Origin of the sequence: Streptomyces sp. XH2, from assembly GCF_049725035.1 — a bacterium.
Taxonomy (GTDB): Bacteria; Actinomycetota; Actinomycetes; order Streptomycetales; family Streptomycetaceae; genus Streptomyces; species Streptomyces roseoverticillatus.
Map to the genome: position 1 here is coordinate 480,574 of NZ_JBMMMZ010000001.1, position 82,928 is coordinate 563,501.

The following is an 82,928-nucleotide window of genomic DNA, read 5'->3' on the forward strand; positions in this document are numbered from 1 at the left end:
CGATGTGGATGAGGCCCATGGCTTACTCCCGATGAGTCGGTTGTCTCCGTCAAAAGATAGACCTGCGGGTGCCTGCAGACTCATCGCCGCGACGGAGCCCGGCTTCACCTGTTGGTGCGGAATGACCACAAGGGGTGGAACAGCCCAGGTCGACCCGGCTGGGGCTGGTATCGGTCATGGGCGGTCGCCTCTATGAGCAGCGCCGGAGGCTGAGCACGCGGGTCATCACCGCACTCCGGACATGGAGGAGACCACGCTTCCGCCGGACTACCAGCGCATCCTCGCCGCCGTGCGACAGGCGGCCGGACCGGTCATGGCCCGCGTCCTGAGCGTCTCCACTACAGGTGAGCGGGATCTGTCCTGCCGGGACGCTCTCGGAAGCCGAGCCCCGCCCGCCCGGGCCACTGCGCCGGATTCCGCTGCGATCACGCCCGTTGGCCTGCGGCTCGCGCGGCAAGCGCTCCTGGCCGCCTCGTGCGCCCCCGGATTGTCCCCTCGTGCTGCGGCCGGGCAGACGCCAGACTGGCCGTTCGCCACTTGCCTTCTTCAGGCAGTGGGCCGCACCGGGTGTACGCCGGGGGAGGATCCGTGAAGGTCAGTTCCTGGAACGAGTGGGACCCGCTGAAGCACGTCATCGTCGGCCGGGCGGACGGCACCATGGTGCAGGCTCCCGAGCCGGCGGTCGTCCGGGACTGGCCGGAGCACGGTTTCCCGCACGGGACGTACGGGCCGTTGCCCGAGGAGATGACGGCTGCGGCCAATGAGCAGCTGGACAACTTCGCCCGCATCCTCGAACAACGCGGCGTCCGGGTGGACCGGCCCCGGCCTTTGGACTTCAGCCGGCCGGTCGCCACCCCGGAGTGGTCGCAGCAGAGCATGTTCGGTGCCATGCCGGTTCGGGACGTCCTGGTGGTGATCGGGAACGAGCTGCTCGAGGCGACCATGTCGTTGCGCAGTCGCTGGTTCGAGTACCTGGCCCACCGGCCGTTGATCGAGTCCTACTTCCGCGCCGATCCCGGCATGCGCTGGGAGGCGGCTCCCAAGCCCCGGCTGACCGAGGCGTCGTACCGGCCGGGCTTCCGGGAGGAGTACGAGGCCCTGCCGTTCGAGGAGCGGATCGCCCGGGTCAGGGCCGGGAAGCTGGTGCTGAGCGAGGCCGAGCCGCTCTTCGATGCCGCCGACATCGCCCGCTGCGGCAGGGACCTGTTCGTCCAGCAGTCCCTCGCCACGAACGCGGCCGGGATCCGCTGGTTGCGGCAGCATCTGCCGGAGCACCGTGTGCACGGGGTGACGTTCGGCAACGTGCACCCCATGCACATCGACGCCACCTGGGTGCCGCTGCGTCCCGGACTCGTTCTGCACTGCGCCGAGCGGCCCGCCGAGGAGGAGCTGCTGCACCATCTCAAGGTCAACGACTGGCAGGTCGTCCGTGCCGCCGCTCCCGGGCGGAAGGCGCCGCCGCCGCTGTCCGCGTGCAGTCGCTGGCTGTCGATGAATGTGCTCGTGCTGGACCCCGGGGCGGTCTGCGTGGAAGCGAGCGAGACCGCGCAGATGGATCAGCTCGACCGGCTGGGCTTCGAGGTCGTCCCGGTGCCGTTCTGGGATGTGGCCCCCTTCGGCGGCGGACTGCACTGCGCGACGCTCGACGTCCACCGCGAGGGCGTGCTGGAGGACTACTTCCCCCGGCGGTCCGGCAGGTTCTGAGGCCGAGGGGCAGTGTCCGTGGTGCACGTCCTCGGTGATGCACGTGGTGTCGCTGAGCACGGCGATGTTGGGGTTGCCGCAGTTGTTGCTGCGCCCGGTCGCGTTCCAGGCGGCGACATTGGAGAGCAGCCCGCTGTCCACCCGTTCGCTGCCCGACCGGTCACGGTCGGTCCGAAGATCGGAAAAGACACGCCGCCACGCAAGTCGCTTCGCGCAGAGCGGGTTCGCGATGGAGATCCCCTCCCCGGAGCTCTACTACCGCTTCTTCTCGGAACACCAGGTCAAGCGCATCCACGGCCGCCGGGGTGTGAAGATCAAGGGCCTCTACCACTACGGTGACGCGCTGGATCCCTACGTGCACGAGTCCTCTTCGCGCGGCGGGCGGCGGGCGGCGGGCGGCGGGCGGCGTAAGCGGATGTGGATCATTCGCCGGGAGCCCCGCGACCGGCGCGTCGTCTTCTTCCAAGATCCCCTCACCCACGAGTGGCATCCCCTGCACTGGACCGGGCTGCCGCCGGAATCCGAGGTGCCCGCCTTCGGCGACCTCCGCGCCGAGGATCTCCTCACCAGAGCCCGGGAAGCCGGTCTGCGACCGCGGACCGATACCGAACTCCTCCCGGTCCTCCTGGAGTTGCTCGGTGCCCGTGATCCGGTCAGCAACTGGCCCAGCCAGATGACCAAGTCCCAGCGCGTCGAGCACGCGCGCGAGGTCACCCAGGCCCGGACCGCCGCGGTCGATCGGCCAGCGGCTTCCGCCGAGCCACCACAGTCCGCAGGGAACGTGCTGCAGTGGCCGCAGCGGTCCCGGCAGGCCCGAAGCAGTCTCGACACCAAGCGCCGCCACCGGAGAGAAGCCGCCGTCCCGGTCACGCCGAAGCCACCGCCCCCGTCGGGGTCGAGTTTCCACGAGCGCAACGTGTTCCTCCTGCCCGAGGACGACGAAGAGGAGCACGCTGGTGGACCGGCCGGCTGAGAGCGACAGCCCGATCGTTCCGTTCCTCCGCGTCGGGCCACCACCTGACCGCACCAGGTGGGAGGGTTGGCAGCAGTGGTGCGAGATCCGCGACACGTTCGTCCCGGCGCCGCGGCTGTCGCTGAAGGAGTACGGCGACATGAGCCCGCGTCGGCGGGCCCTGCACGATCTGCACCAGACGGCGACGCACGTGAACATGCGGCTCCAGGAGACGCCGATGAGCCGGCGGGTTTCCGACCTGATGCGCGGGCGTCTGCAGAACAACGCGGTGAAGTTCATGCCCGGCACCCGGGATGGCCTGATGATCAACGGCGGTGGCTTCCAGGGCAAGACGGAGACCGCGTGCTCCGCGGCCGCGGCCTTCGAGGACCTATGGCGCACGGTCCACCACCAGCTCGTCCCCGACCAGGCGCCGCCGGCCGGCACGCGTGATGTGTTTGTTCCGGTCGCCTACTGCCGGCCGGCTGCCGGTGAAGGCGACGCCGAAGGCGTTGCGCAAGACCATCCTGGACGTCTACGGTGACCCGCACCCCGACAAGCATCCGCCTTTGTCTGGGCCTACGTCACCGGCGGCGAGCCGCTCTACGCGCCACGGCACATCGAAGCCGAACAGCCCCCGGACACTCGTCAAGCCTGGCGACAGCGCCGGGCGAACACCTGGTTCCATCTCTCCCGCCCGGACGCTCTGAACCACTACGCGGCCCTACGAAGGCTTCTCCTCCAGCAAGGTGACCCGCTCGCCAAGAAGATCGACGCCAAGGCGCTACTTGATCAAGTGGAAATCAGGGTGTTGCAGCCATGCCTGCAGGAATTCCACGTCGCCGACGTGCCGAAGCCACCGCCCTCCGCCCCCGGTGTCATAGGACACCTCCGCGAGCCTTCCCGGGAGGGCTGACGCCAGTACCCTCGCCCGGGCCGGCACCGCCTCGTTCCCCGCGTCGTCTCCCGAGGCGGGGTGGCTACTCAGGAGGCCGTCGAAGTCGACCAGCGCATCGAGACGGCGGGCGAGAGCGAGCGCCAGGTGACCGAGCAGCACGTGGTTCACCGAGCCCGAGCAGCCGGCGCCGACTACCAACCCCCGCATCGGTGGACGAGCGAAAGCTGAGTAGTCCTCGTCCTCGGCAGGCATCTCCTCGTCCTCTGAGAGGAAAAACACGCCAACGCCAGCTGGATCGAAGGCTCGCAGGCCCAGGGCCGAACCGTCTCGCACCCAGAAGTCCACGTCGCCACTGGCCTTGGCCTCCACCGGGTCACAGAAGGTCTCCAACCACGGGACCACATCGGCCAGGATGTCCGCGAACCCGTGGGGTTCGAAGAGCCACAGCCCAACTGCCGGTCCCGACATACCACCCCCAGAGCCTCGTGGCCCAAGTGCCACCGGACCCGTTTCTACCAGGACCCGGCGGCGGGCGTCTGATCATTTTGGATCATAGTCCGCCCTGGACGACAGATTGCGTGCTGACACGGCAGGTAGCCTGCTGAGTCACACTCGGGAGAGGCCAAGCGGTGTGCACAACAGACCGACTATCGCTCTCAAGGACCACGTAGCGCACTCAGTCACATGGGATGAGGACGACGGAGATTCGCCTGACAACGGTAGGTCTTGGTAACCCGGCCAACGACCTCCGACCTCCGGGAGATCCCGCTGCGGGGCGTCTCGCCGGGCGCCCTCGACAACTCCGTCCCGGACCTGACGGAACTGCGCGCCGGGGCTCCCCTCCCCCGCCGGCTCGAAGTCGCCGCGAAGCAGGCGAACCCCAGCGAGATCAGTCCTCCCGTGATCCCCAGTGCCTCAACTACTCATGCCCGGGACCGGCTTGGCCGACGGCACCAGGACAGGAATCGCCGCGAGAGGCCATCTTGGTGGCGGTATCCGGGTAGCTGTTTCGCGTGAACACCCACAGCACGAGCCCGAGGCAACTGAACGCGGCCCCCAGCGCGCACACGGCGCCCCAGCCTGCCACCGCGTAGAGAGATGTCGCGGCGATGGCACCCGCGGCGCTGCCGATCGAGTAGAAGACCATGTATCCGCCGATCAGCCGGCTGCCCGCGTCCGGGCGCAGCGCGTAGATCAGACTCTGGTTGGTGACGTGGACCGCCTGCACGGCGAGGTCGAGAAGGATCACCCCGGCGAACAGGGCCCAGAGCGAGCTGCGGGTGAAGGCCAAAGGCAGCCACGAGGCGGCGAGCAGCGCCAAGGCGATGCCGGTGGTCCGCCGGGAGAGTCCGCGGTCGTTCAGGCGGCCCGCCGCGCTCGCGGCCAGGGCGCCGGCGACACCGATCAGTCCCAGTGCGCCGATCTCGCTGTGGGACAGGGAGTACGGGGCCTCGCTGAGCGGCAGTGCGACGCTGCTCCACAGGGTGCTGAACGCGGCGAAGATCAGCAGTCCGAACAGAGCCCGGAGCCGCAGCAGTCGTTCCCGCGCGAACAGGGTGATAGTGGAACGCAGGAGCTGCCCGTAGCGCAGGTTTGTCGGTGAAACGTCACTGTGACGTGGCAGCACGCGGTACAGGACCAGGGCGAGCAGAGCGGTGAGCGACGCCGAGGCGAGGTAGACGGAGCGCCAGCCCGCGAGGTCGGACAGGAGGCCGGATGCAGTGCGGGCGAGCAGGATTCCGATGACCACGCCGCTGGTGACCTGGCCGACGACGCGTCCGCGCCCGGCGGGAGGGGCCAGGGATGTCGCGAAGGCCACCAGAGTCTGCGTGACGACCGCGAGAAGCCCCGTCGCGGCCATGCCCGCGAGCAGGAACGCCGCTGTACGGGCGGTGGCCACCACGGTCAGCGCCGCCACCAGGAGCAGTAACTGAGCCACGATGAGCCGTCTGCGGTCGGCCACGTCGCCCAGCGGCACGAGGAGGAACAGGCCCAGCCCGTATCCGACCTGTGTGAGGGTGACCACGCTGCCGACGAGTGCCGGGCTCATGTTGAGGTCGTGGCCGATGGTCACCAGGAGCGGCTGGGAGAAGTAGACGTTGGCCACCGCGGCCCCGCAGGCGACGGCGAACAGCAGGACGACGCCACGGGACAGGACGAACGCGGAACGTTCCGCGGCTCGGGACTCGGTCTCGCTCGCGGCCTCAGTCGCGGTCCCGGTCCCGGTCGCTGTCTCGGTCGCTGTCTCGCTCTCGCTCTCGGTCCGTCGTGACACAGTCTCACCGCAGTCGGGCATCAGCACTCCCCCACACATCTGGTTTCATCTTGCCACCAGTGGCGACGGTAACTTCGTTGGTAGCATGTTGCAACTGCCGTGAGAGTGAGGGACGGACGCCATGGTCACCAGGACACGCTTCGACGACAGCGAATGCCCCGTCGCCCGGTCGGTCGACGCGATCGGCGACTGGTGGTCCCTGCTGATCGTGCGGGACGCCTTCGACGGGAGCCGGCGCTTCGGGGAGTTCCAGCGCAGCCTCGGGGTGGCGAAGAACATCCTCACCGCGCGTCTGCGCGCCCTGGTCGCCGGCGGCGTCCTCGCATCCGTCCCCGCCTCGGACGGCAGCGCCTACCGCGAGTACGTACTGACCCCGAAGGGCAAAGCGCTCTTCCCCGTCATCGTGGCACTGCGGCAGTGGGGCGAACAGCACTTCTTCGCCCCCGACGAACCGCACTCACAATTGGTCGACCGCCGGCAGGGACAGCGTCTCCGCGCCCTGGAAGTGCTGTCCGCGGACGGGCGGCGGCTGAACCCCGACGACACCACCGTCCACAAGGTCTCCCCTCAGTGATCCGAGCCGGAGACCGGTGCAGACACCCCGCTCGGCGGACGGCCCCGGGCCGGGTGAGGGGGCCGGGCGGCCCAGGTAAGTCGCGGCCGGGAGAGCGCTGCCCGGCACTGAGCGCCGGGCCCGTACGACGCCGCCCTCGCCACCGCTACCTGGCCGGTCATCCTCGAGGCCGAGGGCGGCTCGCCCGTGCGGGGGAAGAGGGCCGGTCCTCACGGGCGATGATCATGGGCGGCGCAGCGGCCAGGATGGATCACGTCGGACAGCAATCAACTCCCCAGGAGCCACCGTGATTTCCTCCCGCCGCAAGACCGCTGCCGTGCTCGCCGCCCTCGCCGTGACCGTCACCCTGGCCGGCGCCTCCACCGCCTCCGCCCACACCGGCCACCAGGAGGCGCGCAAACCCGCCGTCGCAAGCGTGACCGGGAGCGCGACGTTCGAGCTTCCCTACTGGAAGGACAAGGACGTCCGCTCGTTCAGCTTCGACGCGCACGGCGCCCCGTACACCCGTGCTCTGCCGGGGGCGCCCCAGGGGATGCCCTTCGATGCCGAGGGCACGGTCAAGGTCTCGCACCACTTCGCCGGTCAGAACGTCACCCACACCGCCGAGGGCCGGGTGGACTGCCTGGTCACCTCGCCGCACACCGCAACCCTGACGGCGGTCATCACCAAGGTCAGCCCCGGCGGGCCGGACTGGGTGGGCAAGCGGATGGGCTTCAGCGTCCACGACGGCGGCAAGGGAGAACCCGACCGGGTCGGCTTCTCCTGGAACGGCCTGAACCTGGACGACAAGGGCCAGGACGTCCCCGTCGGCACCTGCATGGCCCCGGCCCCGTACGCGCCCGTCGTCAAGGGCGGCTACACCGTCAAGCACGCCGAGCTGCCGTCGCCCCCGTGGAAGAAGTGACCGCGCACGAGTGGGGCGGCTGCTGGCCAGGGGCGAATCCCGTCATGCGACCGGCAAGCTGATCGGCGGTTCGGCAGAAGCACGGCATGAGCGTGACGCAGCTCACCAGCAAACGGTGACAGGGGGTTGTCGCGAACGACTGCGATGGTCGACTGCATGATGATCACCGACGAGGACTGTCTCGACGAGACCCTGGCGTTCAACAAGGAATTCGAGGCCGCTGCCGCCACCCGCCCGGCACGCGAAGAGACGCCGGACGCAACCGTGCTGGCCACCCTTCGACGCAACCGGCTCGGCGGCGACACGCCACCGGTGCGACTACCGCAAGGCCAAGACCGCATCATCGCCGGCGGCGTGAAGGCCCGGGTGTTCGTACCCGACCGCGTCGAGGGCGTGTATCTGCACATCCACGGAGGCGGCTGGGTCTTCGGCTCCGCGGACGGACAGGACGAACGACTGTGGCGGCTCGCCCAGCAAGCACGGCTGGCCGTGATCGGTGTGGAGTACCGCCTCGCGCCGGAGCATCCCTTCCCCGCCGGACCCGACGACTGCGAGGCGGCCGCCCGATGGCTGGTGGAGCACGCGGCAGTCGAGTTCGGCACCCGGCGTCTGCTCATCGGGGGTGAATCGGCCGGTGCCCACCTGAGCGTCCTGACGCTGCTGCGCCTTCGTGACCGGCACGGCATCACCGGCGCGTTCCGGGCGGCACACCTGCTCTTCGGCCCCTACGACCTGTCGATGACGCCAAGTCAGCGATCGTTCGGACCGAAGCGGCTGCTGAGCAACACCGACACGCTGCGGCGGACCTACGAGCTGTTCACACCCGGCATGGGGGCGGAGCAGCGCCGTAACCCCGAGGTCTCACCATTGTTCGCCGACCTTACCGGCCTGCCGCCGGCCCGGATCGTCGTCGGCACCGAGGATCCACTGCTGGACGACTCGCTGTTCCTGGCCAGGCGGTGGCAGGCGGCAGGCTCACCCGTGGAGCTCAGTGTCGTCGCCGGCGCCATGCACGGCTTCACCCTGTTCCCGCTGACCGTCACCGAGCGGGAGTTGCAGCGCGAGCAGGACTTCCTGTCCACCACGGGACGGTAGCGTCACCGGCATGAACCGCACTACCCGCCTCTACGCACTGGTGGAAGAGTTGCGGGGGGGGGGGGGCGCGGCCCCCACGCCGGGGGGGGCCGCCCCGCGGCGGGCGCCCCCCCCGCGGCGGGGCCGGCCCCCCCCCCCCCCGCTTCGAGGTGAGCACGCGCACGGTGCAGCGCGACTTCCAAGCGCTGATGGAGGCCGGTGTCCCGGTGCGCACCGCCCCCGGGCGAGGCGGGGGCTGGTCGGTCGACCCGGACATGACCCTGCCGCCGATCCGCTTCACCGCCGATGAAGCCTCGGCGCTGGCCGTCGCCCTCGCCGCAACCGATGCCGGCGCCCCGTATGCCGGTGCGGCCCGCACAGCAGCCCAGAAGATCACGGCCTCGATGACCGGCCCCGCCTCGGCGGCGGCACAGAAGCTCGCCGCACGGATCGTCACGCTGCCCTCGCCGTCCGTTTCCACGGTCCGCACAGCCGTGGAACAGGCCCTCACCACCAACACCGTGCTGCGGCTGTCCTACGCCGACGCAGCAGGACGCGAGAGCGACCGCGTGGTGGAACCGGCCGGACTGCTGACCGCCGGCGGACGGTGGTACCTCATCGCCTGGTGCCGTACACGACAGGCCGGCCGGGGCTTCCGCCTGGACCGCATCACAGCAGCAGCTCCCACCACGGAGCAGGCTCGACCTCACGACCTGCCCGAACTCCTGCGCGGCTCGGCCGCAGCCGACGCCGTACGACCCAGCGCGCTGGCTTCCCTGACACCCCGCACCGAAAAACGAAGGAACTGCCCTGGCGAACCTCTCCGATCACGGAACTGAGGCTCCGTCCGCCGAGTGGTCATGCTGGACTGCTGCTTCTCCGGGCCGGCGCCCCATCGCGAGCACGCCCTCGCCGAGCCGGCCGTAAACGCAACGGAGCGGGCCTCCCGGACCGGCGCGTACACCATGACCGCCAGCAGGGCCGACACCACCGCCTGGTTCGAGACCGACCCGGACCTCCGGCAGCCACAAACCCCCCTTCACCAAGCACTTCGCCGACCTGGTCGAGCCCGGGATCCCCGGCCGGCCCGCCGGGCTGACGCTGCACGCGCTGTTCACTTGCCTGTACGACAACCTCGCCTGCCACGGCCGGCCCCTCCCCCAGGGAACGCAGCGTCGATGCGGCGCCGCGGCGGCGGCGCCTCGGGACCTCCAGGCCCCCTCTCCGTCATCAGGGGCATCCACATCACCGAGCGCCGGCTGGTACGCCGAGACGGCCTCGCCGACTCAGCCGGTTTCGGCTTGCCGCAGCCGGCCGGTGCGCCCTGCCTCGGCCACCTGGACTTCAGGCCACCACAATGGGCCCGGCCACCGGCGTGCGGAACAGCCGCCGCACCCGCAGCGCCCGATCACCACAACTCGCCGCTCCCCTGCCGCTCCTACCGTCATCTGTCCGTCCGGCCAACTGCCCGGCAGACACGGCCGACCGGAGTGGTGGTCAGGGGGCCGGGTGGCCCAGGGGCGCAGGAGCTGCGCCGCGACCACGCCGGATCCACCGTCCGGAAAGACCGTGAACCACACTGGCTTGTGCCACCTTCGGCCACGGTGGACACAAGCTGTCAGTGGCGGGTCCGCACTACTCCTCCGGCCGCGAGGCCGGCGCCCTCCGGTATAAAACGGAGTGGAAGCGACTACTGACCCGATCACGGAACTAGAGGTCTGAAGCAGCACATGAGTAACCAGCCGGTATTCGTCCTGGGTGAGGGCCTCTCGGCGCTGGAGCCAGCCGGGTTCGAGACGGAGGCGGAGTTCCAAGAGCTCCTGGCGCGCCATCCCCGGGTGCTGGACTTCGGGACGCTCGCGGACGGACAGCCGCTGCGGCTAGTGCTGGTGGCCCGCGAGATGGGGGTGGCGGCGAATACGGTGAGCGGGCCGACGTACTGGCTGGACCATCTGTTCGTTGATGCCGACGGCGTACCGACCCTGGTGGAGGTCAAGCGAGCCGTCGACACTCGCATCCGCCGGGAGGTCGTAGGCCAGATGCTCGATTACGCCGCCAACGGCGCCCGCTACTGGCCGGCAGCCCTCCTGCAGCGCTCTTTCGAGAAGACCTGCCAGGCTGATGGCCGGTCGCTGGATGAGGTCTACGGCGAACTGCTCGGTGACCGTGCTCCGGAGGACTTCTGGGCGACGGTGGAGGAGCGCCTGTCGGCCGGGCAGATGCGGCTGCTGTTCGTGGCCGACCATATTCCGCTGGAGCTGCGGGCGATCGTGGAGTTCCTGAACCGGCAGATGCGGCAGACCGACGTCTACGCGGTCGAGCTGACCCAGTACAAGGGCGGCGGCGGTCTACGCGTCCTCGTGCCCCGCATCCACGGCGAAGTCGCCACTGCCGCAAAGACCCCTTCCGGACAACGCCGTACGCAGAAGACGACCCGGACGGAGATGCACGCGGCGATCGACAGCCGGTGCGCTCCGGAGGTGCGCCGGGTGGCACGCCTGCTGCTCGACCACGCGGAGGCACACGGCCGCCTGGTGGGCGGCACCGCGAAGTACCCCAGCATGAACGTCTACTACCGGACGGCGGGAGGGGAACTGCCGGTCGGAACCCTGTCCTTGTACGACGGTCCGGCGAAGGAGCAGTTCTCCTTCAGTTTCGGTCCGGTCGTCAGAAGGTTCGGCTTCGACGCAGCCGCCGCTTTCGCGGATGCCTTGCCGACCGTGGGCGGGCTGGGGAAGAAGCTGGCCGAGCAACGGGCATCGGGCTTCAACGGATGGCCATCCGTCCCGGTGGCCGCCCTTGCCGCCGAGCCCGACACGGCAGAGACCATCCTCGCAGCAATCGAACAGCTCGTCAGCCGCCGGGCCCCCTCCTCCTGATCTATCAACCGGAGGTCAGCACCAGCAGGAGCGGCGGTGCCACGCGGATGCGGCAGCCACGTGCCCGGCCGAGCCCGACGCTGAGCAGGACGGCGTATCACAGCAGGTGCGAAGCGAACCCTGGCGGCGCACAGCACACGCCTTCTAGCGAAGGACAGCCGCAAGGACGACGTCGCGGCGGCTCGCGCGAGCGTGGTGGCGCGAGCGCCGGGATGGCGAAGCGCTGCCAGGAGTAAGGAATGGATACCCTGGGCGCGCGGCTTGCAGCTCTGCGGAGTTGCGGGCTCGGGGCGACCTCCCGCATTGGCGGTGGGCGGTTGGTGGTTGTAATGGGAGGGGCACGTTGGCCGATGCGGAAGGCGGGGCGGCCGTCCGCCAGGCAGTTGTACTAGCCGGGGGTTTGGGGCGGCGGCTTCGGCCCCTGACGCATGATCGACCGAAAGCAATGGTCGAGGTTCAGGGCACACCGATCCTTCGACACCAGATCGACTGGTTCGCCGAGTGCGGAGTGGAGCACATCACCGTCTCGGCGGGCCATCTGGCCGCTGTCATCATCGACTATCTCGGGTCGCAAGAGTTGCCGCTTCGCGCCGACGTCGTTGCGGAAGACCGGCCGTTGGGGCGAGGCGGGGGGCTCAAGCGGGCCGCGAGAGCGTTGCCGTACCCCGACGAACCCTGGCTTGCCGCCTACGGAGACATCTGGACCCGCTTCTCGCTCTCCGGGATGCGCGCACATCACGTACGACACGCCATGCCGGCGACAGTGGCTCTGGCCCGCCCGTCGGCGCCCCGCGCCAGTGTCGAGTGCGACGAGCGGGGCCGGGTGACAGCCCTGGGATCGGCGTGGTCGCCGCATCGTCGGGTGAACGCCGGCGTGTACCTCTTCTCGCCCGACGTGGCCGGTTTGCTTCCTGATGAGGGCGATCACGTCCACAGCACTCTCGCCCCCCTGATCCGGTCCCGTCAGCTCATGGGTTACCCGGTGAACGTTCCGTGGTGGGCCGTCAACACACCCCAGGACCTCGCCGAGCTTGAACGTGCCCTCGCCAGGCGGCAGCCCATGCACCCGGCATGACGACACCGGCAGGCGAAAAGCCGCCGCTGACTCACTCACGAGGAGACTCCGCGTATGGTCCACAACTCACTGGTCACAGCCGGCTGATGTGTGTGGGGAGGGGCGGCTCATCGCCCGGCGGCCGCCCGGGCTTCGGGCGGGGCCGGTCGGCGGCTTCAAGGAGGAGGTCGCTCGCCGGCACGCCGACCCGCTAGGGCTCGAGCGCGTACAGCGTGGGGATGCCTCTCCGAACGCCGCTGCTGGAAACCGCGAAGGTGGTGGCCGGCGGCAGTCCCGTCTCCCGTTCCTCAGGGGTTGAGTCCGCCGCGCTGCCGCCCGTCAGGTCAAGGTGATCTCGGCGACCTTGGAGCGGACATAGCTGCGAGCGGTGACGGGGGGATGGGAGACCCGGCCGATCGGTGCGGGAAGTGATTCGACGAGGGTGTGCGGGTCACAGTCGTAGAAGTAGACCAGCGAGGTCAGCTCTTCGGACGGGGCGTCGAGGGGCGGAGCCAGTACGCGGTGGCGGCCGGCGCGCCAGCGGTCGCCCGTCCAACGGGCCATCAGGTCGCCGATGTTTACGGTGAGGGCTTCCGGTGTGTAGGGGGCGTCCTGCCAGCCGTACTCCTCCGTGTGGATCTGCAGACCGCCCTTGCCCTGCTGGCGATCGAGGATGGTGACGGTGCCGAAGTCGGTGTGGGGACCCACGCGGAACTGGCCCGGCTCCGGCGCTCCGGTCACGGTGATCGCGGGGTACCAGTTGAGGGTGAGAGTCCAGTCGGGGCGAGTGGTGTGGCGGGTGAAGAAATCCAGGGGCCGGCACAGGGCGGCTGCCAGCAATTGCAGGAGTTCGTCGGCCAGCGCGCGCATGCGGTGGGTGTAGTCCGCGATCAGGCAGTGCAGGGAAGGGAGAGGGGAAAGGCCGGAAGAGTGGGGCCTGGGCGGCCAAGAAGTCGGCAGGAAGTGGTCGTGACCGGCCTCGGTGTGGTGCGGGCACGGGCCCACCGACCAGGTCTCCACCAGGTCGGGCGGTGTTTCCGCGCTCTCCGCCCGGCCGGCAGCCACGGCTTGGGCGCCGCTCCAGCCGTACTGCCCGATGTCCCCCAGGAATGGCATCTTGGCCTCGGCCGGCTGCCGGAAGAAGGCACGGGCAGCATCGCGGATCCCGTCGGGCAGGCCGCCGTGTATGCCGTGACCCGTGACCATCAGGAAGCCTGACTGCTGGAGGGCCCGGTCGACGGTGGTGGCAAGGCGGTCACGCGCCTGCGGGCACCCTGCCCGCCAGAGGCAGAGGTCGATCGTAGGAATACCGGACGTACTCGCGGACGTACTCGTGGACGTGCTCGTGGACGTGCCCGCGGGTGTGCTCGTGGACGTTCCCATGAAGTGGGGATCTCCCGTTCTCGTAGCAGGACTGACTGACCCGGTCAGCGTCCTCGAGAGGCAGCCTGTCTCCCAGTGATATGGCCGGGAGCGGGAGAAACAGGCGTGTACGGCGGGGGTCCGGGAGATTCCGGCGGGTGCGGGCCACAGGGCGGGACAGGGCAGAGCTCAGGGCCTCTATCTTGGAGGCGCGAAGGGCCGGGGATGGCGAGGGGCGTACGCGAAGGCGTGGTGCGTACGCGGTACGAGACGAGTTCGGGGGGCGTGGCAATGGGCTCGGAGACACTCGATGCGGTGGATCAGGGACTGCTTCAGGCGCTGCAGCTCGACGGCCGGGCCGCGTTCAGCCGCATCGCCCGGCAATTGGGCGTGTCGGAACGCACCGTGGGCCGCCGTTACAGCCGGCTGTGCACACTCGGGCTGCGGGTCGTCGGCCAACCCGTCCCGTCCCGGCTGGGGATGACCCGCTGGCTGCTGCGCATCCAGTGCACCCCCGACTCCGCGGGCACCATCGCCGGGGCCCTGGCACGCCGCACCGAAACCAGCTGGATCTCGCTCACCTCCGGGGGTACCGAGCTCTACTGCGCGGTCACCACCCCCAGCCCGCACGAGCGCGACACGCTGCTCCTGGACAAGCTGCCGCACACCCCGCACCTGGTCCAGGTCAGCGCGCACTGTCTGCTGCGGCTGTTCACCGAGATCACCAGTACGTGGTACGCCACCGGGATTCCCTTCAGGCGGCGGGGTGCGGGGGCGGGCGGCGCGCTCCCGCCGCGGCGCGACGTCGTCGGTCTCGCCGGCTCACTGGGACTGGACGAGACGGACCGTACCATCGTCGCCGAGCTGACGAAGGACGGCCGGGCAGGGCTGCCGGAGCTCGCTGCAGCCGCCGGGTGCTCGCCCTCGAGCATCCAGCGCCGCCTCCGCCGCCTGAGATCACAGGGAGCGCTGGGGTTCTCCGTGGATTTCGCGCCCCGGCACTTGGGTTACCACCTGATGGCCCATCTCTGGCTCCGGGTGGCGCCCGGCGAGCTCTCGACGATCGGCCGTGCCCTGGCCTCTCATCCCGAGATCGCGTTCGCAGCCGCCACTACAGGCCCCCACAACCTCGTCGCCAGCGGTGTCTTCCGGGGTAGTCACGACCTCTACGACTACCTCGACCGCCGTATCGGAAGCCTCCCGGGCATCCAGGCCATCGAGACGGCCCCGATCTTGCGCGAGGTCAAACGACTCACGCTCGACCAAGGGCGGGGGCAGAACGGGCAGCCTCAGCTTGCGAACCCACGGTCCCGGGGCCGGCTCACCTGAGATGACCGGCTGCACCGTCTCGGCCTCGCACCCCTCAGCCGGCCCCCTGGTGGACCGGGGCGGCCGGCATTTCGATAGCGGCTCATCGCGGCCACGAGCCCGGCGAAGTGGATATTTCGGCTTGCCGGCGCCACCCCGCCCCGGTACCTACTCCCCAGGCGCGCTCCGCTCGATGATGATGCCGACCGTGTGTCCACCGCTGTTCGGCCGGGGTTTGACGAGCTCCAACCGCAGCCGGCGTACGGGAAACTCGTCGAGGATCATCTGCGCCGTCCGCTCGGCAAGGGTTTCGATGAGCTGGAACGTGCTTGCGCCGATGAATTCCCTCAGGCGTTTCGAGACGACGCTGTAGTCCAGCGCCTCGCGGAGATCGTCGCCGGCGGCGGCCGGCGTGATGTCCGTGGCGAGCTCAAGGTTGATCACCACGATCTGCTCGACCTGCCGTTCCCATTCGGCAACGCCGATGAGGGTCGGGATCTCCAGGCCGCGGATGAAGACGGTGTCCATAGGGGCGTCCATAGGCGTGTCCATGGGAGGGTGCCTCTCTGCGCGTCCTTGCCGGGCCCGGTCCGGAATCTCGGCCCGGAACACAGGCCCGGGAAATCTGAACCCGGGACAAGGATGTGGTGTTCACTGCGGCGTTCGTTGCGATGGGGAGGCGGAGCCGGAGAGCAGCGCGTGAGCCGTCCGGTAGGCGTCGAGGAAGTGTTCCCGGTCGACCCAGGGCTTGGCCAGGGCGTAGCGGCGCCAGTCCTGGCGGGCGTCGAGAAGCTGCTCCGTGCGAATGTGGAAGTAGCGTTGCCGGCACCACAGCCCGTCGGCGCTGATGGCCCACTGCTCGTTCGGCAGCTCGATGAGCCGGCCGAGGTCTTGCTGCTCCTGTCCCGTGCGGGCGGCGATCGCCGTGCGGAGCGTCGCGACCAGCACGCGCAGCAGCCCGTCGATGTCGCGCAGGGCAACTGCCGCTGACCCGGCGGAGGCCGTGCCGGGCGCCGTGCCCGCCCGCCGGGCCGTGAGCCGGCGGGCAGCAGCGGGTGCCTGCTCGTCCCGTGCCCAGGCGGTTCCGGACACCACCGCACCGCCCCGGTCCTCCAGCGTCAGGTGGAGGGTCTCGTCGGCGCTCCGCCCGGGTTGCGCCTGGTTCTGTTGATTTTGCCGGTTCTGCTGGCGGTTCTGCTGGTTCGGTACGGCAGCGGTACGGCGCAGGTCCAGACGCAGCCACAGGTCGGAGCCCGGCAGTCGCGTGCGCACGCCGCCGTCGAACACGGCCTGCAGGCCGGCGGCCTCGTGGAGCAGGGATGCCAGGCGCTCCGCGGTGGGTGCCCGCTCGGCTTCGCGGAGGAGCAGTTCCCGCCGCCGGTGGCGGTCGAGGAGGCCGTCCCTGCTCGTCTCGCCGAGGGTGTCGAGCCGGGCCCGCGTCGCGCGCATCTGGGCCTGGATGTCCGCCAGGTCGCTGGAGAGTGCGTCCTGCGTTCTCTGCATCCGGCGTTCGAGCACCCGGCCGAGAACGATGAGGGGCACGATGAGGACCAGCGAGCTGCCGAACTGCAGCAGCAGTCCCGGCGTGTACTCCTGGCCCTGCATCAGCCATCCCCACACCACCAGCGCGAGTCCCGCCAGTGTGGCGAGGGTGAGAACGGCGATGTCCTTGGGCGGCCGCAGGCGGCTCGTCCAGGACGGCCACTCGGGCAGTCTTCTGCGATCGGTCACCGTCAGTCCCCCCCCCGTACGCAAAGGTGCTCCGTTGCGCGTACCAACTGATACTTCAGCTGCGATAGTTCAGGGTAAGGGTTCGGGCGCGGAGCGTAGCCTTTCCGGCCGAAGTCCAGGGGAGCACGCCGAAGTCCAGGGGAGCACGCCGGCCTTCCGACCGGAGCCCGAATGGTGGTCCGCGAGTTCTTGAGGGGGAACCGTGCTGGGATGTACTGCGGATCCCGGGTGCCGGGTCATCGGCATGCCGGTCGCCTACGGTCTGGAGACGTTCAAGGACCGCACGCACGAACGGGCCGAGGTGATGGCCCGTCTCAGCGACCCGCGGGCCCGCCTGGTGGCCGTCATCGGGCGGCGCGGGATCGGCAAGAGCGCGCTGGCCGCCAAGGTGGCCGAGCAGCTGGCGAGCGGCGGGAGCGGGGACGGCCGGGCGTGGGCGGGCATCGTCAACGTCAGCAGCCGGACGTCCGGCATCTCCCTGGAGCGGATCTTCCATGACTGCGCCAGGCTGCCGGGCCCGGGCGTGACGGAGGACCTGCTGGAGGTGTGGACCAGCCAGCGGGGCACGGCCGACAAGGTGGCACAGCTGTTCGCCGCCCTCTCCGGCGGGCCCTACCTGATCCTGCTGGACAACTTCGAGGACCGGCTCGACGACCGTGGAGAGCTGTGCGACCAGGAGCTCACCGACTTCTTCGACGCCTTCTTCAGAACGCGGCACGGGGCCAGGATCCTGATGACCACCCAGGTGCCCCTCGCCCTTCCCCCGGAGCTGCGCCGCTACCAGGCCCGCCTCTACCTCGACCAGGGGCTGCCCGTGCCGGACGCCGTCGAGCTGCTGTGCGAGCTCGACGCGGACGGGGAGACGGACATCGTCCGCGCCTCGCGGCAGGATCTGGAACGCGCCGTGCGCCGTGTCTACGGCGTGCCGCGGGCCCTGGAGCTGATCGCCGGCGCGCTGAGCGAGGACTATCTCACGCTGCCCACGCTCGACGAGGTGCTCGACACGTTCGTCGAGCGCGGGGACGTCATCGCCTACCTCGCCCAGGACCGGTTCCAGCGGCTGGACGCGGAGAGCCGGCTGGTCCTGGAGGTGCTCGCCGCGTTCGGCCGCCCGGCCTCGCGGGACGCCCTCTCGTGGGTGCTCGGCCCCCTGGCACCTGACGTCGACGTCCCGGCGGCGCTGGCCCGCCTCGCGTCGCACGGCCGTATGGTCACGGTCGACCGAGCCCGTCGCATGTTCGCGCTGCACCCCATGGACGCCGACTTCATCTACGGGGAACTGCCGCGGGACGGCCTGCTCGGCTACCGTTCGCTCAACCGCCGTGTGGCCGGCTGGTACGCCCGGCAGAAGCCGGCCCGCGACCAGTGGCGGTCGGTGGAGGACGTACAGCTGCACCGCTACGAGTTCTCCCACCGCATACGCGCCGAGGACTACGAACCGGCCGCGGCGGTCCTCGACGAGATCGACTACTTCCTCACCTGGCGCGGCTCCGTGGGCGCGGCGAGGGAGATGCACCAGCAGTTGTCCGGGCGGCTGCACGACGACGAGACCAGGCTGGCCCACCTGGTCGGCTTCGGCCTGGTCCTGCTGGTCGGCGGCCCGCACCACCAGGCCGCCCAGGTGCTGGGAGAAGCCGCCGCCCTCGCCGAACGCCTCGGCGACCAGCTCCGGCTGGCGCAAGCGCTGTTCGCCCTGGGCGACACATACCGCCAGCTCAACCAGCTCGACGAGGCCATCGGCCCGCTGCAGCGCGCAGTCGAACTGGAGGAGGCACTCGGCGACCCAGAGCGCCTCCTGCGCGCATTGATGAGCCTCAGCCTCACCCACAGCTACCGGGGTGAGGTCCAGGAAGCGCTGGACGTGGCCGACACCATGCGCGCCCGGGCGGTGGAGCTCTCCGACGACCTGGGCCGTGCGCAGGCGAACGACTCGGCGGCCTGCGCGCACCTGGCCTCCGGCGACTGGGACCGCGCCCTGGACATGGCCAGGGCGGCCATCGCCCTCTATGAGGAGGTGGGGGTGACGGAGGCACTCGGGTACGTCCACAACGTCCAGGGCGTCGCCTTCCTGGGGCTGGGGGACGTGGAACGGGCCGAGGCCGAATTCCTCCAGGCGAACACCGACGGCGCCGCCGTGGGATCGCCCCGCACGGAAGGGATCTGCCTGTACAACCTGTCCTGGGCCCACTGGACGGTCGGCCGCTACGCCGACGCCCTCACCGCCGCCCAGCGTTCGAAGACGGCCTTCGAGCGAGCGGCGGCGACCGGCACCGAGGTCGCCGACAAGCTGTCCCGCGCCGCGCAGGCGATGCTCGCGGGGGAAGCGGGCGAGGCCGCGCGGCATCTGCGTGCCGCCGCCGAGAAGTCCAAGGGAAATGCGGACTTCGTCCCTCCGGCCTGGTTGCTGACGGAAGCGGAACGGCTCACTGCGGTACGGCAAACAGCCGGGAGCACTGACTGAGCACGGTCTGCCCCGGAACATGGGTCGCTGCCGTCTTCCGGGGGAAGGATCCTCCGCGGCGAGGTGTTCCTCCCGGGCCGGGGAGCCCGGGGCCCTGACCCGTCACACCCCGGCACCCCGGCACCCCGGCACCCCGGCCGTACCGCTCACCGCACACCGCTCACCGCACGCCGACCGCACGCCGCTTCGACCAGGAAGGTGCGCATGACTTCTGCTGCCTCCGGCCCGCCGCCCGGCCTCGCCGGCCACCGTGACCTGCAGGACTGCGAACGGGCCCTGGTGGCAGCCGCAGCACGCTACGGACGGGAGCCCGGCGAGGAAATCGTTCGCACCTGCATCGCCGTCCTCGGATCCCTTGACGCCCTCGACACGCCCGGTTCGGCATCCCACGGCGACGCCGACAGCCTTCGTGTGCGCACCCTGCGCGTCCTGCTCTCCGCGTCCGAACTGTGGTGGCGCGACGGCGACGGGAACGGAAGCGGGGGCGGGAACGGAAGCGGGAGCGGCACCATCGGCGTCGAGCCGTGGCCGGCCGTACCCGTGCACGCTCTCGTCGCACAAGCCGAGGCAGCCGCCTCACGCACAGCCGACCGGGCACTGCGGGCGACCGCCCGCCACATGGCGGGTCAGCACCTGGTCGTCACCCACAGTCTCGATGCCGCGCTCGCCGCGCTCACCGAGGCAGTCGAACTCGCCCGTGCGGCAGGAGACACGTTCACCGAACTGGAGGCGCTGACCGATCTCGGGCACTGCACGGTCGGCCGGGACATGAAGCTCGGCGTAGGCATGCTCGAACGGGCCGAGACGCTGGCGTCCCGCTCCCCGGGCGCCTTCCTGCATCCCGAGCAAGCGGAGCTCCTTCCCATGACGCTCGCCCGGCTGACCGGCCACATCGGTGTCGCAGCATTCGACCGCGGCGCCTTCGACACCGCCGAGAGCCGGCTCCGCGCATCCCTGCACCGGCTGTCGCTCCGCAACACGCCCGGCCCGTACGCGAAGATGACCAACTTCCTCGGTCAGCTGCTGACCGCGGCGGGACGGTTCGAGGAAGCCGAATCCCTCCTCACCGAAGCGGTCGGCCGGCTCGCGCCCCGGGCGACCGCAAGCACCCACCAGGGCTACAACCTCGGGCTCCTCGGCAAGCTCTACCTCGAATGGGACCGCCCGGACCATGCGGCACCCCCGCTCCTCGCGGGCTGGGACCACCTGCGTGCCACACCCCACGTCTCGCTCCTGCCCCTGCTGCGGAACTATCTGGGCGAGCTGCTCATGCACCCCTCCTACGCCCTCCGGGACGTCACCCGCGCCTGCGACCTGTTCACCGAGACAGCCGAGGAGTGCCGCCGCACCGGGTTCCAGCGCAGCGAGATCGCCGCACTGATGCTGGGGGCGCGCGGCGCCTCACAGCTCGGCGATCGGGAATCCGCACTCGGACTGAGCAACCGGGCGGTGGAACGCCTCGCCGAGACGGGCGAGATGCCTGCCCTGCGCTCCGAGGAGGTGTACTTCACCCGCTACGAGATCCTCATGTCAGCGGGCCGGCAGGAGCAGGCCGACCCCTGGCTGGACCGGGCACGGGCAGTCCTGCTGGCCAAGGGGCGCACGATCGCCGACCCGGCTGCGCGCAATGCGTTCTACACCCGGGTACCGACCAGCCGGTCCATCCTGGCCGCGAGCGGGCAGCGGGGACGCACTCCCTGATCGTGCGACTCCCCCGCCGCCTTGCGGGAACGTTCCTGCCGACAACTTCCCGTGTGTGCCACCGGCAGCCTGCGCTACCGCGTGATCGCCCGCGGATCACAACATCCAAGGCCCTCAGCGCATGACATATCGGGAAGGGTGGTGCGCCGCATGGAGAAAGCCGCTTTCCCGGCGCAGCGAAGAGTCCTGGGCTGGGTTCTGCGCATCACGGGCTGGATCTTGCGACTGGCGGGCAGCCTGGCCGTCCTCGGCAGTGTGCAACGCATCAAATCGCTGTCGGCCGCCACGAACGGTCCCGGCTACGACGGGCCTCCCTCGTACGTTCTGCTGCTCGTCTATCTCGGCGTCATGATCACAGGTGCCGTGGCCTTCGCGGTCAGTCTGGCCGTGGGACGGCGCGCCCGGGTGCACACGGCGCGCATCATCACCTCCGTATCGGGCCTCGCACCGGATACCTACGTCCTCTACCTGCGCCCTTTCACGGAGGACCTGACGTCCTCCGGAATCGCCCCGGCGGAGGACAACAACATGTTCGTCAATCCTGTCCGGGCGATCGCACGGTCGGGCCGCACGTACGAGGAGAGGCTCAGCAAGACGTTCCGGCGATTCGGCCCGCTGATCGCCGTCGGCAGACCGGGTGAGCCGCTGCCCGGCGGATCCGGCGCCCGCAGGACATACCTCCCCCTCGACGACTGGAAGGACACCGTCGGAGGGCTGATCGACAACGCCCGCCTCATCATCCTCGGCGCCGGGCCCGGCCCCGGCACGGTATGGGAATACGTGGAGGTCCTGCGCCGCAGGGACCCCTCCCGGCTCGTCGTCCTGATCACGGACCCGGCCGAGTACCGGCGTTTCAAGGCCTCGACCATCGCCGAAGCCGAGGGCTCACTGTACGAACTCAAGCACACGTACGGCGGCTTCTGGCAGCCTCCGATCCTCCCGGACCTGCCCGGCCCGGCGAACCCGCACACGAAGCGGAGCTTCTACTTCAGGGGCATGATCTATTTCACCGACGGCTGGGAGCCCCACCTCGCCACCTTCGACAGGTCCGCCGTGGGGAGCGACAAGCCCAGGAAAATCGGCAAGTACTTCACGGAACGGCTGCGCCCCGTGATGACACACATCAGCCAGGGAACCCGGTCTCCGGTCCGGCCACCCCGGTCGGGCCTGCAGGCCGAGAGCGAGTGACACAGCTACCCGCGTCGCCGAATCACGGCCGTCCCCGCTTTCAGGTCGATGCCCATACGCGGCGGCGCGCCACCGTGCACGTCATCCCTCAGCACCAGTTCCTCCTGCCGCTGTTCGATCTGTACGTGCTTGTTGGCATTCATGAACGCGTGCAGCTCCTCGGTGACCGTGGCTCCCAGGCCGACACCGCTGTTCGGCGAGCGCGCGGCCAGCCGGCGGCACAGCCAAGACGGATGCCCCGATCTCAGGACCACGTACCGGACCGAGGCGAACATGAAGGGCACGATCACCAGCACCGTCATGAACAGTAGGCCCGCCATCATCACCATGACCTGCCAACGCCCCGGGCTTGCACAACAGTTCCCACCTGCCGCTCATTGGGCCGCGCCTGCGCCTTGGCCGGCCCTCCGGGCCACCAAGAACGACCTCTGCGTCAACCCGAACGCCGCCGGTGGGGCGGTGGTCGCCCAGCTCGCCCCCGGGGTGCCGGCCTCCTAAGGCTCGTGGGCCACGTCGTCGGGCAGTTTCCGCAGCCCTGCCCGGCCGACAGTGATGTAGAGCCCCGTTCCGGTCACCACACGGCAGTGGCCGCCCTCCTCACGGAGGACGACCACGCGTGTCCCGGCGGGCAGCATCCCGTCGGGCTCCAGGGCCCGCTCGGTCCGGTCGAACCAGTACGGCTGCCACTCCGTGAGGACATGGCTGAACCGGTTGGGGGCCGGTCGTACGACGTTGTCCCGGGGAACGACGGACTCAGCGCCCAGGACGGTGGCGTCGGGCCTCCGAACGGCATGCGCCTCTTTTCCCGGTGGCCCATGCGCCCCCGGAGCCCTGCGGTCCTGCTCACCGTTCATGAGATTTCGGCCCTACGCAGCGATCAGGCTGTCCTCGGGCAGGACGACCGGAATGCTGCGCTGCACGGTGCCGGCGCCGACGGGTGCCGTGTGGGTGCGCAGCTCTCCGCGTTCCGCCAGCTCCAGATGGTTGGGCAGCTCGTACGGGTCGGCGGCCTCCATGTCCACGACATAGCCCAGGTCCTGCAGGCTCGCCACGGTCAGGCGGCTGAGGGGGTTGGGCGGTCCTGCGACGAATCCGGTCATCAACTCGTTGACGAAGACCGTCTCGCGCCAGTGTCCGTCACGGGTGCCCGGCTCGCCCTGGTTCTCCACCGGTACGAGCCTGGGCTGGCTCGCGCCCACCAGCTTGGCGTATTCCTGCTGGGCGGTCTTGCCGACGAAGACGGGGTTGTCGGTGCCGGCGCCCTTGAGCAGCTTCTTCTCCCTCCACGGCCTGGTACCGATGCCGCAGACGTGCCCCATTTCGTGCGTGATCACATCCACCAGTGTTCCATTGGCCTGCATCTCGTCCAGGTCGTCCGTGTCGAAGGACATCACTCCCTTCGCGGGCAGGAAGGCGCTGGGGCCGTTGGGCGGTCTCAGAGCCGTCGGTCCGGCTTCGCCCAATGTGTTCCCCGGCCCGTCGATCGGCGTGCCCTGGGCCAGAATCAGCAGGTCGTCGACGACCTCGCCGTCGACGCTCACGTCCGGGAGGTCCCCGACGATGACCTTTGCCCACCGATCCGCCGCGGTGGCGAACGCGGCCTTCTGCGCCTCGTTCAGACCACCGAGGAACTGCACTTGAATCGTGTACGGGGATGTGGTTGCGGCAAGCGCACGCGCACGCGCCGCATCGGCCCTCGCATAATGCGTCTCGTACTCAACCATGACTCTCCCTCCTCCGGGAGATGCGTTGCTGCAGCTACACCGGAGAACCACGGGAGTTGAAGAGGAAAGTATCCAGCAGGTTCACAGGTCCCCCGGCGCCTCACGCGCCACTGATGCCATGTGCGCGACTTATCCGAATTTTCCTGCCTCAGTATTTTCCAGGCTACGCCTGTTCATGGTGGCAGTACACGGCCGGACGGCGTAGCCGATGCCGTCGCCACCGCGCACCGGAGGCGGGACATCAGTTGGGGATCGCTGCGGGGCAAGGCCGGACAGATCCCTGCCGGCTGTCCGAAAGGCAGCGTCGCGGGAGGCAAGGGAGGGCACAGCGCGAAGAGGGCCGCGCTCAACAGTTCGGGAGTCGTTGGAAGCCCTGCTGCATGGTCAATGTTATGCCGACGAGGATTGCGTCACTCAGCGGCTCTTCAGAACCGAGGTTCAGAGCCCAAGACAGTGGTAGTCGGCCGCCCGACTGTGCGGCGATCCCGATGGAACCGAGGAGGAACATTGCGGCTGCGCAACGTCTCACCGGACGACGTCGAGGCCTATGTCCGGATGCGGTGTGATCCGAACATGATGGCCGACCTCGGCGGACCCTTGCCCTTTGAGGGGATGGCGGACAAAGTCAGGCGGGATGCCCAGAAGGCAGCAGCCGACTCTGCGTGGTTCAAGATGATCATTCCCGATGTGTCCAGTCCTCACATGGTGGCGGGGACAGTGACCATCTGGTCCCACGAGACCGATGATGAACCGATCTCCGAGATCGGTTGGATGGTTCTGCCTGAATTCCAAGGGCAGGGGCTGGGCAAACGGGCCGTCCGCGCACTCCTGGAACAGGCCCGGGATCAAGACCGCTGGGGACTCGTGAACGCCTTCCCGGCAACGAGCAACGCAGCCTCAAACGCCATCTGCCGTTCCGTCGGCTTCCAGTTCCTTCACGAGGTTGACATGACCTTCGCAGGGCGCGTCCTCAAGACCAATCACTGGGCCATGGATCCGCGGAAGGATTTGGACTGATGCCAACGGACTCGATGCCCCGTCAAGCTCAGTCGGCCGCAGCTTACTGAGCCTGGGTTCTGGTTCGGGCGAGGCGGCAAGGCTCCTCGGCCCTGGACAGGAGACGGCGGTCCGTGACTGCTCGCGAATCAACGGCGTGCCCCGGATGGTTCCGTCGGCCGCGCGCCGGGCCTGGGGTGCGGCGGTCCGCTAGGCGGCTCCGGCGGTGCCCGCGCCGAGGCCGTTCAGGAAGGTGTCGACGACCGTGTCGGCGGCCTGCGCGGGGCTGAGGCCGGTCAGCTGGCGCGAGGCGATGTTCATGAGTTGCGGCAGGAGCGCGCTCACCCACTCCTCCGGCAGCCCGGAGCGGAGCAGGCCCTCGTCCGCGGCGCGGCGCAGGAAGTCGGTGAGCTCGCGGACCGAGTGCTCGCGTCGCTTGCGGACCGGCTCGTCGGCCAGCATGCGGCTCAAGTCGACCGGCCATGTGCGGTTGACGCCGATGATGCCCTCGACATAGCGGTGCAGGGCGACGGCGACGGGGGCCTCGCGCAGCCGGGCGTCCTCGGTGGCCCGCTCGATGGCCGTCAAGCGCGCCTCGTAGATGGCCGCCAGCAACTCCTCGCGTGAGGCGAAGTTCCGGTAGACGGTACGCCGGTCCACGCCGGCCTCCGCCGCGATGGCGCTGATGCTCACAGCCGGATCGGCGGCGAGCAGGCGTGCACCGGTCGTCATGACTGCTTCCAAGTTGCGTGCTGCGTCGGCTCTCACGCCCCCAGGATAGCCAGGCTTGAGCGAAACATCTCATCTATCGACACGTCCCTGTGACTACTGCTCCCGCAAGCGCTACAGTGATGTGACAGTTACGGAGTTACGGAAGCTCTCGGCTACAGACTTGGGAGAAAACACGTGATCACCTACGACAAGCTCTTCATCGGCGGCGCCTGGACGGAGCCGAGCAGCCCGGAACTGCTCGACATCCTGTCCCCGCACGACGAGTCGGTCGTCGGCCGCGCCGCCCAGGCCCAGCCGGCCGACGTGGACCGCGCGGTGGCCATCGCCCGCGCCGCCTTCGACGAGGGCACCTGGCCGAACACCCCGCCGGCCGAGCGGATCGCGGTGCTGCGCCGGCTCAACGCCCTGCGGGAGGCCCGGGCCGAGGAGATCGCAGCCGTGATCAGCGCGGAGAACGGCTCCGCCGGCTGGTTCACCCGCGCCGGGCAGCCGGGGCTGTCCCGTCAGGCCAACGCCTACCTGAAGGCGGCCGAGGAACTGGCATGGGAGGAGACCCTGACGCCCACCGACCCCGCGGCCACCGTCCGCAGCATCGTCCGCCGGGAAGCCATCGGCGTCGTCGCCGCCGTCATCCCATGGAACTCGCCGTTCTCCGCCTCCATGGCGAAGATCATTCCGGCGCTGCTGGCCGGCAACACGGTCATCCTGAAGGTCTCGCCGGAGAACTCGCTGAGCATGAACCTGCTGGCCGGCTTGCTGGCCGACTGCGGGCTGCCCAAGGGCACGATCAGCGTGCTGCCGGCCGACCGCGAGACCAGCGAGCACCTGATCTCCCACCGCGACGTCGACAAGATCGCGTTCACCGGCTCGACCCGCGCCGGGCGCCGGATCGCCTCGATCGCGGGCGAGCAGCTCAAGCGGGTCAGCCTGGAGCTCGGCGGCAAGTCCGCCGCCGTCTTCCTGCCCGACGCGGACCTGGAGAAGTTCAAGGCGGGCCTGAAGTTCTCCTCCCTGCTCAACAACGGTGAGGCGTGCATCGCGCACACCCGCATCCTCGCGCCGCGCAGCCGCTACGAGGAGGTCGTCACCGCCGTCAAGGAAGTCGTCGAGTCGCTGAAGGTCGGCGACCCGCGGGACCCGGACACGTTCATCGGCCCGATGATCCGCCGTGACCAGCAGCAGCGGGTGCGCGACTACATCGAGACCGGCGTCAAGGAAGGCGCGCGCCTGGTCACCGGAGGCCCCGAAGCGCCGGCCGGCCTGGAGAAGGGCTACTACGTCACCCCGACCGTCTTCGCCGACGTCGACAACTCGATGCGGATCGCCCAGGAAGAGATCTTCGGCCCGGTGCTGGCCGTCATCGCCTACGAGGACGAGGACGACGCCGTACGCATCGCCAACGACTCCGAGTACGGCCTGTCCGGCGGCGTATGGAGCACGGACGAGGGACACGCCCTTGAGATCGCCCGCCGCATGCGGACCGGCACCGTCACGGTCAACGGCACACCTGTCGGCTTCGACGGCCCGTTCGGCGGCTACAAGGCCAGCGGCGTCGGGCGCGAGTACGGCTTCGCCGGGCTGAACACCTACATCGAGTACAAGACTGTCACCATGTGACGCGCCCTCATGCCGGCGGCGCGGCGCGGCGCGGTACGGACCAAACCTCGAAGTCGTGGATAAGCCACGCCGAATCGGTGGGGCATCCCGACTTGGGTGAGCAGGATGCCGGTGAGCTGATGGTCCGGGTCGGCGTAGGTCGGGGTGCCGGTTCCGCGCACTGCCATCCCGAAGCCCCAGCCACCGTGCTGCCCTTGGCTGAATGACACATGAACGTTGTTGCGGGCAAGAGCCTCCCGGACGGCCGGTTGCCCGGGTGTGAGACGGTTGGTGGTCATCAGCTCGACCGCAGGCCGGGACAGGATCCGTTCGATGCCGTGTGTCCCGTGGTCAGCAGCATCCGGAAGCAGGCGTTGTAGTCGTCGACGCCGAAGGCTTGCTGTGCTGTCCGCCCACCGCCTCGTCCCATACGGGACATAGCTGGGCGGCAACCGGATGACCTTGCCCGCGGACACGTGGAAGCCGGTGTCCTTCGTCCCCAGCGGTTCGAGGATGCGTTCGCGCAGAAACGTCTCGCACGGCTGACCCGGGACCCTCGCGACGAGCACCCCCAGCACGTCGTGGCTGAGGTGGTACTGCCACTGCCCTCCGGGCTGCTGCACCAGCGGCGGCGTGCCGAGGCGGCGCATCCACTCGCCCTGCTCGGGCAGCGGCTCCGTGCCCCGGCCGAAGATGCCCTGCTCGAAGATCGCCTTCCTGATCGGGGAGCCCGTCATCGACAGATCCAGACCGAGCCCGAACGTAAAGGTCAGCAGGTCCCGGACGGTGACCGCATCGTCCCGAGCGTGCTTCGGAGAAGCCGCTGGACCAGGTCAGCGCCCGGTGGGCTCGGTCCGCCCCAGACGCCGGCCGATCTCTGCGTCGATCTCGCACGCCGTCACCTTGCTCAAGAGCAGGGAACGCTCGGGCGGAAAACGACTCCCGGCGTGCGCCGCGAACGCTATGTCATCAACGATGAGGGCTGGCTACAGTCCCACCTTGCAGCCCTGCAGCCCTGCAGCCCTGCAGCCCTGCAGATGAACGAAGCCCTGACGGCCGCATCACGGCGCGGAGCCGAGGTTCTCGGGGCCGCAACCCCGGGCGCGGACGCCCTTTGGCCACCCCCGAGCCCGGCTTGGGCTCGGGGGCCGTCCCCTGTGATCGGTGTCCGGGCCGCGAGGGCGGATGCCCGGACGCGGGCCGGGGCGGCGCGTCAGCTCACATCTCGGGGGCTGCCGTCTCCTTCAGCGTGCCGCCGGTCAGCCGCAGCCACCGGTTCACGCCGATGTTGTGGAGGAACCGCTCGTCGTGGCTGACCACGACGAAGGCCCCCTGGTAGGAGTTCAGGGCACTTTCCAGCTGGCCCGTGCTGACCAGGTCGAGGTTGTTCGTCGGCTCGTCCAGGAGGAGCAGGTGCGGGGCGGGTTCCGCGCACAGGACGCAGGCCAGGGTGGCGCGCAGCCGCTCACCGCCGGAGAGGACGCCGACGGGCAGGTGGGCGCGGGCACCCCGGAAGAGGAAGCGGGCGAGCAGGTTCATCCGCTCGGCCTCCGGTCGCTTCGGGGCGTACTGGGCGAAGTTCTCGGCCACCGTACGGTTCAGGTCCAGCAGGTCGAGACGCTGTGAGAGATAGGCGATGCGTCCGTCGGCCCGCTTGATTGCGCCGCTCTCCGGGGTCAGGTCGCCGTTGAGCAGGCGCAGCAGGGTGCTTTTCCCTGCGCCGTTGGGGCCGGTCAGTGCGATGCGTTCCGGGCCCCGGATCGTCAGGTCGGCGCCGTCTCCGGCGAAGACGTCCGTGTCGCCGAGCCGGACGCGGAGCTGTTCGCCGAGGAACAGGTTCCGTCCGGCGGGCACGTTGGTGGCGGGCAGGTCCACGGTGATGCGCTGTTCCTCGCGCAGTGCGCGCCCGGCCTCGTCCAGCCTGGCCTTCGCCTCGTTGACCCGGCCCGCGTGCATCTGGCCGGCCCGTCCGGCGGACTCCTGCGCGCCGCGCTTCATGTTGCCCGCGAAGATGCGGGGCAGGCCGGCGTTCTTCAGGTTGCGGGCGGCGTTGCTCTGGCGGCGTTCGGCGCGTTCGCGGGCCTGTTGCATCTCGCGCTTCTCCCGCTTCAACTCCTGTTCCGCGTTGCGGACGTTCTTCTCGGCGGCCTCCTGCTCGGCGCGGACGGCTTCCTCGTACGCGGTGAAGTTGCCGCCGTGGAAGCGGAGTTCACCGCGGTCGAGTTCGGCGATGCGTTCCATGCGGTCGAGAAGGGCGCGGTCGTGGCTGACCAGGAGCAGGCAGCCGTTGAAGTCGGTCAGCGCGTCGTAGAGCTTGTGCCGGGCGGCGAGGTCGAGGTTGTTGGTGGGCTCGTCGAGCAGGAGCACGTCGGGCTGCTTCAGCAGCTGGGCGGCGAGGCCGAGGGTGATGACCTGGCCGCCGCTGAGGGTGCTCAGCGTGCGCTCCAGGGTGAGGCTCGCCAGTCCCAGGCGGTCCAGCTGGGCACGGGTGCGCTCTTCGATGTCCCAGTCGTCGCCGATGGTGGTGAAGTGCTTCTCGTCGACGTCTCCCGACTCGACGGCGTCGATGGCCCGGATGATCGCGGCGACGCCCAGCACTTCGGCGACGGTGAGATCACCGGTCAGGGGGAGGCTCTGCGGGAGGTAGCCGAGGGTGCCGGCGACGGAGACGGACCCGGCGCGGGGGCGCAGGTCACCGGCGATGAGCTTGAGCAGGGTGCTCTTTCCGGTGCCGTTGGGCGCCACGAGGCCGGTGCGGCCGGAGCCGAGGGTGAAGGACAGGTCCTGGAAGACGGGGGTGTCGTCGGGCCAGGCGAAGGACAGGTTCGAGCAGACGACGGAAGCGTCGGACATGGAGGTGACCTCGTGAGGAAGGGGCCGAGGCAGGGATGACACCTCTGCCTCGGCAGCAGACAAGGGGAAAGAGGGGACGACAACGAAGCCACTGCGGCGGCGCTTCCGCGCACCGGCCGGTGGCCTGTCGGGTCCGGGTATCACCCGGAGATGTCGTCGTCCACCACCATGTCCGGTCTCCTCAACTCATGATCAGTTACGTGACAGTGTAGCAACAGAGGTGACGGGCCGTCGGTCCTAGGGAAAGGGATGGTGCTGGAGTGTGGTCAGGCCGGGGCAGCCGACGGGGCTACGGCGGCCCGGGCTCCGCGCAGATGGGCGATCCCCTGGTCCAGGGCTGCTTCCAGGTGCTCCAGGCTGCCCGTTGCCATGAGGATCATCACCCCGCCCTGGACTCCGGCCAGGAGGGCCGCTGCCTCTCGGTCGGCTTCCAGTTCACGGCTGATTTCGCCGGTGTCCTGCATATGGCGGATGCCTGCGGCAAGTTGGGCCTGCCAGTGCTGCAGCAGTTCGCGGGCCACGGCTTGCGCGGCGGCCGTGGCCGTTCCCAGTTGTGACACGGCGGCGTGCAGCGGGCAGTCGCTGCCCTGTGCGCGGTAGCGGGCGACGACCTTGTCACGCCACTGCCACCAGGCGTTCCAGTGGGTCAGAGAGCCCAGCTCCGGCTGCTGGTCGTCGATCACCCGGGCCGCCTCGTGCCGGGCCACGGCCAGCAGCAGTTCGTCCTTCCCGTTGGGGAAGTAGTGGAACAGCTGGCTCTTGCTGGTCGCCGTACGTCCCATGACGTCCTCCAGCCGCAGGGAGAACACCCCCTGCTGCCGGATCTCTTCGGCAGCGCCCTCGATGATGCGCTGCTTGGTCGCGGCGCCCTTGCGGGTCAGTCGCACATGCCCTCCCGGTTCCTCCCAGTGTGAGATCCCCGCCCATTGAAACGGCTCGGGGCGGGATACGCCATGACTGGTCAGGGCAGGAGCAGCAGCTTCCCGGTGGTCCTGCGCGACTCGATGTCGGTGTGGGCCCGGGCAGCGTCCGCCAGGGCGTAGCGGCCTCCGATGCGCGGGGTGAGCCGGCCGCCGAGGATCAGGTCGAAGATCTCTCCGGTGCGGCGGACCAGGGACTCGTGGTCGGGTACGTGATGGTGCATCACCGGGTACGTCAGCAGGATGCTGTTGGGCAGGTCGGTGGGCCGGAATGTCGGTACGCCCATGAAGGGGCCGTAGTACGCGTGCACGCCGTGCGGGCGCAGAGCGAGCTGCGAGGAGCGGAACGTATCGGTGCCCCCGCCGTCGTAGACGACATCCGCTCCCCTGCCGCCGGTCAGTTCCCTGATCCGGTCCTCGAAACCGCCGCCGGACCAGACCAGTACGTGGTCGGCGCCGGCTTCCTCGGCGACGGCGGCCTTCTCCTCGCGGGAGACCAGGCCGATCACCTTGCCGCCACGAGCCTTGACCATCTGGGTGAGCAGCAGGCCCACCCCGCCGGCAGCCGCGTGCACCACGGCCGTGTCCCCCGGCTCGATCGGGTAGGTCTCGGTGCTGAGGTGGCCGGCGGTGATTCCCTGGAGCATCACGGCGGCCGCGGTCTCGTCCGTGATGCCGTGGGGCACCTTGACCAGCGAGCCGGCCGGGACGGCGAGCAACTCGGCATAGCTGCCGGGGTGGTAGAACCATGCCACGCGGTCACCGACGGCCAGGTCGTCGACGCCTTCGCCGAGGGCGGTGACGTATCCCATCCCCTCGGCGCCCAGGACCGCGGGGGCGGCCCAGCCCGGGCCGCCCTGCGCGCGGGCGCCGGTGTCCATGTAGTTCACTCCCGCGACGCCGAGGCGGATCAGCGCCTCGCCGGGGCCGGCGACCGGGTCCGGGAGCTCGGTCCACCGCATGACCTCGGGACCGCCGTGTTCCTTGATCTGGACGGCATGCATGGGCAGCACCTCTCTGTGCGGACAAGCGTGTTGTCGGAGTGGCCTTGTGAGCCCGGTGAAGGGGTACGAGGAGCACGGTAGGAAGCGAGGTTTGGACCTACAAGTCCAGAAGGCGGGCGGGCGGGGCGCGCTGACCACCGTTCCGCTCTTCTCAGGACGACGGCCTCGCCCTGAAGATGTGGCGGCGGTGTCGGGCTCTGAGGGTGCTTCTGGGGCGCGTTGCGAAAGTGCGTGCGATGGCGGATGTGTCGTAGTACTCCTGGGGAGACATAAAGACAGGTTTGCTCTCACTTGGAGTCGTCGATGGCCGTTCGCCGTGTCGTACCGAACATCCAGTCGGAGGCCGCGCAGGAGAACCGCGAGTTCTACGGCCTGCTGGGCTTCGAGGAGGTCATGAACCACGGCTGGATCATGACCCTCGCCTCCCCGTCCAGCCCGGCAGCGCAGATCAGTGTCATGACCAGCGACAAGACCGCGCCTGTCGCCCCTGACATGAGTGTCGAGGTGGACGACGTGGATGCGGCTTACGCGATCATGAGGGAGAGCGGTGCGGAGATCATTCACCCGTTGCAGGACGAGGAGTGGGGTGTGCGGCGGTTCTTCGTCCGCGACCCCGGCGGACGGGTGGTCAACGTGCTGGGTCACCGCTGACGGCCTCTCTCGCACCCCTGGCGAGAGCGCTGGTCGCAGCCATTCGTTGATGGCTGTGACGAGGACGGTGGCTTCGTGGCGGACGGCGAGCCCGTCGTGTCTCGTGGCCACGGCCCGGTGTCTCTTCCGGCGCCGGCCTGCGGTCGGACGTTCCGGCTGTGGGTGACAGCGAAGAGCGGTATGAGTCATGCGCTGCTCGGCACACCTGCGTTCGCGAGTATGTCGCGTGCGGGCAGCGCCGTGCTCTGGGCGGCGGTCAGGCCGGAGGCTGCCAGGTGGGCGTCCACGATCCGGAGGCCGGCCGCGTATCCGGCGAAGTCGGGCAGTCCGACGGGCTGGTGCCCCATGTGCTCTGCGGTGGCGTCGCCGTACACGTAGGCGGGCAGGTTTTGCATCCCGGCCACATCGATCCCGGCCGCGACCTTCTCGCAGACGTCGTCCAGCTCCGGGCCGGACAGCGCCGTCGTCCAAGGGCCCATGGCCGGCTCGCCCGCCAGTTCCCGGACGAACGCCTCGGCCAGCCCCTCGGCCACGACCTGCTCGCCGACCGTGACCGTCATCGGGTTCCAGGCCACGTTGGCGTAGCGCACGTTGTGGTGGAGCTCGTGCGCGGCGACGTAGCCGATCTTCGCCAGGCTGGTCTCGGTGGGCCACATCGTCAGCTGGATCGCCCCGGGGATACCGCCCATGCCGAGGTAGCCGGCGTTGCGGACCGTCAGCAGGTCGTCGTCGGGGTCGCCGAGCACCAGGACGACGTGCACGGTCTCGGCGCTCTTGGCTCCGGGCACCGCGCCGCTCAGCCGCTCCCATGCCGCGGCGAGGCAGTCCTCGGTCCGTTCCCACACCCCCGCATCGCGCATCCGGCGCAGGGCCGTCAGGTAGCGCGGGTCCTCACGGTCGGTCCGGAAGCCGCTGCCCATCCGGTGCATCCGGACCACGTCCACGCCCACCGTGGACATCACGTTGTGCAGAGGGCTGAGCATGTCCCGCAGGGCGTCGGGCCGCTCCTCCAGCGGGCGCTGCAGGAGATCGAGCATGGAGGAGGCCGTGTCATGAACAATGATCTTCATGACCTGGGACCGTAGGGCCTCACGTTACGGGAGGGGCAAGCCACGCACCTCACAATCCATCGAACGCCTCTTCGAGATTTCGTTCGACTTTCGGGACCATCCGCACTACCCGATGACACGATCGGAGCCTCAATGAGCGCCCCCGCATCCCGCCCTTCGTCAGAAAACCGCACCATCCGGCACGAAGGGGTGATATTCCACCTGAAGCTCAACAAATCGAACAAACAATGATGCCTATAGTATGACGGGTGTTTTCGCGAATAAGCTGCAGAAACAAGTTCGCCATGTTGCGTCAACCACGGGCGATCCTGTGGACCACCGCGGGTGTGGTGGCCCTCGGGCTCCTCATCGCGCTGGAGATCGTCGCGCGGCGCTACGCCGGTGTGCCGGGGCCGATGACCACCCAGGTGCGAGAGGTGGTGTTCGCCCCCAAACCAGGGCCGCTGTACGGCGGCCTTGCGTTGATGATGGTGGTGCTCACCTGGCGGCAGCGGTTCACTGCGGCCGGTGTCGCAATCGGCATCGACGTCGTCTTCGTACTGGTGCGGTGGGCGCTCGGCGTCAGGGTGCCCGAGGGCCATTTCTTCGGCAACGGCGCGTTGTGGGTGATGCTGGGCTACGCGGTCATCGCCGTCACGCGCCGCACCGGCCAGGAACGCGTCCTGCTGCTGAAGGGCGTCGGGCTGGGCCTGCTGCTGGTGACCGGCCGCAAGATCGGCGACACCTGGCTGCTCATCACGTCGAAGACACGCCCGATGGTGCTCGACCAGTACGTGGCCACCGCCGATCACGCGCTGGGCAACCCGTCATGGCTGGTGGGCCGGATCGTCAAGGCCACCGCCCCGATCGGCGACCACATCCTCGACGTGGTCTACGCCCAGCTCGCGGTCGCCGCGGTCGTCGTCGCGCTGTACCAGCTGCGCAACGTGGCGGCCGAGCGCCGCTTCCCGAGCCACCACCTGGTGCGCACCTTCCTGGTGATCGGCCTCCTCGGGCCGGCCTTCTACATGATCTTCCCGGTGGTCGGACCGGTCTTCGCGTTCGGCCCGGGCGCCTCGGGCACCGGCGGCGTGCAATGGGCAGTGGCCGATCTGTGGCCGCACACGCCGCCGCCGATCAGTCCCCCTCATCCGGTGCTGTACGACGACCTCACCCCGCGCAACTGCATGCCGAGCCTGCACACGGCGTGGGCTACCGCAATCTTCATCCACTCCCGCAAGGGGTCACGGTTCCTGCGATCCGCGGGTACGTTCTGGCTGGTTGCCACGCTCAGCGCAACGCTGGGATTCGGCTACCACTACGGCGTGGACCTCGTTGCCGGTGTGGTGTTCTCCCTCACGATCGAAGCAGCCCTGCGCTCGCTCGACCGCGGCTGGGACCGGTCGGGACCCCTGCTGGTCACGTACGGCGCAGTGGTCTTCGCTGCGCTCCTGGTGTCCTATCGCTATCTGCCGATGAAGATGGCCGGGCATCCGTGGCTGTTCGGGCCACTTCTCATTCTGGCGATGGCCTCCGTGATCTACGGCTACGTACGGACCACCAAGCTGTGGGACGAGCAGGCCTCGAAGACCGCACCGGCGCGGCAACCGGAACCGCAACCCGAACCGGTGTGAATCAGCTGTGAACCGGCCCGACGTCCTGCGAAATCCTTGCCCCGGTGTGCTGTCGGTGCGCCCGACCGCCGCATACCGGGGCCCCGGGGGAGCCGAGACGGGCCCGTCCCGGGAGAGGGCTACCGCTGTGCGGCAGCCTGGCGCAGATGGCGGCTCACGTCGCCGACGAGGTTGATGCGGACCCGTCGCTCCACGAAGCGCCACCGCCCATCGCGACGCTCGAAGCGGTCACGGTACCGGCCGCCGGCGATGGGCTGCAGCGGCAGGTCGGGCAGCGCCTGCAACACGGTGACGTACGAACGCGCAACCGCCACGCGCTCCTGTTCGTCCACCTCGATGGCGACATTGGTCGTGACGTGCTGGGTTCGCGGCGTGCCGTCACCGTAGACGATCAAAGTGTCGCGGAACATCTTCTCGATCGCCTCGCGCCCGCTCACCGGTTCGCCACCGCCTATGAAGGTGGCGTCGGCGAGCAGGTCGCCGAGTCCTGCGAAATCGCCGTCGTCCACGAGCTCGGCGTACCGTGCGATCAAGTTCTCGACAGCCCGGTGGCTCGACGTCGGATCGGCGAGCGTGCGGGCGGATGTGGACATGGTGAACATGGTGGACATGGCCTCCTCCAGATGAGACGGGACATCTTCGGCGCTCTGCTCCCGCGCCCGCCCTCCGCGGCAGTCGGCATTCGGCATTCGGCAGTCACGGGGACGGCCGCCCGGCCTGTTCGATGGCTGAGCGCAGCAGTGCGGCCATCGATTGACCGGCCGCTCGCAGCGGCTCGCGGTCGCGGGTGGCCCGGGAGAGCATGAACGCCCCCTCCAGGATCATGATCAGCGAGTGGGCGAGCGACCGCGCCGTGCCGGGGTCGGGGACCCAGCGGGCGAACCACTGTTCACCGGCGCCGACCCACGCGGTGAAGACGTCCGCGGTGGCGACGCGGAGGGTTTCGTTGGTGCCGGCGACTTCCAAGGCCACCGTTGCGATCGGGCAGGCGTCGGCATACCCGGTCGCCTCGAGGTCGTCGGCGGCCACCTCGAAGGCGTGCGCGAGGGACTCGACCGGGTCCGCAACGGTGTCCAGCAGTGCGAGCACCATGCGGCCGTACGCGGCTCCGGCGGTGCGGATCGTCTCCTCGGTCAGTTGCTGCTTTCCGCCGGGGAAGAAGTGGTAGATGGACCCGAAGGGTGCGTCCGCTTCCGCCGCGATCCGCTTCAGGCCGGTGCCCGAGTAGCCGTTGCGGCGGAAGAGCGTCGTCGCTGCGTCCTGGATTCTGGTCCGGGTGTCCGGCCGGCCCTGTTCCTGCCCGTTCCCCATCGCCCCTCGCTCCCTCCGCACCGGGGTCTTGGCGCGCCCACTCAGCTCCACTACATTCTAGTAGAACGATCTATCAAGGGGGTGCGATGCCGGAAATCGAGCTGTCGTACGGACCGATCGACTATCAGGACACCGGCGGAGAAGGGCCCGTGCTGGTGTTCGGCCACGGTGTGCCGATGGACGGGAGGCAGTGGCGCAAGGTGGTGCCCCTGCTGGACGGGTATCGCTGCATCCTGCCCACGCTGCCGATGGGTGGTCACCGCCGGCCGATGGCCCCGGGCGCCGATCTCTCTCATCGGGGTGTTGCGCGGCTGCTGGGCGAGTTCATCGAACGCCTGGGCCTGGACGACGTGACCCTCGTCCTCAACGACTGGGGCGGTGGCCAGTTCCTGGTCCTGGAGAAGCAGGGTCGCAGGGTCGCGCGGCTGGTACTGGTGGCCTGCGAGGCGTTCGACAACTTTCCCCCGGGACCGGCCAAGGCCCTGGCTGCCGTGTGCGGGGTTCCCGGCGGAGTCCGGCTCCTGACCCGGCTGAAGCGCATCCCCTCCGTCCGGGCCGCCCGCCGTGGATACGGCGGGATGAGTCTTCGCGGCATCCCGGACGAGATCATGGAGAGCTGGTTCGCTCCCGCGAACCGGAGCAAGGCCGTTCGCCGGGACTTCGCCAAGTTCGCCACCTCGGCGCCCGACCGTAAGACCTTGCTCGCCTGGAGCGAGGAACTGCGCGGCTTCGACCGCCCTGTCCTGGTCGTCTGGGCCGCCGAAGACCCGCTGATGCCGCGTGAGCACGGCCCCCGGCTGGCGCAGCTGTACCCGAAGGGCCGGCTGATCGAGATCGCCGACTCGTCCACTCTCGTCCCCGAGGACCAGCCCGAACAACTCGCGGCGGTCCTGGCCGACTTCCTGACGCAGACCGGAGCGGAGCCGGTCCGGCACACGGGCTGACACAGGAACGGCGGCCGGTCTTCCACCCCCTTGGTGTCGCCATCGCTTCTACCCGGTGTCACCACCGGTGGAGTTCAGCCGTCGCCGGTGGGCGGCGTATGCGGCGATGTCGATCGTGCCGTCGGCGAAGTCGCGCACGAGTGCGCTGTACGCCTCTGCCCGCTCTCGCGGCGACGACGAGAAGTGGCACGTGTCCGCACGGTGGGCCGCGGCTTGTGAGCGCGCGGGCTTCCTCCGCTTGCGCCTCCGGTCCGGCCCGCCGCTCCAGCCGCTGCGCATCGGCTGCGGCGTACGCGGCGAAGTACCGCTCGCGGGCTCCGGCGAGACGTCCTTGACGTCCAGGACGTACCGGTTGCGGACGAGGCCCGACCCGGGGCGCAGCGCGCACTCGATGTGCTCGGTGTCCACGCCGCGCGTCCGCTCGTGCTGGGCGCGGGGGAAACCCATGGCCTGGCAGCCATCGAGGGGGGAGCCGTCCGTCAGCCTCGCCCAGCGCACCGGGGACAGGCGGGCGGCCGCCTCCGGCCGGACGAGGTCGTGACCGGAGACGAGCAGGGCGGCTTCGCGCATCCCCTCACCGCGCCACGCCACCCGGGCGCTGTGGCTGCCCGTTCCGCCCACCACGGTCACCCGTGCTTCGGGCTCGTCCGGTCGCGGGCGGGTAGCCGTACGGGCTGCACCAGCGGTCGGTGGCATTGACGACGATGTGCGTTCGTGCGTCACGGCGTCCGGGCAGACGGATCGAGGCGCCAGTCGGCGCGCAATGCGTCCCAGTCCCGCGTGAGGGCGGCGAGGCGGGCCTGCTGCCAGGGTGCGGCGGGGAGTTCCTGGTGGCTGCGCAGCTCGCGGGTGAGGAGCATGGCCCGGTTGACGCTGAACGCGGCCTGGTGGGCGGGGCCGCCGGCTGCGACGCGTTCCTCGATCAGCGTCCGGGCCGCGGGCGTGGCGTGGAGGAGGACCCAGAGGAGGGCCCAGTCCAGGTGGCGGAGGTAGTAGCCGGCGAACTCCCAGTCCAGGAGCCCGACGCGGCGGTGGTCGAGGAGGATGTTGCCGGGCAGCGGATCGCCGTGGGCGAAGCAGCGGGCGGATCCGGCTTCCTGCAGCAGGTGGGTCAGGGCATGGTGGTCGGACTCCTGGATCAGGCCGTAGCCGAGGTAGCGGTCCAGCCGGTGCTCGTAGTTCCAGCCCTGGGCGAATGCTCCCGGTGCGGGGGTCCACTGCGCGAGGGCACCCAGGGCGTCGACGGCCGGGGTCACGTCCTGGCCGGCGAGCGGAAGGGGCGGATAGCGGTCCGGGCTGAGGCGCTGCCCGGGCAGGCGCTCCAGCAGCAGCACTCCTTGCTCGGCGTCGGCGGCGATCAGTCGCGGTACGCGCACGGGCGGGGCACTGTGGGCGAAGGCCAGGTACGCGGCGACTTCGCGGGCGAACTTCTCCCGCCAGAACGCCTCCCGGCTGGTGAGGACTTTCGCAACCGCCGGCTCGGCGGCACAGGTTCCGGCGATCAGGATGCTCTTGCCGCTGGCGTGCATCAGTTCCGCGGGAACGAAGCCGGGGCGCAGGTGCCGGATCCGTGCCACCGCATCGGCCGACGGAGGCGAGGTGAGGGAGCTCGTCAGGTGCGGGGATCCCTCGCAGGATCCCCGCAGAGGGGCTGGAGCCGGGTGTGCAGGAGGCAGAATTCGTTGCCTTCCGGGTCGGCCAGGACGTGCCAGCTCTCGGCGCCCGTCTGACCGACGTCGACGGGCCTGGCGCCGAGAGCGAGCAGCCGCTCCAGCTCGGCGTCCTGGTCGCGGTCGGTGGCGTTGACGTCGATGTGCAGGCGGAGCTTCCCCGTCCGCGGGGCGCTGCTGGGGCTGAGGACGAGGGTGGGCTGTGGACCACCGAAACCGGCGTCGGCCGGCCCGATCGCGATGCTTCCGTCGTCCTCCCGTTCGAGTTCGACGTAGCCGAGGACCTTGCTCCAGAATGCGGCGAGCCCGTCGGGGTCGGCGCAGTCGATGACCAGCTCACTGATACGGCATGCCATGCCCGTCAGTGTAGGTATACGGGCCGGGATCGATCACCGGCCGGGTACTGCCGGTTCACGAGCGAGGGATGTGACCGGCCCCGCGGAGTCATCCCGCGGAGGGGACGGCGGTCCTCCTCCGGGCGCGGTACGCGGCGGCCTTGATCTTGTTGCCGCAGGACTCCATGCCGCACCACTGGCGCCGGCTGCCGCGCGAGCGGTCGATGTAGACCCGGGTGCACTCGGGGTTGCCGCACTCCTTGAACAGGGGCACGTCCGGGCCGCTCAGCAGTTCCACCGCGTGACGGGCGACGGTGGACAGCGCTTCTCGCTGCGTCGCCGCCGTCCAGCGGCCGGCGTGGGTCAGCTGCGGTGCCGCAGGAGCCCTGCGGGCCGCTTCGTTGACCACGGCCAGCGCTTCGTCGTCGAAGTCCGCGCCGAGGCGCCGGGCCGTGATCAGCTGGTAGACGGCCTCCCGTACGGTCGTCGCCCGCGCCACGTCGGCCTGCCGGGCGGGCGAGACGGAGTCGACGATGCCGGACTCCACGTACCACGCGTCCAGGCGGCCCGGCGTCGCGAACATCTCGAATCGCACCGTGCGGCGTGCCCGGAGCGTGGCCGCGAAGTCCAGGGCCGGATTGCCGCACACAAAGGCATGATCTGTGTTCACGTCACCATCTTGACGGGTGACTATGGCGCTCGCAAGGATCGTCGGCCGCTGCAGCGAGCCCCTCCCTCGGCCGTTGCGGCGCGACCCTCCTTCCGCGGTGTTCGGCCGGATCTCGCGGCCCTGTCGGTGCCGCCGCAGCCAGCGGTCGCGGGCGGCCAGGACGATCGCGCCGGGACTGTGCCCAGCGCGGACTCCCCGCCCCCGGACTCCCCGCCCCATTGCCACCGGTGGCCGGCAGCCGCTCGTCCGCCGGCACATCGAAGTCCGCGGCCCGCGGCCCGCCCGGCGAAGGAGGGCGCGCGTGTCAGAGCGCCAGGTCCCATGCCAGGCAGGAGAGGCGGTTCGTCGCCCCTTCGGGGTCGTAGGCGTCTCGTGCCGGGTCCCTCGGCGAGGCCGGCTTCGTCTCGACCATGTCCTCGTAGGCGATCCGCTCGGGCAGAGCGCCGAACCGGGCCCGGCGCATCGCCGCGCCGTTGTCCTGCGTCTTCTTGTCCTGCGTGTTGCGGTCTTCCATCGTCAGCCTCCCGCTGCCTCGGCACCACTGCGCGCAGCTCGGCCCTCCCGCCGCGCCGGACGATCCCCATCAACAGGCCGTCACAGTGGGTTTGATGCTTCTTCAGTTGATTGATCAGAAGTGATCAGCGTCGATGACAGCCTGGGCGAAGGCCTCGGGGGCCTCCTGCGGCAGGTTGTGGCCGATGCCCTTCAGGGTGCGGTGGTCGTACGGGCCCGTAAATCTGTCGCGGTACGCGGTCCCGTCGCCCGGTACCGTGAACGGGTCGCGCTCGGCGTCGAGCGTCACCGTCGGTACGGTGATGACCGGCCGGGCGGCGAGCCGCTTCTCGTACGGGTCGTAGCGCCGTTCGCCCTCGGCGAGGCTCAGCCGCCAGCGGTAGTTGTGGATCACGATGGCGGCGTAGTCGGGGTTCTCGAAGGCGGCGGCCGTGCGCTCGAAGGTGGCGTCGTCGAAGTTCCATGCCGGAGACACGGTGTCCCAGACCAGCCGCGTCAGGTCGTGCCGCTTGTCCTTGTCCTCCATGGCGATCCGGCCCCGCTCCGTGGAGAAGTAGTACTGGTACCACCAGGCGTGCTCGGTCGCCGGTGCCAGCGGCTGGAGGTTCATCTCAAGGTTGACGACGAGGTAACCGCCCACTGACACCAGGGCCTTGCAGCGCTCGGGCCACAGCGCCGCGATGATGTCGGCGCTCCGCGCTCCCCAGTCGAATCCGGCGAGCACCGCCTTCTCCAGCCCCAGTGCGTCCATCAGGGCGATGATGTCGAGGGCGAGGGCCGACTGCTGCCCGTTCCTGAAGGTCCGGGGCGAGGCGAAGCGCGTCGTGCCGTGGCCGCGCAGGTAGGGAACGATCACCCGGTATCCCTCCGCCGCCAGCAGCGGCGCGACATCGGCATAGCTGTGGATGTCGTACGGCCATCCGTGCAGGCAGATGACCGGCGCCCCGTGGGCCGGGCCCACCTCGGCATAGCCGATCTCCAGCAGACCCGCTCTGACCTTCTTGAGCGGGGGAAACACGGTGCGCCCTCGGGGGCCGGCCGGTGGCGCGGCGACCGTACCGGCCTGCCGCCCCGTCACGGCCGAGGCATGCGCCGGTCCTGACGGCCCCGCCAGTGTCGTGGCGACCGCGCCACCGGCGCCCAGACCGAGAGCCTTGCCGAACGTACGCCTGTTGATCATGTGAAGCCCTCCGTGCGTCTCGAAGTGCCGGACCTGCGACCGCTGTACGGCTCTGTGCGCCTCTGTGCGTCTCGCAGGAGATCTCACGCCCACAGCGGCCGGCGACCGCCGTGGGGTGCCCGACGACTGTGGCACAGCATGCGTCACCGGTCAAACAGGTGATGAGCGTCAAGTTCTCGCATGCCAGGGAGGTTTCACCGGAAGAGACTGTCCGGAAACAACGCTCCTCCCTCTTGCGCTCCTCCGCGGCAGGACGGCACTCTACGGACAGCAGAAAGAACGATCGTTCTTCCTTGGAAGGCTCGAAGACTCCCGGAACGGAGCCCGATGATGATCGACCGACGCACCCTGATCCGTAACGGAGGCGCAGCCGCCGGCGCCCTCGGCATGACGGCCCTCGCCCCGACGACCGCGACCGCAGCCACGGCCACAACGGCCACCGGCCGCGGGGCCCAGGACCCTCACCACCACTGTCCCGCGGACAACCACCCCCACCCCATGGGAGCCGCGGACCCCACGGACCCGACCTCCGGAGTCACCCGGACCGTCCTCCAGCGTCACCCCTCCCCCGCCAAGGGCTGGGAAACCGTCCAGACCCTGGTGGAGATCCCCAGAAGCAAGGAGTCCGGCCGTCACAGCCACCCCGGGGTGGAGGTCGGGTACATCGTCCGCGGCGACGTGCTGATGGTGTTCGACGACGGCAACGTCCTGCGGCTGCGTACCGGCGACCCCTTCTTCATCCCCTCCGGCGCCATCCACAACGCCCGCAACGTCGGTACGGTGACCACGATGATGCTGTCCACCTACGTCGTCGACGAGACCAAGCCTCTGGTCACCACGTACGGGCACGAGCCCGGCAAGTCCCGCCCCTGACCGCGCGGGGCCTGCCTCCCCTTCCCTACGCTGTGCCCATGACCACGGGAGCCGGCGAGAGAGTCCACCCCAGAGAACGCCTGCTGGACACTGCGGGGCGCCTGTTCTACACAAAGGGCATCCAGGCCGTGGGCGTGGAGCAGCTGGTCACGGAGGCGGGGGTCACCAGGGCGACCTTCTACCGTCACTTCTCCAGCAAGGACGGGCTCGTCCTCGCCTACCTGGAGGCCCGCGGAGCGGCGGTGGAGGACGCCGTGGCGGCCATTCTCGCCGCTCACCGGGGCCGTGACGCCCTGCTCGCCATCATGGACATGATCGGCGACAGCCTCTGCCGGCCGGGGTTCCGCGGCTGCGGCTTCCTCAACGCCGCCGCGGAGTACCCCGACCCGGCGCATCCGGTACGCGTACGCATTGCCGAGCACCGCCGCTGGTTCCACGGCGTGCTGCGCACCGTGGTCCGCGACGCGGGGCACCCCGATCCGGGGCGCGTGGCCCGGACCCTGGTCATCCTCCGGGACGGAGCCATGGTGGGCGGCTCTCTCGACGCCCCCCGCGCCGTCAGGGCGGCACTGCGCGAGGCCGCGGAGAACCTTCTGACGTCCTGACGGGAACCCCGCGCGTCGCTCGACCGCGCGTCAGCCGGCGCTGAGCGGCGGCCTGTCCTGCCGCCGACCGGCGGGCTGCCGGGCCGCCGGGCCGCCGCCCATGGGGTCAGAAGTAGCCCGCGGTGGCCCGACGCCGGAACGTACTGGGCAGGAGCATGGCAACCGATGTGCCTGGGATAACGTCACTCCCGCTTGTCCGGAGTGAGGGAGACACAGAGTGCAGGTCCAGTTTCAGGTGCGTGGGCGGGGTGCCCTCCGGTGGCTCACGTTCGGGATGATCACCATCGGGTCGCTTTCCCTCGTCACCGGGCTGATCTTTGCCGGGGTGTCCGTTTCCTTCCTGACAGATGCGGAGCGGGCCCCGGGAACGGTGGTGGCCCTGGATTGGCAAGGGGACCACGGCGGCGGAACTCGTAAGGCACGGGGCGACGACACGCCTGCGGCGTACCCGGTGGTCGAGTTCACATCGGCGGACGGCACGCCGAGGAAGTTCCGGGACTCCGCGGGATCCAATCCGCCGTCGTACGCGGTGGGTGAGAAGGTAGAGGTGCTCTACCGCCCGGGTTCCCCTGAGGATGCGCGGATCAAGGGGTTCCTCTCGCTGTGGCTCATGCCGCTGATCTTCGGTGGGATCGGGCTGTTGTTCATGGGAATCGGCACGGTCATCGCGCTGGTGTCCCGCCGGCGCCCCTAGAGGCATGTCACCACTGTTCGGCGCCTGCTGGATCGAACTCTGGGCCGCCCCCCGCCGGACCGGCAGGCCGTGGGCGGGCTCCTGCTGCCCGCCCTCCCCGGCTTCTTCCAGGGAGCCGCGCTGGTCACCGCACGCGGCCTGAAGGCCGGCACATTGGTGCGGTACACCATCAAGTGGCTGGAGATGATCGCTTCCGAACTGCCGGCCCTCGCCGATGAGATCGACAGCGGCGACTACACCCGGCCGCGCGCGACAGTCGGGATCTTCCACCAGGCGGTCGCCAACGAACTCGGACTCGACCGCGAGGCCGACATCGACGTCCCGTGGCACCTGCCGATGCACGCACTGCTCGAACGGGCCATCACCGAAGGCCACCGCGACCACAGCATCGCGGCACTCGTCGAGACGCTCCGGAGGCCGGAACGAAGGCTCTCCTAGGACATTTCCGCTCTTTCGGATCAGCGAGCTGGCCGGAGGACGCCGCCGCTACTGCGCGGGCTCCCCTCCCTCGCCGGCACCAGGCGGCACGAGCGTGTTGTCGCCGGTCCGGCCGGCCAGGTGGTCGGCGATGTTCCGGGCGGTGGTCTCGACGATCTGTGCGACCGCGTCATGGCTGAAGTAGCCCTGGTGGGAAGTGACCAGGACATTGCTGAAGGTCATCAGCCGGGCCAGGGTGTCGTCCGCCATCACTTCCAGGGACTTGTCGAAGAAGAAGACGCCGGCCTCCTCCTCGTACACGTCCAGCCCCACGCCCAGGAGTCGCCCGGCGAGCAGGGCCTCGACCAGCGCGTGGGCGTCGACGAGCCCTCCCCTGCTCGTGTTGATCAAGATGGCGTCGTCCTTCATCAGCGCCAGCGCCGCCGCGTCCACCACGTGGTAGGTCCCGGGCACCAGCGGCGCGTGCAGGCTCAGCAGGTCGGACTCCGCGAACAACCGGTCTCGTCCGACGTACTCCATGCCCAGTGCGCGGCACGCCTCACTCGGCTCGACGTCGTACCCCAGAAGCCGCATGCCGAAGCCGGCGGCGATGCGGGCGAACGCCGTGCCGATCTTGCCGGTGCCCAGGACGCCGGCGGTGCGCCCGTGGAAGTCCCGGCCCATCAGCCCGTCCAGCCGGAAGTCGAAGTCCCGGGTGCGGGTCACCGCCCGCGGGATCCCGCGGTTGACCGACAGGGCCAGCGCCCAGGCGAACTCCGCCACCGAGTACGGCGAGTACCACGACACCCGGGCCACCGACAGGCCCAGCGCCCGCGCCGCCGTCAGATCGATGTTGTTGTAACCAGTGGCGCGCTGGGTGACCAGTTCGGTGCCGCCGTCGGCGAGAATCCGCAGCACCTCCTCGTCCAGCACGTCGTTGACGCTGCTGCACACCACCCGGCGGCCCGCTGCCGTCGCGGCCGTGTCGCGGTTGAGGACCAGGTCCAGACATCGCAGGTCGTACGCCTCGCCCAGTGCCCGTTCCAGCAGAGGCCGCTCGTCGGCGGTCACCCCGTACGCGACGACTCCCACCATGATCCCGCGCTCCCGTCAGCCGTCCCCCTGCCACATGATCCCGGCATTCCGGATGGTTTCCTCAGCCGGACCGTCCATCGGCGTGGCACGACCGTGCCCCGGGCGGCCGACAAGGAACGCGCCCCGCGTACGGTCCCCGAAGTGGCTGGTCACAGGCCTGGCGGGGCGTCCCCGGGCGTGGTGTGATGGAAGTGGCGGGAGGACCCGCAAGAGACGCGGGGAAGCGGCTCGCGGCCGTGCACCGCGCAATCGGGATCCGCGAGAAGCGGATGGGCCCTCCCGTCCGCGGCGCCGCCCGGGAGCGAGGCGCCGGTGTCCGGTGGCGCTCGTCCCGTACAGCTGACATAAACGGGAATACCTGGGATCTTGCGGAAGGGACCCGAACGTCATGCTGCAGCACCGCACGGTCGACGAGCTCATGACCCGCAACGTGGTGCGGGTGCGCCCGGACACACCGTTCAAGGAGATCGTCCGGGAGCTCGCCGAGAACGACGTCACGGCCGTACCGGTCGTCGACCCCAGTGGCAGAGTGGTCGGTGTGGTCTCCGAGGCCGACCTGATGCGCAAGTCCGCCGACCAGCCCGACCCCTTCGGCCGCGTCCCCGTGCCCAGTCCGGAGGCGTGGGAGCGGGCCAAGGCGGAGGGAGCCCGGGCCGAGGAGATCATGTCCGCTCCCCCGGTGTGTGCCCGGCCGGAGTGGAACGTCGTGGAGACCGCCCGGCTGATGGCGGCACAGAACGTCAAGCGCCTGCCGGTGGTCGACGAGACCGACAAGCTCGTCGGGATCGTCAGCCGGGCCGATGTCCTGCGGGTCTTCCTCCGCGAGGACGACGCCATCCGCTCCGAGATCCAGCACGACCTGCTGGAACGGACCATGGGCCTGCCGCCCTCGGCCGTGCGGGCCGAGGTGTCCGAAGGGCAGGTCACCCTCACGGGCTCCGTCGAGGCGCGGAGCACGATCCCGCTCATCGAGCGCCTGTGCCGCTCGGTCGACGGTGTCGTCTCCGTCCACCAGCGCCTGACCTACGCGACGGACGACACCGGAGGCGGCTTCCCCGCCTCATGACCGCGCGTGGGCACACTCGCGAGGAGCCGGAATGCATGACACGCAGCGCACCGTCAGTGATGTGATGACGCGGACCGTCGTGGCGGTCAGCCGTGACGCCCCCTACAAGGAAATCGCCAAGACGCTCGCGGAGTGGAAGGTCAGTGCCGTGCCCGTCCTCGCGGGCGAGGGGCGTGTCATCGGTGTCGTCTCCGAGGCCGACCTCCTGTCGAAGGAGGAGTACAAGGACCGCGAGCCGGCGGACCTCGCCCGTCCTGAGCAGCTCGGCGACTTGGCGAAGGCCGCCGCGAGGACCGCGGGGGATCTGATGAGCACCCCCGCGATCACCGTGCACGCGGACGCCACCGTCGCCGAAGCCGCGCGCATCATGGCCCGCAAGGGCGTCAAGCGCCTGCCCGTCGTCGACGCCGAGGGCATGCTCGCCGGCATCGTCAGCCGCGCCGACCTGCTCAAGGTCTACCTCCGCGGCGACGAGGACATCGCCCAGGAGGTCCGCGACGAGGTCGTCGCCCGCCTCTTCCCCCACGGGCACCCCACCGTCGACGTCCAGGTGGACGAGGGTGTGGTCACCCTCTCGGGCCACCTGCCCGACGAGACGATGATCCCGCTCGTGGCCCGCCTGGTGCGGGCCGTGGAAGGCGTCGTCAACGTCGACCTCCGCCTGGACGGCCCGGCAGGCTGAACGCGGACCGGTACCGGACCACCGTTCGGGATCCCGGTCGGCGGCGCAGCGCTGGCACGAGCTCCCGCGTTCTGATCCCCTGGGAGAAGGACAGCTCACGATCCGGAGACCGGCGGCGGCAGCACGCCGCACCCGGCGCCCACGTGGAGGCTGGAACGATGCACGACGGCGGGCCGCGACCCGGTGACGCGGACATGGACACGGACTCGGGCTCGGACACGGATTCCGTGAGTCCGCACGAGGACACGGTGGCGACCCGCTGTGCCGTACGCCGCGAGCAGCTGGGGCTGACCCGTGAGGAAGTGGCGCAGCGCGCGGGCATGTCCGTGCCCTATCTGGGCCAGCTCGAGACCTTCAGCGGCGATTTCGACCCCGCTGCCCTCATGCGTCTCGCCGCCGCCCTGGAAATGCCCTACGAGGAACTCGTCGGAGGCCCGCGCGAAGCGGCACCCGGCCAGCAGCCCGCCGGCGCCAGCCCCCTGCTGGCCCACCTCTCCGAGGACGACTGCTGGCAGCGGCTCGGTACCCACGGCATCGGCAGGGTCGGCCTGACCTCAGGGCCCGCCCCCGTCGTCCTCCCCGTGAACTTCCTGGTCGACGGCCGCACCATCGTCTATCGCACCGAGGCGGGAGGTGCGGCGGCCGCGGCCGACGGGGAGCAGCTCGCGTTCGAGGCCGATCACATCGACGCGCAGGTCAGCCGCGGCTGGAGCGTCCTCATCACCGGCGCGGCCGAGCACATCACCGACCCCGGCACCGTCGAGGCCCTCGCCACCCGCCCCGGAGCGGAACCCTGGGCCGGGGGAAGGCGCGACCTGTGGATTCGTGTCCGCCCCGGTCAGGTCACTGGGCGCACGATTCACACCAGGTGAGCGCCTGGCGGAGCTCAGCCGTTTTACCGAGCCTCAGTCGTCCTGCCAAGCCTCAGCCGTTCTGCCGAGCCTCAGCCGTTGCGCCGCCCGGGCAGTCTCACCGAGGTCGTCTCGCCCGGCGACACGGTGAGCGAGCGATCGGGCAGGACGATCCGTACCGCCGATTCCTCCGAATCCGGCACGCCGACCGTCAGCTGGTCGCCGCGTACCCGCACTCCGATGCCCCAGTGGCCCCGGTAGCGGAGGGTGAAGCCGAACTCGGAGAGTTCCGGCAGCTCCACCGGGTCCAGCCAGAGGGCGTCCTCGCGGGTCTCCAGCCCGGTCAGGCCGCGCTGGACGAGGTCGAGGGTGCCGGCCATCGCACCGAGGTGGATGCCTTCGGGAGTGGTGCCGCCCTGGAGGTCCGCGACGTCGCTTTCGAGGGCTTCGCGGCAGTACCGCCAGGCGTCGGCGCGACGAGCGCGGGCGAGAACCCAGCCGTGGACGACCTCGCTGAGGGTGGAGCCGTGGCTGGTGCGCCGCAAGTAGTAGTCGGCCGTCCTCCGCCACAGCTCGTCGGTGAGCCGGTAGCCGAGACGCTCGAACAGCGAGGCGAGCTCAGCCGGCGCGAAGAGGTAGCCGAGCATCAGCACGTCCGCCTGCTTCGACACCTGGTACCGGTTCACCACATCACCCTCGGCTTCGAGGATGCGGTCCAGCCGCCGGATGTCGCCGTAACGTTCCCGGTACCGGTCCCAGTCGAGCTCGGCCAGCTCTCCGTAGCCGTCGAACTGGCTGATGACGTCCCCGTGAAGGGGCACGGTGAGGCGCCGGGAGATCTCCTCCCACAGCGGGAGCTCGCCGATGTCGAGTCCACCGCGCTCGACGAGCTCCTGCCGCCGCCGGACCGGCAGGCTCCTGGCCAGTTCCAGGGCACGGGTGAGGACCCAAGCAGCCGTGACGTTGGTGTACGCGTTGTCGTCGATCCCGGGCCGGGTGACCATTCCGGGCCGGCCGTCGGTCCCGGGCCGGCCGGTGTCGGGGTAGGCGTCGTGGTACTCGTCGGGGCCGACGACTCCCCGGATGCGGTACCGCCCGCTCGCGGGATCGAGAACCGCGCTGCTCGCCCAGAAACGGGCGATCTCCAGCAGCATGTCCGCACCCTTGGTGTACAGGTACCGCGTGTCACCGGTGGCCTGGCAGTACTGCCACACGTTGTACGCGATCGCGGATCCGACGTGGCGCTGGAGTCGGCTGTGGTCGGGAAGCCAGCGGCCGGAGCTCGGGTTCAGGTGCAGTCTCTGGCTCTCCTCACGGCCGTCGCTGCCGCTCTGCCACGGATACATCGCTCCCGTCCTGCCCTCCTGCCGCGCCGCCCACCGGGCTTGCGGAAGCCGCCGGTGGCGGTAGTTCAGCAGCGCTCGGGACACCTCCGGGAAGTGCAGGTCGAGGTACGGCAGGACGAACAACTCGTCCCAGAAGACGTGCCCCCGGTACGCCTCTCCGTGCAAGCCGCGCGCCGGCACGCCCACGTCGAGGTCGGCGGTGTGCGGCGAAAGCGTCTGGAGGACGTGGAAGAGGTGCAGGCGCAGCACGCGGCCCGCCTCGCCCGGCACTTCGAGCTCCGCTCGCCGCCACAGCTGTTCCCAGGCGACGGCATGCGTGCGGAGGAGCGTGGCGAAGTCCGGTGCACGTGCGACACGTTCGACGGCGGCGGCGAGCGGTTCACTGATCGCCCTGTCACGGGATGTGTGCAGCGCCACGGTCTTGACCACCGTGGCGGGCTGCCCGTCGGACACGGCGAGCTCGAAGCGGTGGACGGCCAGATGCCCCGCCGCGGTCAGCGAGGCCGACACCGGCGGCCCGGTGGCGTCGGTTCGCTGGGCCATGCCGATGCCGGTCTCCGATGTCCTGGTGCGGCAGCGGAGCCACACCGTGTCCGGCTCCGCCGTGCCGGCGTGCACGCCGGCGAGGTGACGGCGGCCCAGCGCACGGTACCGGTGCACGTTGGCGTTGGCGACGTTCCCGTCGAGCCCGGACTCCACCTCGATCCGCCCGTCCCATCCTTCGGCCACGAACACCGTACGCAGGGCGCCGATGTGCGGGTCGCCCATGTGGACCAGCCTGCACTGCTCGACTCGCAGTACCCGGCCGTCGGCAGCCCGGTACCGGAGGGTCCGGGTCAGCGTGCCCCGCCGGAGATCGAGCACCTGCCGGTGGTCCGTGACCTCGCACGTGTCCGCCGTGAACCACGGGCCGGGCGAGCCGTCGGGAGACACCGGCCGGAAGCGCAGGAGCAGCCAGTTCGGGAGGTTGACCAGGTCCTCGTTCTCGACCTGCCGGCCCGCCACTGACGAGACCAGCCGGTCGTAGCAACCGGCCACGTAGGTTCCCGGGCAGTGGACCAGTCCTCCCCGGCATTCGGGCGCCGCTCCCCGCGTGGCGAAGTAGCCGTTGCCGAGGGTGTGGAGCGTCTCGCGCAAGCGCTCCGTGGCGGGGTCGTAACCCTCGTACTCCCAGGTCCACTCCCCCATGGCCGGCCTCGCTTCCCGTTCCGTCCGCAAGGGGCCGGACGTGGAAACGGGCCGCGGTCCGCCTGCTCGCGCGGCGCGGTCCAGCCCGTGCGACCGAGATCCACTGCGGGCCCACTGCGTGACTCGTCCTCTCCAGCCTGAATCCGACCGGGCGGAACGGCCACCTGAGCGCCGGCGCGGTCCGGAGCGCAGTCCTGCTGAGCGTCACCCGCTCACCTGCAAAGCCGTAACCCCCGTCTGCCCGGAGGCAGCCGGGCAGCGGCCGTCGGCCCCGCCGTTTCCGGCAGCAACGCAAGTACCGGATCGGGTGAGCGACCACGCCTGAGTGATTCGCACACCGTCCCCCGGCCCGCCCGCCCAGCGATGGCGGGCCGGTTGACGCGCATACGAATTTCCGTACGACATGGCGTCCTCCTGAGGCCGTAACGACCCCGATCGGAGGTCGTTTTTCCGAGCACCCGTCCGACCCTGCTCGTCAAGGAGGAGACGCAGTGCATCACCGCAACGAACGTCGCTTGATCACTACGGAGGCGCCCTTGCCGTTCGAATCCCGCCCTCGGCCCTTGCACCACGCCGCCCCGCGAACCGGCACCGCAAGCAGTACCGACATCACCGGAGGCAAGGCATGAAGGCCGAACGCGTCAAAGCCGTCCCCAAGCCGGAGAGGGGCTCGGCATCGGAGAATCTGCTCTTCGGCGGCCCCCTCCTGTACAACGCACGGTGGGCCGACCACCGGGACGCCTACTTCCGGATGTCGCTGTGGGCGATGGCCCTTCAACTGCCCCGCCTGGTGGCGTTCACCGTGCGACTGGCATGGCGCGCCGACCGGCACGCCATGTGGACCGTCGGTGCCGGGGAGCTGAGCCGTGGGATCAGCCAGGCCGTCGGCCTGGTCGCCGTCAACTCGGTCCTGGCCGTCGTGCTGGCCACCGGCAGCATCGAGCACCGCGTGCAGGCGGCGATCCCCGCCATGATCGGTGTCGCCCTCACCGGCATCACCGGCGCCCTCGCGACAGCGGCATCGACGTCGGGCACCGGGCGGCTGGAGCCGAAGGTCGAGCGCGTTGCCACGGAGATGTACCTGACCCACGTGGTGAAGGTCGAGCTGTCGGCAGTCGAGGACGCCGACTTCAACCGGTTGATGGACAGCGCCAAGATCGGCGCCGGTGAGGCCCGCCGCATGGTCAGCTCCTGCACCGGAGTCGTCGGCTCCCTCGTGTCGTTCGTGGCCGCCGCGGGGGTCCTCACCGTCCTGCACCCCGTGCTCCTGCCCCTCCTGGTGCTGATGACCCTCCCCCGCTCCTGGGCATCCCTGCGGAACTCGCGGTCCCGGTACGCCAGTTACCAGCAGTGGATGCAGCACTCCCGGGCCGGGCGTCTGCTGAGCCAGTCACTGATGCAGACCGGCCCCGCCCCGGAGATCCGGGTACACGGTGTCGGCCCGTTCCTGCTCCGCCACTTCCGGAGCATGTCGGAGGCGTACGAGTCCGAGCAGTCCCGCCTGGCCACCAGCAGCGCCCGTATCCGCCTGACCGCCTCTGCCCTGACCGGCGTCGCCGCCGCGCTCACCTACACCGCCCTGGGCACCCTGCTGGCCACGGGCCTGATGGCGCTGTCGGTCGCCGGCACCGCGGTACTGGCCATCCGCACCGGCGGGCAGAGCCTGTCCACCCTGATCCTCCAGGTCAACAACCTCTACGAGCAGGCGTGCTACGTAGGCGACCTGGAGCGCCTCTTCCAGGAGGCGGCCGGGCGAGCGATCCCCGTCGGGGGCGCGCCCGTACCCGGTCCCCTCGCACTGATCCGCTTCGAGAACGTCACCTTTCATTACCCCGAAGACAAAGACACGGACGACACCGACGGCACCGACGGCGAATCGGAGACCTCTCCCGCGGCGAACCGGCCCGCGCTGAAAGACGTCACTCTCGACATTCCCATCGGCAAGATCGTGGCGCTGGTCGGCGAGAACGGCTCCGGCAAGACCACCGTCTCCAAACTGCTGGCCGGCCTCTACCACCCGGACGACGGCGTGATCCGCTGGAACGGCACCGACGCCCGCCATCTGGACCGCGCCCGCCTGTGGGACGAGATCGCCATCGTCAGCCAGGACTTCCACCGATGGCCGTTCACCTGCCGCATGAACATCGCCATCGGCCGGCCGGAGCAGCCACTGGACGAGCAAGCCCTGGAAGGCGCCGCCGCCTACGCGGGAGCCGACAAGGTCGTCGCCGAGCTCCCCCGGGGCTGGGACACCCTGCTGACCAAGGGCTACAAGGGCGGCCGGCAGCTCTCGGGCGGTCAATGGCAGAAGCTGGGCATCGCTCGCGCCCGCTACCGCGACGCCCGGATCCTCATCGTCGACGAACCCACCTCCGCCCTCGACGCGAAGGCCGAACTGGAAGTCTTCGACCAGATCCGCAAGCTCGCCGACAACGGGCGGACCGTCGTTCTCATCACTCACCGCCTCGCCTCCGTCCGCCACGCCGATCTCATCCACGTCCTCGAAGACGGCGAGCTGCGCGAGTCGGGCTCCTTCGACGAACTCCTGCACCAGTCGGCTGCGGGCGTCTTCCGCGAGCTGTACGAGATGCAGCGCGCCCAGTACCAGGACGCCACCCTGGACGGGCCCCTGCCAGGGCCGCGGCGGTCGGCCGACGCGGCGGAAAGGAACGACACCCGGTGAGCGGCGCCCCGGCGGGATCCGGCAGCAGCCTGTGGCGGCACGGCCGTACGGGCCGGGCCGCCATCGCGGCCGGGCTTTTCGTGCGGCTCGCCTGCGCCACCGCGCAGGGGTCCACCCGGCGCAGCATCCGCCAGGCCGTGTGCGAGCCCGGCATGCAGGGCCGCATGCTCGCCACCGGCCGGTGGATCACCTACGGCACCCGCCCTCCCGTAGCCCCCTGCGCACGCCCCGCACACGCCCTGCGCCCCTGAACAGCCGACCCCGGGAAAGGGGAACCCCATGGACAACGCTTCGGTGAATGAACACGCATGGACGCGCTACGGCCGCCACCACCTGGACCGGGGCACCGTAGTCCCCGAACCGGACCGCCTCGATTGGGGCTTCTGGGGCACGGGCCCCGGAGACGAGTTGCTGGGTGAGATCACCGGACAGCGCATCCTCGACATCGGCTCCGGGACCGGCCGCTACCCCGCCCGTCTCGCCCGCACGCGCCGGGCCGAGGTCCACGCCGTGGAAGCCTCAGCCACCCAGCATCAGCGCGCCGTCGACCGCTACGGTTCCACACCCCGGCTGCGACTCGTCCACGGCAACGCCGTGGAATACCTCCGCAACGCACCCGCGCCGGTCTACGACGCGGCGTACTCCGTCCACGGTCTCTCCTACATCGATCCGCATCAGCTCCTCCCCGCCCTGGCACGCCGTGTCCGAGAGGGCGGCAAGCTCGTCTTCTCCGTGCTCCACACCAACCCGGGCGGTGTCGGGCCGATGGACGAGGTCGCCGCCCGCGACGAGATCCTTCCCCTGAAGGGCGGCGACGAGCTGACGGTACGGATGTGGGTCCTCAGCCCGTCGCTGTGGGAGGACCTGCTGGTCGAGGCGGGGTTCCTCGTAGAGGACATCGCCGTCCTCACCGCGCCGGAGGCGACGGACCCGGCCGCCTGCACGCTCATCACGGCCCACCGCCGCCGCCTCGAGGCCTCCCCTCGCAGGGTCACCAGCCGCCCGCGCAGCACACGGCCTCCCCTCACCAACGCGGCGTTCGGGGTGGGGGTCATCGTCACCGACGCCGCAGGCCGCGTGCTGCTCGGCCACCACCGTTCCGGAGTGTGGGAGTGTCCCGGCGGCAAGATCGACGCAGGCGAGTCCATTGAGGAGGCGGCCGTCCGCGAGCTGCAGGAGGAGACGACGCTGCGGGCCGATCCCGGTGACGTACAGGTGCTGGGCCTCCTCTTGGACGAGGCCGGGGGCACGAACCGGCTGACCGCTGTCGCCCTCGTCTCCTCCTGCAGCGGGGATCCCGTGGCGGCCGAGCCGGAACTTGTGCGCAGGTGGGTGTGGGCGGACACCGAAGCCTTGCCGGACCCGCTCTTCGTCCCGTCCGCACAGGCCCTGCGCACGTGGCGACCCGAGCTGCCCATTGATCACCCACCCGCCCGCCGGATCGGCCTGGGCCGGCAGCGCTGATGCTCGGGCCGCTTGAGGCTCGGACCGCTTGAGGCTCGGGCCGCCATGGAGTGGCAAGCTCGCGATGGAGCGGAAGCTGCTGGGAGGATCTCACTGCGACAGCTGATGCCTTCTCCACCCGTGTGGGAGGCAGGCAGCACCGTACGGTCCGGCTGAGCCGGCGCGAAGCGTAAGCAGCAACCCGAAGCAACCAAACCCGCGTTCGAAATCCACGACGAAGGGCCACACCATGCTGACGACCACGTACGTCCCCGGCGCTCCCAATTGGCTGGATCTGGGAAGCCCTGACATCGATGCGAGCGCCGCCTTCTACTCCGCCGTCCTGGGCTGGGAGTACCGGTCCGCCGGACCGGAGGCGGGTGGGTACGGCTTCTTCCAGCAGGACGGCAGGACCGTCGCGGGCCTCGGCCCGCTGACCGAAGAGGGCGCGAGCCCGTCCTGGACGGTGTACTTCCACACCCCGGACGCCGATGCCGCGGCCAAGGCCGTGGAGCAGGCCGGCGGCACGGTCCGCGTGGCCCCGGCGGATGTGTTCACCCACGGGCGGATGGCGGCCTTCACCGACCCCACCGGCGCGGACTTCGCCGTCTGGCAACCTCGTGACACCGGCGGCATGGAGGTCGTCGCCGTCCCCGGCAGTCTGTCCCGGGTGGAGCTCTACACCACCGACGCCGCAGCAGCGAAGGCGTTCTACGACTCCGTCTTCTCCTGGCAGACCAACGACGTGCAGATGAGCCCGGATCTGACGTACACGCTCCTGCGGCCGTCCGGCGCCGGCGAGGAAGCCACCCACGGCGGTCTGATGCAACTGCCCCGGGCGAACCTCGACGCCGGATCCACGCCGGAGTGGCACCCGTACTTCGAAGTGAGCGATTGCGACGTCACGCTCGCCAGGGCCACGGCGCACGGAGCCATCCTCCTCATCCCGGCCATGGACGTGGAGGGGATCGGCCGGATCGCCATGTTCCTCGACCCCGCCGGCGCCCTCTTCGCCATCATCAAGAGCGCCGGACCGGGCGACTGACCCCTCCGTCACCCTGACGCACGTTACGGGATCCCCGAGCGGAGGCTTCTCGTAGCGTGTCGAGTGCCGCAATGTCACGTGGCGCAGCGCGTGTCATTGCGGACCTCTCAGGTGATCGGGGTGGCACCGGTCGCGGTGATGGACAGTTCCCAGAGCCGTGCGGCCGCGTCGGAGTCGATGGCGTATTCGCGGACGCCACCGTCGTCCATGGGAGTGCCGGGGGCGGAGACGCGTGCGACGTCGCAGTCTTCGAGGTAGAGGCCTCCGCGATCGTGGAGGAGTGGGGACGTGGCCGCCCACAGGCCGGTGGCGGCGCCCTGGGAAGGCGTCTTGAAGCCGGCGCCGATCACCTTGCCGTGTGCGTCCACCCATCCGCGGTCGATCTGTTCCTGGAGCGTCATCTCCCGCTGAAGGCCTGTGATGATCTTGCCAGGGTGGAGAGCGAACGCCCGGACGCCGTCGGCGCGTCCGAGGGCGTCGAGCTGCACGGCGAAGAGGGCGTTGGCGGTCTTGGCCTGGCCGTAGGCCAGCCACCTGTCGTAGCCGGTGCGGAAGTGGGGGTCGTGCCAGCGGATGCCGGTCAGGGTGTGTCCGGCGGAGCTGTTGACGACGACGCGCGCACCGCCGGCGGCGGCCAGGAGAGGGTAGAGCTCACAGGCGAGAGTGAAGTGTCCGAAGTGGTTGGCGGCGAGCTGTCCCTCCCAGCCGGGTCCCACACGCCGCTCCGGGGTGGCCATGACACCGGCGACGGCCATGAGCAGGTCGAGCCTGTTGAGGGAGTCGCTGATCCGTACGGCGGCAGCGCGGACGCTTGCGAGGTCTGTCAGATCCATGGGGATGACGTCGCAGCCTTCCACGCCTGCGAGCGCGGCACGTGCGATGTCGGGCCGGCGTGCCGGAACGATGACCCGTGCTCCGGCGGCCGCCAGCGTCCGGGTGGTTTCCAGGCCGAGTCCGGAGTAGCCGCCGGTCACGACGGCGCTCGTGCCGGAGAGGTCGAGGCCGGCCATGACGTCCTCGGCGGTGCCGGCGGCGGAGAAGGGCGAGCCGAGCGGCTGCTGATCAGTGCTGGTCATGCCGATGACGTTACGATCTGGAGCGAGGTCTAGATCAAGTCCTAGACTGGCCGCCATGACGACCACCGAGGCCCCTGCGGAGCCACTGAGCATCGGCGACGTGGCCGAGCGGACCGGACTGAGCGTGCATGCCTTGCGCTTCTATGAGCGCCGGGGCCTCCTGGTCGGTCCCGTCCAGCGCACCTCCGGCGGCCGACGGCGGTACACCGCGTTCGACGTCGAGTGGCTTCGGATCTGCGTCAAGCTGCGTGAATCCGGCATGCCCCTGGCCGACCTCAAGCAGTTCGCCGAGCTGGTGCGGCACGGTCCGGGCAACGAGGCGGAACGTCTCCGGCTCCTCGACGCCCACCGGCAGCGCGTCGACGCACAGATCCAGGCGCTGGAGGAGTGCCGTTCCGTCATCACCTGGAAGGTCAGCGTCTACGCCGAACACCTCGCCCGCGGCGAGGCCGGCGGGCTCTGGGACCCGACGGCCTGAGAGGGCCTGACGCAGCCTCAGACGGTGGGATCAGACGGTGAGAATCGAGGCGATCACCGAAGGGGCGGGAGGGCCGTCGAGGACGCGGCGCAGCTCCGCCACTCCCCCGCGCCGTTGTTCCGGAGTGAGGAAGAGGTACTGCTCGATGCGTTCATTGAGCGTCCTGCGGAACCGCGCGTACAGGTCGTCGTCCTTGAGGATCCGGCCGGCGGTGCTCGCCAGGGCCTCGGTGCCCGCGTAGTCGTCCTCGGGCAGCACGAGGCCGGGCAGGACGTCCGCGAACCGGGCGGCCTGGCGCCCGAAGAGGGTGTCCGCGAGGTTCCGGATGGTGAACGTGTGCGCGTAGTGCTGTTCGTGGAGTCCCAAGGGCAGACGGTCCAGGAGCGTGGCCTCGTTCAGCGCCGACAGGCCGGGGGCGATGAGGGAGTGCGGCGTTCTCGCCACCTGCGGCAGCAGCTCGCGCTGGGGCAGGAACCGGCGGTCGATCCACCGTCCGGACGACCGGTGAGCGCCTCCGCGGCATCCGGCGTACGGGCCGCCGCAGACCAGGACGCGGGTGAAGCGGGGCCAGTCGGTGAGGAGGTCCGGGATCCAGCGGTCGATGAGCCGGAGGTAGTCGTTGTTGGCCTCGAAGTCCAGGAGGAAGTTCTTGAAGCCGCCGGTGTTGATCAGCAGGTCGTAGTCCCCTCCGCCCGTTGCCGGCCCGCCGGTTACCGCTCCACCGGATACCGCTCCACCGGTTGCCGGTTCGCCTTCCCTCGCGTTCTTCAGGCCTCCCAGGTCGACGAGCGGACCGGTCAGATGCATCACGCCCTCCGCACCGGCCTCGGTGAACTCGGCCATGCGCCGCGAGATGCCGGGAAAGTTCTGGACCACGCTGTGGTCGGCCAGCACATGGGCGGCGAGGACGCGTTCATGCGGTGAGAGGCCGGCCAGGTGGCCGCGTGCCGCCGCGAAAGAGGCACGGGGGACGGTCGCGCACAGGTCGCGGATCCGCGCCAGGGAGTGGCGGTGGTGCTGCCAGAAGCCGAACAAGCAGTCCACCAGGACCACCGGGCGGCGCGCCACGACGGAGCGCAGGACGAGGTCGGCGTCCATGACGGAAACGACCTGGTCGCTGTTCGCCAGCAGCCGGTCGAGGAGCGCGGCTCCGTTCCCGTACGGATCGGTGAGCTCGTGGACGCCGTCGAAGGCGGCGGCGTTGCGGCGGGCGAACTCCGCCGCGATCCCGTCGCCTACGAACACCCGCTCGTGTCCGGAGAGCAGCCTGGAGACGGCGACGAGCACGGAGGCCGGGCCGAAGCCGCAGTTCTGGGCGCCCATCAGGGTGCGGGTGCGCATGGCGGGTCAGCCGGGTACGGGCTGTGCGCCGGTCAGGACTGCCGCGAGGTGCGTGGCGAAGGGAGCGGGGTGTGTGGCGTAGCCGGCGTGTCCACCGGGGAACGCCGTCAGTTCCCGGCCGAGCCGCTGCGCGAGAACGGCTGCCGGCCGGTGCACGTCATGGGTGCGCGATGCTTGACCGCCGGCCAGGACGATCCGGTCCGCCACGGCCGCGAGCGCGGTGACATCGGGCACGCAGCGGCTGGAGGGCAGCATCACGTGGGAGAGGAAGAACTCGCTGTTGTCCGCTGCTTCGGGGAGCGGCGGGGCGGGCCTGCCGCTGAAGAGGGCGCTGAGCTTGTCCAGGGCTGCCGGGACGCCTTCCCGGCGGAACGTCGCATACACCTCCTCGAAGAAGGCAGCGTGCCGGGGCGCGTCCGGCAACAGCCCCATCGCGGGCGGCTCATGGGCGACGGCCAGCCGGATCCCGCACGCGTCGCGGACCAGGAGCTCCAGCGCGGTCAGGGCGCCCGCGCAGCTACCGAACACCCGCACCGGCTCACCGGGCCGGGCGAGGCTGTCGAGCAGACGAACGGCGTCCTCGGCCTGGGTGTCGAGCCACGGTTGCGGCGGCGGTCCGCCGAGGAGGCTGCGGGAGATGCCGCGCGGGTCGTAGGTGACGACGCGGTGGCGGGATGCGAGCTCGTCGGCCAGGTCTCGAAAGACCTCGGCGTCGGAGGCGCCGCCCGGGATGAGCAGCAGCAGCGGCCCCCTGCCGCGCACTTCGAAATACAGCTCGGCGCCCGGCACGGCCAGCGTGCCGCTCTCCACCGTGTCCATTTTCCTCCGGTGCCCTCCGGCGCGGGCCCTGGGGAATGCGAGGGGGCGGCACGAGACTACGCGGGGCACGGCCCGCACGGGTAGGTGCGCGGCCCGGGGGCGCACGCGGGGGCACGGCACCTGGCACCCCTCGTCGCTCCGGCGCGCCTGACTGCGGACCGTACGACTGGGGCATGGACAGCCCCATGTTGCTCAGTGCGAAGGGCGCGAAGAGAGCCGCGGTGGCGGCCGGTGGGAAGCGGCTGCGGGCGGCCGCCCTGGCGGCCGCTGTGCTGTTCGGCGTCACTGCGCCGGCTCCGGCGTCCGCCCGCCCCCACGACCCCGGACTGCTGCAGTGCGAGGGCACCGAGTCCGTCGGCTACGAGCCGGGAGTCACCCTCCAGGCCCGCCCCATCCACTTCACGATCGACGGGCACTTCGCCTCCTGCGCCGGCGGTGACGGCGCGGTGCGGAGCGGCGGCTACCACGAGGAGTTCACGCTGGTCATGGGCTGCAACAACCTCCTGGAAGGGTTCCGGTCCCGCCGGACCTACACCTGGAACACCGGTCATTCCCGTCCTCGTCACACCGGCGACTCCAGCACCGCTGACATCAGCGGCAGCAGCACGGCTGTGGTGGGCCAGGTGGTCACGCCGGTCACCGGCACCGTCACCCGCGGCCGCTTCCAGGGCCGCAGCCTGCTCCAGATCATCCCTTTGCCCCAGCCGAGCGCCGTGCAGTGCCTCGCCGGCGGTCTCACCGGCGTCACGGGGGTGACGACGCTGACGATCTTCTAGGTCCACCGGTGGTCGCAGGCGGCAAACAACCGGTCCCGTCAGGGGGCCTGGTGCTGGAAGGCACGGCGGTACGCGGTGGGCGGGACGCCGACGGCGTCACGGAACCGGGCGCGCATATTGGCGCCGCTGCCGAGGCCGCACCGGGTGGCGATCTGTTCCACCTGGAGGTCCGTGGTCTCCAGGAGTTCGCGCGCACGGTTGATGCGGGCGGTCAAGAGCCATTGGTGGGGGCTGACGCCGGTTTCCTGGCGCCATAGGCGGGTCAGGGTGCGAGGGGAGACGCCGGCATGGCCGGCGAGCTCGGGGATGGTGAGGTCTTCTCCGAGGCCGCGCAGGGCCCATTCACGGGTGCCGGCGAGCGTGGTGGCCCGGGGAGCGGGAAGGCTCCTCGTGATGTATTGGGCCTGTCCGCCGTCACGGTGCGGGGCGGCGACGATTTCCCTGGCGATGTCGTTCGCGACGGCTGCGCCGAGGTCTTTGCGGACCAGGTGCAGACACAGGTCGATGCCGGCCGTGACACCCGCGGACGTCAGGATGGTGTCGTTGTCGATGTAGAGGACGTTCCGGTCGACGCGCAGCCGGGGGTAGAGCTCTTCGAGGTCGTCCGCGCTGGCCCAATGGGTGGTGACGGTGCGGTCGTCGAGCAGCCCGGCCGCGGCGACGGCGAAGGCGCCGGTGCAGATGGAAGCGATGCGGATCCCGGCGCGGCCGGCGAGCTCGAGGGCGGCTCTCACCCGTGGGTGCGGGGGGCGCCGGTAGTCCTCGAAGCCCGGGACGATGATCGTGTCCGCTTCGGCGAGCGCTTCGAGTCCCGCGGTCAGCCCGAGGGTGAAGCCGGCGCTGGTGGTCACGGCCTCCTCGGTGTCGCCGCACACGGTCAGCTCGTAGGGGGTGTTCGGACGGGTGTTGAAGATCTGCGTGGGGATGCCCAGATCGATGGGCAGCACGCCGTCCACCGCCAGAACCGCGACGCGGTGCTTGTACATGGCCGCAATGTTATGGCCGGAGCCCATTTCACAGGAGGGTCGGTGGGCGACCCCGGCCACCGGGTCCAAAGGCCTCCCCCGGCGGATTCCTGCACGGCACGTGGTTCCAGCGGCCGGAGAGCGATGGCTCGTCCGTACCACCTTGGCCCAAAAAATGCGCATGCCGGCAGATGAGCCGTGTCCTTGGAGTCCGGTTCCGGAGAAGAATCGACTGTCGAGCGCGGGGCGACCAGCTCCACACACCGGTGGAAACGGCTGAAGAGCCCCGGCCGTGAACGAGGAACCGAGAATGACTTCAGAGAATGTGATAGGCCGTCACTTCGACGTACAGGGCGGCCAGGTGTACGCCCACGTCCGCGAGGGTGCCGGCCCGGCACTGGTCTTCCTGCACTACTGGGGAGGCTCACGGCGCACCTGGGATCCGGTACTGCGGCGTCTGGACCCCGCGCAGGGCTTCGTCGCCTACGACCAGCGCGGATGGGGCGACTCCACAAGCGTGCCGGGACCTCACGACCTGGAGCAGCTCGCGGACGACGCGCAGCGGGTCATCAACGCGCTGGGGTGCTCCCGCCATGTGCTCGTCGGGCACTCCATGGGCGGCAAGGTGGCTCAGATGCTGGCCGCACGCAAACCCGGGGGCCTGGCAGGAGTCGTCCTCGTGGCGCCCGCGCCGCCCGCGCCGATCGGGGTCACCGAGCAGGTGCAGGAGACGGTTTCCCACGCCTACGACAACGAGGAGGCGGTTCTCCGGAGCATCGACCTGATGCTGACCCACGACGGGCTGACGCCCGAGCTGCGCCGGCAGGTGGTCGAGGACAGTCTGCGCGGCGACGACCGGGCCCGTCTCGCGTGGCCGCGCGAGGGCCTGGTCCAGGACGTGTCGGCCGGCGTCGGAGCCATCGAGGTCCCGGTGCTGGTGCTCGCAGGAAGCCACGACAAGGTCGACCCGCCGACCGTGCTCGCCGACCATCTGCTGCCACTGATCCCGACCGCCTCACTGGCCGTCCTGAAGGACACCGGCCACCTCTCGCCCCTTGAGGTGCCCGATCAAGTGGCCGCACATATCAGCGCGTTCGTCGCCCGGTTGTAGGCACAGGTCTCCAGTCGCGCGGCTCTCCTGGGGGCGATCGGCCGCCGCTCGACGTGCCGGACGTCAGACGATCCCGGCTTCGCGCCGGGCGATCGCCGTCCGCGCGGACGACGCCGTCCCCGGCCTCCTCGCGCATGGCCGGCGGGCACCCGCACCTCCCCCGGATCCCGGCGTCGTACTCCGCGTGCGGGCCGAGCCCGGCGGACGGCCGTCGCTCGTCCAAGTCCCGGTCGGCGAGGACCATCAGTCCGAGGTCTCGGATGCCGACGACGCCGGCCGGCGCCCGCCTTGGTCTGACCGGCGCCCAATGGGCAGTGCGCTCGAAGCACTACGGCCGGTCGAGGGGTGAGCCGGCCCCGCGGCCGCGGTGCCGGCGCGACGTCCAGCCCAGGTGCGGCCGCGGCGGGCGAGCAGGCGGTCCCAGTGAAGCTGCAGTGCGGCGGGGTCGAAGGCATCGGTGTCGGACATGGTGAAGCCGTGGACGGTGCCGGGGTAGATCTCGGAGGTGTAGTCGACACCCGCGGCGTCCAGGGCCTGGTTGAGCTCGCCGAGGGCTTCCTGCGTCATATCGGTCTCGGCGTGGCCGAGGTGGACCCGGGCGGTGATCCGGGAGAGGAAGCGGTGCAGGTCGTCGGGGCCGTCGGCGCCCACGGGGCCGTGGAATCCGGCGACGGCGGCCACCTGGCCGGGGTGGGCCGCGGCGGTGCGCATCGCCAGGAGGCCGCCTATGCAGTAGCCGGTCACCGCGACCGGTCCGGCGCTGACCTCGGGCTGAGCGCTGAGGAACCTGAGGTAGGCGTCGGCATCGCTCAGGATGCGTTCGGCGGTGTGCGCCTCGATCAAGGGCATCACCTGGGCGATGACCTCGGTCCGGGCCTCTTCTCCGATGTGCCGGGGAAGGTCGATCACCGGTGCCGGGCCGTGCCGGTAGAAGAAGTTGGGGACGAGTACGTAGTACCCGTGCCCGGCCAGTTCGCGGGCCATCTCCCGCACCACGGGCCGGATGCCGAAGGCGTCCGCGTACATCAGCACCCCTGGGTGCCGCTCGCCGTGGTCGGGGAAGGCGGCGAAGGCGTCGGCCCGGCCGTCCGCGGTGGGGATCTGCAGTGTCTTGGTGGGAATGGCGGATCTTCCTTCCTGAAGTTCGCCAACTGACGTTAGTCGCACTAACGGTGTCGGCACGAGTGAACGTATATCGTTAGTCGGACTAACGCAATGGATTGGATCGGCGCCATGCACAGAGCCGAAGCCGCGGTCACACCCGACGACAGCGCGCCCAAGACGCCCGGCAGACTGCGCCGACGGGCGAGCCGGCTGCTGTCGCAGCTGTCCACGCGGTCCGACCGGCTGATCAGCGAAGGACTGGCCCGGGCCGACGCCCGCAAGTGGCACTACGCCGTGCTCGCCTCACTGCAGGAGTACGGGCCGGGAAGCCAGGCGGAGCTGAGCGAGCGCTCCGGCATCCACCGCAGCGACATGGTCGGAGTGCTCAACGAACTGGCCGAGCGCGACCTCGTCGAGCGGGCACCGGATCCCGGCGACCGGCGCCGCAACATCATCACGATCTCCACCCGGGGCCGCCGTCACCTACGCCGCCTCGACAAGGTCCTGGACGACCTCCACGACGAACTGCTCGCGCCGCTGAGTCCGGCCGAACGCGACCAGTTCGTGCAGTTGCTCACCCGCTTGCTGGACCACCACACCCGGACCCCCTGAGCCGCGCCGGTCGGCACTCGTCCGCGAACCGGGAAACAGCCCTCGCGGAGAAGCGTCACCGCCCGTACGCCCCGCTCACCCCTCGCGAGGCGCCTTGAGCTTCGCCCACACCCGCTCCAGAGCGTCGATGTCCGCATCGTCGAGCCGGTCATCGAACGCTTCCGCCAAGGCGGCCCTGCGGGTCTCGTCGGCCTCGGAGAACGCACTGCGCCCGGCATCGGTGAGGACGATGCACACCGAGCGGGCGTCGGTCGGCGACGGCACGCGGACCACCAGGCCGCGATCCTGCAGCGCGTCGACGACGCGGGAGACCTGGCTGCGGCTGAGCAGCGTCTTGGCGCCCAGGTCGGAAGCGGCCACCGGACCGTCCTGGCCGTGCAGCCAGAGCATCACTTCGAACCACGACAGCGGCATGCCGTGCGTCCGGGTCAGCGCCTGGTCGACACGGGCGCTGAGGGTGTTGCCGGCCCACACCAAGCCGTAGAAGGCGTGATCGCGGGCGGAGAGCTCCCCCAGGGTCAGATCGGTGCGCGTACGGGCCATGCCCACGAGCCTACCGCTTTGCGTGTACGCACACACACTCGTATTGTGTGTACACACACCTAATCATCGACGGGTCACCCACCCGGAAATGCGAGGCCCCCATGAGCACCCCGAACACCGTTGTGATCACCGGCACCTCCTCCGGCATCGGCCTCGCCACCGCCGTGGCGGCGGCCCGGGCCGGCCGGCGGACCATCGCCACCATGCGGAACACCGCCCGCGCCGACGCCCTGCTCCAGGCCGCCGCCGAAGCGGGCGTCGCCGACCTCATCCAGGTCAAGGCCCTGGACGTCACCGACCCCGCCTCGGTTGCCGCCTGCCTGGACGAGGTGGTCGCCGAGCACGGCCGCCTCGACGCCGTGATCAACAACGCGGGCGCCGGATTCGTGGGCACCATCGAGCAGGACGGCATGGACCCGGTACGGGCGTCGATGGAGGTCAACTACTTCGGTGTGGTCGAGGTCACCCGTGCGGCCCTCCCCCACCTGCGCGCCACCCGGGGCCGCCTCATCACCGTCACCAGCGTCGGCGGCGTGGTCGGCCAGCCCTTCAACGAGGCCTACTGCGCCGCGAAGTTCGCCGTCGAAGGCTTCATGGAGTCCCTCGCCCCGGTCGCGGCCACCGTCGGCGTCCATGTCACCCTCATCGAACCCGGCGCCGTGGCCAGCGAGTTCGTCGCCCGCCAGCAGCTCGACATCCCTGCCCTGGTCGGTGCCGCCGGTCCGTACGCCCCCGCGCTGCAGGCCTACATCGACCGCACCAGGAAGTCGTTCGCGAGCGCGCAGTCCCCCGCCGAAGCGGCGGCGTCCGTCATCGACGCCCTCACCGCTGAGCACCCGCCCCTGCGCGCGCAGACCTCCGACCGGGCACGCGCCTTCGTGGCCACCAAGCTCAGCGACGTGGACGGGGCGGGAGTACAGGCGGTCACCGGAAGCTGGGTGCGCTGACGCGAGGCGTACGACGGCGGGGCAGAGGAATATTCCGTGCCGTGCCGTCCGCGGACGTGCAGACTCGCACCATGGCGGACATGCTGGCATTCCAGGACGCGGTGAGGAACTGGGCGAACGGCGGCCCCGGCGAGGCGGCGAGTGAACTTGCTGTCCGAGCGGGGGTACGGACAGCCGTGCTGCTGGAAGGGCCGAGTGACCTCGCGGCCGTCGAGGCGCTGGCCGCGCGGCGTGGCCGGGACCTCGCCGCCGAGGGAGTGTGCGTCCTGCCGATGGGCGGAGCGATGAGCGTGGGCCGCTACGCCGGCCTCCTCGGCCCGCCCGGCCTCGGCCTGCGCCTGGCAGGACTGTGCGACGAGGGCGAGCAGCGTTTCTACGACCGCGGGCTGAAGCGGGCGGGGGCACCGCACGGAGGCTTCTTCGTATGCGTGAGGGACTTGGAGGAGGAGCTCATCCGCGCGCTGGGCACAGCAAGGGTCGAGGGGATCGTCCAGGCCGAAGACGACCTCCGCGCCTGGCAGACCTTCCTGCGCCAGCCCGCGCAGCACGGCCGTCCCCGGCAGCAGCAGTTGCGGCGCTTCCTCGGCACGAAGAAGGGCCGCAAGATCCGCTACGGCCGTCTCCTCGTCGAGGCCCTCGACCCCGGACGGGTACCGGCCCCGCTCGACGATCTCCTCACGAGCCTCTGAGCGACACGCGTGGGCGCGGTCACCGCCACAGCCACTCCGGGCAGTCCGTGGGACCCGGTACGCGGCGCAGGAGGAGGGCGACCGCTTCGCCATCCTGGTCCTCCTGGTCATCCTGGGCAAGAAACCCCGGCCGCCCGGTGAAGGAGGCCGCCGGCAAGGCCCTCTACGGCGGCCCCGCAGCCGTGCGTCAGTTCCTCGGGGTCGGCCAGTACCGGGTCCGCTGACCCGTCCACCGGCCCGGAGCATACGAAGGGACGGGCCCACCGGCCCCACCCTCACCTGCCGCTCGGCGCAGCCGCCAGGTGCGCGACGAGCGCGTCCGCGACCGTCCTCGCCGCGTTCGGCGTGAGGTTGTGGCCCATTCCCGGGACCATCAGCAGCCGGGCCCCGGCGATCTCCTGCGCGATGATCCGGCCGTGGCCGGGCTTGACCGGCTCGGCGGTCCCTTCGACGACGAGCGTGGGGGCGGTCACCCGGTCCAGGGCGCCCACGGGCTCGAACTCCAGGTCGGCCATCCCGGCGAGGCGGTGGTTGGCCGCGGTCCGGGGGTCGCGCATGCGGTCGTGGAGCCGCTCCTCCAGGCGGCGCTGGGCGTCCTCGTCGAAGTCGGCCGCGCCCTCCCGGCCGTGGAGGACTCGCGCCACCGCGACCTGGAAGTCGACGGCCTCGGCCCGGGTGGCGGGCGGCGGGCCTGCGGCCGCGTTCCGGAAGAAGGCGACGAACTCCGGCTCCGGCTCGGGCAGGGCGCCCTCCGGCTGCGGTTCGCCCATCAGGGCCCGCATGAGCACCTGCCCCTCGCGGGCGCCCAGCGGGGAAGACCCGATCACCGTGAGGCCGGCGACGCGGCCCGGGTGGTCGGCCGCGATCCACTGCGCGATCAGCCCGCCCGCCGAGTGGCCCACGACGTGGGCCGGGGCGAGCCCCAGGGCGTCCATCAGCCCGAGAGCGTCGTCCTTCAGATCGGCCCAGGTGTACGGGTGCTCCTCGAAGTCGCGGGCGGTCGAACGGCCCACGTCCCGGTGGTCGTAGCGCACGACCCGGTACCCGGCCGCCGCGATCCGCCCCACGAACTCGTCGGGCCACAGCAGACCCTGGGCCGTCGAGCCGGCGATGAGCAGCACCGGCGGGTGCGCGGGGTCGCCGAACTCCTCCGTCCACAGCTCGACGCCGTTGGCCTCGACCATGCGCCCCGTCACTGCCGTCTCCCACGCCTTCGGCATTGCCGACATACCGTCCCCGTTCTCCGGTCCGTTCGTTTTCCGTCCGCTCGTGCCGCGGACGAGGACAACTCTGCCCGGCGGTGCCACTGGTGCCATCCGTAGGACCACTGGCCCTGCCACTGGGGCCCCACTGGGTCCCCACCCGCGCTACCGCAGGAGGCGGGCCAGCTCCGTCCGCGAGCTGATGCCGAGCTTCGGATAGACCTTGTACAGGTGGTACTCAACGGTGCGCGGGCTGAGGAAAAGACGGGCCGCGACGTCCCGGTTGCTCACTCCCTCGGCGACGAGCCGGGCAATGCGCAGTTCCTGCGCGGTGAGCCCGTCGAGGGCCCCGGGACCGTCCGGGGCCGCCGTCTCCCCGGCCGCGCGCAGCTCCCCCCGCGCGCGGCGCTCCCACGGCAGCGCGCCCATGCGGTGGAACGCGTCCGCCGCGTTGCGCAGATGGGGCCGTGCCTCGCCGACGCGGCGGTCCCGGCGCAACCGCTCGCCCAGGAGCAGCTCCGTGCGGGCCCTGTCGTACGCGGTGGCGTCCTGGTCGCTGTCGGCGGCGAGGAGTCCGAGCGCCTTCCTGAGCAGTCCGGGCGCCTCGGCGTCGTCGGCGACCAGGGCCCGGCAGCGGGCCACCAGCGCCCGCGCGCGGGGCGAGGCCGCCTCGGCGGACCACTGCCCGAGGAACTCCGCCGCGGCGCCGGCCGCCGCGCGGTCCCCGGCGGCGACGGCCGCCTCCACCCGGTCCGCGGCCGATCCCCACACCACCATGTGGTGCCCCGCGCCGGGCCCGGCGGACGCGAGGGCGGTGAGCCGTTCGTGGGCCCGGTCGAAGCGGCCGAGGCCGAGGTCCAGCAGCCCGAGCGCGTACGACGCCACGCCGGCGCGCAGGCCCAGGCGGTGCGGGATGGCGATGGCCAGCGCCTCCTGGGCGCGGGCCCGGCACTCGTCCTCCTGGCCGAGCACGGCGGCGCAGACGGCGAGGTTGGCGAGGTGGGCGGCCATGGAGTTGCCGAGGCCGGTCTCCCGGGCGAGGGCCAGTCCCTCCTCGGACAACGCGGCGCTGAGCGCGAAGCCGCTGTTCATGCGCTCGGCCGTGGCGGCGTACTCCAGGACGACGGGCAGCGTGCCCACCATGCCGGAGACGCGGGCGACACGGCCGGCGTGAGCGCCGTACCGGGCGGCGGCGTCGCTCTCCCCGAGCAGACTGGCGGCGGCCGCCGCCCACAGCAACCGTGCGGCGGGACTCTCGACGGCGGAGCCGGGGCCGGCAGGGGCCGGGCGGGTGGAGCCGGCGGGACCGGGGCCGTCGTGAGCCGGGCCCTCGTGGTCGGCGGTGTGCTCGTAGGCCGCGGTGCCCTCGCAGGCGATGGCGTCCTCGTCCGGGAGAGCGGCCAAGGCCCTGCGCAGCAGGTGCGTGCCGTGGTCGGCATCGCCGTCGTACAGCGCGCCCATGCCGGTCAGGACGTCGCGCAGGAACGCGTCGCCGGCGTCCTCCGGCACCCCCGGCGGGGCCGTCACCGTGGCCGCCCGGCGGCCGATGCGCACCGCGGCCCCGGTGTCGCCGACGACGGAGGCGGCCTCGGCGGCGTCGGCGAACAGGGCGAGCACGGTCCGCCGGGTCGCGCGGGCGCGCTCCTCCGGGCCGGCGGCCCCGGCCACCGCGGCTGTCTCCGCGGCCGAGAGCAGCGTCCGCAGGGCCTCGGCGGCGTTGCCCGAGGACAGTTCGAACCTGGCGTCGAGCCGGGCGATCTCGGCGCGCAGCAGGGGCTCGCGGGCGAGGTCGCGGGCCGCGGCGAGGGCCGAGTGGGCCCGGCCCGGGCGGCCGCCGAGCCACGCGGCGGTGGCCGTGTCGGTCAGCCGGCGGGCGCGGACCGCCGGGTCGGGGGTCAGGGCTGCGGCCCGGGCGAGGAGGCCCGCGGCGTCGGCGTAGCCGCCCCGTGCCCCGGCGCGTTCGCCCGCGGCGGCGAGCTCGGCCGCGACCTCCTCGTCGGGGCCGGTCGCGGCCTCGGCACGGTGCCGGGCCGCGCGGTCGTGGTCGCCGTCCTCGGCCAGGAGGCCGGCGAGCCGGCGGTGGACCGCGCGGCGCGCCGCCGGGGCCGCGCCCGCGTGTGCGGCGGCGCGGATCAGCGGATGCCGGAAGCGGACGTGGGGCGGCCGGATCTCCACGATGCCGGCGGCCTCGGCCGCGTCCAGCGCGCCGGGGTCCGCGCCCAGCCGCTCGGCGGCGGCGCGGATCAGCCGGGCGTCGCCCTGCCCTTCCAGCGCGGCAGCGAGCAGGACGAGCCGGGTGTCCTCGGGCAGTCGCGCGATCCGGTCGCCGTAGACGCCGGCGACCCCCTCCCCCACCGGCAGCGGATCGGGCAGCGGCGCCCGGCCCGCCAGCTGATCGGGGGTCAGCAGGCCGGCGGTCTCGCGCAGGGCGAGGGGATTGCCGCCGGTGGCGGCGGTGACGATCTCGACGACCCCGGGTGCCGGGTCGGCGGCGGCGCGCTCCGCGAGCACGTCCCGCGCGCCCGCGGCGTCCAGTCCGCCCAGCTCCAGCGAGGGCAGCGCGCCGAGCGCCCGACCGGCCCCGGCGCCGTCGCGGGTGCCGTCACGGATGCCGTCGCGGGTGCCGATCAGCAGCCCCACGCCGTCGCCGCTGCCGAAGCGGCGGGCGGCGAAGAGCAGGGCGTCGGCGGAGGCCCGGTCCACCCACTGGAAGTCGTCGACGACGCACACCAGGCCACTGGTGCACGCCGCCTCCGCCAAGAGGGACAGAACACCCGCCGAGACGAGGAACCCGTCCTGGGCCGCCGTCGGTTCGGCCAGCCCCAGCGCGGCGCGGACCGCGTCCCGCTGGGCACCGGGCAGCACGTCGGCCAGGCCGGCGACCGGCCGCAGCAGCTGGTGCAGGGCGGCGAAGGCCATCCCCGACTCCGGTTCGGCGCCGGTCGCCGTCAGGACGCGCGCGGGGGCCGCCTGCTCGGCAGCGTGCCGCAGGAGCGTGGACTTTCCGGCGCCCGGCTCACCGCGCACCACCAGCGAGCGGCCGGCGCCGGAGCGTACGTCCTCCAGGAACCGCGCCAGCACGCCGAGTTCGTCCTCACGTCCGGATATCCGGCCGACCGTCATCCCCGTTCCCCCGTCACCGCCGGGGCGTGGCCCGCTGCCCGCCCTCCGACAGAGTGACTGTACTCGTTCCGATCAAGCCGGCCGTCGGCCGTTCCCGCAGGTCGGAGGGGTGCGAAGCCCGACGGCCGACTCGCCTCACGGCCGCGTGGAGAGGGGCACTCCGGCGGGAGGTACCCCTCGGCCGCGGCCTGGAACCCGGTTGTTGCCGGACCGGTCCGGCGCGAACAGCGCGCACCGTCGGCTCGGGGGATCAAGCCTGCGCGGCCGTGCACGTTGCCGGCCGTTGCTCTGTCAGGCGGCCGGCAGCCGGCGGGCGAAGACCTTCCCGCCCACGCCGAGAAGGGCAGTGTCGCCACGGCCGTCCACCGAGAGGGCGTTGGGGAACCAGGGGCTCTCCAGGCCGGCCTCGGTCATGCTGATCCGCTCGATCCGGCCGGTCCGCAGATCGCGCCGGAAGATGTCCGCGGCCTGATTGGTGTCACCGGGCACGAGGTTGTCGGCGTCCGAACCGAAGATCACCCAGCGGCTGTCGGCCGTCATGCTGCCGCGGTACGACTCGTGGACGGTCCGGGTGCCGGGCAGCGGGGTGCCGGCTTTCGTCGTCGTCCCCTGCCGCAGATCGCGGACGTAGAGCTCGACGTGCGAGCCGCCCTCTTCCGTCCCATTGGGTTCGAACACCCTGAACATGGCGTACCGCCCGTCAGGGCTCAGAGTCGGGTTCGGGAGCACGTCTCGCAGCACACCTGCGGAGTCGACGCCGGCACCTTGGGTGCGACCGGTGCGCGCGTCGTACGCGTAGAACGGGAAGGTGCGGCGCGACGGAGGGGGCTTGGCGCCGCCGAGGGCCGGTGCGGATGCTGGAGCGGTGTTCTCCTTCGGCGGCGCGGCATGCGCCTCGCGCGGTTGCACGGCAGAGGCCTGGTCGCGAAGGAGGCCGCGGGGAAGCAGGTCGGTGGCCTGGGAGCGGAATCCGATGACGGCGCCGTCCGCACTGATCGCCGGGTCGGCGGAGTCGCCGTCGGCGCGGGAGCCGTCCGCGCCGGCCGTGACCAGGCGGGTGGTCCCCTTCCAGCGGTCCGTGACGTAGATGTCACGCCGTTCCGAGGTGTACGTCACGTACCGGCCCTCCCCGCTGATGGCGGGGCTCTCGGAGTTCCGGGTGCCGGAGCTGATCAGCTCGGTGCGGCCGGTCCTGCGGTCCCGGACGAAAATCTTCCAGGTGCCGTCAGCCGGCTGCCCCGGCACGACGTCGGGGGCGTCGGAACTGAACGCCACGTACCGGCCGTCGCCGCTGATGGCCGCCTCACTCGTGGATCCCTGCAGTTGCGAGCCGTCATCGGCGACGCTGATCCGCTCGGTGCGCTTGGTGTGCAGGTCCCGGACGAAGACGTCGTACAGGCGGTTGGTGTCGCCCGGCACCAGGTTGGACGCCAGGGAAGCGAAGAGGGCGTATCTGCCATTGGCGCTGATCCCGCGTGCTTCGGACCAGTTGTCGGGCTGGGCTCCGTCGAGGCCGAGGTCCACCTGGACGATGTCGTCCCGGGTGGAGGCCGCCTGTGCGGGTGGCACCGGACCCGCCAACAGGACGGCGGCCGCCAGTATGCCGCCCCCGCATACCCGCCACCGCCGTCTGGTGCTGTCGTTCATGCGTCTCACGATGAACAGTCCTCCCCTGGTCAGGCTGATACGCGCCTGCTGCCGCTCGGTTGACCGGGCAGAGCCAACCGGCGAGGGCCCCGTGGGGTCAACGACACCGGACGGGTACGGGCGGAAACTTGCCAACGTCTGGCCGAAGCGGGAATCATCCTGCGCACCCACACCGGATGACCCAATGCCTCACACCGAACGCCACCGCGAGTAGGGGCCCACAGGCCCGGGTAGGCCGGAGCCGTGTGCTACCTGATCGAACGCCCTTCCCAGCTCAATGATGTGTGAGGCTACGGTGACTGATCGCGCGGAGTCCGTCGAATCAATGGAACAGCTCGCCACGGTCTGGCGCGCCATGGCGCTCGACCGCGATGCAGGCGCGGACGTGAGCGACCTGCCGGGGATCGCGGTTCGCTGGGCCGACTGCCGGTTCGCCTTCTGGAACTGCATCACCCTGACCGATGTGGGCACGGACGCGGAGCTCCTCGGCCGGCGTCTGGGCCAGGCAGCGGACATCATGCGCTCGAAGAAGCACCCGGGTTTCCTGTGGCTCTTCGAAGACCTTCTCGACGACGGGGCCCGCTCCGCGCTGGAGGCAGCGGCCGAACGGGCGGGCCTCCAGTACGCCTTCCCCGGAACGGGCATGGCCGGAGACCTGCTCCCCGTCCCCGAGCCGGTCCACCCCGACCTGACGTTCGTACGCGTGACCTCCGATGAGCACCTGCGGTCCTACGCGGACCTCAACTCGCGCGCCTACGGATTCCCCTTGGAGGAGGGCCGCGACGGACTCGCCGGCTCCACGCTCTGGAAGAGTGACGTGCACGCCTATCTGGGCATGCGCGGTGACGTTCCGGTGGCATGCGCCGGTACGGTCGCAGCGGAGGGCCGGCTGTTCGTCGTGCTCGTCGCCACGGACCCGGAGTGGCAGCGCAGGGGCTACGGCGAGGCGGTCACGCGCAAGGCCCTGCACGAGGGCGCCCGGGCCACCGGGCTGACCCGCGCCACGCTGCACGCCACGGTCGCCGGTGCACCCGTGTACCCGCGTATCGGCTTCAAGCCGAACTCTCCGATCCACTTCTACAGCCTGAAGGGCTGACCTGGCGGCTCGGGCGCCGGGCAGCCGTCGCGCCGTAGAGCCCGGAGCGTTTCGACGGTGCCGTTCAGGCGTGCTCGCTCGGCCGCGAGAACCGCCATGTGGCTGGCGAGGGAGTCGCGCGGGCCCGATTTGATCCGTGCGGGATCTCCGGTTGCGACGGCCTCGACGAAGGCGTCCATGAGCCCCGCGTCTCCGCCGCCGTGGCCTCCGGCCGCTGTCATATCCCCCTGTCGCGAGGGGGTGACATCCGCTTCCGTACGGGTCAGGAAGTCGTAGATCCGCAGGGTCTTCCCGTCGCCGTACAGCTCGCCGCGGGTGCCGAAGATCCGGGTCCTGCGGTCGGCGGCCTCGTTGAACGCGGTCATGGTGAAGGTGGCGGTGGCTCCGCCGGGGAACTCCATCGCGACGACCTGGTGGTCGACCACGTCGTTGTCGCAGGCGTACACGCACCGGCCGTAGGGTCCCGTGCGCAGGGCCTCGTCGAGTGCGCGCGGCGTGAATTCGTCGACGACGACACCGAGCGGCCAGTGGTGTTCGCCGCGGCCCAGCATGCCGCCGTAGAAGTGCGTGGCCGAGTACGGACAGCCGTGCGCGACCGGGCACTCCACGCACCGGTCGGCCGCCTCGGCGGGCCGGTTGGCCGGGGTGAAGTGGGAGAGGCGGCCGAAGCTGGAGAGCCGCTGAGGCGGCTGCCCGATGACGTACTGCAGCCAGTCCAAGTCGTGGCACGACTTGGCCATCAGCATGGACGTCGCCACGTCGGTACGGCGCCAGTTGCCGCGGACGAACGAGTGGGCCTGGTGCCAGAAGCCGACCGGTTCCAGGTGCTGGACGTTGACGATGTCGCCGAGCCGTCCGGAGTCGACGACGGCTTTGAGCGCTTGCGTGTAGGGGGTGTAGCGCAGGACGTGGCCCACGGCGAGCATGACGCCGGCCTGCTCGACCGCGGTCACGACCCGTCGGCAGGATTCTTCGTCCAGTGCCATCGGCTTCTCCAGCAGGATGTGGTAGCCGAGGGCAGCGAACGCTTCGGTCGGGCCGACGTGTGCGCGGTCGAGGGTGCAGATCAGCACGGCATCGGCGATCTTGCCGCGGGCGGGGAGCTCCTTCCAGTCGGAAACCGCGTTCCCGGGCGCGATGCCGTGTTCCTCGACGAGCCGGGCGCGGCGTACGGCTCGTGGCTCGGCCACGCCGATGACGGTCGCCCGGTCAGGATGCCGGAGAGCCCACTTGGCGTATCCCGTGCCTCGTTCGCCGGCGCCGATGACGAGGAGGGAGACAGGCGACATGCCGCAACCCTATTGAGTCCCGTCACTCAGGGAAGGAGGTTTCCACAATGACGGTCACGCGCCGCCCGGAAGGGAACCGGGCAGCGCGTCCCGTCACCGCGGGGCGACCGGTGAGCGGCCCCCGATCGTCCTGGGAGCCCGCACGGCCTCTGCCTCTGCCTCTGCCTGCTGTTCACGCCCGGCGCAGTGCGGAGCGGCCCGCGAAGCGCGCCGAGTCGCCCAGTTCCTCTTCGATTCGGATCAGTTGGTTGTACTTCGCCGTGCGGTCGGAGCGGGAGAGCGAGCCGGTCTTGATCTGACCGCAGCCGGTCGCCACCGCCAGGTCCGCGATGGTGGTGTCCTCGGTCTCGCCCGAGCGGTGCGACATGACAGCCGTCCAGCCCGCCTGGTGGGCCGTGGCCACCGCGGCCAGCGCCTCGGTCAGGGTCCCGATCTGGTTGACCTTGACCAGGACGGAGTTGCCGACGCCGGTGCGGATGCCCTCGCGCAGCAGCGTCTCGTTGGTGCAGAACACGTCGTCGCCGGTCAGCTGACAGCGGTCGCCGACGCGGGCGGTCAGCTCGCGCCAGCCGTCCAGGTCGTTCTCCGCCATCGGGTCCTCGATGGAGACGACCGGGTAGGCGTCGATGAGTTCGGCCAGGTAGTCGGCGTGCTCGGTGGGGGTGCGGCGCACCCCCTCGCCCGCGTACTCGTACGCCCCGTCACGGAAGAACTCCGACGACGCCGGGTCCATGACCAGGCCGATGTCCGTGCCGGGGCGGTAGCCGGTGCGCTCGATGGCGGTCATCACGAAGTCGAGCGCCTCCTCGGCGGTACGGAGCGCGGGCGCGAAGCCACCCTCGTCGCCGACGCCCGTGGAGTGCCCGGCGGCCAGCAGGCCGCGGCGCAGGGTGTGGAAGACCTCGCTGCCCATGCGGACGGCTTCGGCGAAGGTCTCAGCGCCCACGGGCGCGATCATGAACTCCTGGAAGTCCAGCGGATTGTCGGCGTGGGCGCCACCGTTGACGATGTTCATCATCGGCAGCGGCAGGAGGTGGGCGCCGGCGCCGCCGAGGTGGCGGTAGAGGGGCCGGCGGTGGGCCGCCGCGGCGGCCTTCGCGGCGGCGAGGGAGACGCCGAGGATCGCGTTGGCGCCGAGCCGGGACTTCGTGGCGGTGCCGTCGAGGGCGACCAGTGCGGCGTCGAGACCCGCTTGGTCCGCCGCGTCCCGGCCGCGCACGGACGCCGCGATCTCCCCGTTGACGTGCGCCACCGCGCGGTCGACGCCCTTGCCGTGCCAGCGCGCGGAGTCTCCGTCCCGCAGTTCCACGGCCTCCCGGGCACCGGTGGAGGCACCGGAGGGAACAGCCGCGCGCCCCAGCGACCCGTCCGACAGGACGATGTCGACCTCGACCGTGGGGTTGCCACGGCTGTCGATGATCCGGCGGGCGGTGACGGTCTCGATGGCGGCGTTGACGGTTCCGACTGCCTTTGCGGACATGGGAGGTCCTTCCCGTTGTCGTGTGCCATGGCCCCGGCTGCGACAACGCTGGCGCTGAGCCCGGCAACGCCAAACTCTACAGCAATGCTGCTCAGTTTTGCTGTACAGCATTGCTGTACAGGTCAGGTGCGCAGCTTTGCTGACCAACGGGCTAAAATGCCCTATGCCCACCTCGGAAGCCGCCGCGATCGCCGTCGAACTGCGCACCTCGATGGGCAAGCTCATCCGGCGCGTCAAACACGAGGACCGCATCCCACTGGGCCAGGCCGCCGTGCTCGGTGCGCTCGACCGCAACGGCGCCATGACCACCAGCGACCTCGCCGCCGATCAGCGCGTACGCCCCCAGTCGATGGCCCGGGCGGTGGGGCTGCTCATGGAACAGAACCTGATCACGCGCCGGGCCCACCCCACGGACGGCCGCAAGTCGCTGGTCGAGCTGTCGGACGCGGGCCGGGCCGCGCTCGAAGCGGAGCGCGGCCGCAGGGCCGGCTGGCTCGCCCAGGCCATCGAGGACGAACTCACGGACGAGGAACGGGCTCTGCTGGCACGGAGCGCCGCCCTGCTGGAGCGGCTCGCCACACGCTAGCCCCCGGCAGGCGGCGGCAGTTGCCGGCGGGCCGAACCGCGGCGGGCAACGCGTCAGTCCAGCAGCTTCATCTGCTTACATGCAGTCCGGCACGGTCGCGCGGAGGGCGTCGACCAAGATGAGGTGCGGCCGGGACGCGGGGCACCCCACCGGGCTGCAGATCATCGGCCGCCAGGGCGACGATCTGGGAGTGCTGCGCATGGCGGCCGCTGTGGAGGTCGCGACCGGCACGTGGCGGCGGCACCGGGCGCGCCTGTACGGACGCACCGCGACCGGCCTGCTGCGCTACCACTACTGGATGGCCGACAACCTCCTCTCCATCGCCGAACGGGGCCCGGCACTCGTCCACGCCCACAACTCCCATCTGCAGCGGGAGAAGAGCACGATGCAGATGTGGCAGGGGCCGGTGGAGTGGTGGGGCGCCGGTGCGCTGGTGAACGCCCGGCTCGGCGGGGAGTACGCCCACGTGGCCACGGCCCTCGGCACGATCCGGCACCGGGGAGTGGGCACCCCGCCGCCGGACACCGTCGAAGGACTCCTGTACGCGCTCCCGGAGGACCGCTGCGTCATCGACGCCCCGCGGCTGGCCACCGCCCTCGCCGGCATACGGCCCGCGGCCCGCGTATCACCCTGGTTCGGCTACGCCCCGCTCGACCCGGCCCACCTGGCCGGAAGCGACGGGCTCCTGTTCGTCAAGGACGTGCCGCAGCGCTAGCCGCGATCAGCGGTGAGGCCCGGGGCGGCCTCGGATCGAACACAGGAAGTCCACGGCATCCAGAGGGTAGACTTGAAGAGTTCTTCAATTCACCAGTTGTCGTAGTAGCCAAGATGTGTGGGTGTGGAGGTCCGGGTGGGCGGGTTCGTAGAGGCGGCACGAGGTCGGGTGCGCCGGGCGCGGGCGGCTGTCGATGCCGCGAGGGAAGCCGGTGACGCGTACGCGGTGGCCGTGGCGGAGGACGAGCTGGAGGACGCGCTGCGCATCGCCGAGGCGCATGGTGTGGACACGGAGGGCGAGCTGTGATGAGGGCGCCGGTTCCGCTGTATCAGGCGAAGGCCGAGTTCTTCCGGATGCTGGGGCACCCGGTCCGCATCCGGGTGCTGGAGCTGCTCCAGGACGGGCCGAAGCCCGTGCGTGATCTGCTGGCTGCGATCGAGATCGAGCCGTCCAGCCTGTCCCAGCAGCTGGCGGTGTTGCGCCGCTCGGGCATCGTGACCTCCACCCGCACCGGCTCCACGGTCGTCTATGAACTCGCCGGCGGCGACGTGGCCGAGCTGATGCGGGCCGCTCGCCGCATCCTCACCGAGATGCTCAGCGGGCAGAACGAGCTCCTCGAAGAGCTCCGTGGCGCCGAGGCGGAGGCTTCGCGGTGACGTGGCGTCGCAGGCGCATGATGTCGGCGGCATCGTGCGCGAGTGCGTCTTCGCCCGTATGGCGGCGCATTCTGACGGTTCCGCTGGTTCCCGAGGCGGTGCGGCAGGCACGGCGTGACACGACGACGGCGCTTTCGGAGTACGGGCTCCGCCCGGACTCCGCCTTCGCCGGCGCCGTTCTGCTGGTGGTGAGCGAGCTGGTCGCCAATGCCGTGCGGCACGCCGCCGCCCAGTCCCCCACAGCGGATGTGACGATAGCGGTCGGGGCCGGTCAGCTCGTCGTCGGCGTGGCCGACCAGGACCCGCGTCTTCCTGATCTGTCCCCGGCAGCGGTGGGGGACGGTCTCCGGACCGTCGCCGACCTGGCCGCCGCCTACGGCGGCACGTTGAGTGTGGAGCCCGCCATGCACGGCTGCGGCAAGGTGATGCTGGCCCGCTTCTGCGTTCCCGGCGACCTGAGCTCGCACGGAAGGCACGCCGGTTCCCGTGCGTTTTGAGATCACGCACCGGAGGTCACCGCACCCCGGTGGAATGGAGCTCCGTCATGGCCGATGACACCGCCGACCAGCACTCCCGCGCAGCCTCCGGCTCCGGCTCGAAGAACGAGAAGGGCGCGGAGAGACAGGTCGCCCTGCGGGTCCTGGTCTATGTCTTCGTCACCCACCTCATAGCCGGCTTCATCTGGCTGCTGTTCTACATCGGCGGCCACGCCGGCAAGTGACGGCCCGCAAGGCAACTCCCCGGCACCTGCGGCTTGTCGTCGGCTACGCGCCCCCTCCGGGTACCCGGGTGAGGCCGCGCACGCGATTCCGCTACGGGTTCGCCGGGGCACTCCCGCGCACCTGGTGGGCGGCCAGGGCGGTGGCCAGGTCGGGGTGGACCGGGATCGGCTGCTGGTCCGCGTCGGGGACGAGGGAGCCGTCGGCGGGGATCGCGGCGAGTTCCAGGGGCCGGTCGTGTGCGGCGAGCCGGAGGGCCGCTTCGGCGATGGCGCTCTGGCCTTCGGCCGACCAGCCGATGAGTTCGGTCAGGTCGAGGATGACGGGGCCTGTGCCCCGGTCGGCGACCTGGCCGATGGCGCCGGCGAAGCGTGTCGTCGCCTGCGTCCCGAGGTAGCCGGAGACCGACAGGATGCCCAGGGGCCGGCAGTCGGTGTAGCGCCATTCGATCGTCATGTCGTTTGTCATGTCGTTCCTCGCATGTGTCTTCCGCCGCGACGGCGGCCGCGTCCGGATCCTGTCCGGCGGTATGGGCGTCAGATCGGCAGGGAGATCCACATGGCCTTTCCCCCACCGTCGGCGTCCGGCAGCACCGTGCAGCCGCCACGCAGTTCCGCGGTCAGCTCGGCGATGAGACGGAGCCCGCCGCTGCCGGCTCCGAAGCGTGCCGGGTCGGGCTGGTGGGGGTGGCGGTCGTGGACGCCGAAGGCGAGAGCGGCCGGACCGGCGGCGTAGGTGACGGTCACCTGGGGCGAGACGGCCGCCGCGTGCCGGACGGTGTTGGTGACGAGCTCGCTGAGCATGAGCAGTGCCGGGCCGAAGGCCTGGTGGCCGGGGTCGACGCCCCAGGAGACGACGTAGGTCATCTCGGCGGTGCGGCGGGCCAGGGCCACCGAGGCGGGCACGGTGGGGCAGACGAGCACGGACCGGTACGGCAGGGCAGCGGACAGTTTCATGAAGCCGTGGACCGGTTCGTCCCGCCGGCGGCCCCGGAAGCGTCGGTGGCGTGGGCGAAACGGAAGGCGGTCACGGTCTGCGGATGGATGCGCAGGAGCGTGTCGTGGGGGCCGTGGGCCCAGCCGGGGAGGGTGCGGCGGTAGTGGGCGGCCTCGTCCGGGCTGGTGATGACCTCGGCGAGGCCGCCGGCTGTCACCGCCCAGCCGGTGCCGGTGTTGGGGTGGAGGTAGTCGCAGTGGTAGGTGACGGTGACGCGCCCGAAGAGGGCGGCGCTGGAGGCGGGGGTGCGGATGACCAGCCGGCCGTACTCCAGAACGTGGGAGGCGGGGCGTACCGCGACGTTGTCCCGCTGCTCGTAGACGATGCGGCCCTGGGAGACGCCGCCGAGCAGGTACCAGGCCTCCTCACCGGAGACCTCGAACATGCGGCGGAGCGAGGGAGAAGTGGTCATCGGGAGGACTCCTCAGTGAACACGGCTGCGGAGGCGTGCGAGCGCGCCTGGGCCGGGAGTGCAGGGGCTGGGGGCAGGACGCCGGCACCGTGCAGGTGGCTTCGTGCGGCGGCGATGGCTTCGGGGGTGCCGGCGTAGTCGTCGCCGGTGGCGGCCCGGAGCAGGCCGAGGGCGCCGACGGAGTCGAGGACCCGGCGCTGGCCGGAGCGTATGCCGGAGGCCAGGACGGTGATGCCGCGCCGGTTCAGCTTGGTGACCGCGTCCTTCAGGACGAGGGCGCCGGTGGCGTCCATGGTGGTCACGCGGGACATGCGCAGGATCACCACGCGCACGTCCGCGACGTCCGAGAGCTCCAGCAGGAAGCGGTGGGCGGCGGCGAAGAACAGCGGCCCGTCGATGCGGTACGCCACGATGTGCTCGGCGAGCAGCGCGTGCTCCTCGGCGCTGTGGTCGCCGGTGAGGTCCTCCTTCAAGGAGACCTGGTCCAGGCGGACCTGCTTGGCCACGGCCCGCAGGGCGAGTGCGCCGGCGACGAGCAGGCCGATGATGACGGCGTAGACGAGGTCCAGGGCCACGGTGGCGACCGCCGTGAGGATCAGCACCAGGCCGTCGGAGCGCGTGGCGCGGGCCATCGCCCGCAGGCTTCCCACCTCGACCATGCGGATCGCGGTCGCGATCAGTACGCCGGCGAGCGCGGCCAGGGGGATGCGGGAGACCAGCGGGGCGGCGGCGAAGACGATGACGGCGAGGATCGCGGCGTGGGTGAGGGCCGCCAGTCGCGAGCTCGCGCCGGTACGGACGTTGACGGCGGTGCGGGCTATCGCGCCGGTGGCCGGGACGCCGCCGAACAGCGGGGCGGCCAGGTTGGCGAGGCCCTGCCCGAACAGCTCCTTGTCGGGGTCGTGCTTCTGCCCGACGGTCATGCCGTCCGCGACGGACGCCGACAGCAGCGATTCCAGCGCGGCCAGGGCCGCCACGGCCACGGCGGGCGCCAGCAGCGAGCCCAGTGCTCCGAGGTCCAGGAAGGCCAGTGACGGGGCGGGCAGCCCCGCGGGCAGGTCCCCGATCGGGCGGGCCGCGTCCAGGTGGCACAGCTGTGCCACGACCGTGGCACCGATCACCGCGAGGATGGAGAAGGGGATGACCGGCCGCCACCGCGCGCCGATCAGCATGACCGCGGCGACCGCTGCGGCCAGTCCGGCAGCGGTCCAGTTGGGTGCCCCGGCGAAGGCCTCGACCGCGCGCCAGGTCACGACGAGGACCTTGTCGCCCTCCGGCTTGGCCACTCCCAGGGCGTTCGGCACCTGCTGCAAGCCGATCACGCAGGCGATGCCGAGGGTGAAGCCCTCCACCACCGGGGCCGGCACGTACTGCATGTAGCGGCCGGCGCGGGCGAGGGCGAGCGCGATCAGCATCAGGCCGGCGAGCAGGCCGACCGTGAGGACACCGCCGGGGCCGTACCGGGCGACGATGGGCACCAGGACCACGGTCATGGCGCCCGTGGGCCCGGACACCTGGAGGTTCGACCCACCGAATATCGCGGCCAGCGCGCCCGCCACCACCGCGGTGGCCAGCCCGGCCTCCGCGCCGAGACCGGAGGAGACCCCGAACCCGAGGGCGAGCGGCAGGGCCACGATCGCCACGGTCAGACCGGCCAGCAGATCACGGCGCGGGCTGCGGCCCATGCCCGCCAGGTCGGCGCGGGTGGGCAGCACGGAACGCACCCGGGCCCCCACTCGGACGGCAAGCGAGCTCACCGGGCACCGACCTCGGCTTCCCTCAGCTCCTCCAGCAGCTCGTGCTGCCCATTGAGCATCTCGGTGAGGATGCGGCGCGCGGCGGACATCAGCTCGGCCACGTCACCACCGGCCAGCTCGTAGACGACCGTGGAGCCGGTGCGGGTGGAGGTCACGATGCCCGAGCGGCGCAACACCGCCAGCTGCTGGGACAGAGCCGAGGGCTCGATCTCGATCGCCGCCAGCAGATCACGCACCGGCATCGGCCCGTCCTGGAGCAGCTCCAGTGCACGGATGCGGACCGGATGCCCCAGCATCCGGAAGAACTCGGCCTTCGCCTGATACAGCGGAACCGGCACGGAACCTCAGCCTCTCGCCTCACCGAGCCTCCTGCGCGGTACGCGGAGGCAGCGTCTGGTGCTGTGCCCGCGGCTACCTGCAGGCACAGTCAAACCATCATGTAGCGAATTGCACATTTCTGCAATTCGTCATCCTTGCGGGTTCAGGCTTACAGTGGTCTCGTGACCGAGAACCTTCCGCCGTGCCCCGAATGCTCCAGTGCGTACACCTATGAGATGGGTGCGCTCCTGGTCTGCCCCGAATGCGGCCACGAGTGGCCGCCCGCGACCGCCGAGTCCGCGGACAGCGCCGAGGACGGCGTGATCAGGGACGCGGTCGGCAATGTGCTCGCCGACGGCGACACCGTCACGGTGGTCAAGACCCTGAAGGTCAAGGGGCACCCGACCGGCATCAAGGCAGGCACCAAGGTGCGCAACATCCGCCTCGTGGAGGGTGTGGCCGGCCACGACATCGACTGCAAGATCGACGGGTTCGGCGCCATGCAGCTCAAGTCCAGCGTGGTCAAGAAGGCCTGACCCGCTACGTCAGCACGCCTGGCGACACGCTCGCTCAGCGGCACGATCGCTCCGCCGTCGCGGTGCCCGGCCTCGCCATTTTGGTGAAGCCGGGCACCGC

83 protein-coding genes and 2 pseudogenes (1 of these 85 running past the window's edge) are annotated in these 82,928 nt (G+C 70.7%); 44 read left to right on the forward strand and 41 right to left on the reverse strand.

The window, feature by feature from the left end; all coding sequences use genetic code 11:
* Positions 1 to 19, reverse strand: partial view of a dihydrofolate reductase family protein gene (locus ACOTKD_RS02175; protein WP_424887089.1) — the 5' end (the start) only. 626 nt of this gene lie to the left of the window's left edge; the window shows 19 of its 645 coding nt (coding positions 1-19); it begins with the start codon at positions 17 to 19; the stop codon falls past the left edge of the window.
* Positions 20 to 588: 569 nt separating this feature from the next.
* Here ACOTKD_RS02175 and ACOTKD_RS02180 point away from each other — a divergent pair.
* The 3 genes from ACOTKD_RS02180 (at position 589) to ACOTKD_RS02190 (ending at position 3,200) form a co-directional block, all read left to right on the forward strand.
* A complete protein-coding gene (locus ACOTKD_RS02180; protein WP_424887090.1) occupies positions 589 to 1,704 on the forward strand; it encodes a serine/threonine protein kinase in 1,116 nt (371 codons plus the stop codon).
* A gap of 229 nt (positions 1,705 to 1,933) precedes the next feature.
* Positions 1,934 to 2,677 carry a hypothetical protein gene (locus tag ACOTKD_RS02185; protein ID WP_424887091.1) on the forward strand — a complete coding sequence of 248 codons (744 nt, stop codon included), beginning with the start codon at positions 1,934 to 1,936 and terminating at the stop codon, positions 2,675 to 2,677.
* Complete coding sequence (locus ACOTKD_RS02190) at positions 2,661 to 3,200, forward strand: hypothetical protein (protein ID WP_424887092.1); 540 nt, start codon at positions 2,661 to 2,663, stop codon at positions 3,198 to 3,200. The genes ACOTKD_RS02185 and ACOTKD_RS02190 overlap by 17 nt, the downstream gene beginning before the upstream one ends.
* A gap of 240 nt (positions 3,201 to 3,440) precedes the next feature.
* Here ACOTKD_RS02190 and ACOTKD_RS02195 read toward each other — a convergent pair whose 3' ends face one another.
* Both ACOTKD_RS02195 and ACOTKD_RS02200 read right to left on the reverse strand, forming a co-directional pair.
* Positions 3,441 to 4,022, reverse strand: coding sequence for a DUF6368 family protein (locus tag ACOTKD_RS02195; RefSeq protein WP_424887093.1), 582 nt, complete (start codon positions 4,020 to 4,022; stop codon positions 3,441 to 3,443).
* Between the two features lie 451 nt (positions 4,023 to 4,473).
* Entirely contained in the window at positions 4,474 to 5,709 is a 1,236-nt protein-coding gene (locus ACOTKD_RS02200; RefSeq protein ID WP_424887367.1) for an MFS transporter, read from the reverse strand.
* A gap of 241 nt (positions 5,710 to 5,950) precedes the next feature.
* Between ACOTKD_RS02200 and ACOTKD_RS02205 the strand changes: the two genes are divergently transcribed.
* The 6 genes from ACOTKD_RS02205 to ACOTKD_RS02230 all read left to right on the forward strand — a co-directional run bounded on the left by ACOTKD_RS02205 (position 5,951) and on the right by ACOTKD_RS02230 (position 12,335).
* On the forward strand, positions 5,951 to 6,403 hold the full coding sequence (locus ACOTKD_RS02205; RefSeq protein WP_424887094.1) for a winged helix-turn-helix transcriptional regulator: 453 nt from the start codon (positions 5,951 to 5,953) through the stop codon (positions 6,401 to 6,403).
* A gap of 286 nt (positions 6,404 to 6,689) precedes the next feature.
* Positions 6,690 to 7,307: a hypothetical protein gene (locus ACOTKD_RS02210; protein WP_424887095.1), complete on the forward strand. Its 618-nt coding sequence runs from the start codon at positions 6,690 to 6,692 to the stop codon at positions 7,305 to 7,307.
* Positions 7,308 to 7,463: 156 nt separating this feature from the next.
* Positions 7,464 to 8,402, forward strand: a complete 939-nt coding sequence (locus tag ACOTKD_RS02215) for an alpha/beta hydrolase (RefSeq protein WP_424887096.1) — start codon at positions 7,464 to 7,466, stop codon at positions 8,400 to 8,402.
* Between the two features lie 149 nt (positions 8,403 to 8,551).
* On the forward strand, positions 8,552 to 9,220 hold the full coding sequence (locus ACOTKD_RS02220; protein ID WP_424887097.1) for a helix-turn-helix transcriptional regulator: 669 nt from the start codon (positions 8,552 to 8,554) through the stop codon (positions 9,218 to 9,220).
* An 891-nt stretch (positions 9,221 to 10,111) separates the two neighbouring features.
* Entirely contained in the window at positions 10,112 to 11,260 is a 1,149-nt protein-coding gene (locus tag ACOTKD_RS02225) for a hypothetical protein (protein ID WP_424887098.1), read from the forward strand.
* A gap of 343 nt (positions 11,261 to 11,603) precedes the next feature.
* Positions 11,604 to 12,335: a nucleotidyltransferase family protein gene (locus ACOTKD_RS02230; protein ID WP_424887099.1), complete on the forward strand. Its 732-nt coding sequence runs from the start codon at positions 11,604 to 11,606 to the stop codon at positions 12,333 to 12,335.
* A 318-nt stretch (positions 12,336 to 12,653) separates the two neighbouring features.
* Here ACOTKD_RS02230 and ACOTKD_RS02235 read toward each other — a convergent pair whose 3' ends face one another.
* Positions 12,654 to 13,697 (reverse strand): isopenicillin N synthase family dioxygenase, encoded by a 1,044-nt coding sequence (locus ACOTKD_RS02235; RefSeq protein WP_424887100.1) that lies wholly within the window; start codon positions 13,695 to 13,697, stop codon positions 12,654 to 12,656.
* A 294-nt stretch (positions 13,698 to 13,991) separates the two neighbouring features.
* On the opposite strand from ACOTKD_RS02235, the gene ACOTKD_RS02240 reads away from it, so the two are divergent.
* Entirely contained in the window at positions 13,992 to 15,005 is a 1,014-nt protein-coding gene (locus ACOTKD_RS02240) for an Lrp/AsnC family transcriptional regulator (protein ID WP_424887101.1), read from the forward strand.
* Between the two features lie 147 nt (positions 15,006 to 15,152).
* On the opposite strand, the gene folB is transcribed toward ACOTKD_RS02240, so the two are convergent.
* Positions 15,153 to 15,512 carry a dihydroneopterin aldolase gene (folB, locus tag ACOTKD_RS02245; protein WP_424887102.1) on the reverse strand — a complete coding sequence of 120 codons (360 nt, stop codon included), beginning with the start codon at positions 15,510 to 15,512 and terminating at the stop codon, positions 15,153 to 15,155.
* A 123-nt stretch (positions 15,513 to 15,635) separates the two neighbouring features.
* Positions 15,636 to 16,715 carry a hypothetical protein gene (locus ACOTKD_RS02250; protein WP_424887103.1) on the reverse strand — a complete coding sequence of 360 codons (1,080 nt, stop codon included), beginning with the start codon at positions 16,713 to 16,715 and terminating at the stop codon, positions 15,636 to 15,638.
* Between the two features lie 244 nt (positions 16,716 to 16,959).
* On the opposite strand from ACOTKD_RS02250, the gene ACOTKD_RS02255 reads away from it, so the two are divergent.
* The 3 genes from ACOTKD_RS02255 (at position 16,960) to ACOTKD_RS02265 (ending at position 22,065) form a co-directional block, all read left to right on the forward strand.
* Entirely contained in the window at positions 16,960 to 19,176 is a 2,217-nt protein-coding gene (locus ACOTKD_RS02255) for a tetratricopeptide repeat protein (RefSeq protein WP_424887104.1), read from the forward strand.
* Positions 19,177 to 19,380: 204 nt separating this feature from the next.
* A complete protein-coding gene (locus tag ACOTKD_RS02260) occupies positions 19,381 to 20,877 on the forward strand; it encodes a hypothetical protein (RefSeq protein WP_424887105.1) in 1,497 nt (498 codons plus the stop codon).
* Positions 20,878 to 21,027: 150 nt separating this feature from the next.
* Positions 21,028 to 22,065, forward strand: a complete 1,038-nt coding sequence (locus ACOTKD_RS02265) for a hypothetical protein (protein WP_424887106.1) — start codon at positions 21,028 to 21,030, stop codon at positions 22,063 to 22,065.
* Between the two features lie 5 nt (positions 22,066 to 22,070).
* On the opposite strand, the gene ACOTKD_RS02270 is transcribed toward ACOTKD_RS02265, so the two are convergent.
* The 3 genes from ACOTKD_RS02270 to ACOTKD_RS02280 form a co-directional block, all read right to left on the reverse strand.
* Entirely contained in the window at positions 22,071 to 22,394 is a 324-nt protein-coding gene (locus ACOTKD_RS02270) for a DUF6191 domain-containing protein (RefSeq protein WP_424887107.1), read from the reverse strand.
* A gap of 165 nt (positions 22,395 to 22,559) precedes the next feature.
* On the reverse strand, positions 22,560 to 22,919 hold the full coding sequence (locus ACOTKD_RS02275; protein WP_424887109.1) for a hypothetical protein: 360 nt from the start codon (positions 22,917 to 22,919) through the stop codon (positions 22,560 to 22,562).
* A gap of 12 nt (positions 22,920 to 22,931) precedes the next feature.
* The gene (locus tag ACOTKD_RS02280) at positions 22,932 to 23,789 is read right to left on the reverse strand and encodes a leishmanolysin-related zinc metalloendopeptidase (RefSeq protein WP_424887110.1); all 858 of its coding nucleotides are present in this window, start codon (positions 23,787 to 23,789) and stop codon (positions 22,932 to 22,934) included.
* Between the two features lie 507 nt (positions 23,790 to 24,296).
* Between ACOTKD_RS02280 and ACOTKD_RS02285 the strand changes: the two genes are divergently transcribed.
* On the forward strand, positions 24,297 to 24,806 hold the full coding sequence (locus ACOTKD_RS02285; protein ID WP_424887111.1) for a GNAT family N-acetyltransferase: 510 nt from the start codon (positions 24,297 to 24,299) through the stop codon (positions 24,804 to 24,806).
* 189 nt (positions 24,807 to 24,995) lie between these two features.
* Here ACOTKD_RS02285 and ACOTKD_RS02290 read toward each other — a convergent pair whose 3' ends face one another.
* Positions 24,996 to 25,517 carry a TetR/AcrR family transcriptional regulator gene (locus ACOTKD_RS02290; protein WP_424887112.1) on the reverse strand — a complete coding sequence of 174 codons (522 nt, stop codon included), beginning with the start codon at positions 25,515 to 25,517 and terminating at the stop codon, positions 24,996 to 24,998.
* 174 nt (positions 25,518 to 25,691) lie between these two features.
* On the opposite strand from ACOTKD_RS02290, the gene ACOTKD_RS02295 reads away from it, so the two are divergent.
* Positions 25,692 to 27,134, forward strand: a complete 1,443-nt coding sequence (locus tag ACOTKD_RS02295; protein ID WP_424887113.1) for an aldehyde dehydrogenase — start codon at positions 25,692 to 25,694, stop codon at positions 27,132 to 27,134.
* Here the strand turns inward: ACOTKD_RS02295 and ACOTKD_RS02300 are convergent.
* From ACOTKD_RS02300 to ACOTKD_RS02315, 4 genes are all read right to left on the reverse strand, one after another.
* Entirely contained in the window at positions 27,104 to 27,889 is a 786-nt protein-coding gene (locus tag ACOTKD_RS02300; protein ID WP_424887368.1) for a serine hydrolase domain-containing protein, read from the reverse strand. The two genes, ACOTKD_RS02295 and ACOTKD_RS02300, sit on opposite strands and share 31 nt — an antisense overlap.
* A 442-nt stretch (positions 27,890 to 28,331) precedes the next feature.
* Positions 28,332 to 29,966, reverse strand: coding sequence for a ribosomal protection-like ABC-F family protein (gene abc-f / locus ACOTKD_RS02305; protein ID WP_424887114.1), 1,635 nt, complete (start codon positions 29,964 to 29,966; stop codon positions 28,332 to 28,334).
* A gap of 266 nt (positions 29,967 to 30,232) precedes the next feature.
* Positions 30,233 to 30,853, reverse strand: coding sequence for a TetR/AcrR family transcriptional regulator (locus ACOTKD_RS02310; RefSeq protein WP_424887115.1), 621 nt, complete (start codon positions 30,851 to 30,853; stop codon positions 30,233 to 30,235).
* Between the two features lie 74 nt (positions 30,854 to 30,927).
* Positions 30,928 to 31,890: a quinone oxidoreductase family protein gene (locus ACOTKD_RS02315; RefSeq protein ID WP_424887116.1), complete on the reverse strand. Its 963-nt coding sequence runs from the start codon at positions 31,888 to 31,890 to the stop codon at positions 30,928 to 30,930.
* Positions 31,891 to 32,193: 303 nt separating this feature from the next.
* On the opposite strand from ACOTKD_RS02315, the gene ACOTKD_RS02320 reads away from it, so the two are divergent.
* Entirely contained in the window at positions 32,194 to 32,541 is a 348-nt protein-coding gene (locus ACOTKD_RS02320; protein ID WP_424887117.1) for a VOC family protein, read from the forward strand.
* A 185-nt stretch (positions 32,542 to 32,726) separates the two neighbouring features.
* Here the strand turns inward: ACOTKD_RS02320 and ACOTKD_RS02325 are convergent, their stop codons facing one another.
* Entirely contained in the window at positions 32,727 to 33,611 is an 885-nt protein-coding gene (locus ACOTKD_RS02325) for a DUF2268 domain-containing protein (protein WP_424887118.1), read from the reverse strand.
* A gap of 284 nt (positions 33,612 to 33,895) precedes the next feature.
* On the opposite strand from ACOTKD_RS02325, the gene ACOTKD_RS02330 reads away from it, so the two are divergent.
* Complete coding sequence (locus tag ACOTKD_RS02330; protein WP_424887369.1) at positions 33,896 to 35,224, forward strand: phosphatase PAP2 family protein; 1,329 nt, start codon at positions 33,896 to 33,898, stop codon at positions 35,222 to 35,224.
* A gap of 119 nt (positions 35,225 to 35,343) precedes the next feature.
* Here ACOTKD_RS02330 and ACOTKD_RS02335 read toward each other — a convergent pair whose 3' ends face one another.
* Together ACOTKD_RS02335 and ACOTKD_RS02340 are read right to left on the reverse strand one after the other, a co-directional pair.
* Entirely contained in the window at positions 35,344 to 35,817 is a 474-nt protein-coding gene (locus ACOTKD_RS02335) for a nuclear transport factor 2 family protein (protein ID WP_424887370.1), read from the reverse strand.
* A 103-nt stretch (positions 35,818 to 35,920) separates the two neighbouring features.
* Entirely contained in the window at positions 35,921 to 36,535 is a 615-nt protein-coding gene (locus ACOTKD_RS02340) for a TetR/AcrR family transcriptional regulator (RefSeq protein WP_424887119.1), read from the reverse strand.
* An 86-nt stretch (positions 36,536 to 36,621) separates the two neighbouring features.
* On the opposite strand from ACOTKD_RS02340, the gene ACOTKD_RS02345 reads away from it, so the two are divergent.
* Positions 36,622 to 37,479, forward strand: coding sequence for an alpha/beta fold hydrolase (locus ACOTKD_RS02345; protein ID WP_424887120.1), 858 nt, complete (start codon positions 36,622 to 36,624; stop codon positions 37,477 to 37,479).
* A gap of 48 nt (positions 37,480 to 37,527) precedes the next feature.
* Here ACOTKD_RS02345 and ACOTKD_RS02350 read toward each other — a convergent pair whose 3' ends face one another.
* From ACOTKD_RS02350 to ACOTKD_RS02375, 6 genes are all read right to left on the reverse strand, one after another.
* On the reverse strand, positions 37,528 to 38,049 hold the full coding sequence (locus tag ACOTKD_RS02350) for a hypothetical protein (RefSeq protein ID WP_424887121.1): 522 nt from the start codon (positions 38,047 to 38,049) through the stop codon (positions 37,528 to 37,530).
* 149 nt (positions 38,050 to 38,198) lie between these two features.
* A complete protein-coding gene (locus ACOTKD_RS02355) occupies positions 38,199 to 39,056 on the reverse strand; it encodes an aminoglycoside phosphotransferase family protein (RefSeq protein ID WP_424887122.1) in 858 nt (285 codons plus the stop codon).
* Between the two features lie 35 nt (positions 39,057 to 39,091).
* On the reverse strand, positions 39,092 to 39,505 hold the full coding sequence (locus ACOTKD_RS02360) for a VOC family protein (RefSeq protein WP_424887123.1): 414 nt from the start codon (positions 39,503 to 39,505) through the stop codon (positions 39,092 to 39,094).
* A gap of 88 nt (positions 39,506 to 39,593) precedes the next feature.
* Entirely contained in the window at positions 39,594 to 40,154 is a 561-nt protein-coding gene (locus ACOTKD_RS02365) for a CGNR zinc finger domain-containing protein (protein WP_424887124.1), read from the reverse strand.
* 304 nt (positions 40,155 to 40,458) lie between these two features.
* Positions 40,459 to 40,668, reverse strand: coding sequence for a hypothetical protein (locus ACOTKD_RS02370; protein ID WP_424887125.1), 210 nt, complete (start codon positions 40,666 to 40,668; stop codon positions 40,459 to 40,461).
* Between the two features lie 114 nt (positions 40,669 to 40,782).
* Entirely contained in the window at positions 40,783 to 41,847 is a 1,065-nt protein-coding gene (locus ACOTKD_RS02375; protein ID WP_424887126.1) for an alpha/beta fold hydrolase, read from the reverse strand.
* 330 nt (positions 41,848 to 42,177) lie between these two features.
* On the opposite strand from ACOTKD_RS02375, the gene ACOTKD_RS02380 reads away from it, so the two are divergent.
* The 4 genes from ACOTKD_RS02380 to ACOTKD_RS02395 all read left to right on the forward strand — a co-directional run bounded on the left by ACOTKD_RS02380 (position 42,178) and on the right by ACOTKD_RS02395 (position 44,457).
* Positions 42,178 to 42,720, forward strand: coding sequence for a cupin domain-containing protein (locus ACOTKD_RS02380; protein WP_424887127.1), 543 nt, complete (start codon positions 42,178 to 42,180; stop codon positions 42,718 to 42,720).
* 38 nt (positions 42,721 to 42,758) lie between these two features.
* Complete coding sequence (locus ACOTKD_RS02385) at positions 42,759 to 43,325, forward strand: TetR/AcrR family transcriptional regulator (protein WP_424887128.1); 567 nt, start codon at positions 42,759 to 42,761, stop codon at positions 43,323 to 43,325.
* A gap of 217 nt (positions 43,326 to 43,542) precedes the next feature.
* Entirely contained in the window at positions 43,543 to 44,019 is a 477-nt protein-coding gene (locus ACOTKD_RS02390; RefSeq protein WP_424887129.1) for a DUF3592 domain-containing protein, read from the forward strand.
* Positions 44,020 to 44,088: 69 nt separating this feature from the next.
* Positions 44,089 to 44,457 (forward strand): hypothetical protein, encoded by a 369-nt coding sequence (locus ACOTKD_RS02395; protein ID WP_424887130.1) that lies wholly within the window; start codon positions 44,089 to 44,091, stop codon positions 44,455 to 44,457.
* A 48-nt stretch (positions 44,458 to 44,505) separates the two neighbouring features.
* Here ACOTKD_RS02395 and ACOTKD_RS02400 read toward each other — a convergent pair whose 3' ends face one another.
* Positions 44,506 to 45,531 carry a 2-hydroxyacid dehydrogenase gene (locus ACOTKD_RS02400; RefSeq protein WP_424887131.1) on the reverse strand — a complete coding sequence of 342 codons (1,026 nt, stop codon included), beginning with the start codon at positions 45,529 to 45,531 and terminating at the stop codon, positions 44,506 to 44,508.
* 391 nt (positions 45,532 to 45,922) lie between these two features.
* Here ACOTKD_RS02400 and ACOTKD_RS02405 point away from each other — a divergent pair, with 391 nt between their 5' ends.
* From ACOTKD_RS02405 to ACOTKD_RS02415, 3 genes are all read left to right on the forward strand, one after another.
* Entirely contained in the window at positions 45,923 to 46,597 is a 675-nt protein-coding gene (locus ACOTKD_RS02405) for a CBS domain-containing protein (RefSeq protein WP_424887371.1), read from the forward strand.
* Positions 46,598 to 46,628: 31 nt separating this feature from the next.
* On the forward strand, positions 46,629 to 47,279 hold the full coding sequence (locus tag ACOTKD_RS02410; protein ID WP_424887132.1) for a CBS domain-containing protein: 651 nt from the start codon (positions 46,629 to 46,631) through the stop codon (positions 47,277 to 47,279).
* Positions 47,280 to 47,473: 194 nt separating this feature from the next.
* Positions 47,474 to 48,151 (forward strand): pyridoxamine 5'-phosphate oxidase family protein, encoded by a 678-nt coding sequence (locus tag ACOTKD_RS02415; protein WP_424887133.1) that lies wholly within the window; start codon positions 47,474 to 47,476, stop codon positions 48,149 to 48,151.
* 71 nt (positions 48,152 to 48,222) lie between these two features.
* Here ACOTKD_RS02415 and ACOTKD_RS02420 read toward each other — a convergent pair whose 3' ends face one another.
* Positions 48,223 to 50,664 (reverse strand): glycoside hydrolase family 65 protein, encoded by a 2,442-nt coding sequence (locus ACOTKD_RS02420; RefSeq protein ID WP_424887134.1) that lies wholly within the window; start codon positions 50,662 to 50,664, stop codon positions 48,223 to 48,225.
* Between the two features lie 625 nt (positions 50,665 to 51,289).
* On the opposite strand from ACOTKD_RS02420, the gene ACOTKD_RS02425 reads away from it, so the two are divergent.
* The 4 genes from ACOTKD_RS02425 to ACOTKD_RS02440 all read left to right on the forward strand — a co-directional run bounded on the left by ACOTKD_RS02425 (position 51,290) and on the right by ACOTKD_RS02440 (position 55,835).
* Positions 51,290 to 53,347 (forward strand): ABC transporter ATP-binding protein, encoded by a 2,058-nt coding sequence (locus ACOTKD_RS02425; RefSeq protein WP_424887135.1) that lies wholly within the window; start codon positions 51,290 to 51,292, stop codon positions 53,345 to 53,347.
* On the forward strand, positions 53,344 to 53,598 hold the full coding sequence (locus tag ACOTKD_RS02430) for a hypothetical protein (protein ID WP_424887136.1): 255 nt from the start codon (positions 53,344 to 53,346) through the stop codon (positions 53,596 to 53,598). Before ACOTKD_RS02425 ends, ACOTKD_RS02430 begins: the two co-directional genes overlap by 4 nt.
* Before the next feature lie 28 nt (positions 53,599 to 53,626).
* Complete coding sequence (locus tag ACOTKD_RS02435; RefSeq protein ID WP_424887137.1) at positions 53,627 to 54,811, forward strand: bifunctional class I SAM-dependent methyltransferase/NUDIX hydrolase; 1,185 nt, start codon at positions 53,627 to 53,629, stop codon at positions 54,809 to 54,811.
* 229 nt (positions 54,812 to 55,040) lie between these two features.
* A complete protein-coding gene (locus ACOTKD_RS02440; RefSeq protein WP_424887138.1) occupies positions 55,041 to 55,835 on the forward strand; it encodes a VOC family protein in 795 nt (264 codons plus the stop codon).
* A gap of 107 nt (positions 55,836 to 55,942) precedes the next feature.
* Here the strand turns inward: ACOTKD_RS02440 and ACOTKD_RS02445 are convergent, their stop codons facing one another.
* Positions 55,943 to 56,911 (reverse strand): SDR family NAD(P)-dependent oxidoreductase, encoded by a 969-nt coding sequence (locus ACOTKD_RS02445; RefSeq protein ID WP_424887139.1) that lies wholly within the window; start codon positions 56,909 to 56,911, stop codon positions 55,943 to 55,945.
* 55 nt (positions 56,912 to 56,966) lie between these two features.
* Between ACOTKD_RS02445 and ACOTKD_RS02450 the strand changes: the two genes are divergently transcribed.
* Complete coding sequence (locus ACOTKD_RS02450) at positions 56,967 to 57,389, forward strand: MerR family transcriptional regulator (protein ID WP_424887140.1); 423 nt, start codon at positions 56,967 to 56,969, stop codon at positions 57,387 to 57,389.
* 30 nt (positions 57,390 to 57,419) lie between these two features.
* Here the strand turns inward: ACOTKD_RS02450 and ACOTKD_RS02455 are convergent, their stop codons facing one another.
* Both ACOTKD_RS02455 and ACOTKD_RS02460 read right to left on the reverse strand, forming a co-directional pair.
* Complete coding sequence (locus tag ACOTKD_RS02455; RefSeq protein ID WP_424887141.1) at positions 57,420 to 58,730, reverse strand: hypothetical protein; 1,311 nt, start codon at positions 58,728 to 58,730, stop codon at positions 57,420 to 57,422.
* A gap of 6 nt (positions 58,731 to 58,736) precedes the next feature.
* The gene (locus ACOTKD_RS02460) at positions 58,737 to 59,549 is read right to left on the reverse strand and encodes an alpha/beta fold hydrolase (RefSeq protein WP_424887142.1); all 813 of its coding nucleotides are present in this window, start codon (positions 59,547 to 59,549) and stop codon (positions 58,737 to 58,739) included.
* Between the two features lie 173 nt (positions 59,550 to 59,722).
* Here ACOTKD_RS02460 and ACOTKD_RS02465 point away from each other — a divergent pair, with 173 nt between their 5' ends.
* The gene (locus ACOTKD_RS02465; RefSeq protein ID WP_424887143.1) at positions 59,723 to 60,325 is read left to right on the forward strand and encodes a hypothetical protein; all 603 of its coding nucleotides are present in this window, start codon (positions 59,723 to 59,725) and stop codon (positions 60,323 to 60,325) included.
* Positions 60,326 to 60,363: 38 nt separating this feature from the next.
* Here the strand turns inward: ACOTKD_RS02465 and ACOTKD_RS02470 are convergent, their stop codons facing one another.
* Positions 60,364 to 61,311 carry a GlxA family transcriptional regulator gene (locus ACOTKD_RS02470; protein ID WP_424887144.1) on the reverse strand — a complete coding sequence of 316 codons (948 nt, stop codon included), beginning with the start codon at positions 61,309 to 61,311 and terminating at the stop codon, positions 60,364 to 60,366.
* A gap of 289 nt (positions 61,312 to 61,600) precedes the next feature.
* Here ACOTKD_RS02470 and ACOTKD_RS02475 point away from each other — a divergent pair, with 289 nt between their 5' ends.
* Entirely contained in the window at positions 61,601 to 62,401 is an 801-nt protein-coding gene (locus tag ACOTKD_RS02475) for an alpha/beta fold hydrolase (protein ID WP_424887145.1), read from the forward strand.
* A 384-nt stretch (positions 62,402 to 62,785) separates the two neighbouring features.
* Here ACOTKD_RS02475 and ACOTKD_RS02480 read toward each other — a convergent pair.
* A pseudogene (locus ACOTKD_RS02480) lies at positions 62,786 to 63,523 on the reverse strand (dienelactone hydrolase family protein); the annotation flags it as partial.
* A 111-nt stretch (positions 63,524 to 63,634) separates the two neighbouring features.
* On the opposite strand from ACOTKD_RS02480, the gene ACOTKD_RS02485 reads away from it, so the two are divergent.
* Entirely contained in the window at positions 63,635 to 64,117 is a 483-nt protein-coding gene (locus tag ACOTKD_RS02485) for a MarR family winged helix-turn-helix transcriptional regulator (protein ID WP_424887146.1), read from the forward strand.
* A 75-nt stretch (positions 64,118 to 64,192) separates the two neighbouring features.
* On the opposite strand, the gene ACOTKD_RS02490 is transcribed toward ACOTKD_RS02485, so the two are convergent.
* Positions 64,193 to 64,660, reverse strand: coding sequence for a MarR family winged helix-turn-helix transcriptional regulator (locus ACOTKD_RS02490; RefSeq protein WP_424887147.1), 468 nt, complete (start codon positions 64,658 to 64,660; stop codon positions 64,193 to 64,195).
* A gap of 101 nt (positions 64,661 to 64,761) precedes the next feature.
* On the opposite strand from ACOTKD_RS02490, the gene ACOTKD_RS02495 reads away from it, so the two are divergent.
* From ACOTKD_RS02495 to ACOTKD_RS02505, 3 genes are all read left to right on the forward strand, one after another.
* The gene (locus tag ACOTKD_RS02495; RefSeq protein WP_424887148.1) at positions 64,762 to 65,607 is read left to right on the forward strand and encodes an SDR family NAD(P)-dependent oxidoreductase; all 846 of its coding nucleotides are present in this window, start codon (positions 64,762 to 64,764) and stop codon (positions 65,605 to 65,607) included.
* Positions 65,608 to 65,678: 71 nt separating this feature from the next.
* Complete coding sequence (locus ACOTKD_RS02500; protein ID WP_424887149.1) at positions 65,679 to 66,296, forward strand: TOPRIM nucleotidyl transferase/hydrolase domain-containing protein; 618 nt, start codon at positions 65,679 to 65,681, stop codon at positions 66,294 to 66,296.
* A gap of 137 nt (positions 66,297 to 66,433) precedes the next feature.
* Positions 66,434 to 66,520 (forward strand): ALF repeat-containing protein, encoded by an 87-nt coding sequence (locus tag ACOTKD_RS02505; RefSeq protein ID WP_424887372.1) that lies wholly within the window; start codon positions 66,434 to 66,436, stop codon positions 66,518 to 66,520.
* A gap of 51 nt (positions 66,521 to 66,571) precedes the next feature.
* Here ACOTKD_RS02505 and ACOTKD_RS02510 read toward each other — a convergent pair whose 3' ends face one another.
* The 3 genes from ACOTKD_RS02510 to ACOTKD_RS02520 form a co-directional block, all read right to left on the reverse strand.
* On the reverse strand, positions 66,572 to 67,525 hold the full coding sequence (locus tag ACOTKD_RS02510) for an alpha/beta fold hydrolase (RefSeq protein WP_424887150.1): 954 nt from the start codon (positions 67,523 to 67,525) through the stop codon (positions 66,572 to 66,574).
* Positions 67,526 to 67,663: 138 nt separating this feature from the next.
* Positions 67,664 to 70,621 carry an AAA family ATPase gene (locus ACOTKD_RS02515; protein ID WP_424887151.1) on the reverse strand — a complete coding sequence of 986 codons (2,958 nt, stop codon included), beginning with the start codon at positions 70,619 to 70,621 and terminating at the stop codon, positions 67,664 to 67,666.
* 291 nt (positions 70,622 to 70,912) lie between these two features.
* Complete coding sequence (locus ACOTKD_RS02520) at positions 70,913 to 72,268, reverse strand: hypothetical protein (RefSeq protein WP_424887152.1); 1,356 nt, start codon at positions 72,266 to 72,268, stop codon at positions 70,913 to 70,915.
* A 295-nt stretch (positions 72,269 to 72,563) separates the two neighbouring features.
* Between ACOTKD_RS02520 and ACOTKD_RS02525 the strand changes: the two genes are divergently transcribed.
* Positions 72,564 to 73,364 carry a GNAT family N-acetyltransferase gene (locus tag ACOTKD_RS02525; protein WP_424887153.1) on the forward strand — a complete coding sequence of 267 codons (801 nt, stop codon included), beginning with the start codon at positions 72,564 to 72,566 and terminating at the stop codon, positions 73,362 to 73,364.
* Here ACOTKD_RS02525 and ACOTKD_RS02530 read toward each other — a convergent pair.
* The gene (locus ACOTKD_RS02530) at positions 73,346 to 74,653 is read right to left on the reverse strand and encodes a Gfo/Idh/MocA family protein (protein ID WP_424887154.1); all 1,308 of its coding nucleotides are present in this window, start codon (positions 74,651 to 74,653) and stop codon (positions 73,346 to 73,348) included. The two genes, ACOTKD_RS02525 and ACOTKD_RS02530, sit on opposite strands and share 19 nt — an antisense overlap.
* Positions 74,654 to 74,825: 172 nt before the next feature.
* Positions 74,826 to 76,133, reverse strand: a complete 1,308-nt coding sequence (gene eno, locus ACOTKD_RS02535) for a phosphopyruvate hydratase (protein ID WP_424887155.1) — start codon at positions 76,131 to 76,133, stop codon at positions 74,826 to 74,828.
* 163 nt (positions 76,134 to 76,296) lie between these two features.
* Here eno and ACOTKD_RS02540 point away from each other — a divergent pair, with 163 nt between their 5' ends.
* The 6 genes and pseudogenes from ACOTKD_RS02540 (at position 76,297) to ACOTKD_RS02565 (ending at position 78,811) form a co-directional block, all read left to right on the forward strand.
* The gene (locus tag ACOTKD_RS02540) at positions 76,297 to 76,719 is read left to right on the forward strand and encodes a MarR family winged helix-turn-helix transcriptional regulator (RefSeq protein ID WP_424887156.1); all 423 of its coding nucleotides are present in this window, start codon (positions 76,297 to 76,299) and stop codon (positions 76,717 to 76,719) included.
* A 178-nt stretch (positions 76,720 to 76,897) separates the two neighbouring features.
* Positions 76,898 to 77,434, forward strand: a pseudogene (locus ACOTKD_RS02545) (erythromycin esterase family protein); the annotation flags it as partial.
* Positions 77,435 to 77,569: 135 nt separating this feature from the next.
* Positions 77,570 to 77,740, forward strand: coding sequence for a hypothetical protein (locus tag ACOTKD_RS02550; RefSeq protein ID WP_424887157.1), 171 nt, complete (start codon positions 77,570 to 77,572; stop codon positions 77,738 to 77,740).
* Positions 77,740 to 78,090 carry an ArsR/SmtB family transcription factor gene (locus ACOTKD_RS02555; RefSeq protein WP_424887158.1) on the forward strand — a complete coding sequence of 117 codons (351 nt, stop codon included), beginning with the start codon at positions 77,740 to 77,742 and terminating at the stop codon, positions 78,088 to 78,090. The genes ACOTKD_RS02550 and ACOTKD_RS02555 overlap by 1 nt, the downstream gene beginning before the upstream one ends.
* Before the next feature lie 20 nt (positions 78,091 to 78,110).
* Positions 78,111 to 78,587, forward strand: coding sequence for an ATP-binding protein (locus tag ACOTKD_RS02560; RefSeq protein ID WP_424887373.1), 477 nt, complete (start codon positions 78,111 to 78,113; stop codon positions 78,585 to 78,587).
* Between the two features lie 47 nt (positions 78,588 to 78,634).
* Positions 78,635 to 78,811: a DUF6126 family protein gene (locus tag ACOTKD_RS02565; RefSeq protein ID WP_424887159.1), complete on the forward strand. Its 177-nt coding sequence runs from the start codon at positions 78,635 to 78,637 to the stop codon at positions 78,809 to 78,811.
* Between the two features lie 91 nt (positions 78,812 to 78,902).
* On the opposite strand, the gene ACOTKD_RS02570 is transcribed toward ACOTKD_RS02565, so the two are convergent.
* The 5 genes from ACOTKD_RS02570 to ACOTKD_RS02590 form a co-directional block, all read right to left on the reverse strand.
* Positions 78,903 to 79,265 (reverse strand): anti-sigma factor antagonist, encoded by a 363-nt coding sequence (locus ACOTKD_RS02570; protein ID WP_424887160.1) that lies wholly within the window; start codon positions 79,263 to 79,265, stop codon positions 78,903 to 78,905.
* 80 nt (positions 79,266 to 79,345) lie between these two features.
* Positions 79,346 to 79,765 carry an ATP-binding protein gene (locus ACOTKD_RS02575; protein ID WP_424887161.1) on the reverse strand — a complete coding sequence of 140 codons (420 nt, stop codon included), beginning with the start codon at positions 79,763 to 79,765 and terminating at the stop codon, positions 79,346 to 79,348.
* The gene (locus ACOTKD_RS02580; RefSeq protein WP_424887162.1) at positions 79,762 to 80,217 is read right to left on the reverse strand and encodes a pyridoxamine 5'-phosphate oxidase family protein; all 456 of its coding nucleotides are present in this window, start codon (positions 80,215 to 80,217) and stop codon (positions 79,762 to 79,764) included. The genes ACOTKD_RS02575 and ACOTKD_RS02580 overlap by 4 nt, the downstream gene beginning before the upstream one ends.
* On the reverse strand, positions 80,214 to 81,902 hold the full coding sequence (locus tag ACOTKD_RS02585; protein WP_424887374.1) for a SulP family inorganic anion transporter: 1,689 nt from the start codon (positions 81,900 to 81,902) through the stop codon (positions 80,214 to 80,216). Before ACOTKD_RS02585 ends, ACOTKD_RS02580 begins: the two co-directional genes overlap by 4 nt.
* A 68-nt stretch (positions 81,903 to 81,970) precedes the next feature.
* Positions 81,971 to 82,312, reverse strand: coding sequence for an ArsR/SmtB family transcription factor (locus ACOTKD_RS02590; protein WP_190025163.1), 342 nt, complete (start codon positions 82,310 to 82,312; stop codon positions 81,971 to 81,973).
* 162 nt (positions 82,313 to 82,474) lie between these two features.
* Here ACOTKD_RS02590 and ACOTKD_RS02595 point away from each other — a divergent pair, with 162 nt between their 5' ends.
* Positions 82,475 to 82,828: a zinc ribbon domain-containing protein YjdM gene (locus ACOTKD_RS02595; protein ID WP_424887163.1), complete on the forward strand. Its 354-nt coding sequence runs from the start codon at positions 82,475 to 82,477 to the stop codon at positions 82,826 to 82,828.
* Positions 82,829 to 82,928 lie beyond the last annotated feature (100 nt).

What these genes read in the sequence shown, in the direction of transcription:
- ACOTKD_RS02185 (WP_424887091.1), top strand. Translation starts at nt 1,934, where the DNA reads ATGGAGATCCCCTCCCCGGAGCTCTACTACCGCTTCTTCTCGGAACAC.
- ACOTKD_RS02195 (WP_424887093.1), bottom strand. Translation starts at nt 4,022, where the DNA reads ATGTCGGGACCGGCAGTTGGGCTGTGGCTCTTCGAACCCCACGGGTTC.
- ACOTKD_RS02205 (WP_424887094.1), top strand. Translation starts at nt 5,951, where the DNA reads ATGGTCACCAGGACACGCTTCGACGACAGCGAATGCCCCGTCGCCCGG.
- ACOTKD_RS02215 (WP_424887096.1), top strand. Translation starts at nt 7,464, where the DNA reads ATGATGATCACCGACGAGGACTGTCTCGACGAGACCCTGGCGTTCAAC.
- ACOTKD_RS02225 (WP_424887098.1), top strand. Translation starts at nt 10,112, where the DNA reads ATGAGTAACCAGCCGGTATTCGTCCTGGGTGAGGGCCTCTCGGCGCTG.
- ACOTKD_RS02235 (WP_424887100.1), bottom strand. Translation starts at nt 13,697, where the DNA reads ATGGGAACGTCCACGAGCACACCCGCGGGCACGTCCACGAGCACGTCC.
- folB (WP_424887102.1), bottom strand. Translation starts at nt 15,512, where the DNA reads ATGGACACCGTCTTCATCCGCGGCCTGGAGATCCCGACCCTCATCGGC.
- ACOTKD_RS02255 (WP_424887104.1), top strand. Translation starts at nt 16,960, where the DNA reads ATGCCGGTCGCCTACGGTCTGGAGACGTTCAAGGACCGCACGCACGAA.
- ACOTKD_RS02260 (WP_424887105.1), top strand. Translation starts at nt 19,381, where the DNA reads ATGACTTCTGCTGCCTCCGGCCCGCCGCCCGGCCTCGCCGGCCACCGT.
- ACOTKD_RS02265 (WP_424887106.1), top strand. Translation starts at nt 21,028, where the DNA reads ATGGAGAAAGCCGCTTTCCCGGCGCAGCGAAGAGTCCTGGGCTGGGTT.
- ACOTKD_RS02270 (WP_424887107.1), bottom strand. Translation starts at nt 22,394, where the DNA reads ATGGTGATGATGGCGGGCCTACTGTTCATGACGGTGCTGGTGATCGTG.
- ACOTKD_RS02275 (WP_424887109.1), bottom strand. Translation starts at nt 22,919, where the DNA reads ATGAACGGTGAGCAGGACCGCAGGGCTCCGGGGGCGCATGGGCCACCG.
- ACOTKD_RS02280 (WP_424887110.1), bottom strand. Translation starts at nt 23,789, where the DNA reads ATGGTTGAGTACGAGACGCATTATGCGAGGGCCGATGCGGCGCGTGCG.
- ACOTKD_RS02290 (WP_424887112.1), bottom strand. Translation starts at nt 25,517, where the DNA reads ATGACGACCGGTGCACGCCTGCTCGCCGCCGATCCGGCTGTGAGCATC.
- abc-f (WP_424887114.1), bottom strand. Translation starts at nt 29,966, where the DNA reads ATGTCCGACGCTTCCGTCGTCTGCTCGAACCTGTCCTTCGCCTGGCCC.
- ACOTKD_RS02315 (WP_424887116.1), bottom strand. Translation starts at nt 31,890, where the DNA reads ATGCATGCCGTCCAGATCAAGGAACACGGCGGTCCCGAGGTCATGCGG.
- ACOTKD_RS02320 (WP_424887117.1), top strand. Translation starts at nt 32,194, where the DNA reads ATGGCCGTTCGCCGTGTCGTACCGAACATCCAGTCGGAGGCCGCGCAG.
- ACOTKD_RS02325 (WP_424887118.1), bottom strand. Translation starts at nt 33,611, where the DNA reads ATGAAGATCATTGTTCATGACACGGCCTCCTCCATGCTCGATCTCCTG.
- ACOTKD_RS02330 (WP_424887369.1), top strand. Translation starts at nt 33,896, where the DNA reads ATGTTGCGTCAACCACGGGCGATCCTGTGGACCACCGCGGGTGTGGTG.
- ACOTKD_RS02335 (WP_424887370.1), bottom strand. Translation starts at nt 35,817, where the DNA reads ATGTCCACATCCGCCCGCACGCTCGCCGATCCGACGTCGAGCCACCGG.
- ACOTKD_RS02340 (WP_424887119.1), bottom strand. Translation starts at nt 36,535, where the DNA reads ATGGGGAACGGGCAGGAACAGGGCCGGCCGGACACCCGGACCAGAATC.
- ACOTKD_RS02345 (WP_424887120.1), top strand. Translation starts at nt 36,622, where the DNA reads ATGCCGGAAATCGAGCTGTCGTACGGACCGATCGACTATCAGGACACC.
- ACOTKD_RS02350 (WP_424887121.1), bottom strand. Translation starts at nt 38,049, where the DNA reads ATGCGCGAAGCCGCCCTGCTCGTCTCCGGTCACGACCTCGTCCGGCCG.
- ACOTKD_RS02360 (WP_424887123.1), bottom strand. Translation starts at nt 39,505, where the DNA reads ATGGCATGCCGTATCAGTGAGCTGGTCATCGACTGCGCCGACCCCGAC.
- ACOTKD_RS02370 (WP_424887125.1), bottom strand. Translation starts at nt 40,668, where the DNA reads ATGGAAGACCGCAACACGCAGGACAAGAAGACGCAGGACAACGGCGCG.
- ACOTKD_RS02375 (WP_424887126.1), bottom strand. Translation starts at nt 41,847, where the DNA reads ATGATCAACAGGCGTACGTTCGGCAAGGCTCTCGGTCTGGGCGCCGGT.
- ACOTKD_RS02380 (WP_424887127.1), top strand. Translation starts at nt 42,178, where the DNA reads ATGATCGACCGACGCACCCTGATCCGTAACGGAGGCGCAGCCGCCGGC.
- ACOTKD_RS02385 (WP_424887128.1), top strand. Translation starts at nt 42,759, where the DNA reads ATGACCACGGGAGCCGGCGAGAGAGTCCACCCCAGAGAACGCCTGCTG.
- ACOTKD_RS02400 (WP_424887131.1), bottom strand. Translation starts at nt 45,531, where the DNA reads ATGGTGGGAGTCGTCGCGTACGGGGTGACCGCCGACGAGCGGCCTCTG.
- ACOTKD_RS02410 (WP_424887132.1), top strand. Translation starts at nt 46,629, where the DNA reads ATGCATGACACGCAGCGCACCGTCAGTGATGTGATGACGCGGACCGTC.
- ACOTKD_RS02415 (WP_424887133.1), top strand. Translation starts at nt 47,474, where the DNA reads ATGGACACGGACTCGGGCTCGGACACGGATTCCGTGAGTCCGCACGAG.
- ACOTKD_RS02420 (WP_424887134.1), bottom strand. Translation starts at nt 50,664, where the DNA reads ATGGGGGAGTGGACCTGGGAGTACGAGGGTTACGACCCCGCCACGGAG.
- ACOTKD_RS02425 (WP_424887135.1), top strand. Translation starts at nt 51,290, where the DNA reads ATGAAGGCCGAACGCGTCAAAGCCGTCCCCAAGCCGGAGAGGGGCTCG.
- ACOTKD_RS02435 (WP_424887137.1), top strand. Translation starts at nt 53,627, where the DNA reads ATGGACAACGCTTCGGTGAATGAACACGCATGGACGCGCTACGGCCGC.
- ACOTKD_RS02440 (WP_424887138.1), top strand. Translation starts at nt 55,041, where the DNA reads ATGCTGACGACCACGTACGTCCCCGGCGCTCCCAATTGGCTGGATCTG.
- ACOTKD_RS02445 (WP_424887139.1), bottom strand. Translation starts at nt 56,911, where the DNA reads ATGACCAGCACTGATCAGCAGCCGCTCGGCTCGCCCTTCTCCGCCGCC.
- ACOTKD_RS02450 (WP_424887140.1), top strand. Translation starts at nt 56,967, where the DNA reads ATGACGACCACCGAGGCCCCTGCGGAGCCACTGAGCATCGGCGACGTG.
- ACOTKD_RS02455 (WP_424887141.1), bottom strand. Translation starts at nt 58,730, where the DNA reads ATGCGCACCCGCACCCTGATGGGCGCCCAGAACTGCGGCTTCGGCCCG.
- ACOTKD_RS02460 (WP_424887142.1), bottom strand. Translation starts at nt 59,549, where the DNA reads ATGGACACGGTGGAGAGCGGCACGCTGGCCGTGCCGGGCGCCGAGCTG.
- ACOTKD_RS02465 (WP_424887143.1), top strand. Translation starts at nt 59,723, where the DNA reads ATGGACAGCCCCATGTTGCTCAGTGCGAAGGGCGCGAAGAGAGCCGCG.
- ACOTKD_RS02470 (WP_424887144.1), bottom strand. Translation starts at nt 61,311, where the DNA reads ATGTACAAGCACCGCGTCGCGGTTCTGGCGGTGGACGGCGTGCTGCCC.
- ACOTKD_RS02475 (WP_424887145.1), top strand. Translation starts at nt 61,601, where the DNA reads ATGACTTCAGAGAATGTGATAGGCCGTCACTTCGACGTACAGGGCGGC.
- ACOTKD_RS02485 (WP_424887146.1), top strand. Translation starts at nt 63,635, where the DNA reads ATGCACAGAGCCGAAGCCGCGGTCACACCCGACGACAGCGCGCCCAAG.
- ACOTKD_RS02490 (WP_424887147.1), bottom strand. Translation starts at nt 64,660, where the DNA reads ATGGCCCGTACGCGCACCGATCTGACCCTGGGGGAGCTCTCCGCCCGC.
- ACOTKD_RS02495 (WP_424887148.1), top strand. Translation starts at nt 64,762, where the DNA reads ATGAGCACCCCGAACACCGTTGTGATCACCGGCACCTCCTCCGGCATC.
- ACOTKD_RS02500 (WP_424887149.1), top strand. Translation starts at nt 65,679, where the DNA reads ATGGCGGACATGCTGGCATTCCAGGACGCGGTGAGGAACTGGGCGAAC.
- ACOTKD_RS02510 (WP_424887150.1), bottom strand. Translation starts at nt 67,525, where the DNA reads ATGTCGGCAATGCCGAAGGCGTGGGAGACGGCAGTGACGGGGCGCATG.
- ACOTKD_RS02515 (WP_424887151.1), bottom strand. Translation starts at nt 70,621, where the DNA reads ATGACGGTCGGCCGGATATCCGGACGTGAGGACGAACTCGGCGTGCTG.
- ACOTKD_RS02520 (WP_424887152.1), bottom strand. Translation starts at nt 72,268, where the DNA reads ATGAACGACAGCACCAGACGGCGGTGGCGGGTATGCGGGGGCGGCATA.
- ACOTKD_RS02530 (WP_424887154.1), bottom strand. Translation starts at nt 74,653, where the DNA reads ATGTCGCCTGTCTCCCTCCTCGTCATCGGCGCCGGCGAACGAGGCACG.
- eno (WP_424887155.1), bottom strand. Translation starts at nt 76,133, where the DNA reads ATGTCCGCAAAGGCAGTCGGAACCGTCAACGCCGCCATCGAGACCGTC.
- ACOTKD_RS02540 (WP_424887156.1), top strand. Translation starts at nt 76,297, where the DNA reads ATGCCCACCTCGGAAGCCGCCGCGATCGCCGTCGAACTGCGCACCTCG.
- ACOTKD_RS02555 (WP_424887158.1), top strand. Translation starts at nt 77,740, where the DNA reads ATGAGGGCGCCGGTTCCGCTGTATCAGGCGAAGGCCGAGTTCTTCCGG.
- ACOTKD_RS02560 (WP_424887373.1), top strand. Translation starts at nt 78,111, where the DNA reads ATGTCGGCGGCATCGTGCGCGAGTGCGTCTTCGCCCGTATGGCGGCGC.
- ACOTKD_RS02565 (WP_424887159.1), top strand. Translation starts at nt 78,635, where the DNA reads ATGGCCGATGACACCGCCGACCAGCACTCCCGCGCAGCCTCCGGCTCC.
- ACOTKD_RS02570 (WP_424887160.1), bottom strand. Translation starts at nt 79,265, where the DNA reads ATGACGATCGAATGGCGCTACACCGACTGCCGGCCCCTGGGCATCCTG.
- ACOTKD_RS02575 (WP_424887161.1), bottom strand. Translation starts at nt 79,765, where the DNA reads ATGAAACTGTCCGCTGCCCTGCCGTACCGGTCCGTGCTCGTCTGCCCC.
- ACOTKD_RS02580 (WP_424887162.1), bottom strand. Translation starts at nt 80,217, where the DNA reads ATGACCACTTCTCCCTCGCTCCGCCGCATGTTCGAGGTCTCCGGTGAG.
- ACOTKD_RS02585 (WP_424887374.1), bottom strand. Translation starts at nt 81,902, where the DNA reads ATGGGCCGCAGCCCGCGCCGTGATCTGCTGGCCGGTCTGACCGTGGCG.